Origin of the sequence: Streptomyces sp. NPDC087422 (assembly GCF_044744145.1) — a bacterium.
In the GTDB taxonomy this organism is placed as follows: domain Bacteria; phylum Actinomycetota; class Actinomycetes; order Streptomycetales; family Streptomycetaceae; genus Actinacidiphila.
Genome location: NZ_JBIUXT010000004.1, coordinates 230,686 through 346,028, shown reverse-complemented (window position 1 = coordinate 346,028; position 115,343 = coordinate 230,686). Strand labels below are relative to the sequence as shown.

At 73.9% G+C, this 115,343-nt stretch carries 71 protein-coding genes, 1 pseudogene and 2 riboswitches (1 of these 74 running past the window's edge); of the genes and pseudogenes, 36 read left to right on the top strand and 36 right to left on the bottom strand.

The window, feature by feature from the left end; all coding sequences use genetic code 11:
• Positions 1-158: 158 nt before the first annotated feature.
• Genes ACIO6U_RS14790 through ACIO6U_RS14780 form a run of 3 tightly spaced genes read left to right on the top strand, consistent with a single transcriptional unit; the run spans position 159 to position 2,313 of the window.
• Entirely contained in the window at positions 159-1,361 is a 1,203-nt protein-coding gene (locus tag ACIO6U_RS14790) for an ABC transporter substrate-binding protein (protein ID WP_355342412.1), read from the top strand.
• Complete coding sequence (locus ACIO6U_RS14785; protein WP_401718993.1) at positions 1,358-1,882, top strand: nuclear transport factor 2 family protein; 525 nt, start codon at positions 1,358-1,360, stop codon at positions 1,880-1,882. The genes ACIO6U_RS14790 and ACIO6U_RS14785 overlap by 4 nt, the downstream gene beginning before the upstream one ends.
• Entirely contained in the window at positions 1,861-2,313 is a 453-nt protein-coding gene (locus ACIO6U_RS14780) for a MaoC family dehydratase (protein WP_401718990.1), read from the top strand. Before ACIO6U_RS14785 ends, ACIO6U_RS14780 begins: the two co-directional genes overlap by 22 nt.
• 198 nt (positions 2,314-2,511) lie before the next feature.
• Here the strand turns inward: ACIO6U_RS14780 and ACIO6U_RS14775 are convergent, their stop codons facing one another.
• From ACIO6U_RS14775 to ACIO6U_RS14720, 12 genes are all read right to left on the bottom strand, one after another.
• A complete protein-coding gene (locus ACIO6U_RS14775; protein ID WP_188284234.1) occupies positions 2,512-2,709 on the bottom strand; it encodes a ferredoxin in 198 nt (65 codons plus the stop codon).
• A 32-nt stretch (positions 2,710-2,741) separates the two neighbouring features.
• Positions 2,742-3,974 carry a cytochrome P450 gene (locus ACIO6U_RS14770; protein ID WP_401718987.1) on the bottom strand — a complete coding sequence of 411 codons (1,233 nt, stop codon included), beginning with the start codon at positions 3,972-3,974 and terminating at the stop codon, positions 2,742-2,744.
• Positions 3,975-4,388: 414 nt separating this feature from the next.
• Complete coding sequence (locus ACIO6U_RS14765) at positions 4,389-5,186, bottom strand: 4'-phosphopantetheinyl transferase family protein (protein WP_401718984.1); 798 nt, start codon at positions 5,184-5,186, stop codon at positions 4,389-4,391.
• Complete coding sequence (locus tag ACIO6U_RS14760) at positions 5,183-8,455, bottom strand: S41 family peptidase (protein ID WP_401718981.1); 3,273 nt, start codon at positions 8,453-8,455, stop codon at positions 5,183-5,185. Before ACIO6U_RS14760 ends, ACIO6U_RS14765 begins: the two co-directional genes overlap by 4 nt.
• On the bottom strand, positions 8,452-9,036 hold the full coding sequence (locus ACIO6U_RS14755) for a GNAT family N-acetyltransferase (protein ID WP_355342394.1): 585 nt from the start codon (positions 9,034-9,036) through the stop codon (positions 8,452-8,454). The genes ACIO6U_RS14760 and ACIO6U_RS14755 overlap by 4 nt, the downstream gene beginning before the upstream one ends.
• Positions 9,037-9,039: 3 nt before the next feature.
• Positions 9,040-9,477 (bottom strand): GNAT family protein, encoded by a 438-nt coding sequence (locus tag ACIO6U_RS14750; RefSeq protein WP_355342391.1) that lies wholly within the window; start codon positions 9,475-9,477, stop codon positions 9,040-9,042.
• The gene (locus ACIO6U_RS14745) at positions 9,470-9,970 is read right to left on the bottom strand and encodes a hypothetical protein (RefSeq protein WP_355342388.1); all 501 of its coding nucleotides are present in this window, start codon (positions 9,968-9,970) and stop codon (positions 9,470-9,472) included. Before ACIO6U_RS14745 ends, ACIO6U_RS14750 begins: the two co-directional genes overlap by 8 nt.
• Complete coding sequence (locus ACIO6U_RS14740) at positions 9,967-10,524, bottom strand: hypothetical protein (protein ID WP_401718976.1); 558 nt, start codon at positions 10,522-10,524, stop codon at positions 9,967-9,969. The genes ACIO6U_RS14745 and ACIO6U_RS14740 overlap by 4 nt, the downstream gene beginning before the upstream one ends.
• Entirely contained in the window at positions 10,521-11,657 is a 1,137-nt protein-coding gene (locus ACIO6U_RS14735; protein ID WP_401718974.1) for an acyl-CoA dehydrogenase family protein, read from the bottom strand. The genes ACIO6U_RS14740 and ACIO6U_RS14735 overlap by 4 nt, the downstream gene beginning before the upstream one ends.
• Entirely contained in the window at positions 11,654-12,277 is a 624-nt protein-coding gene (locus ACIO6U_RS14730; RefSeq protein WP_355342379.1) for an acyl-CoA dehydrogenase family protein, read from the bottom strand. The genes ACIO6U_RS14735 and ACIO6U_RS14730 overlap by 4 nt, the downstream gene beginning before the upstream one ends.
• Before the next feature lie 31 nt (positions 12,278-12,308).
• Positions 12,309-12,575, bottom strand: coding sequence for a phosphopantetheine-binding protein (locus ACIO6U_RS14725; RefSeq protein WP_188284224.1), 267 nt, complete (start codon positions 12,573-12,575; stop codon positions 12,309-12,311).
• Between the two features lie 165 nt (positions 12,576-12,740).
• A complete protein-coding gene (locus ACIO6U_RS14720; protein WP_355342376.1) occupies positions 12,741-12,926 on the bottom strand; it encodes a hypothetical protein in 186 nt (61 codons plus the stop codon).
• 280 nt (positions 12,927-13,206) lie between these two features.
• Between ACIO6U_RS14720 and ACIO6U_RS14715 the strand changes: the two genes are divergently transcribed.
• Positions 13,207-15,063 carry a condensation domain-containing protein gene (locus ACIO6U_RS14715; protein ID WP_401718969.1) on the top strand — a complete coding sequence of 619 codons (1,857 nt, stop codon included), beginning with the start codon at positions 13,207-13,209 and terminating at the stop codon, positions 15,061-15,063.
• Between the two features lie 273 nt (positions 15,064-15,336).
• Here the strand turns inward: ACIO6U_RS14715 and ACIO6U_RS14710 are convergent, their stop codons facing one another.
• The gene (locus ACIO6U_RS14710) at positions 15,337-16,416 is read right to left on the bottom strand and encodes a hypothetical protein (RefSeq protein ID WP_355341381.1); all 1,080 of its coding nucleotides are present in this window, start codon (positions 16,414-16,416) and stop codon (positions 15,337-15,339) included.
• Positions 16,417-16,766: 350 nt separating this feature from the next.
• Here ACIO6U_RS14710 and ACIO6U_RS14705 point away from each other — a divergent pair, with 350 nt between their 5' ends.
• The 7 genes from ACIO6U_RS14705 (at position 16,767) to ACIO6U_RS14675 (ending at position 28,458) form a co-directional block, all read left to right on the top strand.
• A complete protein-coding gene (locus ACIO6U_RS14705; RefSeq protein ID WP_355341384.1) occupies positions 16,767-17,045 on the top strand; it encodes a phosphopantetheine-binding protein in 279 nt (92 codons plus the stop codon).
• Positions 17,038-18,783: an acyl-CoA ligase (AMP-forming), exosortase A system-associated gene (locus ACIO6U_RS14700; protein WP_401718965.1), complete on the top strand. Its 1,746-nt coding sequence runs from the start codon at positions 17,038-17,040 to the stop codon at positions 18,781-18,783. Before ACIO6U_RS14705 ends, ACIO6U_RS14700 begins: the two co-directional genes overlap by 8 nt.
• A complete protein-coding gene (locus tag ACIO6U_RS14695; RefSeq protein ID WP_355341390.1) occupies positions 18,780-20,051 on the top strand; it encodes a pyridoxal-dependent decarboxylase, exosortase A system-associated in 1,272 nt (423 codons plus the stop codon). The genes ACIO6U_RS14700 and ACIO6U_RS14695 overlap by 4 nt, the downstream gene beginning before the upstream one ends.
• A gap of 62 nt (positions 20,052-20,113) precedes the next feature.
• Positions 20,114-22,834 (top strand): BTAD domain-containing putative transcriptional regulator, encoded by a 2,721-nt coding sequence (locus ACIO6U_RS14690; RefSeq protein ID WP_401718962.1) that lies wholly within the window; start codon positions 20,114-20,116, stop codon positions 22,832-22,834.
• 103 nt (positions 22,835-22,937) lie between these two features.
• Positions 22,938-23,876 (top strand): ABC transporter ATP-binding protein, encoded by a 939-nt coding sequence (locus ACIO6U_RS14685; protein WP_355341396.1) that lies wholly within the window; start codon positions 22,938-22,940, stop codon positions 23,874-23,876.
• On the top strand, positions 23,866-24,621 hold the full coding sequence (locus tag ACIO6U_RS14680) for an ABC transporter permease (RefSeq protein ID WP_355341399.1): 756 nt from the start codon (positions 23,866-23,868) through the stop codon (positions 24,619-24,621). The genes ACIO6U_RS14685 and ACIO6U_RS14680 overlap by 11 nt, the downstream gene beginning before the upstream one ends.
• Positions 24,622-24,630: 9 nt before the next feature.
• Positions 24,631-28,458: an SDR family NAD(P)-dependent oxidoreductase gene (locus tag ACIO6U_RS14675; protein ID WP_401718958.1), complete on the top strand. Its 3,828-nt coding sequence runs from the start codon at positions 24,631-24,633 to the stop codon at positions 28,456-28,458.
• A gap of 134 nt (positions 28,459-28,592) precedes the next feature.
• Here the strand turns inward: ACIO6U_RS14675 and ACIO6U_RS14670 are convergent, their stop codons facing one another.
• From ACIO6U_RS14670 to ACIO6U_RS14625, 10 genes are all read right to left on the bottom strand, one after another.
• The gene (locus tag ACIO6U_RS14670) at positions 28,593-30,170 is read right to left on the bottom strand and encodes an AMP-binding protein (protein ID WP_401718955.1); all 1,578 of its coding nucleotides are present in this window, start codon (positions 30,168-30,170) and stop codon (positions 28,593-28,595) included.
• Positions 30,157-30,999 (bottom strand): thioesterase domain-containing protein, encoded by an 843-nt coding sequence (locus tag ACIO6U_RS14665; RefSeq protein ID WP_355341408.1) that lies wholly within the window; start codon positions 30,997-30,999, stop codon positions 30,157-30,159. The genes ACIO6U_RS14670 and ACIO6U_RS14665 overlap by 14 nt, the downstream gene beginning before the upstream one ends.
• Positions 30,996-32,105: an HAD-IIIC family phosphatase gene (locus ACIO6U_RS14660; RefSeq protein ID WP_355341410.1), complete on the bottom strand. Its 1,110-nt coding sequence runs from the start codon at positions 32,103-32,105 to the stop codon at positions 30,996-30,998. Before ACIO6U_RS14660 ends, ACIO6U_RS14665 begins: the two co-directional genes overlap by 4 nt.
• Positions 32,102-33,268 (bottom strand): acyl-CoA dehydrogenase family protein, encoded by a 1,167-nt coding sequence (locus ACIO6U_RS14655; protein WP_401718951.1) that lies wholly within the window; start codon positions 33,266-33,268, stop codon positions 32,102-32,104. The genes ACIO6U_RS14660 and ACIO6U_RS14655 overlap by 4 nt, the downstream gene beginning before the upstream one ends.
• Positions 33,269-33,279: 11 nt before the next feature.
• The gene (locus tag ACIO6U_RS14650) at positions 33,280-33,540 is read right to left on the bottom strand and encodes an acyl carrier protein (protein WP_188282225.1); all 261 of its coding nucleotides are present in this window, start codon (positions 33,538-33,540) and stop codon (positions 33,280-33,282) included.
• A gap of 5 nt (positions 33,541-33,545) precedes the next feature.
• Positions 33,546-34,397: a 3-hydroxyacyl-CoA dehydrogenase NAD-binding domain-containing protein gene (locus tag ACIO6U_RS14645; RefSeq protein ID WP_355341416.1), complete on the bottom strand. Its 852-nt coding sequence runs from the start codon at positions 34,395-34,397 to the stop codon at positions 33,546-33,548.
• 103 nt (positions 34,398-34,500) lie between these two features.
• Positions 34,501-43,602: a beta-ketoacyl synthase N-terminal-like domain-containing protein gene (locus ACIO6U_RS14640; protein WP_401718947.1), complete on the bottom strand. Its 9,102-nt coding sequence runs from the start codon at positions 43,600-43,602 to the stop codon at positions 34,501-34,503.
• Between the two features lie 12 nt (positions 43,603-43,614).
• Positions 43,615-48,501, bottom strand: coding sequence for an SDR family NAD(P)-dependent oxidoreductase (locus ACIO6U_RS14635; protein ID WP_401718944.1), 4,887 nt, complete (start codon positions 48,499-48,501; stop codon positions 43,615-43,617).
• A 159-nt stretch (positions 48,502-48,660) separates the two neighbouring features.
• On the bottom strand, positions 48,661-54,222 hold the full coding sequence (locus ACIO6U_RS14630; protein ID WP_401718941.1) for a beta-ketoacyl synthase N-terminal-like domain-containing protein: 5,562 nt from the start codon (positions 54,220-54,222) through the stop codon (positions 48,661-48,663).
• A gap of 39 nt (positions 54,223-54,261) precedes the next feature.
• On the bottom strand, positions 54,262-63,138 hold the full coding sequence (locus ACIO6U_RS14625; protein ID WP_401718938.1) for an SDR family NAD(P)-dependent oxidoreductase: 8,877 nt from the start codon (positions 63,136-63,138) through the stop codon (positions 54,262-54,264).
• Between the two features lie 796 nt (positions 63,139-63,934).
• Here ACIO6U_RS14625 and ACIO6U_RS14620 point away from each other — a divergent pair.
• Positions 63,935-65,353: a condensation domain-containing protein gene (locus ACIO6U_RS14620; protein WP_401718935.1), complete on the top strand. Its 1,419-nt coding sequence runs from the start codon at positions 63,935-63,937 to the stop codon at positions 65,351-65,353.
• 10 nt (positions 65,354-65,363) lie between these two features.
• Here ACIO6U_RS14620 and ACIO6U_RS14615 read toward each other — a convergent pair whose 3' ends face one another.
• Positions 65,364-65,972 (bottom strand): hydroxyisourate hydrolase, encoded by a 609-nt coding sequence (locus ACIO6U_RS14615; protein ID WP_401718932.1) that lies wholly within the window; start codon positions 65,970-65,972, stop codon positions 65,364-65,366.
• 52 nt (positions 65,973-66,024) lie between these two features.
• On the opposite strand from ACIO6U_RS14615, the gene ACIO6U_RS14610 reads away from it, so the two are divergent.
• Positions 66,025-66,219, top strand: a complete 195-nt coding sequence (locus ACIO6U_RS14610; protein ID WP_188281614.1) for a hypothetical protein — start codon at positions 66,025-66,027, stop codon at positions 66,217-66,219.
• Positions 66,220-66,676: 457 nt separating this feature from the next.
• Here the strand turns inward: ACIO6U_RS14610 and ACIO6U_RS14605 are convergent, their stop codons facing one another.
• Complete coding sequence (locus tag ACIO6U_RS14605; RefSeq protein ID WP_401718929.1) at positions 66,677-70,309, bottom strand: BTAD domain-containing putative transcriptional regulator; 3,633 nt, start codon at positions 70,307-70,309, stop codon at positions 66,677-66,679.
• Positions 70,310-71,202: 893 nt separating this feature from the next.
• On the opposite strand from ACIO6U_RS14605, the gene ACIO6U_RS14600 reads away from it, so the two are divergent.
• Complete coding sequence (locus ACIO6U_RS14600; protein ID WP_391045981.1) at positions 71,203-72,195, top strand: ATP-binding cassette domain-containing protein; 993 nt, start codon at positions 71,203-71,205, stop codon at positions 72,193-72,195.
• A complete protein-coding gene (locus tag ACIO6U_RS14595; protein WP_355341444.1) occupies positions 72,192-73,091 on the top strand; it encodes an ABC transporter permease in 900 nt (299 codons plus the stop codon). Before ACIO6U_RS14600 ends, ACIO6U_RS14595 begins: the two co-directional genes overlap by 4 nt.
• Before the next feature lie 119 nt (positions 73,092-73,210).
• Here the strand turns inward: ACIO6U_RS14595 and ACIO6U_RS14590 are convergent, their stop codons facing one another.
• Together ACIO6U_RS14590 and ACIO6U_RS14585 are read right to left on the bottom strand one after the other, a co-directional pair.
• Positions 73,211-73,726, bottom strand: a complete 516-nt coding sequence (locus ACIO6U_RS14590) for a hypothetical protein (protein ID WP_401718925.1) — start codon at positions 73,724-73,726, stop codon at positions 73,211-73,213.
• A gap of 42 nt (positions 73,727-73,768) precedes the next feature.
• A pseudogene (locus ACIO6U_RS14585) lies at positions 73,769-74,472 on the bottom strand (IS5 family transposase).
• Between the two features lie 383 nt (positions 74,473-74,855).
• On the opposite strand from ACIO6U_RS14585, the gene ACIO6U_RS14580 reads away from it, so the two are divergent.
• The 3 genes from ACIO6U_RS14580 (at position 74,856) to ACIO6U_RS14570 (ending at position 81,754) form a co-directional block, all read left to right on the top strand.
• Complete coding sequence (locus ACIO6U_RS14580) at positions 74,856-76,508, top strand: TROVE domain-containing protein (RefSeq protein WP_401718922.1); 1,653 nt, start codon at positions 74,856-74,858, stop codon at positions 76,506-76,508.
• A 589-nt stretch (positions 76,509-77,097) separates the two neighbouring features.
• The gene (locus ACIO6U_RS14575) at positions 77,098-80,658 is read left to right on the top strand and encodes a family 78 glycoside hydrolase catalytic domain (RefSeq protein WP_401718919.1); all 3,561 of its coding nucleotides are present in this window, start codon (positions 77,098-77,100) and stop codon (positions 80,656-80,658) included.
• 151 nt (positions 80,659-80,809) lie between these two features.
• Entirely contained in the window at positions 80,810-81,754 is a 945-nt protein-coding gene (locus ACIO6U_RS14570; RefSeq protein ID WP_401718916.1) for a cobalamin-binding protein, read from the top strand.
• On the opposite strand, the gene ACIO6U_RS14565 is transcribed toward ACIO6U_RS14570, so the two are convergent.
• Positions 81,733-83,169 (bottom strand): hypothetical protein, encoded by a 1,437-nt coding sequence (locus ACIO6U_RS14565; RefSeq protein WP_401718913.1) that lies wholly within the window; start codon positions 83,167-83,169, stop codon positions 81,733-81,735. The two genes, ACIO6U_RS14570 and ACIO6U_RS14565, sit on opposite strands and share 22 nt — an antisense overlap.
• A gap of 109 nt (positions 83,170-83,278) precedes the next feature.
• A riboswitch (cobalamin riboswitch) is annotated at positions 83,279-83,424 on the bottom strand.
• A gap of 50 nt (positions 83,425-83,474) precedes the next feature.
• Positions 83,475-83,608, top strand: a riboswitch (cobalamin riboswitch).
• 106 nt (positions 83,609-83,714) lie between these two features.
• On the opposite strand from ACIO6U_RS14565, the gene ACIO6U_RS14560 reads away from it, so the two are divergent.
• The 7 genes from ACIO6U_RS14560 (at position 83,715) to ACIO6U_RS14530 (ending at position 93,486) form a co-directional block, all read left to right on the top strand.
• Entirely contained in the window at positions 83,715-87,416 is a 3,702-nt protein-coding gene (locus tag ACIO6U_RS14560; RefSeq protein ID WP_401718910.1) for a prenyltransferase/squalene oxidase repeat-containing protein, read from the top strand.
• 26 nt (positions 87,417-87,442) lie between these two features.
• Entirely contained in the window at positions 87,443-88,435 is a 993-nt protein-coding gene (locus ACIO6U_RS14555; protein WP_401718907.1) for a hypothetical protein, read from the top strand.
• 100 nt (positions 88,436-88,535) lie between these two features.
• Entirely contained in the window at positions 88,536-89,741 is a 1,206-nt protein-coding gene (locus ACIO6U_RS14550; RefSeq protein ID WP_401719732.1) for a CbiQ family ECF transporter T component, read from the top strand.
• Positions 89,738-91,405, top strand: a complete 1,668-nt coding sequence (locus ACIO6U_RS14545; RefSeq protein ID WP_401718904.1) for an ABC transporter ATP-binding protein — start codon at positions 89,738-89,740, stop codon at positions 91,403-91,405. The genes ACIO6U_RS14550 and ACIO6U_RS14545 overlap by 4 nt, the downstream gene beginning before the upstream one ends.
• Before the next feature lie 98 nt (positions 91,406-91,503).
• The gene (locus ACIO6U_RS14540) at positions 91,504-92,328 is read left to right on the top strand and encodes an ECF transporter S component (protein ID WP_355341769.1); all 825 of its coding nucleotides are present in this window, start codon (positions 91,504-91,506) and stop codon (positions 92,326-92,328) included.
• A gap of 79 nt (positions 92,329-92,407) precedes the next feature.
• Positions 92,408-92,701: a DUF1905 domain-containing protein gene (locus ACIO6U_RS14535; protein WP_355341469.1), complete on the top strand. Its 294-nt coding sequence runs from the start codon at positions 92,408-92,410 to the stop codon at positions 92,699-92,701.
• Positions 92,702-92,850: 149 nt separating this feature from the next.
• Complete coding sequence (locus tag ACIO6U_RS14530; protein ID WP_391045963.1) at positions 92,851-93,486, top strand: DUF1345 domain-containing protein; 636 nt, start codon at positions 92,851-92,853, stop codon at positions 93,484-93,486.
• A 173-nt stretch (positions 93,487-93,659) separates the two neighbouring features.
• Here the strand turns inward: ACIO6U_RS14530 and ACIO6U_RS14525 are convergent, their stop codons facing one another.
• Together ACIO6U_RS14525 and ACIO6U_RS14520 are read right to left on the bottom strand one after the other, a co-directional pair.
• On the bottom strand, positions 93,660-95,876 hold the full coding sequence (locus tag ACIO6U_RS14525) for a protein kinase (protein ID WP_401718900.1): 2,217 nt from the start codon (positions 95,874-95,876) through the stop codon (positions 93,660-93,662).
• Between the two features lie 470 nt (positions 95,877-96,346).
• Positions 96,347-96,769 carry a MerR family transcriptional regulator gene (locus tag ACIO6U_RS14520; protein ID WP_401718897.1) on the bottom strand — a complete coding sequence of 141 codons (423 nt, stop codon included), beginning with the start codon at positions 96,767-96,769 and terminating at the stop codon, positions 96,347-96,349.
• Between the two features lie 100 nt (positions 96,770-96,869).
• On the opposite strand from ACIO6U_RS14520, the gene ACIO6U_RS14515 reads away from it, so the two are divergent.
• Positions 96,870-97,325 (top strand): hypothetical protein, encoded by a 456-nt coding sequence (locus ACIO6U_RS14515; protein WP_401718894.1) that lies wholly within the window; start codon positions 96,870-96,872, stop codon positions 97,323-97,325.
• A gap of 78 nt (positions 97,326-97,403) precedes the next feature.
• Here the strand turns inward: ACIO6U_RS14515 and ACIO6U_RS14510 are convergent, their stop codons facing one another.
• Complete coding sequence (locus ACIO6U_RS14510; protein WP_401718891.1) at positions 97,404-98,123, bottom strand: TetR/AcrR family transcriptional regulator; 720 nt, start codon at positions 98,121-98,123, stop codon at positions 97,404-97,406.
• A 190-nt stretch (positions 98,124-98,313) separates the two neighbouring features.
• Here ACIO6U_RS14510 and ACIO6U_RS14505 point away from each other — a divergent pair, with 190 nt between their 5' ends.
• Positions 98,314-99,189 carry an SDR family oxidoreductase gene (locus ACIO6U_RS14505; protein WP_401718888.1) on the top strand — a complete coding sequence of 292 codons (876 nt, stop codon included), beginning with the start codon at positions 98,314-98,316 and terminating at the stop codon, positions 99,187-99,189.
• A 26-nt stretch (positions 99,190-99,215) separates the two neighbouring features.
• Here ACIO6U_RS14505 and ACIO6U_RS14500 read toward each other — a convergent pair whose 3' ends face one another.
• Positions 99,216-100,091, bottom strand: a complete 876-nt coding sequence (locus tag ACIO6U_RS14500) for an alpha/beta fold hydrolase (RefSeq protein WP_401308498.1) — start codon at positions 100,089-100,091, stop codon at positions 99,216-99,218.
• Positions 100,092-100,641: 550 nt separating this feature from the next.
• Here ACIO6U_RS14500 and ACIO6U_RS14495 point away from each other — a divergent pair.
• The 3 genes from ACIO6U_RS14495 to ACIO6U_RS14485 all read left to right on the top strand — a co-directional run bounded on the left by ACIO6U_RS14495 (position 100,642) and on the right by ACIO6U_RS14485 (position 103,321).
• Complete coding sequence (locus ACIO6U_RS14495) at positions 100,642-101,640, top strand: hypothetical protein (protein WP_391045944.1); 999 nt, start codon at positions 100,642-100,644, stop codon at positions 101,638-101,640.
• A gap of 133 nt (positions 101,641-101,773) precedes the next feature.
• Positions 101,774-102,334 (top strand): GNAT family N-acetyltransferase, encoded by a 561-nt coding sequence (locus ACIO6U_RS14490; protein WP_401718884.1) that lies wholly within the window; start codon positions 101,774-101,776, stop codon positions 102,332-102,334.
• Between the two features lie 126 nt (positions 102,335-102,460).
• Positions 102,461-103,321, top strand: a complete 861-nt coding sequence (locus ACIO6U_RS14485; RefSeq protein ID WP_401718881.1) for an aminoglycoside adenylyltransferase domain-containing protein — start codon at positions 102,461-102,463, stop codon at positions 103,319-103,321.
• Between the two features lie 410 nt (positions 103,322-103,731).
• Here the strand turns inward: ACIO6U_RS14485 and ACIO6U_RS14480 are convergent, their stop codons facing one another.
• From ACIO6U_RS14480 to ACIO6U_RS14470, 3 genes are all read right to left on the bottom strand, one after another.
• A complete protein-coding gene (locus ACIO6U_RS14480) occupies positions 103,732-104,148 on the bottom strand; it encodes a hypothetical protein (RefSeq protein ID WP_391163094.1) in 417 nt (138 codons plus the stop codon).
• 71 nt (positions 104,149-104,219) lie between these two features.
• Positions 104,220-104,747, bottom strand: coding sequence for an NUDIX hydrolase family protein (locus ACIO6U_RS14475; protein WP_355341772.1), 528 nt, complete (start codon positions 104,745-104,747; stop codon positions 104,220-104,222).
• A 121-nt stretch (positions 104,748-104,868) separates the two neighbouring features.
• Positions 104,869-105,609 carry an SAM-dependent methyltransferase gene (locus tag ACIO6U_RS14470; protein WP_391163267.1) on the bottom strand — a complete coding sequence of 247 codons (741 nt, stop codon included), beginning with the start codon at positions 105,607-105,609 and terminating at the stop codon, positions 104,869-104,871.
• 159 nt (positions 105,610-105,768) lie between these two features.
• Here ACIO6U_RS14470 and ACIO6U_RS14465 point away from each other — a divergent pair, with 159 nt between their 5' ends.
• Together ACIO6U_RS14465 and ACIO6U_RS14460 are read left to right on the top strand one after the other, a co-directional pair.
• Positions 105,769-107,334, top strand: coding sequence for a PP2C family protein-serine/threonine phosphatase (locus tag ACIO6U_RS14465; protein WP_401718878.1), 1,566 nt, complete (start codon positions 105,769-105,771; stop codon positions 107,332-107,334).
• 227 nt (positions 107,335-107,561) lie between these two features.
• Complete coding sequence (locus ACIO6U_RS14460) at positions 107,562-107,723, top strand: hypothetical protein (RefSeq protein WP_355341778.1); 162 nt, start codon at positions 107,562-107,564, stop codon at positions 107,721-107,723.
• Positions 107,724-107,838: 115 nt separating this feature from the next.
• Here ACIO6U_RS14460 and ACIO6U_RS14455 read toward each other — a convergent pair whose 3' ends face one another.
• Positions 107,839-108,594: an SDR family oxidoreductase gene (locus ACIO6U_RS14455; RefSeq protein ID WP_401718875.1), complete on the bottom strand. Its 756-nt coding sequence runs from the start codon at positions 108,592-108,594 to the stop codon at positions 107,839-107,841.
• A gap of 193 nt (positions 108,595-108,787) precedes the next feature.
• Here ACIO6U_RS14455 and ACIO6U_RS14450 point away from each other — a divergent pair, with 193 nt between their 5' ends.
• The 4 genes from ACIO6U_RS14450 to ACIO6U_RS14435 form a co-directional block, all read left to right on the top strand.
• The gene (locus ACIO6U_RS14450; protein ID WP_401718872.1) at positions 108,788-109,633 is read left to right on the top strand and encodes a helix-turn-helix domain-containing protein; all 846 of its coding nucleotides are present in this window, start codon (positions 108,788-108,790) and stop codon (positions 109,631-109,633) included.
• Positions 109,634-109,950: 317 nt separating this feature from the next.
• Complete coding sequence (locus ACIO6U_RS14445) at positions 109,951-110,550, top strand: sigma-70 family RNA polymerase sigma factor (RefSeq protein WP_401308476.1); 600 nt, start codon at positions 109,951-109,953, stop codon at positions 110,548-110,550.
• On the top strand, positions 110,547-111,971 hold the full coding sequence (locus tag ACIO6U_RS14440; protein ID WP_401718869.1) for a hypothetical protein: 1,425 nt from the start codon (positions 110,547-110,549) through the stop codon (positions 111,969-111,971). Before ACIO6U_RS14445 ends, ACIO6U_RS14440 begins: the two co-directional genes overlap by 4 nt.
• Positions 111,972-112,029: 58 nt before the next feature.
• Positions 112,030-115,343: the 5' portion of an FtsK/SpoIIIE domain-containing protein gene (locus ACIO6U_RS14435; RefSeq protein WP_401718866.1), read on the top strand. Its footprint extends 1,462 nt past the window's final position; only the first 3,314 of its 4,776 coding nucleotides appear in the window; its start codon is at positions 112,030-112,032; its stop codon lies off the right edge, out of view.

The window sequence follows — 115,343 nt, the reverse complement described above, 5'->3', positions numbered from 1 at the left end:
CCGCGCCACGCGACCGAGGCCGGGTCCGGCCGAGGCCGCACCCTACCGAGAGCACCTCCGGCTGAGCCCGCTCGCGGCTGAGCCCGCCCACCCTCCCCGTGACGCGCGTACGCGCCGTCGCCGGCGATCCATCATTTCACTTCGTTAAGGAGCCTGTTGTGCACAGATCCCTCTTCGGCGTCGGCGTCCTGGCGCTCGCCGCCACGATGTCGCTCGCCGCCTGCGGCTCCAACGGCGGGGGCAGCACCTCCGGCGGTGGCGGCGGCAAGACCCTGGTCATCGGCTTCGCCGCCCCGCTCACCAGCGGCAACGCGGCAGTGGCCGAGCAGATGGTCAACACGGCCAAACTGGCCGTGAAGACGATCAACGCGGACGGCGGCGCGGGCGGCCGGAAGCTCTCCCTCAAGGTCTACGACGACAAGCTCACCGCCGACGAGTCGGCCAAGGTCGCCCAGCGGGCCATCACGGTCGACAAGGCCGGGGTCATGATGGGCGGCTACACCAGCATCGAGGGACTGGCGATCCGCAAGATCGTCGAGCCGCGCAAGATCGTCTTCATCAACTCCTCGACGATCTCACCCGCCCTGATGGACGGCGCGAAGTACACCTTCCGCACCACCGTCGACCAGAGCGACTACCCGGTCCAGATGATCGACCTGCTCAAGTCGCTCGGCTACAAGCACCCGGTGGTGACCGCGGACGACGGCCCGACCGGATCGACGCTGTGGAAGCCGATCGTCGACCAGGCGAAGCAGGCGGGCATGGACCCGGGCGACACCGTGCACTACACGCTGGGCGCGACCGACCTGACCTCGGCCGTGACCAAGCTGAAGGGCGAGCACCCGGACGCCGTCGTCCACATCGGCTCCGCGGCGGCCGACGCGGGACTCATGCTCAAGACGATGGCGGAGGCCGGGGTCAACGTGCCCGTCGTCGGCTTCGGCTCGCTCATCGCGCCGGACGCCCTGAAGATCGGCGGCGACGCGTACACCAAGCTCCCGGCGATCTACACGCTGGCCAACCAGCAGCCGTCCAAGCCGGAGTACCAGGACTTCGTCAAGGCGTACGCCACCGAGTACGGCGGCAGCGCGGACGCGCTCGCGCTGGGCCTGGCGGAGCAGGCGGGCGCCACCTGGGACGCCTTCACCGTCCTGAAGAAGGGGCTCGACGCCACCAACGGCGACACCGACGGGGACAAGCTCGCCAAGGCGATCGACGCGATCACGCCCTTCGCGGGCGCCGCGGGCAAGGACGGCTCGCTGATCAACTTCGGTGACGGACGCGACGGATTCAGCAAGTCGCTCGTGGCCTTCCAGTTCGTCGGCGGCAAGCCCAAGGAACTGGCGAAGCAGCCCTCGTGACCCGGCGCGACCCGGTCGACGCGCCGGGCCCCACACCCCGGGGCCCGGCGCTCGACGCCCAGGACGTCCGGCGGATCACCGCCCTGCTCACCGCGTACTGCGACAGCGTGGACACCGGTGACTTCGCGCGCTTCGCCCGCCTCTTCCGCGACGGCACCTGGCTGGGAATGCCCGGCGCCGACGTCGAGGACTGGATGCGGGAGAACGTCCTCACCTACGACGGCGCCACGCACACCCGGCACCGCGTGCACGACATCAGCCTGGCACCCGGCGGTTCGCGGGACGAGGCGTACGGGACCTGCGGCATCGAGGTCACCCAGCGGTTCCCCGGTGAGCGGGCCCTGCTCGTCACCCGCAACACCTACGCCGACCGGTTCCGCCGCGTGGACGGCCGGTGGCGGTTCGACTCCCGGACGATCACGCGGCGGCAGCCCGGCGACGACTCCCGGCACCGGCGCCGGGGGAGCGGCCGGGACGACAACCAGAAGGGACGAGGCACGTGCGGATCTTCGACGGGCTGACGGATCTGGCCGACTCCGAAGGCGAGGATCTGGGGGCCAGCGACTGGATCGCGGTCGACCAGAAGCGCATCGACGCCTTCGCCGACGCGACCGGGGACCACCAGTGGATCCACGTCGACCCGGACCGCGCGGCCTCCGGCCCCTTCGGGCGGACGGTCGCCCACGGCTACCTGACCCTGTCGCTGCTCGCCGAACTCACCACCCGGCTCTACCGCGTCGACAACGTCTCCTTCGCGGTCAACTACGGCCTGGACCGCGTCCGGTTCGTCACGCCCGTGCTCGAAGGCTCCCGCATCCGCGCCACGGCGCGGCTCGCGGAGGCCGCACGCCTGGACGCGGCCGTCCAGGTGAGGCTGGAGAGCACCATCGAGATCGAAGGGTCACGGCGCCCGGCCGCGGTCGTCACCTCACTCGCCCGCTACATCGCCTGAGCCGGGCAGCGTACGAGGCGCGGCGGACCGGGACAGGACATCGTGATGGACCTGCGCGCCGCGCCGCACCGCCTGTGCCCCTTCCACGACCGGCGGCGGGAACTGCCGGGCGGCCGGTGATCCGGGGGCGCTCTCTGCGGAGCGCCCCCGGATCACCGCGGCTGTACGGCTCTACGGCTCTACGGCTTCGGCTACGGCCTACGGCTCGACCGTCTCGATCGCCTGCGCCGGGCAGCCCACTTCGGCCTCGCGGACGTCGTCCCACGTCGCCTCGGGCGGCTCGTCGGCCAGCAGCCGCACGATGCCGTCCTCGTCGCGCTGGTCGAAGACGCCGGGCGCGGTCAGGACGCACATGCCGGAGCCGCAGCACTTGTCGGTGTCGACGTGGACACGCATGAGGCGTTCCTTTCGTTGCGGAGCGGCGGGGTTCACCAGGCGAGCGGGAGCGCGTGCAGCCCGTAGACGGCCATCTCGTGGCGGAAGCGCAGCTCTTCGAAGGGGACGGCCAGGCGCAGGCCGGGGAACCTCTGGAGTACGGCGGGCAGCGCGACGCGCAGTTCGAGGCGGGCGAGCGGCTGGCCGAGGCACTGGTGGACGCCGAAGCCGAAGGCCAGGTGGCGGCGGGCGCCGGGGCGGCCGAGGTCGAGCAGGCCGCCCTCGGGGAAGGCGTCCTCGTCCCGGTTGGCTGCGCCGATCATGCACAGGACGCCCTCGCCCGCCCGTATCCGCGTGCCGCTGACCTCCACGTCCTCGACGGCGACCCGGCCGATCCCGTTGTGGACCACCGTCATGTAGCGCAGCAGCTCCTCGACGGCGGTGTCGAGGGCGGAGCCGTCGCCGTCCTCGTCGAGCCGGGCCGCCTCGTGCAGCCGCGCGGCCTGGGCGGGCTCGCGCAGCAGGGCGAGGACCGACAGGGAGGTCATGTTGGCGGTGGTCTCGTGCCCGGCCACCAGCAGCAGCCGGCCCATCGACGCGATCTCGTCGTCGTCCAGGACGTCCTGCTCGGCGAGGCGGCTGATGATGCTGTCGTCCGGCGCGGCGCGCTTGGCGCGCGCCAACCCGGCGAGATAGGAGCCCAGTTCGTCCTGCGCCGCGGCGACCTCCCGCGGCGGCGCGTCGGTGCGCAGCATCGTGCTGCTGCACTGCTGGAAGAAGGCGTGGTCGGCGTAGGGGACGCCCAGCAGCAGGCAGATGACCATGGAGGGCAGCGGCAGCGCGAAGTCGGCGACCAGGTCCGCGGTGCGGTCGGCGCGGGCGGCCATCCGGTCCAGCAGGTCGTCGGTGACCTGGCGTACGGCCGGTCGCATCTCGGCGACCTTGCGGATCATGAAGTCGGCGGTGAGCATGCGGCGCAGCCGGGCGTGGTCCGGGTCGTCCATCCGGATGAAGGTCGGCCGGTCGGTGGCGAGCGTCCGCAGGCCGGCCGAGAGGAACGGGAAGCCGGGCCGCCTCGCGTCCGAGCTGAAGCTCCGGTCCCGCAGCACGGAGCGGATGTCCGCGTGCCGGGTCACCATCCAGCACGACGTGCCGTCCCACAGCCGGACGCGGCTCAACCCCTCCTCGCCTCGGGCCTGTTCGTAGGCGGGCGGTGGGGCGAAGGGGCACGTCCCTCGGGCGGCGGGGGCGGTGACGGCAACGGGCGGGTGCGCGGCGGTGGCCATGACGGACACTCCTGTCTTGCCGGTGCGGAAGGTGCCAGAGCGGTGCCAGGGGCAGCAGAGGTCAGTGCCTGTAGCACTAAGTGCCGTAGGCAACTAACTTGGTGTCGAGGCTAGTTCGCTCTCCGCACTCGCCGGTAGGGCGGATTCGGGCCGTTTCACGCCGATGCGACCCGGTGGTCACGCCTTCGGTGACGGGACGTCACGCCCCGAACGAGGCGCCCGCTTGAGGTCGGCGCGGCGGCCCCGACCGGCGACGCCGCGCCGTGCCGTCGCGCACCCGCGCGCGTCGCGCCGACCGCCGCCCGGCGCCGTCCGAAACGCATCGGTACGCGGTCGGGTGCGGCCGTTCGGCGTGGCTGCCGTCCGTGGCTGCCGTGCGTGGCTGCCGTGCGTAGGCGCCGTGCGTGGCCGCCGTCACTCCGGGAGCGTGCGCCGCCGGACGTGGGTCACCGGAACCGTCGTGGCCAGGGCCGCGCGATGGGCGGGCGGGGCCGCGAGGGGGGTGAGGTGGAGCGGGGCGCGGGGCCAGTCCCGCACGGTCGGCGCCGTGGCCAGCGCAGTGCTGACGTCGATCGCCGCGGGAGGAGCCGACAGGCCGTGGCCGGTCAGCTTCATCGCCGCCTCCTTGCGCACCCAGGCGTCGAGGAACGCCTCCGGGCGCGCGCTGGGCGGGAGTCGGTCGTACGCGGCGCGCTCGGCGGGGGTCAGGGTGAGCGCCGCGAGGCCGTCCGCGTCACGGTCCGCGTCGAGTTGGTCGAGATCCGCGCCGATCAGGCCGCTGCCGACGACCGCGATCAGCAGCCACTCGCGGGTGTGCGAGACGGAGAAGTCGAAGGCGGCGTCCGCCACTCGGGGGCGGCCGTGCCGGGGCGCGCCGCACAGTGCGCAACCCCGCTCGACGGCCACCTCGGCCGGTGGCACGCCCAAGTAGCGTCCTACGACGAGCCGTTGGGCCGCCCGCGAGGTCAGCAGCGTATCGGCCGCCGCGCCCTCGCCGAGCACCTGCCACCGCTCCCGCTCCTCGGCGCCGAGCAGACCGGCCCACGCCGCGCGCCGCCGCACCGGCACCAGCCACACCTCGCAGGTCCCGGCGACGGGCGCAGCGAGGGCCCTTCCGGCCGCGACCGGCCCGGCCGCAAAGGGGCTCGCCGCCAGAGGCGTGGGGACGAGCGGTCCGGCCGCGGCCCGCCCCGCCGCCTCCGGCCGGCTCATCCGCCGCTCCGTCCCGTCGCGGCGCCGACGGCCCCGGCGTCGACCGCTCCGGCGTCGGCCGGTGCGAGGTCCATGCCGGACCCGTCCGTCGACGCCGGTGCCGGCAGCACCGTCAGCAGATGCGTCACCGCCGTCGCCAACTGCGCGTCCAGGCCGGGCTGCGGCCCCGCCGGGACCACGGCGACCGTGATGTCCGGCTCGACCCCGCGGTTCTCCAGCCCCGCCCCGACCCCGCGGAAGTAGTAGCAGAATTCGGGCTGGGTGGTCACCGTGCCGTCGACCAGCCCGTGCCGCGGCCAGGTGGCGATCGTGCCGCCCCACGTCCGCGTGCCCACCAGCGTGCCCAGGCCGCGCTCGCGGAACATATGGCCGAAGATCTCGCCGTCGGAGCCGGTCTGTTCGTTGATCAGCGCCGCCATCGGACCGCGCGGCGACTCCAGCGGATAGGGCACCGCGCCGCTCCACCGGCCGTGCTCGGTGCCCGTGCGGCTGCGCGCGAGCCGGTCGAGGAGCAGCGGAGAGACATGGCCGCCGCCGTTGAACCGCACGTCGACCACCAGCCCCTCCCGGTCCAGACCGCCGAGGAACTGCCGTACGAAGTCCGCGTATCCGGTCCTGAACATGTCCGGCACGTGCAGATACGCGAGCCTGCCGTCGGAGACGGTGTCCACGTACGCGCTGTTGCGGGCCACCCAGTCCAGGTAGCGGGCGCGGGCCTCGCTGCGGGCCGCGCGGACCACCACCCGGCGCGGGACGGCGCCGCCGCGCAGCACGGTCAGTTCGACCTCGCGGCCCGCGAGACCGGTGAGCAGTTCCGCCGGGCCGCCGGGCCCCACGAGGTGCCCGTCGACCGCGGCGATCTCGTCGCCCGGCCGGATGTCGACGCCCGGCCGGTCGCAGGGCGAGGTGGCGTCGGGGTTCCACGGGTCGCCGCGCAGCACGTGCGCGATCCGCCACCGGCCCTCGGCCTGCGGCGCGGGCTCCCAGTCCACACCGAGGAAACCCTGCGCCTCACCGCTCGGCGCGCCGTAGTCGCCGCCGCGCTCGTACGCGTGCGAGGTCGCCAGTTCGCCGTGCAACTCCCAGACCAGGTCCGAGAGTTCGGCGCGGGTCGCGACCCGGTCGAGCAGCGGCAGATAGCACCGGTGCACCGCGTCCCAGTCGATCCCCGACATGTCGGCGTTCCAGAAGCTCTCGCGCTGGAGCCGCCACGCCTCCCGGAACATCTGCCGCCACTCCGCGGCAGGGACGAACGGGATCTTGACCCGGTCCAGGTCGACCCAGCCGGTGGGCCGCCCCGGCGGGGCGATGGGCGAGTCGAAGTCCTCCACCGCCTCCTTGGGCGCGCCCGCGGGCACCACGCGCAGCCGGTGGTTGTGCCGGTAGAGCAGCGCCGTGCCGGTGCGGTCGGTGCTGATCTCGTCGACCGGCCCGAGATAGTCCTCGGTCACGTCGCCGGTCGCCAGGTCCACCAGGGTGACGCTGCCCTCCTGTTGCTGCTGCGGGTCGTCCGGCTCGGGCGCGCTGAGCGGTACCGACAGCAGCAGCACGCAGTCGGGCAGACCCAGCACCGCCGCGTAGCGGCCCTCGGGGACCGGCAGCGGGACCAGGCGCCGTTCGATACCGGTGAAGTCGATGGCGACCGGCCCTTCCGGATCGCCCTCGTCGTACCCGTCGGGGGAGTACGCGCCGCCCGCCGACTGCTGCGGCGGAGCGAACGGCGGCTGCCGGTCGGCGGTCAGCGGCACCGCGTACGGCCGGGCGCCGAAGGGGAAGCCGATCTCGAACTGGACCTGGTCGTGCTCGGGCGTCAGGTCGCGCTGTCCGACGAAGTACAGATAGCGGCCCGCCGGGTCGAAGGACGGCAGCGCGTCCCGCAGCACCGGTCGGGTGATCCGCGAGGTGCGTCCGGTGTCCACCTCGGCGACCTTGATGGCCGTGCTCCTGGGCGTGTCCGGATAGGTGTAGGCGAGCCAGCGGCCGTCGGGCGACCAGGCCAGATCCTCGATCCGCTCATGGGCGCTGGTGTCGAGCAGCCGCGGCTCCAGCTTCGGCCGGTCGGTGTCGACGCTCCACAGCTCCTGCCGGTTGGTGGCGAAGGCGACCTGCCCGGTGGCGGGCGAGGCGGCCAGCGCGGTGACATAGCCCAGGTCGGCCAGCGGCACGCCGAGCAGCTCCGCGCCGCCCTCCGCGGGCAGCAGCACCAGCCGCTCACCGGGCCCCGAGTCGCCCGCGACCGCGACCAGCCGCTCGCCGTCGGCGAGCCAGTTCAGCAGCCGGTAGCGGACACCGTCCGGGCGCCCGTGCCGCCGTACCGGACCCGACCAGGGCGCGAGCGTGAACGCCTTGCCGCGGGCGGTGACCGCGAGGGTCTGCCCGTCGGGGCCGATCCGCGCGCCGTCCAGGAAACCGGTGGCCGACACGATACGGCGCTGGTGCTGGACGCCCGAGGGGCCCAGCTCCACCCGCAGCCGCCGGGTGCCGCCGCGCGCCGGGTCCAGCACGTGCAGGACCGCGCCGCTGTGGTAGACCAGCCGGCGGCCGTCGCTGGACAGACCGCGCGCGTAGTACTCGTCGTGGTCGGTGTGCCGGGTCAGACCCGTGCCGTCGGAGTGGCAGGAGTAGACGTTGCCGGTGCCCTCGTGGTCGCTGATGAAGTAGATCCGGTTGCCGACCCAGCACGGGTCCGCCGGATTGCCCGCGGGCAGCGCGAGCCGCCGGTACGCGCCGGATCCGTCGTCGTCCACCCAGAGTTCACCGGCCGCGCCGCCGCGGTAGCGCTTGCGGCGCGCCGGGTCGGCGATGCTCCGGCCGATCACCGAACCGCCGCCGGGCCCGTACGACACGGACGCGGCGGGGCCCGCCTCGACCAGCCGCGGCGGGCCGCCGTCGGGGTGCACGGCGAACAGCCGGAAGCCGAAGCCCTCGGGCTGGCCCGCGGTGCTCGCGTACAGGATCTCGCCGGTCAGCGGGTGCCAGCCGGTGACCGTGCACCGGCCCGCCTGGTGGGTCAGCCGGCGGACGGGACCGCCGGAGACCGAGGTCAGGCAGACCTCGGTGAGGCCGTCGGGGGAGCCGGTGAAGGCGACCTGGCGGCCGTCGGGCGAGAGCCGGGGGCCCGCGCACGCGGTCGTGCCCGCGGTGAGCCGCCGCGCGGTGCCGCCTTCGGCGGACACCGTCCACAGGTCGTCCTCGCACACGAAGACCACGGTGTCGCCCACGATCGTCGCGTGGTGCAGATAGCCGCCTTCCGCGGCGCGGGCGCTCATGACGGCTGGGACGACGTGGAGCGGATACGGGCGGCGATCGCACGGCGCCGGTCGGCGACCTGCTCGCGCCGGCGGTGCACGTCCTGCTCGCTCTCGGTCCAGTAGCAGGCGGTGCGCCACTCGCCGACGGTGTAGGAGTCGTACGCGCAGCGCACCCGGCGCTGCTCGGTGAGTTCACCGGACGACACCAGCATCGTGTTGTGCTCCAGGACCTGGTTGACGACCACCCGCATGTTCAACTCCGCGCGGATGTACGCGTGCGCGGCGGTCACGGCGGTCGCGCCGTACGGGCCCCGGCACTCCGGCAGCACGCCGAAGGACAGCTCACAGGTCTGGCCGGGCCAGTCGATCGAGGTGATCCAGGCGAAGCCGACGGTCGCGCCGCGGGAGTCGCACATGGTGAACATCCGCTTGACGTCGTGCTCACGCGTGAGGGTGCGGCGCTGGTTGGCGGTGAGCGCGTCGTCGTCGCTGACGACCGCGAAGTCGGTGAGATTCGCCTGGAAACGCGACTCGCGCAACAGGGCGGTACGCGTGGGGATGTCGTCCTCGGTGAAATGCCGGACGGTCACGAACGGCATGGGTCAGCCCTCCTCGGTGGCGCAGTAGACCAGCACGTCGTGGTAGCCGCCGGTGTGGAAGACATGGCCGGGCAGCCGGCCGGCGCCGGTGAAGCCGCAGGCTTCGAGCGCGGGCACGGCCGGTGAGCCGTCGGGGACCTCGGCGACATACGACGTGCACCGGCGGTAGGTGCGCAGGAAGGCGAGCAGGGCGGCCAGCGGCTCCGGGTCGGCGGACGTGGTCGCGACCCAACCCTGGCGCGGCTGCGCGGGGTTGGGCACGTATCCCAGCAGCACGTCCCCGGCCTGGAGCACCTGCGCTCCGGTGCGGGCCAGCTCGCGGGCGAGCAGCGGGCCGTTCTGGGTGACCGGGTCGAGGCCGAGGAAGCCGCGGGCGGCCTGCGGCGCGGCGCTCAGCCGCGCGGCGGCCTCGGCGGTGCCGAGCAGGGTCAGGTCAGCCATGGCGGGTCGCTCCCCAGATCTGTCGGGCCACCGGGCGGCCGTCCAGCCACAGCGCCCGCGGGATGTCGGCCTCCGGGCTCAGCCCCGCGTCACGCAGCAGGGCGTCGCGCGGGAGCCCGTCGGGCAGCGGCACGGCCGGGGTGACCCAGCCGAAGACCCGGCTCAGGCCGAGCACCCGGAAAGCGTGGTCGAGGGCGGCCTTCAGCAGCGGCTCCGCGCTGGTCTCCGCGCCGGAGCGCAGACCGATCTCCAGCCGCGCCCTGCGGTGCACCCAGTCCAGGGCGGCGAGCCGGACGAAGCCGGTGCCGGGCACGACGCACAACTCGTCGTCCTGGCCCGGCGCTCCGTCCTCGCCGGGACCTTCCGGCGCCGGCACCCGGGCCGGTTCCGCCAGGACGGGCCTGCCGGGCACGGACAGGCCGAGCAGCTCGCCCGGCAGCCAGTGGCCGGTGAGCAGGGGCAGGTCGGCGCCCCGGTATCCGCGCAGCATCATGACGTGGGCTCCCAGATCCGGGAGAGGAAGACGGAACCGCGGCGGTGTCCGTCGTGGACGACGTGTCCGGTCAGGACGCCTTCCTCGGTGAAGCCCGCCAGGCGGGCGGCGGTCAGGCCCCGGTCGTCGAACTCGTGGACGACGACGGCCAGTCGGACCACCTCGCGCTGCCAGCGCAGCGCCCGGACCAGCTCGCGGTACGCCGACGCCCAGGCGTCCGTGCGCAGCCGGGAGGTCAGCCGCAGGTGCAGCACGTAGTGGCAGGCGTGCTCGGCGCCCATCGCCTCCAGGGCGTACAGGCCCACGGGCCGTCCGTCGGCGCTCAGCAGCCGGGTGTCCTCGTCCAGCAGCGCGAGGATCTCCCACTGCGGGCGGGTGGCGGGGCGGGCGGTGCGGAAGTAGAAGTCGGACTCGGTGAAGAGGTCGAGTACGGCGTCGTGGTCGGCCTCCGTGACCGGCCGGGCGGACCACGCGAAGGACGCGGGCGCGGGAGTTGTCGCGGGGGCGGGGACGGACGCCGTGGCCGGGCGCGCCGTCAGGTCCGTGGCGGTCATGTCCGTCCCTTCCGCGCAGCCAGGTCGTGGGTGATGTGCAGCCGCTGGATGTTGCTGGTGCCCTCCATGAACTCGAAGGCGAGCACGTCCCGGCTCCACTTCTCCAGCAGCGGGTGCTCGATCAGCGCGCCGGGGCCGAGCGCCCGGGCCGCCCAGTGCGTGGTGCGCACCGCCAGATCGGTGGTGTGCAGCTTCGCCATGGACGGCGGCCGTACGACGTCGGGCTGGAGGTCGACGGCCGCCGCGGACTCGTACAGCAGCGCCGTGGCCGCGTCGAGCCGGGCGGAGACCACCTCGTGCCCCGACCAGCCGGGACGCTGCTCGGTCACGTAGTCGCGGGTGCCGAGAGCGGTGCCCAGGGCCAGCGCGGCGATCTGGAGCCGCATCGCGTTGAAGGTCCTGCTGATCCCCCACAGACCGCGCCGGGAGGCGGGCAGGTGGGCGCCGAGCAGCATCTCGCGCGGCACGGGCACCTCGTCGAGGTCCAGCCGGCAGATCCGCGCGCCGCGCAGACCGATCATGTCCAGCGGCTCGCCGTTGAAGCCGGGCGCGGGCTGCCGGATCAGCGCGCCGCGGATGGAGAGCGGGCTGCGGCCGGTCCTGGCGAAGACCACGCCGATCGCGCCCCGGGAGGCGTTGCCGACATAGCGCTTGGAGCCGGAGAGCAGGTAACCGTCGGCGGGGTCGCCCGCCGCGTCGAACCTGCTCTCCATCGCCGTGGCGTCGGTGCCGTGCTCCGGTTCCGTCATGCCGAAGAAGGTCCAGGCGCGACCGTCGGCGATGGTGTCGTAGAACAGTTCGCGCTGTGCCTCGTTGCCCAGGGTGTCGACAGCGACGCCGGCCAGGGAGGGACCGGTGTTGGCGCTGAGCACCCCCGCGTCGCCGCGGGCCAGTTCGACGCTGGCGACCACGCGGGACAGGCAGGTGTCGGAGTAGCCGCCGTCGTCCACGGCGGAGCCGGTGCGGTAGTCCTTGGGGGTGGAGGCGGACCTGACCAGCGCCATGACGGGCAGGTCGAGGTGGGCCGTGCCGGCCGGGTCGGCGTCGACGGCCAGGGCGTGGGCGCGCAGTTCCCGGCCCGCTTCCCGGCACTGTTCGCGCAGCTCCCGCAGCGGGGTGTCGAGGGGGATCATGGCTGTACGTCCTCCCGGTCGGTCCAGCAGTCCGCCGCGAGCCGGCCGACGTACGCGGCGCGCACCGGTCCGTCGGCGAGGTAACCGGAGGCCCCGAAGAGCTTGGCGGTGTCCCAGTCGAGCGCGGTGATCCGGTCGTGCGCGTCGGCCACGGCCGCGGGGACGCGGTGGGCGACGAGCAGGAGTTGGCGTACGGCGTCGAGTGCGGTCATGACGTCGGCGACGGTGCCGAGCACGAGTTGTTTGCGGATCAGGGGCTCGCCGCCGCCCACCCGTCCGGACAGGTGGGCGACCGCGTCGTCGAGGAGCCTGCGGGACACGCCCACCCGTACCGCGCCGAGCAGCGCGGCGAATACGGTGCGGCGGTCGTCGGGCCCGTCGTACGAGGCCGGTGCGGCGGATTCTGCGGGCCGGTGGGGCCACGCCACGAAGGCGACGCCCTCCATTTCCGCGAGGCGGTGCGGCACGACCTCGGCGCCCGTGGGCACCCGGCCCGCCGGGAAAGCGGCGACGCGTCCCGCGGGAGCGCCGACCTCCACCGTGCGCAGCGCCAGCTCCAGGCCGGGCGTGAACCCGCCGTCATGGGCCGCCGCTTCACACGCCACGAGCGTGTCCCTCATCGAATCCTCCGTTGGGCCGTGCCGTGTTCGGCTAACCGGCGACCCGCGTGAGGTCCAGCCGGATTTTGATGTAGTCGGCAAAGGAGCCTGCGGACTGGAATACCTCGGGTTCGAGAGTGTCGGGGTCGACTTCGAGGCCGATGGTGTCCTCAAGGCTCATGAGGAGTTCGACAAAACGCATGGAGTCGATCTCCAGGTCTTCGAGAATCCTGGTATCCGCGCTGAATTCGGGGAGCGGCCGGTCCAGGATCACGGAGAGGGAATGCTGAAGGTGCTCGATAATCTCGGCGTGTTCCACCGGACTTTCCCCTTCCCTGGGAGAAGTGGGCCCGAGCGGTCGGCCGTCCGGCCCTGGGGGAGGGCTGCCCGCCGGCAGGGCGCCGGCCGCCTGATGGCGGACGCGGCGCCTTGCCGGCGACGGACGTCACACGGCCGTGAGCTCAGACATGTTGCAGGTCCGAGATCAGGCGGCCTTGGACGCGGCCTTCACCGCGGCCTTGACGGCCGCCTTCGACGCGGCCTTGCTCGCGGCCTTGCTGGCCGCCTTGGACGCGGCCTTGGTCGCCGACTTGTCAGCGGCCTTGACGGCAGCCTTGCTGGCGGCCTTGGACGCGGCCTTGACGGCGGCCTTCACGGCGGTCTTGGACAAAGGAACCACACCTTCCATGTAAGGAAATTCGGGACCGGAGTGGGCCCCGGATGCCGGATCTGGTTTCTCCGACACCATGAGATTCCCGGACGGCGCAACTCCCGTCAACCCTTGCCGGGTTGCACCGGGTCGAATCCCGATGGCAGCTTTTTGCCGTCAACAAGCGGCCACCGTGAAACGCTGCCGTTATTCCCGTTCGGGCCTGATGCTGGGAGGTGATTCACGGGCCCGCGCGAATGCGGCCGGGCCGGTCCCACTCACGGTTTGGAAGGAGGGCGGGATGCCCGAGGTGAGAAGCGCGGACCTCTGCTGGGGGCAGCGGTACCACTGGCTGAGGTACCAGCAGGTGCCCGCGGGCGCTCGTCACGACGCGCACATCGTCACCAACTACCCGCTGCCGCAGGGACTCTCCCTGACGGGCCTGCGGTCCGCGCTGGCCTATCTGGTGCGCAGGCACGAGGGGCTGCGCACGGTCTTCGACGCACACGCCAGGCCGGGCCCGAGACAGCGGGTCGAGCCGCCGGGGCCGATGCCGCTGCTGGTGGCCGCCACCGAGCAGGACGGTACGCCGGGACCCGCGGCGGTCATCGCCGAGATGTCCAGCACCGAGTTCGACCCGGAACGCGAGTGGCCGATCAGGGCCTGCGCGGTCACCACGGGCGGAGTGCCGCGCACGCTGGCGCTCGTCCTCAACCACACGGCCTTCGACGACTGGAGCATGCAGCTCTTCCAGCGCGACTTCGAGGCACTGCTCGGCACGCTCGCCACCGGCCGCCGGGCGCAGTTGGGGCCGGTCGCGTACCAGCCCGCCGACCTCGCCGCCATCGAGGCGCGGCCGTCGCCGGAGCGGGCGCAGATGCTGCGCTATTGGCAGCGGGCGGTGCCCGAGCTGCCCGCCGACATGTTCGTACGGCGCCGTGAGCCGGCCGTGCCCGACGGCGTCGCCGCCTTCGGGGCGACGCTCACCTCGCCCGCGCTGCTCCCCGCCGTCCGCGAGATCGCCGCCCGGCTGCGGGTGTGGCCCTCCGCGGTGCACCTGGCGGCGTACGCGGTGGCCATGGCCACGTACACCGGGGAGCGGACGGTCACCCACCGCTGGCTGACCAGCCACCGCCAGGACGGACCCCGGATGTCCGTGCTGACGTGCATGTTCTCGCCGGCGCTCGTCTCGGTCGACCTCGGCGGCGACCCCGGATTCGCCGAGGTGGTCGCGCGGGTCGCCGCCGCGCTGGAGACGGCGCAGGAGCACGCGTACGCGCCGTACGACGAGATCGTGGAGCTGGTCGCCCAGGACGCCTTCCGGCGCGGCGCGCCGATCAGGACCTCCTCCGAGGTCAACTTCCTCAACCACGGGACGAAGAGCTGCGGCACCCGCAAGGAGCGCCTCCTGCGGACACCGGAGCCGACCGCGTGGGCGCTGTCCGAGACCGACACCTATCTGCGGGTCGGGGAGTGGGACGACGGGGTCACCGTCGGCCTCAACGCGCGGGCGGACGTGATGGACGCGGCGGCCGTCGAGCACTTCCTGCGCGGGTACGGGCGGCTGCTGGAGGCGCACCGCGACGCGGCCGTCGACCTGCGGCTCGACGAGGCCGCCGCGCTCTTCGACTTCGCCGCCCCCGCCCCGCGTCGCCTGGCCCGGCTCGGACCCGACGCGGTGGACCTGGACGCGACCGAGCGCGTGCTGCTGGCGCATCCGGCGGTACGGTCCGCGCGGGTGTCCGTGGAAGACGGCCGGCTGCTCGCCGAGGTCACCACGGAACGGCCCCTGGACGAGCGGGAGTTGCGGCTGCACTGCCTGGACACCGGCTCCGCGCTGCCCGGTGCGCGCCGCCCCGACCTCTTCCGGGTGACGGCCGGGGAGGGCGCCCGCGCGGCGCGTACGGAAGCGGTGGCCGCGGACGCGCTGGCCGCCGTCGTCGCCGAGGTCAACGGGCTGGCCGCCGTGGACCTCGACGCCTCCTACACGGTGGCGGGCGGCCGGATGCTGCGCGCGCCGCGGGTCCTGACCGAGCTGCGCGCCCGCGGCTGGGAGGGCGCCGATCTGAACCAGCTCGGCGGCACCCGGCCGCTGTCGGGCCTGGCCCACGGACTGACCCCGGTCCAGGAGCCGACCCCGGAGTTGACCCCGGCCTGACACCCTTCCGCCCGGCCGCTGTCGACCGCGCCGCCCTCGCCACGGACCACCCGCGGCGAGGGCGGCGCGGCCATGCCGGGACCGCTCCGCCGTACCGCTCGCGGCCATGTCGGGACCGCTCCGCCGTACCGCCGTTCCGCGCGCCGCCGTACCGCGCCCGTGACATCCGGGACCGGCCCGCGCACGCCGCCCCCGCAACCCACGGCGGCGGCCGACCCCGGTGGGGGTCGGCCGCCGCCGTGCGGGTCGGGGACGGGTGTGCGGGGGGCGGGTTCAGGCGGCCTCCTCCAGGGACAGGCGCTGGGCGATCTGGACGCCGGCCTGGAAGCGGCTGACCGAGCCCAGGCTGCGCAGCAGGGCCGCGATGTGGCGGCGGCAGGTGCGGACCGACATGTCCAGGCGGCGGGCCACGACCTCGTCGGTGAGGCCCTGGGCCATCAGCCGGGCGATGGAGCGCTGGAGGTCGTCGTTGATGTCCTCCGCGTAGCCCGCCTCCTCCATCGCGAAGGGCGCGGCGCCGTCCCACAGCAGGTCGAACATGTCGACCATGCACCGGATCATCGTCTCGTCGCGGACCTGCCGCGCGGTGGGCGGTCCGCCCGCCTCGCCCGCGGTGACCACCACGGCCAGCGCGCGGTCGAAGACCACCGCCGTCTGCGGCACGGAGCGGATGGTGCGGATCGACGCGCCGCGTTCCGTCAGCTTCTTGGCGCGGGCGCGGGAGGCGAAGTCGGCGCGGTCGCGGTGCGGCGAGAGCACCCGTACGTCGATCTCCGTGCCGAGTGTGTCGTAGCAGGCGTCGAAGAGGTCGTCCGGGGCGATCCGCGCGTCGTGACCGGGGCGCAGGACGATCGCCTCCGTGGCGCAGTCACCGGCCGCAAGGCGCAGCAGGCCGCGGATCTCGGCCTCGCCCTCGACGGTGTCGATGACGCCGAGCGGCCCTTCCGCGCCGCCCGGACCGCCCGCGATGGAGTCGATCCTGGCGCGCAACCGGTCGGCCAGCTCGCGCTGTTGGAGGATGGCCCGCTCGATCGGCGAGGTGAGCTGGGTCGCCGCGGAGTGCGGGTCCACCGGTACGAGACCGGTGCCGGTCGTCTCGTCGGTGCGCAGCAGCCGCAGTTCCACCAGCCGTGCGGCGGCGGCGAACACCTCCCCCGCGGACAGGCCGAGTTCGAGCGCCACCAGGTCGATCGAGCCGGGGGTGACGGCGCCGCTGCGGGTCGCGTACTGGTAGACCGCGACGAGATCGCCGCTGTCGTGGCCGCCGGCCGGGTGCCGGTCGTATCCCGCGGGACGCGGGTGTTCCGGCGGGCGGTCCGGTGTCGGCGCGAGGTCGGATATCCCCGTGAGCATGGAGGGTGCCTCCCCTTCGTGGATCAATGCGGTGCCGCGGCGGGTCAGGTTCCGTTCGTGCTCCGCCCATGGTGCGTCGGGCCGCCATCACGCCGCCCTCGTTCCGCTCACCGCCCCCGGATACCGGCTCCCGGCGCGCTATCGATCCGCTATCGGCCCACTGTCCGGGGACCGCCGCCGGGGGCCGCGCCATCGCCCCGGGAACCCGCGTCACCTCGTCCGAGGGGCCGGGCGAGAGCGCTGCGATGGCGGTTCGAGAGCGGCCGGCGGTCAAGTGACATCTGTGCGCGGGTGGGTCCCGCGCCCCGGACGAAGACGAAGACCGGACGAAGACAAGGGGACCGATCACCATGGCCGAGACGACGCGGGAGATACCGCGCACCTTTCAGGACGTCCTGCTGCCCCGCCTGCCGTACGCGGAGGGCGACGAGCTGACGGCGGACGCCGATCTGGCCGCGCTGGGGCTGGACTCGATGGGCGTCGTGCAGCTTCTCGCGGACCTGGAGGACCACTTCGGGGTGGAGCTGGACGACGAGCTGCTGACCGAGGAGACCTTCGCCACGGTCGGCTCGCTGTGGGCGACCGTCGCCGACTTCGTCACGCCGGAACTCGCGGCCGGCCATGAGTGAGCCGACGGTGAGCGCGTCGGCGGTGAGCGAACCGACGACGGGCCGGACGACAGCACACGCCACGGCGACGAACGGCACGGCGACGAACGGCACGGCGAACGGCACGGCGACAAGTGCGCCGTCCACGAACGGCACGGCGCCCCACGGGGCGGCGGTGGCCGCCCGCCGGGTCGCCGCGCCGCTGACCCGCCTGGACCGGCTGATCGCGCGCGGCGCGACCCACCGACCGGCGCTGACCTTCAAGGACCGCACCGTCAGCTACGGCGAACTCGCCGAGCAGGTCGCCGAAGTCGCCTACGGCCTGCACCGGTTGGGCGTGCGGCGCGGCGACCGCGTCGCGGTCTACGCGGAAAAGCGCGTCGAGACCGTCGTGTCGATGCTCGCGGTCTCCGCGGCCGGGGCCGTCTTCGTCCCGGTCAACCCGCTCTTCAAGGGCCGCCACCTGGCCGGTATCACCACCGACTGCGCGGTCACCGCGCTGGTCACCACCGCCGAGCGGCTGGAGACCGTACGCGCGGCGCTGCCGCCGGACACCACCGTCCGCCACCTGGTGCTGATCGGCGACACCGGCACCGTGCTCCCGGCCGACGACCGCTGGACCGCGGTGCCGTGGGAGCGGCTGCGCGAGCACGGGCCGCTGCCGGTGCCCGGCGCCGACGCCGTCGTGGACGGCGACGTCGCGGCCGTCTTCTACACCTCGGGCAGCACCGGCGGCCCCAAGGGCGTGGTGCTCTCGCACCGCAATCTGCTCGCCGGGGCCGAGAGCGTCGCCTCCTACCTCGGGCACACCGAGGACGACGTGGTGCTGGCCGCGCTGCCGTTCAGCTTCGACGCCGGTTTCAGCCAGCTCACCACCACCCTGATCGCCGGGGCCCACCTGGTGCTCACCAACTACCTGCTGCCGCGCGAGGTGGTACGGCTCTGCGCCCGCCACGGCGTCACCGCGCTCACCTGCGTACCGCCGCTGTGGCTGCAACTGGCCGCCCAGCAGTGGCCGCGGGAGGCGACCGCGCGGCTGCGGTACTTCGCCAACACCGGCGGCCGGATGCCCCGCGCCACCCTGGGCCGGCTCCGCGAGATCTTCCCGCAGGCCCGGCCGTATCTGATGTACGGGCTCACGGAGGCGTTCCGCTCCACCTACCTCGACCCGGACGAGACCGACCGCCGTCCCGACTCGATCGGCAAGGCCATCCCCAACGCCGAGATCCTGGTGCTCCGCCCCGACGGCACCCCGTGCGTGCCCGGCGAGCACGGCGAACTGGTGCACCGCGGCGCGCTGGTGGCCCTCGGCTACTGGAACGACCCCGAGCGCACCGCCGAACGCTTCCGCCCGGTGCCGGGCGCCGTCCCGTACGGCGGCACCGAGTTGGCGGTCTGGTCGGGCGACACCGTCTACAGCGACGAGGCCGGTTTCCTGTACTTCGTCGGCCGCACCGACGACATGATCAAGTCGTCGGGCTACCGGATCAGCCCCACCGAGATCGAGGAGGCCGTGTACGCCAGCGGCCTGGTCACCGAGGCGGTCGCGCTCGGCGTCGGCGACGAACGGCTCGGCCAGCACGTGGTCCTGGTTGTCGCGGGGGCCTGCGACACCGCCCGGCTGCACCAGGCGCTCGCCCGCGAGCTGCCGCCGTACATGCTGCCGCGCCGCACGGTCGTCCTGGACGAACTGCCGCGTTCGGTGAACGGGAAATTCGACCGGGTCGAGCTGCGCAGGACCGTGGAGGGCAACCGATGAGCGGCGCGGCACCGGGTCAGGGCGCGGAGGGCGCCGACGCTTTCGGCGGCTTCGGCCGGCACGGCCGGTTCACCGTCGTGGACGGCGAGTTGGCCGTCGGCGGGGTGCCCGCGGGGCGGCTGGCCGAACGCGTCGGCTCCACCCCCTTCTTCGCCTACGACCGTTCCCTGCTCAGCCGCCGCGTCGCGGAACTGCGGGCGGCGCTGCCCGACGGCGTGGAGCTGAACTACGCCGTCAAGGCCAATCCGATGCCCGCGCTGCTGCACCACATGAGCACGCTGGTCGACGGCCTCGACGTGGCGTCGGCCGGTGAGATGCTCACCGCGCTCGACACCACCGTCCCGGCCGAGCGGATCGGCTTCGCCGGACCCGGCAAGACCTCGATCGAGATCCGGCAGGCCGTCGCCGCGGGCGTCATCGTGGAACTGGAGTCGGCCACGGAACTGGCCCGGGTCCGGCTCGCGGGCGAACAGCTCGGCATCACCGCCCGCGTCGCCCTGCGCGTCAACCCGCCCTTCGCGGTGCGCGGTTCGGGCATGCGGCTGGGCGGCGGACCGCAGCAGTTCGGGGTGGACGCCGAACAGGCACCGGAACTGCTCGCCGGGATCGGCGCGGCCGGGCTGGACTTCCAGGGCTTCCACGTCTTCGCCGGATCGCAGAACCTCGACGCCGAGAGCATCTGCGCCGCCCAGCGCGGCACCGTGGAACTGGTCACGGAACTGGCCGAGCACGCGCCGGGTCCGGTGCGCTACCTCAACCTCGGCGGCGGCTTCGGCATCCCCTACGCCGCCCGCGACCGCGCCCTGGACCTGGGGCCGATCGGCGAGAACCTCGCCAAGCTCCTCGACACCGTCATCCGCCCCGCGCTCCCGCAGGCGCGCACCGTCATCGAACTCGGCCGCTATCTGGTCGGCGAGGCCGGTGTCTATCTGACCAGGGTCGTGGACCGCAAGATCTCCCGCGGCACCACCTTCCTCGTGGTGGACGGCGGTCTGCACCACCAGCTCGCGGCCACCGGCAACCTGGGCCGCGCGATCCGGCGCAACTACCCCATCGCGGTGGTGGGTTCCGCCGTCGCCCCGGCCACCGAGACGGTCGACGTGGTCGGCTGCCTCTGCACCCCGCTCGACCTGCTCGGCAAGGACGTGTCACTGCCCCACGCGGAGATCGGCGACCTCATCGCGGTGTTCCAGGCGGGCGCCTACGGCCTGACGGCCAGTCCGGTCGGCTTCCTCGGCCATCCGGCACCGCACGAAGTCCTGATCTGAACCCACCCGCCGCGGCGGCACCGGGCCCCGCGAGCCTCACGTTGCAAGGAAGGCTGACGGACATGGCGATCGCATCACCCCTCCCCGCCAGAGCCACGGCGGACCCCACGCCGGACCCGGCTGCGAACCCGCCCGCGGACTCGACATCGGACTCGACAACGGACCTGACGGGTGAGCCCACCGTGGACGGGCAGGCGCCCGCCGCCCCGGTGGGCACCGCGGTCCGGTTCCGGGTACTCGGCTCCCTCGAGGTGCGCGGCTCGCAGCAGGTGGCGGTCACGGCGCGGCGGCAGCAGATCGTGCTGGCGCTGCTGCTGCTGGAGACCGGCCGCGGTGTGGGACTCGAAACGATGGTGAACGCGGTCTGGGGCGGCGCCCCGCCCGCGACCGCCCGCTCCCAGGTGCAGACCGCCGTGTCGGCGCTGCGCCAGCGGATGGAGCGCGCCGGGCTCGGCAAGCGCATCCGCATGCACGGCCTCGGCTACACCCTCGACCTCGCCCCCGGCGAGCTGGACCTGCACGTCTTCGACGAGCTGGCGGCCCGCGGCCGGGCCGCCGCGGCCGACGGGCGGCCCGCCGCCGCCCGCGCCGCCTTCCGCGAGGCGCTCGACCTGTGGAACGGCGACCCGCTGCCCGAGGTCGACAGCCCCGTGGTGCAGACGAAGCTGGTACGGATCTCCGAGCGCCGCTTCGAGGTGCTGGAGGAGTGCCTGGACGCCGAGCTGCGTCTGGGCCTGCACCACGAGGTGCTGGGCGAGATCAGCGCGCTGGCCGCCGAATTCCCGCTGCGCGAGCGCCCCGCCGTGCAGCTCATGACCGCGCTGTACCGCTGCGGGCGGCAGGCCGAGGCGCTGGCCGCGTACCACCAGGTGCGGCGCACCTTCATCGAGGAGCTGGGCATCGAGCCGGGGCCGGTGCTGCTCAAGCTGGAGCTGGCCATCCTCAACGGCTCCGGCGACCTGGACCTCCCGCAGACCGCCGCCCCCGCCACCGTCAACGCGACCGCGCCGCTGCCGCTGCCGCGGATGCTCCCGGCCCGGATCACCGACTTCACCGGCCACGCCGACGTCCTGGCGGAACTGACCGACCGGCTGTCCGCGCCCTCGGCGCCGATGGCCGTGATCACCGGCTGCGCGGGCGTCGGCAAGTCCGCGCTCGCCGTCGAGGCCGCGCACGCCCTCGCCCCGGCCTTCGCTGACGGCCAGTTGTACGCGAGGCTGCCGGTCGGCGCAGGTCCCCGCGAGGTCTCCGACGTCCTGGAACGCTTCCTGCGGGCGCTCGGCTTCACCGCCGCCGCCGTACCGGAATCCCTGGACGGCCGCTCCGCGCTCTACCGCAGCGCGCTGGCCGAGCGCCGGATGCTGGTGGTCGTCGAGGACGCCGCCGACGTCACGCTGCTGCGCCCCCTGGTGCCCGGCACCCCCACCTGCGGTCTGCTCGTCACCAGCCGCGCCAGGCTGTCGGCGCCCGCCGACACGTACACCGTCGAGCTGGAAGTGCCGCAGATCCCCGAGGCCGTGGAACTGCTCGCGGCGATGACCGGCCGCGAGCGGGTGGCGGCCGAGCCCAGCGAGGCGATCGAACTGGCCGAGCTGTGCGACGGGCTGCCGCTGGCACTGCGCGCCGCCGCCGCCCGGCTGTCCGCCCGCCCGCACTGGAGCCTGGCCCAGCTCACCGCGCGGCTGCGCGACGAACGCCGCCGGCTGGACGAGCTGTTCCACCAGGGCCTGGACGTCCGGGCCGCGCTGCGCGGCACCTACGAGCATCTGGCCGCGCCCGCACGGCAGCTCTTCGCCCGGCTCGGCGGACTGCCCACGGCGGAGTTCCCCGCGTGGGCCGCGGCCCCGCTGCTCGACGTGGCGACCGCGTCGGCCGTGGACGTGCTGGAGACGCTGGTCGACGCCCGGCTGGTCGACCCGGTCGGCGGCAGCGGCGTCACCGCCCGCTACCGGCTGCGCGGCCTGACCCGGCTGCACGCCGCCGAGTGCCTGGCGGAACTGGCCGAGGACCAGGACGAGTCGGCCCCGCGGCGGCGGCTGCTCGGCGCGTGGCTGACGCTGGCCGACGAGGCGCTGCTGCGCCAGGGCGGCACCCCGGCCGCCGAACTCCACCACCCCACCCGCTGGCCGATGGAACTGCCCATGCTGCGGGCCGTGTTGAGCGACCCCGGCGAGTGGTACGGCACCGAGCGCGAGTCGCTGCTGGCCGCCGTACGGCAGGCGGCCGACGTCCACGAGACCGAGGCGTGCTGGCACCTGGCGGTCGCGGTCGGTGCGCTGGCCGCGGTCCAGCGGGCCCACGACGACTGGCGGGCCGCGGGCACCGACGCGCTGCGCGCCACGCAGCGCGCCGGGGACTCCCTCGGCGAGGCCGCCATCTTGTTCTCGCTCGGCACGCTCGACCTGCGCGAGCGCCGGTACGAGCAGGCCACCGCCCGGCTGCGGGGCGCGCTCGGCGCCTTCGAACGGCTCGGCGCCGACTCCTGGCGCGAGGCGGCGGGCAAGGCGCTGGAGCGGCTGGCCCGCGAGACCGGGGCAGCGGCCGACGGCAGGACCCCGCGTCCCGGCCGCGGCGGCGCGGGATCGACGCCCGCGACGCCGGTCGAGACCTCCGCCTGGGGCGTCCCGGCCACCCAGCGCCGCTACGGCCTGGCCGCCAGCACCGGCGGCTCCGGCACCCCCGCGGCCCGTACCACCCCGGCCCCCCGCTCCACGGCCCCCCGCCACCGCCCGGCGGCCTCCTTCCCCACCCGCCGGCGTACCGAATCGGTGGAGGAGCAGTGACGCGGGCGCCCCACCCCGTGCGGTACGGGTGCCCCGCCCCGGCGCCCACCGGTCCTGACCACCGCGTTCTGCACTGGCAGCACACCGATTCCCAGGAGGAGCAATGAGCTTGAGGACCCCCTCGCCGCCGGCGGGAGTGCGGGACGAACCGTCGCGGAAGCCGGACCGGCAGGCCGCCAGGAGCGGTGAGGACAGCGACCGGGCCATGCTCGAAGTGACCGGACTCAGCAAGCGCTACGGCGAGGTCCAGGCGCTCGACGGCTTCGAACTGACCGCCCACCGCGGCGAGATCGTCGGACTGGTCGGCCACAACGGCGCGGGCAAGTCGACCTTCGTCGAGATCGTCTCCGGGCTCATCAGGGCCGACTCCGGCGGCGTCCGCATCGGCGGCGAGGAGCCCACCAAGGCGCGCGGGCGGATCGGGGTCTCCCCGCAGAACATCGCCCTCTACCCGCCGCTGTCCGTCCGCGAGCACATGAAGTTCTTCGGCGGCCTCTCGGGACTGCGCCGCCGCGCCCTCACGTCCGCCATCGACGAACTGTCCGCCGCGCTGCGGCTGACCGAATTCCTCGACCGCCCGGCCGGTGTGCTCTCCGGCGGCCAGCAGCGCCGTACGCAGGCGGCCGTCGCCATGATCCACCGCCCCGACCTGCTGCTGCTCGACGAGCCCACCGCGGGCGCCGACCCGGAGACCCGCCAGGCGCTGCTCGACACCGTCAAGCTCCGCGCCGCCGACGGAGCCGCCGTCGTCTACACCACCCACTATCTGACCGAACTCACCGAACTGGCCGCGACCATCGCCGTCGCCAAGCGCGGCCGGGTGGTCGCCCGCGGCACCAGCGCGCAGCTCCTGGAGGGCCTGCCCGGCGAGGTCCGCGTGGTCCTGGCCGACGGCAGCGAACTCCACGAGTCCACCACCGACCCGACCGCCGCCCTGGTGCGGCTGCTCCACGAGGCGCGGCAGCCGGTCACCTCCGTCGACGTCCGCAAGCCCGACCTCGACGACCTCTACCGATCCCTGGCGGTGCTCGATGTCGACTGAATCCCTCTACCGGTCCGGCCTGATGGCCAAGTACAACGCCCTGCTGCGGCTGCGCGACCCCGGACAGCTCATCAGCTACATCGCGATGCCGATGCTGCTGATGCTGGTCTTCAAACCGCTGTACGTGACCGCGCTCAAGACCGGCACGCTCCAGGCGGTCACCGGGCCGCTGGTGATGTTCTCGGTCTTCGCGCTCTCCATCGTGGGCAACTCGATCATGGTCGAGCGCGAGTGGCGCACCTGGGACCGGCTGCGCGTCACCCGCGCCTCACGGGCCCAGCTCCTGCTGGGCAAGGCCGTACCGGCCTTCGTGATCCTGCTGCTCCAGCAGAGCGTGCTGCTGATCTTCGGCTGCCTGGTGATCGGGCTGCCGGTCCCGCCGACCCTGGGCTGGATCATGCTGGCCGTCGCGGTGTGGGGCTTCACCCTGCTCGCCCTCGGCACGGCGCTCGCCACGGTCGTCCGCAGCCGCGGCGACCTCGGCATGGTCTCCGACCTGGGCGCGATGCTGGTCAGCGCGCTCGGCGGCGCCCTGGTGCCGGTCAGCCTGATGCCCGCCTGGGCCCAGCACATCGCCCCGGCCTCGCCCGGCTACTGGGCGATGTCCCTGCTGCACGCCGCCATCGACGGCGACGCCTCGCGGATGCTGCGCCCGGCGCTGGTCTGCCTGGCGATCGGCGTGGCCTGCGGCGCCTTCGCCACCTACCGGCTCTCTCGCGGCTGGGGCCGCAGCCACCTGCTGTGAGGAGACATCGTGTCTGACATACCCGACGAGACGGACGAGACCGACGAGGCGTACGACGCCTACGATTCCGCGGTGGCCCTGGTCGGCATGGCCGGCCGCTTCCCCGGCGCCCCGGACGTGGCCACGCTGTGGCGCAACGCGCTGGCCGGTGTCAGCGGCCTGCGCGAGATCACCGACGAGGAACTGGCCGCGGCAGGCGTCTCCGCGCGGACCGCCGCCAACCCCCACTACGTACGGGTGGGCGGGCCGGTCGACGGCATCGCCGACTTCGACGCCGCCGCGTTCGGCTTCTCGCCCCGCGAGGCGGAGACGATGGGCCCGCAGCACCGGCTCTTCCTGGAGTGCTCCTGGGAAGCGCTGGAGAACGCCGGTTACCCGCCGGTGGCCCCGCCGGGACAGGTCGGCGTCTTCGGCGGTTCCGCCTTCCCCGACTACCTGCTCGACAACGTCGCGCACGTCATGGACGAACCCGGCGGCGGCCAGTTGGTCGCGGTCGGCAACGAACGGGACTCGCTCACCAGCCTGGTGGCGTACAAGCTCGGCCTGCGCGGTCCGAGCCTGAGCGTGCAGACCTTCTGCTCGACGTCGCTGGTCGCGGTCCACCTGGCCTGCCAGAGCCTGCTGACCTTCGAGAGCGATCTGGCCCTGGCCGGCGGCGCCTTCCTGCCGCTGCCGCAGCCGACCGGGTACATGTACCACCCGGGCGGCATCACCTCGCCGCAGGGCACGGTCCGCAGCTTCGACGCGGCGGCCGACGGAACGGTGATGGGCGCGGCCGTCGGCGTGGTCGCGCTGCGCAGGATGACCGACGCGCTCGCCGACGGCGACGTGATCCACGCGGTCATCCTGGGCTCCGCGGTCAACAACGACGGTCAGGAGCGCGTCGGTTACTCCGCACCGGGCGTCGAGGGACAGGCCGCGGTGATCCGTACCGCGCTGAACGTCGCCGACGTCAAGCCCGAGTCCGTCGGCTACGTGGAGTGCCACGCCACCGGCACCGCGCTCGGCGACGGCATCGAACTGACCGCGCTGTCACGGGTGTTCCAGACGACACCGCAGACACCGATCGTGCTGGGCTCGGCCAAACCGGCCGTCGGCCACCTGGACCGGGCCTCCGGCGTCACCGGCCTGATCCGGGCCGCGCTCGGCGTCCGCGACGGTGTACGGCTGGCCATCCCCGGCTTCGAGAAGCCCAACCCCGCGCTGGCCGCCGCTTCCGACCGCTTCACCGTACTGCCGCACAATCAGCCGTGGCCGGCCGGTCCCGAGCCGCGCCGGGCCGGAGTCAGCTCCTTCGGCATGGGCGGCACCAACGCGCACGTCGTCATCGAGCAGGCCCCGCCGCGTACCGCCCGCGCCGCCGTCCCCGGACCGCACCTGCTGGCCTTCTCCGCGGGCGACCAGGACGCGCTCGACGAGGTCACCGAGCGGCTGCGCGGCCACCTGGCCGCGCACCCCGAAGTGGACCCGGCCGACGTCGCCTACACCCTCCAGGTCTCGCGCGGGCACTTCGCACTGCGCCGCTTCGTGGTCTGCGACGACCTCCAGGACGCGGTCGCCGCGCTCGGCGACCCCGGCCGCTGGGTGGACGGCGAGACCACCCGGCACGACCCGGCCGTGGTGCTGGCCGAGGAGGAGCGGGCACCGGCCGACTGGCGGTCCCAACTGGCCGCCGCGGCGGCCTCGTTGCTGCCGGGAACCCCCGAGGGCGGCGCTTCCCCTGCCGTCTCCGCCGTCCTGGAACAGGGGCTGCGGGCGATCGGCGTGCGGATCAGGGCCGCCGGTGACACCGGGACCGGGCACGTCGAGACCGTCACCGTCGCCCCCGAGGCCGACGCTCCCTCCGGGTCGGCGGCGCGCTGGCTCGTGACCACCGTGGGCCGACTGTGGCTGGCGGGCGCCGCGATCGACTGGGCCGCGCTGCACAAGGGCGAGGGACGGCGGGCCGAACTGCCCACCTACCCCTTCCGCCGCACCCGCCACTGGGTGGAGGCGCGGCCGGGAGCCCGCGGTGAGAAGCCGCCGGCCGAGGGCCGTGTCGACGACCTCGCGCAGTGGTCGTATCTGCCCGCGTGGCGGCAACGCCCGCTGCCCACCCGCGATCTGGACGAGCGGCTGCGCGCGGCCGGGCCGTGGCTGGTGCTGGCCGCCGAGGAGCGCGCCGAGGCGCTGGTACGCCGACTGGCGGTGGCCGGCGCCGAGGTCGTCACGGCGAGGCCCGGCGGGGAGTTCGGGCAGGACGCGGCGGGGGACTTCACCGTACGCATCGAACACCCGGAGGATCTGGGGGAGTTGCTGGCCCTGCAATTCGTCGCGCCCCGCACGCTCGTGCACGGCTTCTCGCTCGCCTCACCCGAGGGCGACGGCGCCGGGCACTTCACCGCGGAGCAGGAGCGGGGAACGCACTCCGCGCTCGGCCTGGTCGGCGTGCTGGCCGCCGAATCCGAGCCCGCGCAGGCCGAGTTGACCCTGCTGACCGCCGGGGCCGTCTCCGTGACCGGCACCGATCTGCGGCATCCGGAGCACGCGGCGCTCGCCGCGCTGGCCCCCACCATCGGCCAGGAGAACGCGCATCTGTCGTGCCGTCACCTCGACCTGGACCCGGCGGAGGGCGCCGGCACACCGGCGGCGGTCGACCAGACGCTGGCCGCGATCGTCCACCCGCACCAAGGGCCTTCGGCCGTCCGGGCCGGCGACCTGTGGGCGCGGACCTATCAGCCACACCCGCTGGAGGAGACCGACCCCGCGCGTCCGGTGTTCGGCGACGGCGAGACGGTGCTGATCACCGGCGGTCTCGGCGACGTCGGGCTGGCCCTGGCCCGGCACCTCGCGGAGACCCACGGCTGCCGTCTGGTGCTGACCTCGCGCGGCGGACTCCCGCCGCGTGAGCGCTGGCCGGAGCTGTCGGCCGGTGACGACCGGGTCGCCCGGCACATCAGGAACGTGCTGGATCTGGAAGCGCGCGGCGCCGAGGTGATCGCCATGGGCGCGGACGTCGGCGACCAGGAGGCGATGCGGGCCGTCGTCCGGGCGGCCGACGAGCGGTTCGGCGGCATCGACGCGGTGGTGCACGCGGCCGGTACGCGGGACCCGAGCCGGTTCGAGATCGCCCACCTGTCCGACCGGGAGAACCGCGCCGCGCACCTGCACCCCAAGGTGGCCGGCTTCCACACCCTCCAGGCGGTCCTCGGGGACCGCGCCAAGGACCGCAGGATCACCGTGTCCTCGCTGTCCGCGGTGCTCGGCGGCGTCACGTTCGGTCCGCACGCCGCGGCCAACGCGGCGCTGGACGCGTACGCCCGCAGGGCCCGGCTGCGCGGCGAGGGCCGCTGGATCACCGTCGACTGGGACACCTGGGCGACCGACGCGGAGCGCCGTGAGGCGCACGGCGATCCGGCCGCCGGGGCCTACGAGATGGCGGTGCCGGAGGGTCTGACCCTGCTGGAGCGCGCGCTGGCGGCGGCCGACCGGCTCGCCCATGTGGTGATCTCCTCCGGGCCGCTCGCCCCGCGGCTCGCCCAGTGGGTCACCGGCGACGGCACGTCGGCGGAGCAGCGGGCCGCCGACGACGGGCAGCGCCACGCGCGGCCGAAGCTGCGCACCCCGTACGCCGAGCCCGCCGAGGGCACGGAGGCGGCGCTGGCGGAGATCTGGGGCCAGGTCCTGGCGGTGGAGGGAATCGGCGCGGATGACGGCTTCTTCGAACTGGGCGGTCACTCGCTCGTCGCCGTCGAGCTCTCGGCGCGCATCCGCGCGGCCCTCTCGTGCGACCTCGCCCCGACCGACCTGCTGGAGCACTTCACCGTCCGCCGTCTGGCGTCCTTCGTGGAGGGCTGACACCGGCACGTACCGGCATCCGTACCGCCAGGGGCGGCCGTCGCGGACCTTCCGCGCCGGCCGCCCCGCGCGTGCTGTCCGCGCGGTGGTCCCGTGCGGCACGCCCGGCTCCGCCACCCGGTGGCGGGGCGCCGTCACCGGTCGGCCGCCGCGGCGCGCGCCGTGAGGGCCTTGCGGTCGATCTTGCGGTTGGCGTTGAGCGGGAACTCCTCGACCTGGACGAAGCGGCGGGGGACCAGGGCGCGCGGCAGGAAGGCCGCCAGGTCCTCGGCCAGGGCCGCCTGAGGCCGCCGCTCACCGAGCAGGAAGGCCGTCAACTCGCCGTCCACGGCGACCGCGACGGCCTCCTTCACACCCTCGACGCGGCGCAACGCCCACTCCACCTCGGCCAGTTCGACGCGCACCCCGTGGATCTTCACCTGGTGGTCGCGCCGACCCAGATACGCGAAGGCGTCGCCGGGCAGCCGTCGTACCAAGTCGCCCGTGCGGTACCAGCGTTCGCCGCCGTGCTCCAGGAACCGGCCCTCGTCGTCGGCCGGGTCGAGATAGCCGGGGAACATCTGGTCGCCGGTGACGCACAGTTCACCGTCGCCGTCCTCGGTGGGCTCGTGCAGCAGCGCCCGCATACCGGGGTGCAGACGGCCGATCGACACCACGTCGTTGACGCACGACGACGGTGAGGTGACCGGGTCCCAGCGGTGCACACTGCACGAGATGGTCAGCTCGGTCGGGCCGTAGAGATTCTCCACCACCGAGCCGGGCGCCGCAGCGCCCCACTCCCGCGCGTCGTGGGCCAGCAGCGGCTCTCCGCAGAACAGGCTCCAGCGCAGGCTCGGCATGCTGCCCGCGGGCAGCCCCCGGGGCCGCCGCCGCAGCAGCGACACCAGGCTCGGCGCGGAGAACCACACCGTGATGCCCTGCTCGGCGACGAACCGCTCCAGCGAGGCGTACGCGGTCGGCGGCACGCTCACCACGGTGCCGCCGCTGCCCCAGCCGGTGAACAGGTCGAACATCGCCAGGTCGAAGGTGAGATCGAAGGTCTGCGAGAACACGTCCCCGCTGTGGAAGCCGTACCGGCCGTGCACGAAGCGCAGATAGGCGTCGACATTGCGGTGCAGCACGGGCACCCCCTTGGGCGTGCCCGTGGAGCCCGAGGTGAACAGGATGTACGCGATGTCGTCGGGCGTCGTCGGCAGCGGCTGCTCCAACGGCTCCCCGCCCGGCTCCCCGACGACGGGGACGCCGTCGAGGACCCCGGCCAGCTCCGGCAGCACGGCGGCGCCGCGCTCGTCCACGATCAGCGCGTCCAGACCGGCCGCGGTGATCATCCGGGCGGTGCGGTCGGCGGGGAAGCCGGGGTGCAGCGGCACGACGGCCGCGCCCGCGAACTGCGCGGCCAGCAGACCGGCGTAGGCGGTCACGGTACGGGAGGCCAGCAGGCCGACCCGCCGGGGCCGCCCGCCGGGGACCGCCGCGACGACGGTCCCGGCGAGCGCCCGCGCGGCGGCGTCCAGCCGCGTGTAGTCGACGGCGGTGGAGCCGACGCGCAGCGCCTCGGCCCCGCCGTCGAGCGCCAGGCCGTGCCGGAACCAGTCGGTGAGGGTCCGGCCCGCCGGGACCGCGGCGCCCGCGGTCCCCGGCGGCCGGTCCCCGGCCTCCCGTCGCGGCCCGCCCGGCCGCGACGGCAGGCGCGCGGGTTCAGTGGTGAACAACGGATGCCTCCTGCGGGTGGATGGGCGCGAGGCCCGGAAGCTGCGGGCCCCAGGTGCCGCGCAGCGCCCGGTCGATGTAGCGGTGGGTGACCGCGGCCTGCTCCAGCACCGCGAAGTGCCCGCCGGTCAGGGTGTGCGAGGTGAAGCGCCCGGTGGTCTGGTCGCGCCACCCCGCCACGTCGGCGATGCCCGCGCGCGGGTCGTCGGTGGCCGCGAGCGCCGTGATCGGCACGCTCAGCGGAGCCTGCGGCCGGTACTCGTAGGAGTCCCTGACCCCGAAGTCCGCGCGGAACGGCGGCAGGATCATCCGCAGCACCGTCGGGTCGGTCAGCATCCACTCCGGGGTGCCGCCGATCCGCCGCAGCAGCGCCACGACCTCGTCCTGCGTCATCCCCGCCACCGGCGGGTCGCCGTCGTCGGGCGAGCCGGGCGCCGCGCACCCGGAGACGAACAGGTGCACCGGCATGGGCCCGCCGCGGCGCCTGATCTCCCGCACCAGCTCGAAGCCGACCAGCGCCCCGAGGCTGTGCCCGTACACCGCGTACGGCCGCGTCTCCCCCTCCGGGGAGGTGTCGGCCAGCACGGCGTCCGCGAGGTCCGGCACCAGCCGGTCCATCCGGTCGTACGGGGTGTCGCGCAGCCGGGTCTCCCGGCCGGGCGGCTGGACCGGGCGCACCGACACCGGGCCCAGCCTGCCGAACCAGGAACGGTACGCCGAGGCCGAACCCCCGGCGTGCGGCAGGCAGTACAGCCGCACGCCGGCGCAGCCGGGCTGCTCCGCGAAGGGCAGCCACGAGGCGGCGGGCGCCGCCTCCAGCACGGTCGTCATCGCGTCACCTCGACCTCGACATAGCCGGGCAGCGGCTGGATCTGGTCCAGGTCCGCCCCCAGCACCAGCCGGTCGCCCTCCCTGGCCACCTCGCGGAAGCCGCTGAAGGCGTAGGTGATCTGCATCATCCGGTTGCGGCCGGTCTCCACGAAGTCCGCGCGCAGGCCCGCACCGGCCTCCCGCGCCCGCTCCATGATGTGGCTGAGCAGCACCGAGCCGACCCCGCGGGACATCACCCGGCACGACATCAGCATCATGTGGAGCTGCCAGTTCGGGTCGCCGGTCTCCACCAGCGCCAGGCCGATCTTGCCGTACGAGCCGAACCGGTCGGTGAGGGTGGCCACCAGCAGCAGGTGGTCGGGCGACTCGCGCAGCGCGTCCAGCTCGTCGTACGAGTACGTGCGGCCCGTCGAGTTGAGCTGGTTGGTGCGGATGGTCAGTTCCTCCGCGCGCTGGAGGTCCTCGCGGGCCGCCGGGGCGATGGTGAACGTCATGCCCAGGCTGGCCAGGAACTCCTCGTTGGTGCCGACGAAATCGCTCTCGATCTCGTCCCGCGCGAGCTGGCTGTGGTACATCGCCCGGCGCTGCGCCGACTCGTCGGAGACGAACCGCGGCCGGAACTCGATCCGGTTCAGCTCGGTGTCGATGTCGAGCGCGTTGACCCGGGTGACCTCGGGGACGGAGAACTCCATCTCGGCCAGCTCGAAGTCCTGGTCGTCGACGAAGGCGAACGCGTCGAGCCCCAGATTGAGCTTGGCGGAGATCTGCCGGACCGACTCCGACTTGGCGTTCCAGCCGATCCGCGGGTACAGGAACAGGTCCTCAAGGCCCAGTTCGCGCAGCTTCGCCATGGCCGTGTCGTGGTCGTTCTTGCTCGCCACGGAGTGCAGGACGCCCAGCGCGTCCAGCCGGCGGATGTGCTCCACCACGCCGGGGCGCAGGGTGACCTCGCCGTCCTCCAGCAGCACCCCGTCCCACAGCGTGTTGTCCAGGTCCCACACCACGCACTTGATCTTGCCCTGCGCGGGCTTGCGGTACGGACCGTCCGGCGGCGACGCCGGGCCGGTGGCCGGCGCGGTGGCCGGCGGTTGCGTCAGCGTGCTCACAGTGCCCACTCCCGGTATGCCTCGTCAGCGATCGTGATCCGCTGGATCTCGTTGCTGCCCTCGATGATTTCCATGACCTTCGCGTCCCGGTACAGCCGTGCGGCCGGGAAGTCGGCGCTCATTCCGTTGGCGCCGTGGATCTGTACGGCCTCCGTGGAGTGCCGGGCCGCCGCGGTGGACGCGAAGTACTTCGCCACCCAGGTGGCCATGATGGTCGCCGGGTCCCCGGCGTCCTTGAGCACACCGGCCTGGTGGCACAGCAGCCTGGCCGCCCGCACATCGGTGACCATGTCCGACAACTTCGCCCGGATGAGCTGGAGTTCACGGAGTTTGCTGCCACCGACCGTGCGCTGCGCGGTGTAGTACGCCGACGCCTCCAGGCACGCCTGGACGATTCCGACGGAACCGGAGGCGACCGAGAACCGGCCCAGGTCGAGGGTTCCGCTGAGCACCATGCCGGAGGCGAACGAACTGGGCCCCAACAGCGCGTCGGAATCGAGCCGCACATCGTCGAACTCCAGCTCGGCGATGAGCGAGGCCCGGGTGCCGAGCACGTCCTCCACCGGTATCACCCGCACGCCGGGTGACCGGCGCGGTACGAGCAGGGCGATCACGCTGGACTCGGTGCGGGCGAACACCAGGAACAGGTCCGCCCGTTGGCCACCGGTGATCCACTTCTTGCGGCCGTTGAGCCGCCACCCGCCGTTCTCCTGGACGGCGGTGGTACGGATGCCCGCGGTGTCGCTGCCGCCACCTGCGGGCTCCGACAGGCAGAAGGCGCCGCGCACCGCGCCGGTGGCCAGCGACGGCGCCCACTGCTCGATCTGGGCGGGGCTGCCCCAGCGGAGCAGCGCCCACGACAGCATGGTGTGCACGGTGAGCAGGGACCTGACCGAGGAACATCCCCGGCCCACCTCCTCGTGCACCTGACCGAGCGTCACCAGGTCAAGGTCCTGGCCGCCCAGCGCGGCCGGGTAGAAGGGGGCCCACAGGCCCGCCTCGCCGATCCGCTCCTGCAACTCCTCGGGGACCGCGCCCCGCCGGTCGTACACGTCGGCCACCGGCATGATGTGGGTGTCGACGAACGCGCGTGCCGAGTCCCGGGTGATCCGGGCCCCCGCCGGCGCCGCCGCGAGGGGCGGCGCCGTGGTCAAGCTCGTCATGGTCTGGCTCCTCAGTCGACGGAGACGGGGACGCTCCGGCGGGCGACGAGGTCCGCCATGGCCTCGACGGTGCGGAAGTTGTCGATGCGCAGTTCGTCGTTGGGGATGGTGAGGCCGAAGGTCTTCTCGATGAACATCACCAGCTCCATCGCGAAGAGCGAGTTGATGTAGCCGAGCGAGAAGATGTCCTGGTCGGTGGCGATGCTGGCCTGCGGGAAGCGGGCCTCGATGAAGGAGAGGATGCTGGTCTGGGCGGTGGTGTTCTCGGACATGGTCGTCATCCCTTGTTGTCGTAGGTGTAGAAGCCACGGCCGGTCTTCCGGCCGTGCAGTCCGGCGTCGGTCATCTGCTTGAGCAGCGGGCAGGGCCGGTACTTGCTGTCGGCGTAGTGCTCGTAGAGCACCTCGACGCTGTAGAGGATCGTGTCGACGCCGATCAGGTCGGCGGTCTCCAGCGGACCCATCGGGTGCCCGAAGCACCCGCGGAACACCTCGTCCACCGACTCCGCGGTGGCGACGCCCTCGTGGACGAGGAAGGCGGCCTCGTTGACGGTCAGCATGAGCACCCGGTTGGAGACGAAGCCGGAGGCGTCCTTGACGTCCACCGCCTTCTTGCCCATGCCGCTGAGGAGCTGGCGGGTGACCTCGACGGTCTCCTGCGCGGTGTGGAAGCCGGGGATCAGCTCCACGACCGGCTTGGCCGGCACCGGGTTCATGAAGTGCACCCCGACGACCCGCTCCGGGTGCGTGCCGACCGCGGCGACGCGGGTGATCGGGATCGCGGAGGTGTTGACGATCACGACCGCCTCGGGGGAGAGCACGCGGTCCAGCTCGGCGTGCACCTCGCGCTTGATCTCCCAGTTCTCGGTGACGTTCTCGATCACGAAGTCGGCCTTGGCGAGCGCCTCGACGCCGACAGCGGTGGTGATCCGGCCCAGGATCTCGTCGGGGTCCAGGGCCGGTCCGCCCATCAGGCGGCTGAGCCGGCAGTTGCGGCTGATGGCCGCCTTGGCGTCGGTGAGAATCCGCTCGTCGATGTCGACGAGGACGGTCTCGTAACCGGACTGGGCCAGATTGTGCGCGACTCCGATGCCCATGACCCCGGCACCGACAACTCCTACGACGGTCATGATCTCTCCGATTCCTTGGTGGGTGGTGCTGGCTGTTGTGGGTGTGCTGAACCACGCCTGGGGCGTGGGGTGTCGCGTGGTGCGGAGTGCCGCTGACGCGGGATCAGCTCCTGCGCCGCCGGGCGGCGGTCTTCAGGCCGGACCTGCGCAGTCGCGCCTGCTCCTGGCCGTCGGGCTCCGGGACGGGCGCCGCGTCCGCGGCGGGTCCGTCCACGACCTTGGCGAGGGCCTCGACGGTCGGGGCCTCGTAGAGGATGTGCGGGGGGAGCTCGGCGTCCTGGAAGGCCCGGCGCAGGGCCGCGAGCAGGGCGATGCCGAGCAGTGAGTTGCCGCCGAGTTCGAAGAAGTTGTCACGGGCGCCGACCCGTTCGAGCTTGAGCATGTCGCCCCAGACCTCCGCCAGCCGCTCCTCGACGGGGCCCGAGGGCTCCCGGTAGGGGGTGAGGAGTTCGGGCCGCGGGTGCCGGTCGGCGGAGCCGGAGCCGCCGCCCGCCGGGGCCATGACGGCCTCGACGGTGAAGCCGGTGCTGTAGCTCACCATCGTCGGCAGGTCCTGCGTGGAGACCACGACCCGCGACTCGCCGGAGGCCAGGGCCCGCAGCAGCGAGCGCCAGCCCTCCGCGAAGGTGATGCCGAAGGCTTCCCGGTGCGAGCGGAAGAAGGCCTGCAAGCCCTCGTCGTAGCCCGACAGACCGGAGTCCCAGGCGTTCCAGGTCCACTCGCCCCAGTCGACCGACAGGACCCGGCGGCCGGTGGCCGCCTGCCGTGCCGCGTAGCCGTCGAGGTAGGCGTTGCCCGCGCAGTAGTCGACCTGGCCCGGGCCGCCGCCGGTGGCCGCGGTGATCGAGGAGAACAGCACCAGGAAGTCCAGCGCGGTCTCATCAGCGTGGCCGATTCGCAGTGCTTTGTCCAGGGCCTGTACGCCGGCAACTTTGGGCGCGAGAACGAGCTCGGAGTCGTCGGACTGCTTGAACTGGATCAGACCCGTTCCGGGCACGCCGGCGGTGTGCAGGATGCCGTGCAGGGCGCCGAAACGCTCCTGCGCCAGGTCGATGGCGCGCCGGACGTCGGGCGCGCTCGCCACGTCACCCGTGACGATCTCGACCTCCGCGCCCAGCTCCACGATGCCCAGGACACGGCTCACCCTGGCCCGCAGCGCCTCGTCGGCCGCCTCGGTGCCCGCGGCGATGCCCTCCCACCGCTCACGCGGCGGCAGCCCGCGGCGGCCGAAGAGCACCAGCCGGGCGTTGACCTGCCGTGCGAGGTGTTCCGCCATGCCCAGACCGATGCCGCCCAGACCGCCGGTGATCAGATAGACCCCGCGCTCGCGCAGCACCGCCGCGGCGCTCTCGTCGTCCGCCGCCGGGAGCATGTCGTAACCGCACACCCAGCGCCTGCTGCCGCGCAGGGCGACGGCCGCGTCGGTCCGCGGTCGGCGCAGTTCGGCGGCGACGGCGGCGGCCGGGGTGTCCGGCTCGACGTCGAGCAGCCGGGTGGTGACGTTGGGGTACTCCAGCGGCACCACGAGCGTCGGGCCGATGAGCGTGGCGGCGTCGGGCCGTACCTCCGAACCGTCGAGCACCTGGTGGGCGCCCGCGGTGACCATGTCCAACTGCCAGTCGCCCGAGCCCAGTTCACCGGCCGCACGGGCCAGTGCCACCAGGGTGTGCAGACCGAACGCGATCGACTCGTCGTCGGGCCGCTCCGCGAGCGTCCACAGATGGACCACCCGTTCCAGCGCGAGCCCGCGCTTGCGCAGATCGCGCAGGACCGCCTGGGCGTCGCCCGAGTGGCCCGGCCGTACGGTGTAGCCGGTCGCCGGGTCGGCGCTCCAGCCGCCGCCGGGACGGACCGCGGTCACGGTCGCGCCGTCGGCCGCCGCCGCGCGCACCAACTCGTCGAGCACACCGTCGGCCTCCGACCCGTCGGCGTAGACCAGCCAGCTCGCGGGCTGCGCGCCCGCCGTCGCAGGGGACGCGGTCTGCCGCCACACCGGCTGCCAGACCCACTGCTCCTCCGGCAGCTTCGGGACCCGGTCGATGTCCTCGAAGCTGGCGGGCACACCCGGTGTGCCCGGCGCCGTCGCAGCCGCGGGCGCGGCCGGCTTGGCGCCGATCAGCGGGGTCTGCTCGATCCAGTAGCGCTGCCGCTGGAAGGGGTACGTGGGCAGCGGCACCCTGCCGGGCGCGAAGCCCCGGTGCAGCTCGGCGGTCCGCTCGGCGCGGCCGTGGTAGGCCGCCCAGTCCAGGTCGACACCGGTCAGCCACAGCCGCGACAGGGCCTCGGTCAGGACTCGGTCGGCCGGACGCGGGTCGCTCTGCGCGGGCAGCGTCGCGGTGATCGTCGCCCAGCGCTGCGGAGCGCAGCCCGCGCCGCGCACCATCGTGCCCAGTGACTGTCCGGGACCGATCTCCACCATCGCCAGCTCGGGGTCGGCCAGCAGCGTCTCGACGGCCGCCGCGAACTGCACGGGACGGCACATGTGCTCCGCCCAGTAGGCGGGGTCCCGCACCAGCCGGGCGTCGGCGACACCGCCGGTGACGTTCGACAGGTACGGCAGACGCGGCGGGTTGAGCCGGATGTTCTCCGCGACCCACGAGGTCAGCTCGTCCGCGAGCGGGGCGAGCATCCGGGAGTGGAAGGCGTGCGTGGTGCGCAGCCCCCGGCTGGGGACGCCGTCGCGCTCCAGGTCGGCGGCGAGGCCGGCCAGCGCGTCGGCGGGACCGGCGACCACCACGGTCTGCGGGCCGTTGACCGCGGCGATGTCCAGGCCGCGCGCCTGAAGTCCGTAGCGGTCGCGCAGGTCGTCGGGCCCGAGCGGCACCGCGGCCATGGAACCCGTCTCGACCCCGGAGATCAGCCGGGCCCGGTGCACCACCAGCGCCAGCGCGTCCTCCAGCGACAGCACCCCGGCCAGGCAGGCCGCGACGTACTCGCCGAGGCTGTAGCCGAGCATCAGCGACGGCTGCACGCCCCACACCATCAGCGTCGAGGCCAGCGCGTAGTCCACCGCGAACAGCAGCGGCTGGACGATCTCGGTGCGCTCCAGCTCCGCCTCCCGGTCGTCGGCCGCGCCGGTCGCCCGGCCCAGCAGCGCCGCCAGGTCCATACCGCCGCCGGGACGGTCCCCGGTCAGCAGCCCCATCAGGTCGGTGTCCGGCAGGTGCGCGGCCAGCAGGCCCAGGCAGTGGTCGAGTTCGGCGCGGAAGACCGGCTCGTGCCGGTAGAGGTCGCCGACCAGACCCGGATACTGCTCGCCGACCCCGGCGAAGAGGAAGGCGACGGGACGGCCGTGCGCGGTCTCCACCCGCGCCGACAGCGGCGCGTCCTCGTCCGCACCGGCCAGCGAGGCCACGGCCTGCTCACCGCTGGAGACCACGGTGGCGCGGCGGTGCTCGAAGGTCTTGCGGCCGACCTGGAGGGTGTAGGCGACATCGGCGACGCTCGCCCCCGAGGTCGCGGCCAAGTGCTCGGCGAGGTTGCTCACGGCCTGGTCGGCGGCGTCCGAGGTTCGGGCCGAGACCGGCAGGAAGTGGTGCCGCCTGCCGCCCTGCGGGGTGTCGGGGCCGGCCCTGCGGGCCGGCGGCTCTTCGACGACGACGTGCACGTTGGTGCCTCCCATGCCCAGCGAGTTGAGTCCGGCGATCCGCGGCCTGCCGTCCTCGGCCGGCCACTCGGTCAGCCGGGTGTTGACGTAGAAGGGGCTGTCGGCGAAGTCGATCTGCGGGTTGGGGGCGGTGAAGTGCAAGGTCGCGGGGACCATCCGCTCGCGGACGGTGAGGACCGTCTTGATCAGGCCCGCGGTGCCCGAAGCGTGGTTGAGGTGACCGATGTTGGTCTTCACCGCGCCGATCGGGATGCTGCCGGGACCGCCCGCCGTGCCGAACGCCCGGCTCAGCGCGGTGACTTCGATCGGGTCGCCGATCGGGGTGGCCGTGCCGTGCGCCTCGATGTAGCCGAAGTCCTCCGGCCTCACCCGTGCGTCGGCCATCGCGTCCTGCACCACACGGGCCTGCCCGGCGACGCTGGGCGCGGTGTAACCGACCTTCAGGGCGCCGTCGTTGTTGATCGCCGAGCCGCGGATGACCGCGTGCACGGTGTCGCCGTCGCGCAGCGCGTCCGAGAGCCGCTTGAGGACCACGACGGTCGCGCCGTCGCCGAACATCGAACCGCTGGCCTGCGCGTCGAAGGTCCGCACATGGCCGTCGTGCGACTCCATGCCGCCCTGCTGGCGGCGGTGGCCGACCCGGTCCGGCACGCTGATGGACACACCGCCCGCCAGCGCCATCTCGCACTCGCCGCCGCGCAGGCTCTGCACCGCCAGGTGCACACCGACCAGCGACGTCGAGCAGAAGGTCTGCACCGCGACGCTCGGTCCGCGCAGGTCGAACAGGTAGGAGACGGACGTGGTCAGCGCGTCCTTGTCGTTGCTCATGATGATCTCGTACGGGCTGATGTCGCCCGCGGCGAGCTGCGAGGTCATCCCGAACAGATACGTGGACAGGTTGGAGCCGCCGAAGACGCCGATCCGGTCGCGGTACGCCTCGTTGGCGTACCCCGCGTGCTCCAGACCCTCCCAGCAGACCTCAAGGAAGAGCCGCTGCTGCGGGTCGGTGAGCGCCGCCATCCGCGGGCTCATCCCGAAGAATCCGGCGTCGAAGCCGCTGATGTCGTCCAGCACGGCGCGCGCGGGCACGTACTCCGGGTCCTGGACCATGTCCGGGTCGACGCCCGCCTCGATCAGCTCCTCGGGGGTGAAGAAGCGGATCGACTCCACGCCCTCGCACAGATTCCGCCAGAAGCCGGCCACGTCGCCCGCGCCGGGGAAGCGGCCCGCCATGCCGACGATGGCGATCCGCCGGTCGAGTTCGGTGCTCTCCGGTTCGGTGTCCTCGGGGCGCTCGGTGTGCTGGGTGACCGCGCTGACGGCCGGGGTCGCGGCCATGGCCGGACGCGGCGCCGGAGCGGCGACGGGTACGGGCGCGGGGGCGGGCCGGGGCGCGGGGACGACGGTCGCCGCAGGGGTACGGGGCGCCGCCGGGGCGCGGACCGGTGCCGGGCTCGGCCCTCCGGCGGCCTTGGGCTTCTGCTCGTCCAGGACGGCCGCCAGCCGGTGCACGGTCGGCGCCTCGAAGAGCGTGACCGTCGGCACCGTCACACCGAAGCGCGACTTCACGGTGGCCAGCATCTGGAGGGCGAAGAGCGAACTGCCGCCCAGGTCGAAGAAGTTGTCACGGGTACCGACCGGGTCGACACCGAGGGTGTCGGTCCACAGCGCGCACAGCTCGCGCTCCGTGGCGGTCAGCGGCGCCGTGTACGGCTGCGGCAGGTCGGGCCGCGGGAAGGACGCCACAGGGGACGTGCTCCCGCCGCCCGCCGGGACCGCCTGCGGACGGCTCGGGAGCCGGCCCGCCAGACCGCCGGCCACCACGACCACCGCGGGCAGCGGCTGCGTCACCGCGCGGTCGAGTGCGGTCAGCGACTGCTCGGCGGTCATCGCGTGCGCGGCCATCGAGGCGCCGGTCCTGGCGTCGACCTTGGCCAGCGTCGGCGCCCAGGTGTCCCAGGCGGCCGAGGTCCAGCGGGTCTGCGCGGTGCCGTCGTCCGGGCCCGCCCCGGCGAGCGCGGCCAGCGCGGCGTTGGCCGCCGCGTAGCTGCCGAAGGCCAGTCCGCCCAGGTGCGCGGAGGTCGAGGAGAACAGCAGGCCCCAACGCGGCGCGCGGTCCCCGGCGAGCCCGCCGACGGCGTCGCGCAGCACGCGTGCGCCCTCGTACTTGGCGGCGAAGTGCCGTGCGACGGTGCTCTCCTGGAGCGCGCCCAGCGGCAGGAAGGTGTCCTCCGAGGTGTCGGCCGCCGCGTGCACCAGGCCGTCGAAGCGCTCCGCGCCGAACAGGGCGCGTACGGCGGCGGCGTCGGTGACGTCCAGCGCGGGCGCCTCGACGTCCGCGCCGAGCGCGCGCAGCCGGACGACCGCCTGGCGGCGCGGGTCCGCCGGGTCGGCGGGCAGTCCGGTACGGCTGGCGAGCACGACGCGCCCGGCGCCGCCGCGGATCAGGTGCTCCGCGACCATCAGGCCCACGTCGCCCAGGCCGCCGGTGACGAGGTAGCTCTCGCCGGGCAGGACCACGGGCAGTTCGTCGGTGTGCGCCTTGGGCGCCTCGATCGGGCGGTACCGCGGGGTGAGGCGGCTGCCCGCGCGGAAGGCGGTGAGCACCGGCCCCTCGGCGGCGGCCAGTTCGGCGGCGAGCAGGGCGGCGGAGGCCGCGGTGTCGGCCGCGGGGTCCAGGTCGACGCCGCGGGCGTCGAGGCCCGGGTACTCCTGGCCCGCGACGACCGGCAGGACGGCGACCGCGGCCTGCGCCGGGAGGCTCCGCTCGGCGGCCGTGACGCTCTGGCCGCCGCGGGTGACCACGACGACACCGCCGGTCCCGGCCCGGTCGCCCCACGCCGACACGGCGCGGGAGACGTCGAGGACGGCCCGGGCCGGGTCCGCGTCGGGCCCGTCCGCGTCCAGCGCGGACAGCACGACCACGGTCAGCGGCCCGTCGCCGGGCACCTCGGCGGTGTCGGGCGCGTCCGTCGGCCGTACGGTGACGGCCTCGGCGCCCGCGCCGCGCAGCCGCTCGGCCAGCGCGTCGCCGACCCCGGAGGCGTCGGCGTACAGCAGGAACCGGCCGGTGGCCGTACCCGTGCCGCCGTTCGCGTCCGGGCTCCACACCCGGCTCATGACCTGTACGTGCTCCTCGGCGCCGGAGTCGGCGGACTCCGTTGCCGCGGAGGGGAGTTCGGGCTTGGCGGCGGCGGGCGCGTCGATCCAGTAGCGGGAGCGCTGGAAGGGGTATCCGGGCAGCTTCGTGCGCAGGACGTCACGGCCGTGCTGGTAGCCGGACCAGTCGATGTCGACGCCGGTCAGCCACAGGCGGCCCACGGCCTCGGTGAGGACCGTGCCCGCCTCGCGCGGGTCGTCGTCGCCGGGCAGCGCGGGGATCAGCAGGTCCGCGTGCCCTTCGGTGAGGGCGCGGTGGGCGCCGAGGGCGCCGTCGCCGATCTCCAGCAGGGCGTGGTTCCCGGACTCCAGCAGCGCGCCGAGCGCGGTGCCGGGGTCGGCGGGCGGGCCCGTGAGGGCCGCGGTCCAGTGCGCGGGGTCGGTGGCCTCGGCCGCCGTCAGCCGGCCGCCGGTCGCGGCGGAGTACAGGACGGTTGCGGGCTCGCCGAAGGTGATGTGGCCCGCCGCCCAGTCGGTCAGCGGCTGTCCCTCGGTCTCCGTGCGGCGGTGCAGCAGCGCGAAGGCGTCCTTGAGGGAGAAGACCCCGGCCAGGCACCCGGCGACGTACTCGCCGACGCCGTGCCCGAGGAGGGCGTCCGGCTGGATGCCCCAGGAGCGCAGGAGCGTGCCGAGGGCGTATCCGAAGGCGAAGGCGCGGTGCCCGTGCTGGTCGTGGCCGCTGGTGCGGTCGGGGGAGAGCAGTCCGGCCAGCGGGGCGCCGCCGACGGCCTGGGCGGCGGCGCGGCACTCGTCGAGCGCGGTACGGAACGCCGGTTCCGCGTCGTAGAGTTCGGCCGCCGCGGCGGGGTACGGCTCCGCGGCGCCGGTCAGCAGGAAGGCGACCGGCCGGGAGGCGGTGCCGTCGGCGCGGCCGAGGGCGGACCCGGCGCGCAGCTCGCGCGCCGCGCCGCTCAGCGAGTCCGCGACCAGGGCGCGCCGGTGGCTGAAGAGCCGGCGGCCGCTCTGGAGGGTGTAGGCGACGTCGGAGATGCCCGCGCCGACCGTGGTGTCCGCGTCGTCCATGGTGTCCAGGTGCGCGGCGAGATTGGCGGTGGCCTCGTCGGCGGCGGCCTCGGTGCGGGCGGACCACACCAGCAGTTCGCTGCGGCGGCCCGAGCCGGTGCTGCGGGCGGCGACCGGCGGGGCCTCCTCCAGGATCACGTGGGCGTTGGTGCCGCCGATGCCGAAGGCGCTGACCCCGGCGCGGCGCGGACGGTCGCCGCGCGGCCACGGGTGCCGCTCGGTGAGGACCGTCAACCGCGCGTCGCCGGACTCCAGTTGGGGATTGGGCGCGGTGTAGTTGCGGGTCGCGGGGATCTCGCCGTGGTGCAGCGACAGGGCGGTCTTGATCAGACCGGTCACACCGGCCGCGCGGTCCAGGTGGCCGAGGTTGGTCTTGACCGAACCGATCATGACCTCCTTGCCGTCGAACACCTGCTGGAGCGCGGCGAGTTCGGCGGCGTCGCCGAGTGCGGTGCCGGTGCCGTGCGCCTCGATGTAGTCGATGTCCTCGGGCTCGAGACCGGTCGCGGCGAGCGCCTCGGCGATCACCTCGGCCTGGCCGCTGACACCCGGCGCGGTGAAGCCGACCTTGCGGCCCGCGTCGTTGTTGACGGCCCAGCCGCGGATCACCGCGTACACCTGGTCGCCGTCGGCGAGCGCGTCGACCAGGCGGCGCAGCGCGACCACGCCGACGCCGTTGCCGACCAGGCTGCCCCGGCCGGAGGCGTCGAAGGCGCGGCACTCGCCGTCGGGCGAGCTGATGCCGCCCGGCTGGTAGAGGTAGCCGGTGTCGTCCGGGACCGCGATGGCGGCGCCGCCCGCGAGCGCCAGGTCGCACTCGAAACCGGCCAGGCTGGTGGCCGCGGCGCAGACCGCGACCAGGGACGTCGAGCAGTAGCTCTGGATGCCGTACGCGGGCCCTGACAGGCCCAGCGTGTGGGCGACGCGCAGGGTCAGCGAGTCCTTGTCGTTGGCCAGGCCCACGGTCAGCTCGCCGACGCTGCGGCCGATCCCGGACGGGGCGACGTTACGCGTCAGATAGGTGCTGATCGCGCAGCCGGCGAAGACACCGATCGAGCCGTCGAAGCTCGCCGGGTCGCAGCCCGCGTCCTCCAGCGCGTGCCAACTGTGCTCCAGGAAGAGCCGGTGCTGCGGGTCGAGGATCTGCGCCTCCTTCGGGTTGATCCCGAAGAAGTCGGCGTCGAAGCGGTCGATCCCGTCGATCACCGCGCCCGCCTTCACATACGCGGGGTCGTCGATCAGTTCGTCGGGCACGCCCGCGGCGCGCAGTTGGTCGTCGGTGAAGCGGGTGATGCCCGAGCGGCCGTCGCGGAGCGCCGACCACAGCTCCGTGGCATCGGTGGCGCCGGGGAAGCGCCCGGCGAGGCCGACGATGGCGATGTCCATCGGTGACACCTCGGTGGGTATGCGCGGCATGAATCCGTCCTCCTAGTTCCGGGTGATGGAAGGCTGGGCACCGCGGGCGCGGCGCCGTCTCTCGCCCCGGGCGAGGCCGGAGTCGCGTGCTGTGGTGGTGGCGGTCCCGGCGGGACCGCCGTCGAGCGCCGCCGCGAAGGCGGCGACGGTCGGGTGCTCGAACAGGACGGCCGGGGCGATCCTGCGGTCGAGCCGCTTCTCGATGTCGGCGACCATGGACATCCCGACCAGGGAGTTGCCGCCCAGGTCGAAGAACGGGTCGTGGACGCCGATGCCGTCGATGCCGAGGTGCCGGCCCCAGCTGTCGGCGATGACCGTCTCCAACTCGGTGCGCGGGGCCGCGTATTCGGTACGCAGCAACGGCCGGGGGAAGCGCGGCCGTTCGCTGTCGGCGGGGGCGCCGGCCGCGACGAGCGCGTCCAGGTCGGTCAGCGCCGCCCACTCGCGCAGCCCCTCGGCCATCGGCATCCGCACCGCCAGCAGGCTGCCGCGGGCGGCGCCCGCCAGCCTGCCCAGCAGCGCGTTGCCGCCGGACTCGGAGAAGCCGTAGCGGGCGCGGTGCTCGCGGACCCGGTCGGCCAGCGCGCCGCCGGACGCCTCGGCCTGCCAGTCGTCGTGCTGCCACGGGCCCCAGGCCACGCTCAGCACCTTGGTGGTGGCCGCGGCGGCGTCGGCCAGCGCCGCGCCGTACGCGTCCAGGACGGTGTTGGCGGCGCTGTAGTCGCCCTCGCCCAGGCCGCCGAAGACGCTGACCGCCGAGGAGTACAGGACCAGCAGCTCCGGCCGCTCGGCCTCCGGGGTGCCGGGGCCGACGAGTTCGGCGAGCGGGCCCATGGCGAGCACCTTCGGCGCGAGCACCGTACGGGCCGTGCCGGGCGTCAGGCGGACGGCCATGCCGCCCGCGGGGACGCCCGCCGCGTGCAGGACGCCGGTCAGCGTTCCGAACCGCTCCCGGCAGTCGCGCAGCGCGCGCCGCAGGTCCTCCGGCACGCCGACGTCGGCGGTGAGCAGCAGCACCTCGGCGCCTGACGCCTTCAACGCGGCGATGTCGCGCAGGCTTTGGGCGGCCCGCCCCTCGGGGTCGGCGGCAGCCGCGGCGTTCAGATCGGTCCTGCCGACCAGGGCCAGCCGCCGCGCCCCGGAGCGTACGAGTTCCCGTGCGAGCCCGAGGCCGAGACCGCGGGTGCCGCCGGTGACCAGATACGCGCCGTCGGGGCGTACGGGGAAGCCGGTCGCGCCGTCGGCCGCGGGGAGCGGCACCAGGCGCCAGTCCTTGAGCAGGCGGCGTCCCGCGCGCCAGGCGATCAGCGCGGGGGTGGCGGCCGGGTCGTCGTGCTGCCAGGCGCGGTGGCCGATCTCCTCCGCGAGGTGGGCGGCGCAGGTATCGGCGGGCGCCGACGGGTCCAGGTCGACGCCGCGCCAGGCCGTACCCGGCTGCTCGGCGTGGGCGATCCGGGCGAAGCCGTGGGCCAGCGCCCGGTCGGGGGCCGTGCAGTCGCCGCCGTGCACCTGGGCGGCGCCCGCGGTCACGGTCAGCAGCTTCACGCCGCGTTCGGCCGCCGCCGAGGCGAGCGACTGGACGGTGAGCAGCAGGCTGTCGAAGCCCAGCCGGACCGCCCTGACCAGCTCGGCGTCCTCGGCGAACAGCGGGGTGCGGGCCGGGTCGCGCAGGCTCCACAGGTGGGCGACGCGCAGCGGTCCCGCGGTCCCGGCCAGCGCTTCCGCGACGACCCTGCGGTAGTGCTCGGGGTCGGCGGGGTCGATGACGACCCGCCGTCCGTCGCGCCGCCAGGCGCCGCCGGGCACGACCTCGGTGACGGGTGCGCCGCAGGCCGCGGCCAGCTCGGCCAGCCGGGTCCCGACACCGTCGCCGTCGGCGAACACCACCAGGGGCGCGGCCGGTTCCACGGCGGTCGGCGCGGGCAGGGTGACGTCCTGCTGCCACGCGGGGGCGTAGCAGAAGTCGTCGGGCCGGACGGCGCCGCCGGTGGAGCCGGTGCCGGTCGCGGCGGCCGTCCCCGTGCCCGTGCGCGGCCAGTAGCGGGTCCGCTGGAAGGGGTAGGCGGGCAGTTCCGTGAGCGTGCCGGGGCGTGCGCCGCGCAGCGACGTCCAGTCGAGGTCGGCGCCCAGCTCCCAGAGCCGGCCGAAGGTCTCCAGCAGCCGGGAGCGGCCGTCGGTGGGGCCGCCCGCCGCCCACTGCGCGGGGACGGTGCCGAGCACGGTGGGGTTGGCGCCGCTGCGGTCGTTCTGCCGGAGCAGGCCGCCCAGGGTCTGGCCGGGGCCCAGCTCCACATAGCCGTCCACGCCCAGATCCGCGCAGGCCGCCAGACCGTCGGCGAACCGCACGGGGCTGGTCAGGTGGTCGGCCCAGTAGCCGGGGTCGGTGGCCTGCTCGGCGGTCAGCGGCGCGCCGGTGACGTTGGAGACGACCGGGATGCGCGGCTCGTGCCGGGGCACCGCGGCCACGGCCTCGGCCAGCTCCGCGCGGGCCGGGGCGAGCAGCGCCGAGTGGAAGGGGTGCGCGGAGCGCAACTGCCGTGCCGCCAGGCCCTGTTCGGCCAGGTGGGCGGCGGCGGTCGCCACGGCGTCCGGCGCTCCGCTGACCACGGTCATGGCCGGGCCGTTGACGGCGGCGATGTCCACCGCCGCGCCGCACGCGGCCAGTTCGGCGCGCACCCGGTCGGCGTCGGCGGCGACCGCCAGCATCCGGCCCTCGGGCGCCGCCTCGATCAGCCGGGCGCGCCGCGCCACCAGCCACAGGGCGTCGGGCAGTTCGAAGACACCGGCCAGGGTCGCGGCCACGTACTCGCCGAGGCTGTAGCCGATCAGCAGGTCGGGCGTGACGCCGTGCGTGGCCAGCAGCCTGGCCAGCGCGTACTCGACGGTGAACAGTGACAGGTGCGCGATCTCCGCGTGGCTGTCCGGGTCGTCCGCCAGGTCAGCCCCGCTGCCGGGCCTGGCCAGAAAGCCCGCCCCCGCGTCGGCCGGCGCCTGCGCGGGCTCACCGAGCAGCGTGTCCCGCAGGTCGATGCCGCAGCGCTCCTCGGCGACGGCCAGGCACGTCTCGACGGCCTCGGCGAACGCCGGTTCCGTACGGTGCAGATCGCGCGCCATGCCCCGGTAGTGGTCGCCCGTGCCCGGCAGCAGATACGCCAGCTTGGGGCGGCCCTTGACCGTACGGACCCCGGTGGCCCGCGCCGCGGTCGCCAGCGCGGCGGCAGCGTCCTCGGGGTCGGCGGCCACCACCGCGCGCCTGAACTCCAGCGCCGCGCGGCCGCTTTGCAGCGTGTACGCCAGGTCGTCGAGGCCGGTGCGTCCGGCGACCGCGGCCAGCGCGTCCAGCCGCGCCGTCAGCGCGCCGTCGTCGGCGGCGGAGACGGGCAGCAGTTCGGCCCTGCCGGGCGCCGGGGCGGCTTCGACGGAACCTTCGGCGGCGCCGTCGGCCGAGGTGCCTTCCGTGGTGGCGAGACCGGCGCGGACCGGGCCGCCGACGCCCGCCGCCGTGCCCGTCCCGGCCGCCGCGGGCGACGGCGCCGCCAGGACGACATGGGCGTTGGTGCCGCACCAGCCGAAGGAGCTGACGCCCACGAGCTGCGGCGACGCCTCGTCGGTCGGGAGGGGGCGGGACTCGGAGGCCGGGCGGACGGCGCCCGCGGCGACGGCGGTCTCCGAGGGCTCGGTCATGTTCAGATTCGGCGGCACCGTGCGGTGCTTGACGGCCAGGACGGCCTTGATGAGACCGGCCATCCCGGCCGCGGCCTGGGTGTGGCCGATGTTGGTCTTCACCGCGCCCACGTGCAGCGGCCGTTCCTCGCTGCGGCGCCCGAACACATCGGTGAGCGCGCCCAGTTCGATGGCGTCGCCGAGCTTGGTGCCGGAGCCGTGCGCCTCGACGTACGCGATGTCGTCGGGGGTCGCCCCGGCAGCGGACACCGCGCGGCGGATGACGTCGGCCTGGGCGCTGCGGCTGGGCGCGGTCAGGCCGTTGCTGCGGCCGTCCTGGTTGACGGCCGTGCCGCGGATGACCGCGTGCACCCGGTGGCCGCGCCGTACCGCGTCGGAGAGCCGCTCCAGGACGACCACTCCGGCGCCCTCGCCCAGCACATAGCCGTCGGCGCGGGCGTCGAAGGTCTTGCACAGGCCGTCGGGGGACAGCATCGAGGTGGAGCAGGCGTTGACGTACATGTCGGTGTGCATCAGCAGGAAGGCGCCGCCCGCCACCGCGAGGTCGCACTCGCCGCGGCGCAGCGCCGTACCGGCGAGGTGGACGGCCACCAGCGAGGACGAGCAGGCGGTGTCCAGGGTCAGCGCGGGGCCGCGCAGGTCGTAGTGGTACGCGAGCCGGCCCGCGACGACGCTGGCGGAACCGCCCTGGCCGCCGTACGGGTCGTGCAGCACGCCCAGACCTTCCTCGGCCTGCTCCAGGCGCAGGTACTGGAGGACGTCGGAGAAGCCGATCATCACTCCGGTACGGCTGCCCGCCAGGCTCGGCGGCGGCGTACCGGAGTCCTCCAGCGCCTCCCAGGTCAGCTCCATGAGCAGCCGCTGCTGCGGGTCCATCCGCAGCGCCTCCTGCGGGGAGCTGCCGAAGAACCGGGCGTCCCAGCCCGCCACGTCGTCGAGGAAGGCGCCGCGGGTGGTGTAGACCCCGTCGTTCTCGACGTGCGGGGTGAGGTCGAACCGGCCGCCCGGCACCTCGTCGAGGACCGCGGACCTGCCCTGGTCGAGCAGGTCCCAGTAGGCGTCGACGGAACCGGCGCCGGGGAAGCGGCACGACATGCCGACGACTGCGATCGGCTCGTGCGTCTGTGCCTGGGCCTCGGCCAGCTTGCGCCTGGCGTCACCCAGGTCGACCGTGGCCTTCTTCAGGTATTCGCGGAGTCTGTCCTCGCCTGCCATCTTCCTGCCCTCTGCCGATTCGTGGTGTGGTGACGGACTGCCCGGTGCCGGGAGCCGGTGGTGCCGGTGATGTGCGCCGGCGATGTGCCGGGGGAGTGCCGGTGGGAGTGCCGGGGAGTCGCTGTACCTCGGTGGCCGGGCCGTGCGCCCGGCGCGGGATTACGCCTGGGCGTCGATGAAGGCGAAGATCTCCTCGTCGGAGGCCTCGTCGAGCACCGCGGTGGGGGAGTCCATCGGGACTCCGAGTCGGTTGAGGGCGTCCTGCAGGGCCACGACCATGCGGTCCCGCAGCGCGGGTGCGGACGAGCTGAGTTCGCCGGTGATCCGGGCGAGGGCTTCTTCCATGGTGGTCACGTCATCCTTCGGGGCCGGGACCAGCGCGATGGCCAGGTGCTCCGCCAGGGCGCCGATGGTCGGGTGATCGAAGACGAGCGTCGGGGCCAGGTCGAGACCGGAGTCCGTCTGGAGCCGATTGCGCAGTTCGACCGCCGTCAGCGAGTCGAATCCGAGGTCGATGAAGGGCAGGTCGGGGTCGAGCGCTTCGGGCGCTCCATGGGCCAGTACCGCGGCCACGTGGTGGCGTACGGCGGTGTCGACCGCGGACTTCGCGGCGTCACCGGTGAGTCCTTCGAGCTTCTTGGCCAGGCCGCCCGCGGCGTTGGCGCCGGACTGCCGGGCGCCGCCGCCTTCCGCGGTCCGCCGCCCCGCGCGGACCAGGCCGCGCAGGATCTGCGGAATCCGCTCGCCGCTGTCCTGCGCGCCGCGCAGGCCGCTCAGGCTCCAGCGGGAGGCCACGACCGCGGCCTCGACATCGGGGTCGGTCAGCACCGTGTCCAGCAGCCCGAGGCCCTGCCGCTCGTCGAGCGGCGCGACCCCGATCCTGGCCAGCCGCGCCTCGTCGGCCGCGGTCAGCGTCGAGCCCATGCCCGCCGTCGACCACAGTCCCCAGGCCACCGAGACCGCGGGCAGACCCGCCGCCCTGCGGTGGACGGCCAGCGCGTCCAGGAAGGTGTTGGCGGCTCCGTACGTGGTCTGCCCGGCGTTGCCGAGCACGCCCGCGACGGAGGAGAACAGGACGAAGGCGGCCAGCGGCAGGTCCGCGGTCAGCTCGTGCAGCAGCCAGGCCGCGTCCGCCTTCGGCCGCAGCACGTCCGCCAGGCGCTGCGGCGACTGGCCCGCGAGCAGGCCGTCGTCCAGGACACCGGCCGCGTGCAGCACACCGGTCAGCGGGTGCTCCGGCGGCACCGAGGCCAGCAGCGCCGACAGCTCGCCGCGGTCGGCGGCGTCGCACGCCTCGATCCGTACGGTGGCGCCGGGTCCGGCGGCCTCGGTCAGCTCGTCGGCCAGCTCCCGCGCCCCGGGGGCCGCGAGACCGCGCCGCGAGGTCAGCAGCAGGTGCCGTACGCCGAAGCGTTCGACCAGCCGCCGGGCGACCAGCGCGCCGAGCGCCCCGGTGCCGCCGGTGACCAGGACCGTGCCGTCGCCGAAGGCCGGCTCGACGGCGGGTGCGGGCACCCGGCGGGCGACCCGCGGCAGCAGCGTACGGCCGTCCTCCAGCAGCACCTGCGGCTCGTCGGCCTCGGCCGCGGCGGCGAGCAGCGCCACCGCCCTGCCGGGACCCGCGAGGGCCGCGCTGATGCCGCCGCGGGCGCCCACCAGCAGGAACCGGCCGGGGTGTTCGGCCTGCGCCGCCCGCACCAGGCCCCAAACTCCCGCCGTGCGGAGCGAGTCGGGGTCGGTGGCGATCACCAGCCGGGAGGCGGCGAAGGCCGCGTCGTCGGCCCACCGCTGGAGCAGGCCGAGCACCTGCCCGGTCAACTCGCTGACGCTCTGCGGGAGTTCGGCGCCCTCGGCGGTGTCCAGTGCCTCGGTGTCGAGCAGGACGTAGTCGGGCCGGACGCCGGACGCGGCGAGCGCGTCGGGGCCGGTGTGGAAGGGGAGCGCGGCGACCGGGGTGCCGAGCGCGGCCCAACTGCCGGGGCTCACCGCGGGAAGCGTCGTCTCGGTCCACTCCAGGCCGTAGTAGCCCTCGGGTGAGGCCGCGCTTCCGGCGAGCGCCCGCATGGCCGCGGCCGGCACCGCCCTGACCCGCATGTCGCGGGCGTCCAGGACCAGTCCGCCGTTCTCGTCCGCCGCGGTCAGCGACAACTGGTCGGCGCCCTCGGTCACGATCCTGACCCGCAGGGCGGACGCGCCGACCGCGGTCAGCCGCACCCCGCGGAAGACGAACGGCAGCCGCAGCTCGTCCCCTTCGCCCTCGGCGGCGTACGGGTGGAAGGCCGAGTCGAGCAGCACCGGGTGAAGGCCGAAGCCGTCGTTCTCCGCGCCCTCGGGCACCTCGACCTCGGCGAACAGCTCACCGTCGGTGCGCCAGGCGCCGCGCAGCCCGCGGAAGGCCGGGCCGTAGCCGTAGCCGCGCTCCGTCAGCCGCTCGTAGACCGCGTCCAGGTCGACCGGTGCGGCCCCCTGCGGCGGCCAGGTGGCGGCCCACGCGCAGCCGTCGGGCTCCGCGGGGCCCGCGGCCAGGCTGCCCGACGCGTGCCGGGTCCAGCTCTCCTCGCCGCCGCGCCGGGCGTGCACCCCGACGGAGCCGTCGCCGCCGATGGCGACCTGGAGGTCGAGCGACCCGGTCACCGGCAGCGGCATCGGCGCCTCGAACGTCAGCTCCTCGACCCGGTCGTAACCGGCCTGCGCCGCCGCCTCGACGACCATGTCGAGCAGGGCGGTGCCGGGCACGATCGCCGCGCCGCCCACGGAGTGGTCGGCCAGCCAGGGCAGGTCGTCCGCGGTCAGCCTGCCGGTGGCGACCAGTCCGCCGTCGGCGACGGCGACCGCCGCGCCCAGCAGCGGGTGCCGCAGCTCGGTCAGGCCGAGCGCGTCGGCGTCGCCGCGCGGCGGGGTCCGCAGCAGCCAGTAGCGCGTGTGGTCGAAGGCGTACGTGGGCAGTTCGACGGGTTGTCCGCCGGGCGCCGCGGCGCTCCAGTCGGCGGACGCGCCGGCCGCGTACGCCTCGGCGAGCGCGGTCAGCAGTCCCTCGGGCTCGGCCAGCGTGCGCCGGGACACGGCGGTCACCACGGCCTTGGCGTCCGGCAGGCAGGCGCGGACCATCCCGGAGAGCACCGGGCGCGGCCCGATCTCCAGATAGACGTCCGTGCCCGCCGCGTCCAGCCGCGCGGTCATGTCGGCGAAGCCCACGGCCTGGCGGACCTGGTCGGTCCAGTAGCCGGGGTCGGTCCAGCTCCGGTCGGCGCCGAGGTTGACGGCGCTGTCCAGCGTCGGCTGACGGAAGGTCAGCGCGGCCAGTTCGGCGCCGAAGGCGTCGAGCATCGGCTCCATCAGCGGCGAGTGGAAGGCGTGGCTGACGGTGAGGCGCTTGGTGCGGCGGCCCTGCTCCGCCCAGTGGGCGGCGACGGCGGCGCAGGTCTCCTCGTCACCGGAGACCACCACGTCCGCGGGGCTGTTGACGGCGGCGACCTGCGCCAGGCTCTCCTTGCCCGCCAGCGTGACGGCGACTTCCCGCGCCGTGGCGGAGATCGCGAACATCGCGCCGCCGGAGGGGAGTTGCTGCATCAGCCGGGCGCGGGCGGTGATCATCCGGGCCGCGTCGGCCAGGTCCCAGACACCGGCCACATGGGCGGCGGCGATCTCGCCGACGCTGTGCCCGGCGACCTTGTCGGGGACCAGACCGAGCGAGCCGAGCAGCCGGAAGGCGGCGACCTGGTAGGCGAAGAGCGCGGGCTGCGTGTAGTAGGTGCGGTCCAGCTCCGCGGCCTCGGGCGTGCCGGGCTCCGCCCACATCACCTCGCGCAGCGGCCGGTCGAGATACGGGTCGAGCGCGTCGCACACCTCGTCCAGGGCGGCGGCGAAGACGGGGAAGGCGGCGTGCAGTTGACGCCCCATGCCGGGCTGCTGCCCGCCCTGTCCGGTGAACAGGAAGACGGTCCTGGCCGTACCGGACGCCACGCCGGTGGTCACCGGGGAGCCGTCCCTGCCCTGCGCGAAACCGTCGAGACGGTCGAGGAGTTCGGCGCGGTCGCGGCCGACGACGACCGCGCGGTGGTCGAAGCGGGCGCGGGTGGCGGCCAGCGACCAGGCGATGTCCACCGGGCGCAGCGCCGGTTGAGCGGCGACGCGGCGGCCGAGCCGGTCGGCCTGGCCGCGCAGGGCGTCGGCGCTGCGGGCGCTGAGCACCCAGGCGAGCGGGGCGTTGCCGGTGTCGGACGCGATGCCGGACCCGGTGTCGGACGCGGCGCCGGTCCCGGTGTCGGAGCCGGTGTCGGTCCCGGTCTCGGAACCCGTCCCGGTCTCCAACTCCGGTGCGGCGGGGGCCGGTCGCGGCTCCTCCAGGATCACGTGCGCGTTGGTGCCGCTGATCCCGAAGGACGAGACGGCGGCCCGGCGCGGCGCGTCCTCGCGCGACTCCCAGGGCTCCTCTTCGGTCAACAGCCGTACGGTGCCCGCCGACCAGTCGACCCGCGAGGTCGGGGTGCCGATGTGCAGGGTGCGCGGCAGCTTGCCGTGCCGCATCGCCTGCATCATCTTGATCATTCCGGCGATGCCCGCGGCGGCCTGCGTGTGCCCGATGTTGGACTTGATCGTGCCGAGCAGCAACGGCCGCTCCGGCGTGTGGTCCTTGCCGTAGGCGGACAGGATCGCGTTGGCCTCGATCGGGTCGCCGAGCGGCGTGGCCGTGCCGTGCGCCTCGACCGCGTCGATGTCACGGGGCGTCAGGCGGGCGTCGGCCAGCGCCTGGGCGATCACCCGCTCCTGCGCCTTGCCGTTGGGCGCGGTCTGCCCGTTGCTCGCGCCGTCCTGGTTGACGGCCGTGCCGCGGATCACGCCGTAGATCGGCCGGCCGTTGCGCTGAGCGTCCGAGAGGCGCTCCAGCAGCAGGACACCGCAGCCCTCGCCCCACACCGTGCCGTCGGCGTCGGCGGAGAACGGCTTGCAGCGCCCGTCGGGGGCCAGGCCGCGCTGCCGCGAGAACTCCGCGAACATGTCGGGCTCCGCCATGACGGTCACCCCGCCCGCCACCGCGAGCGTGCACTCGCCGCTGCGCAGGGAGCGTACGGCCTGGTGGACCGCGACCAGCGAGGACGAGCAGGCGGTGTCGAGGGTCACCGAGGGACCTTCGAGACCGAAGCTGTAGGAGACCCGGCCGGACAGCATGCTCGGGGTGCTGGCGACCAGGAGGGTGCCGTCGACGTCCTCGGGAACGGCGCCGAGGAAACGCGCCGAGTAGAACTCGTACATCATCCCGGCCCACACGCCCGTGCTGCTGCCGCGCAGCGTCGCCGGGTCGATGCCGGCCCGCTCGAAGGACTCCCAGGCCGCTTCGAGGAAGAGCCGGTGGTGCGGGTCGGTGCTCACCGCGTGACGGGGGCTGATCCGGAAGAAGGGGGCGTCGAAGTCGCCCGCGTCGTGCACGAAGGCGCCGCGCCGGGTGTAGCTGGTGCCGGGGGTGTCGGGGTCCGGGTCGTACAGCTTCTCCAGGTCCCAGCCGCGGTCGGTCGGGAACGGGCTGGTCGCGTCGGTGCCGGAGTCCACCAGCTCCCACAGGTCGTCAGGTGCCTCGACCCCGCCGGGGTAGCGGCAGCCGATGCCGACCACGGCCACCGCCTCGTGCTCGCGGTCATCGGCCTCGCTCAGCTTGCGCCGGGCGTCGGTCAGGTCGCCGACCACCTTCTTCAGATATTCGCGAAGCCGCTCTTCGCTCGTCATAGCCGTGTCCTCCAGTACGAAGTCGGGTTGTCGCGAATGTCAGAGTTGGTTGTCGATGAAGTCGAAGAGGTCCTCGTCCGAGACGGTTTCGAGGCCGCCGCCGGGCAGTGCCGGGCTCAGGAGCCGCCCCGGTCCCTCGCCGCCGTCGCGCAGCCGGCTCAGCGCCGCCTGGAGCAGCGCCTCGGTGCGGTCGCGCTCGTCGGGGTCGGCCGGGCCCTCGGCCGCGGCGCCGCCGTCGAGCAGCGCGGACAGCGCGTCGCCGAGGGTGCCCCACAGCCGGTCGCCCGCCGGTACGGGCTCGGCCGGTGCGAAGTCCGCGGCGAGCCGGGCCGCCACGTCCGCGACGGTCGGGTGGTCGAAGGTCAGCGTGGCCGGGAGCGGCACGCCGGTCATCCGGCCGAGGCCCTCCTGGAGTTCCACCGCGGCCAGCGAGTCGAAGCCCAGCTCCGTGAAGGGCCGGTCGACCTCGATCCGGTCGGCCCTGTCGTGCCCGAGGACGAGCGCGGCGCGCTCCCTGACCAGGTCGAGCAGCACCGCGTGCGCCGCCTCCCGGTCGAGCCCCGCCAGCTTCCCGGCGAGTCCGCCCTGACCCGCGGCGGGCGCGGGCGCCGTCGCACCGGTCGCGGCGGCGGGCCGGACGGAGGCCGTCCGGCGGGCCGGGCGCGGCGCCGGCACCAGGCCGCGCAGCAGCGGCGGTACGGGTGACCCGCTGGAGGCCGCGCGGGCCCGCAGCCCGGTCAGGTCCCAACGGGCCGCCACCGTACGGCCGCCCGCCAGGTCGGCGGCCAGCGCCGCGTCGAAGAGCGCCAGACCCTCCTCCTGGCCGAGCGGCAGCGTGCCGATCCGTGCCAGCCGCGCCTGGTCCACCGCGCTCAGCGCCGTGGCCATCCCGGCCTCCGCGGACCACAGGCCCCACGCGACCGAGGTCGCGGGCAGCCCCGCCGCCCTGCGGTGGACGGCCAGCGCGTCCAGGAAGCCGTTGGCGGCGGCGTAACCCGCCTGCCCCGCGGTCCCGAGCACGCCCGCCACGGACGAGTACAGGACGAACGCCGCCAGCGGCAGGTCCGCCGTCGCCTCGTGCAACAGCCACGCCGCGTCCGCCTTGGGCCGCAGCACGTTCCCCAGCCGCTCACCGTCGAGCCGCGCGACCACGCCGTCGTCGAGCACGCCCGCGGTGTGCACCACCGCGGTCAGCGGCTTGTCGTCCGCGATCGAGTCCAGCACCGCGGTCAGCGCCGCCCGGTCCGCCACGTCGCAGGCCGCGATCCGTACGGCCGCGCCGCGCGCTTCGAGCGCGGCGACCAGCTCGTCGGCCCCTTCGGCCGCCGGGCCGCGCCGCGAGACCAGGAGCAGGTCCCGCACGCCGTGCCGTGCCACGAGGTGCGCGGCGAGGCGCGCGCCGAGTCCGCCGGTACCGCCGGTGATCAGGACCGTGCCGGTGCCGAGGGCGCTTCCGGTGTCCGGGGTGTCCACGGTCCGCGCGCCGTCGACCGGCTCGGTGCCGGTGCTGGTGCTGGTGCTGGTGCCGGTGTGGGTGTGGGTCTCGGTCTCGCGGAGGGTGAGCCGGGGGACCAGCAGGGCGCCGTCGCGGACGGCCGTCTGCGGCTCCGCCTGGTGCAACGCGGCTGCCAGCAGCGGCCATTCGTCCGGCGCCGTACCGCTCGCGTCGGCCAGGGCGAAGGCGTCGGGGTGTTCGGTCTGGGCCGACCTGATCAGGCCCCAGAGCGGGCCGCCGGTCAGCGAGTCGGGGTCGGCGAGGAAGAGCAGCCGGGTGCCGGCCAGTTCGGGGTCGGCGACGCGTCGCCGTACGAGGTCGAGGGTGTCCGCGAGGACGCGGCGCACGGTCGAGGGGAGGCCGCCGGACGCTGCCGGTTCCTCGGACGTCGGTTCCTCGGATGTCGGGCCCTCGGGCGTCGGGTCCCCGTGCGCCGGGTCCTCGGGTGCCGGGATGACCAGGACGGCCGGGGCCGCGCCCGTGCGGGGGGTGTCGAGGTCGGCGAGTACCGAGGCGGGGCGGCCGGAGGAGCGCAGGGCCGCGGCCACGGGTTCGGCGGCGGCGGAGCCGAGCACCGCCCAGGGTGCTGAGTCCTCGGAGGACGGGGCCGGGGACGCGGCGGCCGGGACCCAGGCGATGTCGTACAGGCCGATGTCCTTGGGGGCCGAGGTCGCCGTGAGGCCGAAGCCCTCGGGGGCGTTGCGCATGCTCACCGTCACCTCGCCCACCGGGCGTCCCGCCGTGTCGCACAGGGACATCCGGGTGCCGTCGCCGGAGGCGTCGCTCGCGGTGAGCCGTACGCGCAGGGCGTCGGTTCCGGGCGCGGGGACGGTGACGGACGTGAAGGAGAAGGGGACAGGGCGGCCTGCCGACGAGGCGTTCCTGGCTTCCAGGACGAGGATGTGCAGGGCGGCGTCGAGCAGGGCCGGGTGCACGGCGAAGTCGGCCGCGGCGGACCGTACGTCCTCGGGCAGCCGGACCTCCGCGTAGAGGTCGTCGCCCGCACGCCAGGCGCCGGTGAGGCCCTGGAAGGCGGGGCCGTAGCCGTAACCCGCGGCGGCGAGCCGCCCGTACACGTCGGTGAGGTCGACCGTCTCGGCTCCGGCCGGCGGCCAGACCGCGGCCCAGCCGTCGTGGGGGGCGGCGTCCGCCGAGGCCGTCAGGTGGCCGGTGGCGTGCGCCGTCCACGGCGCGTCGGTGTCGTCGGCGGGCCTGGCGTGCACGGTCAGCGCGCGCCGCCCGTCCGCGTCCTCGCCGCCGACGGCGACCTGGACCTCGACCGCGCCGAGTGGCGGCAGGACCAGCGGGGTGAGCAGGGTGAGTCCGCCGACCGCCTCGGCCCCGGCCAACTCCGCCGCCTGGAGGGCGCATTCGACCAGCGCCGTTCCGGGGACGACGGCGGTGCCGCCGATGGCGTGGTCGGCCAGCCACGGCGTGGAGCGCAGCGAGAGCCGTCCGCCGAGCAGGTGGCCGCCGTCGGCCGCGACGGTGGTCGCGCGGCGCAGCAGCGAGGTGCGGGCGGTCGAGCCCGCGTCGGGCCCCGCGTCGGTGAGCCAGAACCGGCGCCGGTCGAAGGCGTAGGTGGGCAGCTCGGTACGGGCGCCGTCCGCCGCGGTGGCGGCCCAGTCGACGGTGGCTCCGGCGGCGAACGCCTCGGCCAGGCCCCGCAGGAGCGCGTCCTGTTCGTCCCGGCCGCGCCGGACCAGCGGTACGACGCTGCCGGGGCGCCCGGCCAGGCTCTCGCGGGCCATCGGGGTGAGCACCGCCTGCGGTCCGACCTCGAACAGCACGCCGGTACCGGCGGCGGCCAGCCGGTCCACGACCGGCGCGAAGAGCACCGTGTCCCGGATCTGGTCCACCCAGTAGGCGGGGTCGGTCCAGGAGCGGTCGGCGCCCAGGGCGGCCTCGTAGGGGAGTTGGGGTTCGGCGAGGGTGGTCGCGGCGATCTCCCGCCGGAAGGCGTCGAGCATCGGGTCCATCAGCGGCGAGTGGAAGGCGTGGCTGACGGTGAGCCGCTTGGTGCGGCGGCCCGCGTCGGCCCACTGCCGCGCGATGGCCTCGCAGGTCTGTTCCTCGCCGGAGATCACGCAGCTCAGCGGGCCGTTGACGGCGGCCAGGCCCACGGCCCGCGCCGCGTACCGCGGCTCCGCCAGCGTGCCGCGGATCTCCTCCTCGCTCGCGGCGACGGCGAACATCGCTCCGCCGCGCGGGAGTTCCTGCATCAGCCGGCCGCGCGCGGCCACCAGCCGTACGGCGTCGGCCGGTTGCCACACCCCGGCCGCGCAGGCCGCCGCGTACTCGCCGACCGAGTGCCCCGCCACGACGTCGGCCTCGACGCCGAGGGAGCGCAGCAGCCGCCACGCGGCCGTCTCGAAGGCGAAGAGCGCGGGCTGGGTGTAGCGGGTCTCGTCCAGCAGGACCGCGTCGGGTCCGTCGGGCTCGGCCCACAGCACCTCGCGCAGCGGGCGGTCGAGGTAGGGGTCGAAGGCCGCGCAGATCTCGTCGTACGCCGCCGCGAACACCGGGAAGGCGGCGTGCAGTTCGCGTCCCATGCCGAGCCGCTGGCCGCCCTGCCCGGTGAAGAGCAGCGCCGTCCGGGCGCGGCCCCTGGCCGTACCGGAGACGGTGCCGGGCCCGGCCGGGTCGCCGTCGGCGAGGGCGCGCAGCCCCGCGATCAGCTCGTCGGTTCCGGCGCCGAGGACGACGGCGCGCTGCTCGAAGACGGTACGGGCGGCCAGCGTGCGGGCGACGTCCTCGGGACGCCTGTCGGCGACGGCGCCGGTCAGCCGCTGGGCCTGGTGCCGCAGCGCCCCGGGGGTGCGGGCGGTGACCGGCCAGGCCAACAGGCTCTGTGCAGAAGTTTCCTGACGGTCCGTCCGTTCGGCGGGAAGGTCGGCCGCGGCCGGTTCCTCCACGACCACGTGGGCGTTGGTGCCGCTGATGCCGAAGGAGGAGACGGCGGCCCTGCGGACCCGCTCCCCGCGCGGCCAGGCCCGCTGCTCGGTGAGCAGCCTGATCCGTCCGGTGTCCCAGTCGGCGCGCGGCGTCGGCTCGTCGGCGTGCAGCGTGCGCGGCAGCGTCTCGTGGCGCAGCGCCTGCACCATCTTGATGACGCCCGCCACACCCGCGGCGGCCTGCGTGTGACCGATGTTGGCCTTCACCGAGCCGAGCCAGACCGGTCGCGCGGCGGCGGGGCCGCCGCCGCCCGGGGCGCTGCCGTAGGTGTCGATCAGCGCGTTGGCCTCGACGGGGTCACCGAGGGAGGTGCCGGTGCCGTGCGCCTCGATGGCGTCGACGTCGTCGGCCGTGAGCCGCGCGTCGGCCAACGCCTGGCGCACGAGGGCGCGTTGGGCCTGACCGTCGGGCGCGGTGAGGCCGTTGCTCGCACCGTCCTGGTTGACGGCGGTGCCGCGGATGACGGCGAGCACCGGGTGGCCGTTGCGGCGGGCGTCGGAGAGCTTCTCCAGCAGCAGCACCCCCGCGCCCTCGGAGAAGGACGTGCCGTCCGCGTCGGCCGAGAACGCCTTGGCCCGGCCGTCCGCGGCGAGTCCGTGCTGCCTGCTGAACTCCACCAGATTGCCGGGCGTCGACATCACCGTCACGCCGCCCGCCAGCGCCATCGGGCACTCGCCGCCGCGCAGGGCGCGGACCGCCAGGTGCAGGGCGACCAGGGAGGACGAGCAGGCCGTGTCGACGGTCAGCGCGGGGCCGCGCAGGCCGAGGGTGTACGCGACCCGGCCGGAGATGACGCTCAGCGCCGTACCGGTGAGCAGGTGGCCGTCACCGCCGCCGTTCGGCCGGTGCAGCGGGGGGCCGTAGTCGGAGGCCATCGAGCCGAAGAAGACGCCGACCGGCTGCCCGGCGAGCGTGGCCGGGTCGATGCCCGCCCGCTCGACGGCCTCCCACGACGTCTCCAGCAGCAGCCGCTGCTGCGGGTCCATCGCGAGCGCCTCGCGGGGGCTGATGCCGAAGAAGGCGGCGTCGAACTCCGGTGCCTCGTGCAGGAATCCGCCGCCGACGGTGGTCAGGGCGCCGGGCCGGTCGGGGCCCGCGCCGAGCAGTGCGTCCAGGTCCCAGCCGCGGTCGGAGGGCAGCCCGGTGACCGCGTCGGTGCCGTCCGCGACGAGCTGCCACAGCTCCTCCGGGGTACTGACCCCGCCGGGGTAGCGGCAGCTCATGGCGACGACGGCGATCGGCTCGGGCGCGTCGGGGTCGACGCTGGAACCGGCGGACGTACCGGTGTCGGCAGCGGTGTCGGCGGAAGTGCCGTCGCTGGTCACGCTGTTGGGGGCGGGCCGCACGCCCGCGCCGTCCGCCTCGGGCGTCCGCGGCGTCAACCGCGCTGTCAGCTCCGCCAGTCGCTCTCCCAGCCGCTTCGGCGTCGGGAACTCGAAGAGCAGCGTCGTCGGCAGCTTCAGACCGGTGGCGTCCTTGAGCCGGTTGCGCAGCTCGACGGTGCCCTGCGAATCCAGGCCGAGGTCCTTGAAGCTGCGGCGCGGGTCGATCGCGCTGCCGTCCGCGTGCCCGAGGACCGCGGCGGTGCTCGCGGTGACCAGATCGCGTACGGCCTCGGGAGTGCGGACCGCCACGGGCGCCGGGGCCGCGTCCGAGGGTCCCGCGGTGCCTGCGGCACCGGGACCGGCCGCCGCGCCGAGGATCGGCGCCCCGCCCAGCCAGTGCCGCTCGCGCTGGAAGGCGTACGTGGGCAGGTCCGTCGTACGGGCTCCCGGTACGGCCGCGACGGGCGCCCAGTCGATGTCGGCGCCGTGTACGTAGGCACCGGCGAGGGCGCGCAGCACCTGCGCGGGGCCGCCCTCCTCGCGGCGCAGGGTGGGCACGGAGGCGGCCTCGTGGCCCGCCTCCTCCGCGGTCTCCTCGATCGCGTGCCGCAGCACCGGGTGCGGGCTGCACTCGACGAACAGGCCGTTGCCGTCGGCGAGCGCGGAGCGGGTGGCGTCGGTGAAGCGGACGGCGTGGCGCAGATTGCGGTACCAGAAGTCGCCGTCGAGCTCCGAGGTGTCCTCGACCCGACCGCCGGTCAGCGAGGAGTAGAAGGGGGTGTCGACGGCGACCGGCCGGACCGGTGCGAGCACGTCGAGCACCTGCTCGCGGATGACTTCCACAGCGGGGGAGTGCGAGGCGTAGTCGATCTTGAGGACCTTGGTGCGGAAGCCGTCGGCGTCGAAGCTCGCGGCCAGCTCGGTGAGCGTGTCCAGCGGTCCGGAGACGACCGCGGAGGTGGGGCTGTTGAGCACGCTGAGGGTCGCCGCCCCGTAGGCCGCCAGCCGTTCCTCGACCATGGCGAGCGGCGCGGACACCGACAGCATCCGGCCGCCGGTGACCTGGAGCAGCACCTGGCTGCGCAGGGCCACCACGCGGGCCCCGTCGTCCAGGGAGAGCGCGCCGATGACGGTCGCGGCGGCGATTTCGCCCTGCGAGTGGCCGATGACGAAGTCCGGTTCGACCCCGGCCGCGCGCCACACCTCGGCGAGCGAGACCATCACGGCCCACAGCGCGGGCTGCACCACGTCGAGCCGCTCGAAGCCGGGCGCGCCGGGCGCACCGCGCACCACGTCCAGCAAGTCGTAGTCGGTGTACGGGGCCAGCGCGCGGGCGCACTCGGCGATCCGGTCGGCGAACGGGCCGTCGATCTCCAGCAGTTCGCGCGCCATGCCCCACCACTGGGAGCCCTGGCCCGGGAAGACGAATCCCACGCCGCCGGTCGCGGTGTGCCCGGTGATGACCTCGCTGTGGGGTCGGCCCGCCGCCAACTCGGCGAGCAGCGTGTCCAGTTCGGGGCGGCCCGCGCCGAGGACGACGGCGCGGTGGTCGAAGGCCGAGCGGGTGCGCAGCAGGGACAGCGCGACGTCCCGCGCCGGCACGTCGGGGCGCGTGGCGAGGTGGGCGGCGAGCCGGTCCGCCTGGGCGGTCAGGCCGCGCGGGGAGCGGGCCGACAGGAGCCAGGGGGTGGTCGGGGCCGGGTCGGCGTCGCAGTCGCGGCGGACCTCGGGGCTGTCGTCCGCGACGGTCTCGTTCGGCGTGGTCTCGTTCGGCACGGTCCGGGGCGCGACGGTCTCGTTCGGCGCGGTCGCGGGCGCCGCCGCCAGGATCAGGTGGCAGTTGGTACCGCCCATACCGAAGGCGCTGACGCCCGCGGTCGGGCGGCTGTCGGGGGAGCCGGGCCACGGACGGGCGGCGGTGACCACCTCGATGCCCTGCTGCTCGGCCGCGATGGCCGGGTGGAGCGAGGTGAAGTTCAGGCTGGGCGGGAGCGTGCGGTGGCCGATGCTGAGCGCCACCTTCAGCAGACCGACGATGCCGGCCGCGCCCTCCAGGTGGCCGACGTTGGTCTTGGCCGAGCCGACCAGCAGCGGCGGGGCGCCGTGCGCCACCCGGGACCCGGTCTCCAGCGAGGCCCCGAGACCGGCCGCCTCGATCGGGTCGCCGACCGCCGTACCGGTGCCGTGCAGCTCCACGTAGGCGATCTCGGCGGGCGCGACTCCCGCGTCGCGGCAGGCCAGCCGGACGACCTCGCGCTGCGCCTCGGGGTCGGGAACGGTCAGGTGCTCTCCTGTGCCGCTGTTGACGGCGCCGCCGAGGATGACGCAGTGCACGGTGTCGCCGTCGGCGAGCGCGGCCGACAGCGGCTTGAGGAGCACCACACCGCCGCCCTCGCCGCGTACGTAACCGTTGGCCCGGCCGTCGAAGGTGTGGCAGCGGCCGTCGGGGGACAGGGCGCCGAAGCGCTCAAGGGCCCGGTCGCTCTCGCCGAGCAGATTCAGGTTCACTCCGCCCGCCAGCGCCGTCCGCGCGGTGCCGCGACGCAGCTCCTCGCAGGCCAGCCGCACGGCGACCAGGGCGGAGGACTGGCCGGAGTCGACGGTGAGGCTGGGGCCGCGCAGGCCGAGCAGGTGCGAGACCCGGTTGGCGATGATGCTGCGGTGGGTGCCGGTGACGCTGTGCCTGCTGATCCCCTGGCCGCCGAGCCGGTCGTGGACCAGCGCGTAGTCGCCGGTGATGGCGCCGATGAAGACTCCGGCCGCCGTGCCGTGCAGGGTCGAGGGGACGATCCGGGCGTGCTCGATCGCCTCCCACGCCAGCTCCAGGACGAGCCGCTGCTGCGGGTCCATCGCCGCGGCCTCGGCCGGGGAGAGGCCGAAGAAGGCGGCGTCGAAACGGTCCACGTCGGCGATGTATCCGCCGCGCCCGGCCCGGCCCGTGCCGTCCGCGGCACCGTCCGCCGTCGACCCCGCCGTACCGTCCGCCTGGCGCCGGTCCGCCGGGGCCTCGCCGACCGCTTCGCGGCCTTCGCTCAGCAGCCGCCAGAACTCCTCGGGGCTCTTCGCGCCGGGCAGCCGGCAGGACATGCCGATGACGGCGACCGGCTCCGCGGCCGTGGACCGTTCAGTCAGAGCGGACATGACCCACCTTTCGAGGATTGGCTGTTCCAGAACGCATCGCCCGGCATCGCACGCACCGCGGCGCATTGCCGTGAATTTCTTCTTCGTGTTTCTCTTCGCGGGTCCTGACGGTTCGGTAAACGCATTCCGCTGCTCAGGACCGGGAAATACGACCGGGGCGGTCGGCGTGGTCTTCACCGGTGGCCCCGGCTGTTCCGGGCATGGCAGAAGCGTGGACTCCACGGCCCTGGCGGGTCAAGGAAGTTCGCCCCGAACGCGGTGGCAGGGAATACCGCGAACTTGATGCCAACGCGCGCGTATGGACAAGGAGAAGCGACCCATGAATAAGTGTGTGATGCGGCGAAAGGGCCGCCGGAAAACCGTCAGGAGCGATGTGCGGGAGGAGGTGAAGCAAATGCGCAAGGTGGTCTGTACGCGGGTGGTCTGCACCCGGGTCGTCTGCACGGCCGTGAGCCACGCGCGCGGCACCGTCTGTCGCTGAGCCGTCGCGTTCCACGCGCGGCGCGGCTCGTCACCTTCCTCCCCGCGCCGACGGGCGCGGGGGGAGGGGCCGTACGCGAACCCGTAGCGCGGCCCGCAGACCGCAGACCGCAGACCGCAGACCGCAGCCCGCCGACCACCGATCACCGACCGCTTTTCGGCGCACGACCGCCGCACGCCTGCCGCATGACCGCCGTCCGACCGCCACCCCGAAACCCCGTCGGCGCCTCACCTCGCGCCGCGCAACCTCCTCACGCCACGCCGGACCACCACCTCACGCCACGCCTCGTGCCCCACCTCATGCCACGGAGGGACCATGCCCGTCGACGCCCCACTCACCTTCGGCCAGTTGTCGACCTGGCGATCGATAGAAACCTTCGCCACCGACCGGCTGATGGAGGTGAACGTCCCCGCGCTGTGGGACGTCGAGGGACTTCAGGCGCCCGCGATCGACCGCGCCCTGCGCGTCCTGACATACCGTCACGACAGCCTGCGGACGACGTTCCACACCGATGCCGACGGCCGGCCCTTCCAGCGCGTCCACCCCGAAGTCCCGCTCCGGCTGGACCGGTTGGACCTGCCGTCGGTGACCCCGCAGGACGGCGCGCGGGTGCTGCGCGAGCTGTACGCGCGGCCCTTCCCCGTCGTCGGCGACCCCGGCTGGCACGGCACGCTGATATGCGCCGCGGGCCGCCCCCGCTATCTGGCCGTGTCGATGTCGCACATGGTGGTGGACGTCTGGGCGATCCGCGAACTGGAAAGGCAGCTCAAGGAGTTGGCTGCCAGGGGCGGAGGGGACCCGGCGGCCGACGGCCGGCCGGGGCCCGCGCCGCGCGAGCTGGCCGTCCTCCAGCACGGCGACGCCTGGGCGGGCCACCGCCGCGGCGCCGAGAAGTACTGGAAGAAGATCCTGGCGGGCGGCCCGCTGAGCAATCTGCCCGCCCGGACGCCCGGTCCCGACGAGCGCCGCATCCAGGCGACGTTGCGCTCCCCGCGGCTCGCCGCGCTGGTCGCGGACGCCGCCTCCGCACACCGGGTGTCGCCGCAGAGCGTTCTGACCGCGCTGACCGGCGCGGCCCTTTCCGGAGTGCTGTCCCGGAACCGGATCATGCTGAGCCTGATGTGCGCCAACCGCTTCGACCCGCTGTGGCAGCCCGTCGTCAGCACCATGAACCAACTGGTGCCGCTGCTCTGCGCGGTGGACCCGGACGCGCCGCTGTCCGGCTTCCTCAAGCGCGCGCATCTCAGCTCGCTGCTGGCCTACCGCCACGGCAGTTACGACGTCGACGCGGCGGCGCGGCTGGCCGCCGAGGCACCGGGGCCGGACGGCTCGCTCTTCGTCCACGACTGCTGGTTCAACTACGTGGCGGAAGCGGAGCCGTCCGCCGACGTACCGTCGGCATCGTCACCGCCGCCCGTACCGGCGCGGGACCGGGCCGAAGTCCCGTCCGACGCGTCCCTGACCTGGACGCCCCCGGCCCGCGAGGCGGGTCACCCGTTCTACCTCCGGGTCAACGCCGAAGGGGCTCACCAGGTGGAGCTGACGCTGCGGTCCGACCCCGACGTGCTCGGCGAGGAGGATGTCACCGCCGTCCTGCGGACCATCGCGCTCGGGGCGCTGCGCGCGGCCACCGAGCCGGAGGCCACGGTCGGCGCCCTGCTGGACGACGGACGGGCGAGGGGGGAGCTGGGAGCCGATCTGTTCCCGCGTCAACCGGCCCTCGCCAAGGGGTAGTCGCGGTGCCTCAGGCGCCGCGGTAGCTCAGGAAGGAGTGCGTGGAGACCACGATCGGCAGGTGGATGTCCGCGTCGGACTCGGTCACCCGGAACTCGACGATGGCCCGGGGATGCAGGGGCAGCGAGCCGAGGACGGCGTAGTACGCGTCCAGGTCGCAGACCACCTGGTAGATGCCCGGCTGGATGTTCCGGTCACCGAGCATCGCCAGCCGGCCGTCCTGACCGGTGCGCCCGCGCACCAGCTCACGCCAGTCGTCTCCGGCGGGCTGGCGCAGCAGGACGTCGACGTCCGCTGCCGGTACGCCGAACGCACTGTCCACGATGTGCACGCAAAGACTCACGGGGTCCCGCCTCCGGGTTCGGGCGCGCCTTTTGCGGTGTCGCGCCTGGGTGGCCACGACGTTGGGGGATGCCCCTATCGTTCCGCCATCGCTCCGGCGGCCCGGGACGATAGGACCGGCGGCCCCCGACGATAGCGAAACGAGGGCGGGGCGAGAGCCGGACCGCCGCGCCGAGCCCCGCGCCGACCTGCGGCGGTCGGGTGAGAGCGACGTGATAGCGACCGTGATAGCCGGGCGAGGACGGACCGAAAGCGGTCCACCGAACCATGAAGTCATCGAGCCACCGGGACACCTGAACCGGCGGCCCCACAGACTTGGAGATGGCATCATGACGGTTCGCGCCTTCCGCCGCAGCATCACCGCCGCCGCCCTGCTCGTCACCCTCACGGGCGGCGTCGCCGTCGCGGTCACCTCGACGCACTCGTCCACGAACGGCCACACCTCGGTCGTACGTGTCGACGGCGGAACGCCGAAGCCGACCCCCACCCCCACCGCCTCCACGGACAACACCATCTGGGACTGACCTCCGCCGCGGCCCTCGCGGCCCGGCACCCCGTACCACCGCACCGCGCACCACCGCTTCCCCAGCTCCACCCCACGACGACCGCCGCTCGGTCGGCCGGATGAGCCCTTTCTCACGGCGCCCCGGTTCGATCCGGCGAATCGTCTCCCCACGAAGCCCGTGCCGACACGGGCATCCCGCACCGTCGGAGATCCGGCACCCCCACCCGCCCGCGCTCTCGGGTACCTCCGCACCATGACGCCCGTGACCCCGGGCCGCCCACACGGCTGGGCGCCTTCCACCCCGTGACACCCGGTGCTACCGGCTGCCCGGATTCTCCCTGCCCGCACCGGCGGGCGCCCCCGCTCCACGACGCCCGGTCGGCCGCACCTTCACGCCGACCGGAAACACCGCCGACCCGGCAGGCCCCCTGCCGGGAGCTGGCGTTCCCCCAACTCCCCGGCGACTCCCAAGCCGTTCAGCTGTGCAGCTCGGCCTCCGCCGGAAGCTGCGCCGCCGCGACACCCGCGTCGGCGCCCCCGTCGGCCAGCGTACGCAGCAGCCGCCGCACCTCCTCGACCAGCGCGACACCGCCCTTGTCCGTCCGCAGCCCGGTCAGCATGCCCGCCGCCGCCTGCCAGTCGGCACGCGCGCCCTGCGGACGGCCGGACGCCGCGTGCACCCGGCCGCGCAGCACCATCGCGCGCGCCTTGTCCAACGTCGCGCCGATCGCCTCGAAGCCGGTCAGCGCGCGCTCGACGTACTCCGGCGCCGCCTCGACGTCCGAGGTGAGCAGCGCCTCGGCGAGCGCCAGCGCGATCCGGCTCTCCACCATGCGGGCGCCGGCCTGTACCGCCAGTTCGAGCGCCTCGGTCAGCATCGCCCGCGCGGAACCCGGCTCGCCGCGGCGCAGGTCGACCGTCGCCAGACCCAGCAGCGCGTAGCACTCGCCGACCTTGTCGCCGGTCACCCGCACACTGTCCAGCACACGCGTGTAGGCGACATGCGCGTCGTCCAGCCGCCCGACCCGCAGGTGCAGCGCGCCCAGCCGGTTCTGCACCTGAGCGGTGACCCGGCGGTTGCCGACCTCGTGGCAGATCGCCTCGGCGCGCTCCAACAGCCGCAGCGCCGTGGCCGTTTCACCGCAGTCCACGTGCACCTGGGCCATGTTGTGCAGGACGTGCGCCTCGGCGATCCGGTCGCCGGTGACCTGGAAGACGCCCAGCGCCTCCTCCCACCGCTCCTGCGCCGACGCGATGTCACCGGTCAGCCGGTCCAGATAGGCCATGTTGCGCAGTACGAGCGCCGCGCCGTGCTCGTCGCCGAGTTCGTGGTAGAGCGTGTGCGCCCGCTCGAACTGCCGCATCGCCGGGTCCGTGCTCTGCTCGAACATGTGCAGTGAGCCCAGCGAGTAGCGCATCGCCGCCTCGCCGTGCTGATCGCCCGCCCGGCAGGCGGCCTTGAGCGCGATCTCGTGCGTCTCGCGCCAGTTGCCGAAGTACGAGTACGCCTCGAAGAGCGTCACCGAGCTGAGCGCCAGGTCCCAGCAGTGCTCGACCAGTCCGGCCGCCGACGCCTGCCGCACGGCCGCCACGATCGACGTACGCTCCTGCTCGTACCAGGCCAGCGGGTCGGACAGCAGCCGCTCCACCAACCGGTCGGGCAGCCGCCAGCGCTCCGCCGAACTGCGCCGTTCCAGATAGCCGCCCGCGTACTCGCGGCGGTGCGCCTCACCGGTCAGCGACAGCAGCGCGCCGAGCCAGCGCTCCAGCGCGCCCAGCCGCTCCTCGGAACTCTCCTCCGCCAGCCGCTCCTGCGCGAAGGGCCGCATGATGTCGTGGAAGCTGTAGCGGACATGGCCGCCGGGACCTGGCGTGGCGTCGATCAGATACGCCTCCGCCAGGACTTCGAGCGCCTCCTGCGCGCGCAGCACGTCGACCTGGAGCAGCGGGGAGCCCACCCAGGCCGCGAAGTTGGGCACGTCGAGCAGGGCGAGACGGCGGAAGAGCAGCCGGGCGTCGTCCGGCAGGCTGTCGTACGTCAGCGAGATGCTGGCCCTGACCTGCATCTCACCGTGGTTCAACTCGTCCAGCCTGCGGGACTCGTCGAGCAGCCGGTCGACGAGGTCGGCGACGCTCCAGTGCGGACGGGCCGCCAGCCGCGCCGCCGAGATCCGTAACGCCAGCGGCAACCGGCCGCAGAGCTGGGAGAGTTCGGTGACGCTCTCCGCCTCCGCGACCACCCGCGCCTCACCGATGTAGCGGGCGAGCAGCGCGGCGGCCCCGCTCTCGCTGAGCGCGCCGATCTCCACCCGGCCCGCGGTGGGCAGTCCGGTGAGCCGCTGACGGCTCGTCACGATCACCGAGCAGTCGGCGCTTCCGGGCAGCAGCCAGGTGACCTGACGCTCCGTCATGGCGTCGTCCAGCACGACCAGTACGTGCCGCCCGCTGACCAGGTCGCGGAAGAGCTCGGCGCGTTCCTCAAGGGACTTGGGCAGGCTGGGGCCGACGACACCGAGCGCCCGCAGGAAGCGCTCCAGGATGTCGGACGGGTTCGCCGGACGGTCGCCGACCCGCAGGTGCGCGAAGAGCTGGCCGTCGGGGAAGTCCTGGGTGAGCAGGTGCGCGACATGCACGGCCAGCGTCGTCTTGCCCGCGCCGCCCTGTCCGACGATCACGCAGACGGGCACCGCCTGGTCGCTGCGGTGGCGCTGGTCGCCGCCGATCTGCCGCACGATGTCGTTCACGGTCTCGCTGCGGCTGGTGAAGTCCGGGATGTCGGCGGGCAGCAGGCTCGGCGCGCGCCGCTTGGGCTCCTCGGCCGGCGGCTGGTGCGGCGACTGCCCTTCGGCCTGGCCGCGCGCCTGGTCCGAGGCGCCCTCCGGGTCGGCGCGGGCGCCGGGCATGGGGGCGCCCGTCGAGGTGGGCGGCCGGGCCGACTCCGCGGGCGCGCTGCCCGTCGGATCGTCCCGGTCTCCGTACCGGTCGTCGCGGTCCCGCTCCATGCGGTCCCACTGATCGCGCCGGGGTTCGTCGCGCCGGTGTTCGTCCGCGCGGTAGTCGTCACGGCGCGGGTCGTCCCGCCCGTGTTCGTCTCGCCCGTGTTCGTCGCGGCGCTGCTCGTCGCGTCGGCGTTCGTCCCGGCGGTAGTCGTCCCGGCGGGGGTCGTCGCGCCTTTGATCATCGCGCCGCTGGTCGTCCCGGCGCTGTTCGTCGCGCCGCTGGTCCTCCCGCCGCTGGTCGTCCCGGTGTTGGTCGTCGCGCCGCTGGTCTTCGCGGTGCTGCGGCTGACGCCCCTGACCGTCGTGGTCCCGGCTGTCCCGGCTCGTCGAACGCCCCGACGTCGTCTCGTCCGGCTCCGCGCCCGGCAGCGAGAACGTACCGGCGAGCATCGCCCGGTGCAGGCCGCGCAGTTCACTGCCCGGGTCGATGCCCAGTTCGCTCTGCAATTCCTCACGCACCTTGCGGTACGCGTCCAGCGCCTCCGCCTGCCGCCCGGCCGCGTAGAGCGCGATCATCAGGAGCGCCCTGAAGTGCTCGTGCAGCGGATACTCGGCCGCGAGGGACGTCAACTCGCCGATCAACCGGTGCTGTTCACCCGCGATCAGCCCGGACTTCAGACTCTCGCCGAGCACGGCGAGCCGCCGCTCGTTGAGCCGCCCCACTCCCTGCTGCACCAGCGTGCTGTCCACGTCGGCGAGCGCGGGACCGCGCCACAGTTGCAGCGCGTCCCGCAGGATGCGGGCCGACCCGGCCGGGTCCCCGGCCGCCAACGCCGCCTGCCCTTCGTGGACTTCGGCCTCGAACCGGTGCAGGTCGAGCGTGCCTGCGGGGACCCGCAGCAGATAGCCGGGCCGTCGGGTCTCGATCAGGTCCTCGCCGCCGCCCGCGAGGATGCGCCGCCGCAGGTTGGAGATACAGATCTGGATCTGCCCACGCGAGGTCGCCGGCGGGTCGTCGCCCCACACGGCGTCGATGAGCCGTTCCACCGGGATCACATGACCGGCCTCGATGAGCAGCATCGCCAGTACCGTCCGCTCGCGGGCACCGCCGAGTTGCACCGGGCGCCCGTTCGCCGAGACTTCGAGGTGCCCGAGTATGCAGAACTCCAACGATTTACCCCCGGCTACTGTCGGTAACGGAGCGGGTGAGTGCGCTGTCCCGCCGCGCGAGGCCCCGGTGTGCGCGGCGGGCCTCTATTGCGTGTACTCCGTGCCGCTCAATTGGACGAATTCTCATTCATGACGCAGCACAAATCAAGATGTCCATAGCAGCATGGTTGATTTCGAAGAGAGCCACTGGGGTGAGTGGGGCGCGTGTGACATGAGTGCGTCATCGACTTCCTCCCGGGGCCGCGCTTCGGCGCCGATCCCCGCCGCGCGCCGACCCGCCGCCTTGTGTCGCGACACTCCCCGTAAGTAGCGTCCTGTCCGTCTTTCCCCGTCACATACGGCGACGTTCCGGCTGCGAATCCGGTATGTCCGCCCGTGGGGTATCGGTCATGCGCTGTCCCCCCTGCCCGCCCGGCCCGCGGCCCTTGGCCGGACCCGCCGGAGACCCTATTGGCCGCCTCCGGATCAATGTTCAGAACACCCGGATGGTGTGAGAATGAATGAATTCACGCCGTCGTTCCCTTGAATCCTGTACGAGTTTCCCGAATGGGTCCTTTACTGGCTCTTCGCAACCGTGTACTGCCGCTTCGGGAATCCGCGGCCATTGGGCATATGCGCCGGTCCTGTTCCCCGGCCCCGCTCCTCTGGCCGCTCACAGCCCCCGCGACGGCGGTCGGGGAGCCCGCCGGGAGGCGCGCGGTCCGCTTTTCGCGATCATCATAAACGCCCCCGCCCGCGTCGGCCGACGTCCCCCGGTCGGACCGTTGTCGCGGGCCGCGCGGACGGGGGCGTGTTTCGATGACGAGAGCGGCGGGCGCACGGATCGGGCAGCCGACGGGCGCGGGCCGGACGGCGGACGGGCATGCGGGTCGAGCGGAGCCGGGAGGTGGGACATGGCGGTCGAGGCGGCGGTGGAGCGGACGGGCCCCGGCGGCGGACGGCCCCCGGTGATCCGTACGGTCGGGCTCACCAAGCGGTATCCCAAAGCGCCCGTCATGGCGGTCGACGGCCTCGACCTCGAGGTCTACGCCGGGGAGTTCTTCGGACTCCTCGGACCCAACGGCGCGGGGAAGACCACCACCATCGGCATGCTCGCCACGCGCGTGGTCCCCACCGGCGGGAAAGCGTACGTCGGGGACATCGACGTCGTCGCGCAGCCCGCGCTGGCCAAGCAGGTCATCGCGGTCGTGACGCAGCAGAACACCCTGGACCGCTCGCTGACGGTGTGGGAGAACCTCTACTACCACGGGCTGCTGTTCGGGATCTCCGCCGGACGGTCGCGCGAACTCGCCGACGAGTCGTTGGAACGCTTCAGTCTGTCGCGCTGGGCCGCCTCTCCTGTGGGCAACCTGTCGGGCGGCATGGCGCAGCGGCTGCTGGTGGCGCGCGCGATCATGCACCGCCCGGCCGTCCTCTTCCTGGACGAACCGACGGCCGGTCTCGATCCGCAGAGCAGGCTCGCGCTGTGGGAGATCCTGGCCGGGCTCATCGCCGACGGCCAGACCATCGTGCTCACCACGCACAACATGGAAGAGGCCGACCAGCTCTGCGACCGGGTGGCGATCATCGACCACGGGAAGATCCTCGCCCTCGACACACCGGAAGCCCTCAAGCAGGGAGTCGGCGCCGACACCATCGTCACCGTACTGGCCAGTGGCGACCACGAAGCCCTCGCCGCCCGCCTCACCCGGGACATCGAGGGCGCCGTCCGCACCCGGCTGGTCGACGGCGGCGTCGAACTCCAGGTCCAGGGCGACGAGCGCCTGCTGCCGCGCGTGGTCGCCAGCACCGAGCGGGGCGGCTTCGAACTGGTCGACCTGTCGATCGTGCGCAGCTCCCTGGAGACCGTGTTCATCAGCCTCACCGGCAAGGAGCTGAGGGAATGACCGCACCACCGGCCGGACCCTCGCAGCCGCTGTCCCCGACACACCGCCCGGTCACCGTACGGCCGAGCCGTTCCGTGGCCGCCGCCAGCCGTACCGCCCTCGGCGCGCTCGTCCGGCGGGACCTGCGGGTGCTGTGGAAGAGCTTCGGGCAGTTCGTCGCCCGGACACTCGTCCAGCCGTTCCTGCTGGTCTTCGTCTTCCTCTACGTCTTCCCCACCATCGGGCAGGGCATCGGCGGCGCCGGGGGCTCGACGGGCGAGTCGGACTTCGCCACCGTCCTCGTGCCCGGCGTCGTCGCCATCAGCATCATGTTCCAGGGCATCCAGTCCGTCGCGATCCAGATGTCACAGGAGTTCGGCTACACCCGCGAGATCGAGGACCGGGTGCAGGCGCCCTGCCCGATCTGGCTGGTCGCCGTCGCCCGCGTGCTGTCCGGCGCCGTCCAGGCCCTGATCTCGGCGGTCATCGTCTTCCCGATCGCCGCGGTCGTCCACGCGCCCGGCGTCCACGCCCATCTCACCGTCCACTGGTGGATCGTGGTCACCCTGATCCCGCTCGCCTGCGTCGCCATGACCTCGCTCGGCCTGATGCTCGGCACTACCTTCCAGCCGCAGAACATCGGCGTCATGTTCGGCTTCGTCGTCCTGCCCCTGGTCTTCCTCGGCGGCACCTACTACCAGTGGACGAAGCTCTCCCTCGTCCACCTCGGCGGCTTCCACTGGCTCCAGATCCTGGTCCTGGTCAACCCGCTCATCTACATCACCGAGGGCATGCGCGCCGCCTTCACCGAGTCCACCCACATGTCGCTCTTCGCCGTCTACCCGGTCCTGATCGCCGCCTGCGCCGTCTTCCTCACCCTGGGCCTGCGCAACTTCCGGCACCGCGTGCTGTCCTGACCCACGGACGGACGGGTTTACGGACCTACTGGTGGACGGGTTTACGGACCCACGGGCGGACGGGTTTACGGACCCGCGAGCCGCGGCCGGTGCGGCCCGCGCGGCTTAGACGTCGTTTCTTATGGCTGTGTGAGCCGATTTGGCGACAGGCGTCTTGGGGGCTTCGGTCGCTCTGCGACTGGAAACGCGGCCTGGGCCAGGGTCTGTGCTGTGAGGAGTACGGCGTTCTCCCAGGCTCGGAGGCCTTCAGGAGACAGGTAGTCGAGGTAGTACTCCTCGCCCACGGCCTGGACGAATTCACGCTCGGCCTTCGTCTGCGACGCGAGCCCCTGCCAGATTCGAGCCGCTGCGACCCTCGGCGATACTGCACCGGCGCATAGCCGTGTCGCCATGTGGTGCAGGAGACAGCGCTCAGCGGTCTCGCCATCGGGGATCCGGACTCCGAGTTCCGCCATCGCCCGGTCGAAGAGTTCGTCGATCTCTGCTGTCTCCGCCCGTCGGGAAAGGCCCGCCAGTTCACACAGCGAGGGAGAGTCGTATCCGTCAGCCAGCAGGTGGGCCGCCGCCATCGGCAAGTCCTCCGGGAAGATCAACCGCACGACGTACTGCCAGGCGACTGTGGCGAGCTGGTCCATGAGGGCATCCTGCCTGCCCAGGAATACGTCTGACCAGCGAATTTACGCGCGTCGTGTGAGTCGGCGGTGGCAGATCAGGGCGGCGGCTATGGCAGTGAAGGCGAGGAAGTGCTTGGCTGTGCGTTCGTAGCGGTAGTGGAGCCGGCGGCAGCCGGCCAGCCAGGAATCGGTCCGCTCAACCACCCAGCGGTGCCGCCCCAGGCGTTGTGAAGACTCGATGCCCCTGCGGGCAATGCGGTGGCGGATGCCGCGCACGAGCGGTATCAGGCCCTGGCTGTCGTGGAGGTTGGCGGCGGAGATTCCGAGGGAGAGGGGCAGTCCGTCGCGATCGGTGACAAGGTGGATCTTCGATCCATTCTTGCCACGGCCGGTCGGATTCGGTCCCGTCAGAGGCCCCCTTTCGCGGCTCTGACGCTGACGGAGTCGACTGCGCACCTGGACCAGTCCAGCTCACCGCAAGCGCCCAGTTCCTCAAGGATGACGCGGTGGAGTCTGGCCCAGACCCGCGCTTTGCTCCACTGGGCGAAACGCCGGTAGACCGTGGGCCAGGCCGGGCCGAAGACCGGCGGAAGCTGCCGCCAGGTGCAGCCCGATGTTGCCACGAAGATGATCGCCGCCAGCGCCTCCCGGTCACCTGCCCGCCGTCGGCCTCCGCCCTGATGACGGTTGACCTCGGTGGGAGGCACCACCCGCCGAAACAGCACCCACAGGTCCTCCGGCACCAACCGTTCCACCAGATCCGTCATGCACTGCTCAACGACAACCAGCACCAAAGGAAACGACGTCTAAATCAGTCGGCGCGTTCGGGGCGCGTGGCTATGCTGACGATCGACAACAGCACCTCCCGGTGCGCAGGTCGCGGTTACTTCTTTGTGGTAGAACCACTTCGGTGGGCGGGGTTCGAACCCCGCAGAACCGCGGCCGTCCTGATCTCGGGGGGCGCAGCATCGGCGGTGTCCGGTGCGCGGACAACGGGTACTTCCACTGTTCATGGTGAGACGTGGGTTCGAATCCCACCGGGCGTGAAACCCCGTAGCTCAGCGGCCCAGAGCGCATTGTTCCCGTCGTCGACCCCTGATCTCGGACACCGCCCCGCTGGGCTTCCCCTCCGACGCGGGGGGACTCTTCCATGTCTCGTTTCAATCAGCGCGGCGTCAAGCCGCGGGTCACGTCGCCCGTGACCACGTCCGGCGCGCGGACCGTGACGGCGGAGGGCGGCTCCGGCCACCTGCGCGACCCGCGGTCCGAGCTCTTCCTGCTCGCGATATCCAACGTCGTGGGCACCGACACCTTCTACGAGAAGGGCGGCGACCGCGACGACCGATACCAGCGGCTGGTCCGCCGACTGGCGATCGAGGACCCGCGGTGGACGGCCGCGCTCCTGGCCTGGCTGCGCGGCGACGGCAACATGCGCACGGCGGCGCTGGTCGGCGCCGCGGAGTTCACCGCCGAGCGGCTGCGCAACGACGCGCCCGGCTACTCCCGGCAGGTCGTCGGCTCGGTGCTCCAACGGCCCGACGAGCCCGGCGAGTTCCTCGCCTACTGGACCTCGACGTTCGGCCGCCGGCTTCCCAAGCCCGTCAAGCGCGGTGTCGCCGACGCCGTACAACGCCTGTACAGCGAGCGGTCGTTGCTGAAGTACGACACTGAGTCCAAGGGCTACCGCTTCGGTGACGTCCTCGAACTCGTCCACCCCTCGCCTGCCGCCGACAAGCCCTGGCAGGGCGACCTGTTCAAGCACGCCATCGACCGGCGACACGGCCGCGGCGACGACATCCCGGCCGCGCTGCGGATCGTCCGCGGCCGGGCCGAGCTGATGGCCGTGCCGGTCGGGAACCGCCGCGGCCTCCTCGGGAGCGGTGGCGGTGACCGGACCGACGGCACCGACGGCACCGACGGCAGCAGCCGTATCGCCGCAGCGGGCATGACGTGGGAAGCGCTGGCGGGCTGGCTCCAGGGCCCGATGGACAAGGTCGCGTGGGAGACCGTCATCCCGTCGATGGGTGTCTTCGCGCTGGTCCGCAACCTGCGGAATTTCGACCGCGCCGGGGTGTCCGACGAGGCCGCGGCGCAGGTCGCGGCCACGATCTGCGACCCGGAGCGGGTGGCACGCTCGCGCATGCTCCCGTTCCGGTTCTGGGCGGCCCACAAGCACGTCGCATCGCTGCGCTGGGGCCACGCGCTGGACAAGGCGCTGAACCTCTCGCTCGCCAACGTGCCCGCGCTGCCCGGCCGCACGCTGATCCTGGTCGACCGCTCGCCGTCGATGTTCCCCGGCTTCGGCTTCTCCACGCCGAACAGCTCGGACATCACCCTGGCCGAGCAGGCCGCGGTCTTCGGCGCCGCCCTGGCGGTACGCGCCGCCGACCCGACCCTGGTCGAGTTCGGCATGCGCAGCAGGCCGGTCGCCGTGCCGAAGGGCGGCAGTGTCCTGCGCCTGATCGAGAAGTTCGGCCGGATCGACGGCACCGACATCCCGTCGGCGGTCAAGGCCCACTTCCGTGGCCACGACCGGATCGTCGTGGTCACCGACGAGCAGACCAGGCCCGGCTGGTTCCCGTCCAACGCCAGTGGCCACGGCGGCATGCGCGAAACGGAGATCGACGCCCTCGTCCCGAAGAACGTGCCGGTCTACATGTGGAACATGGCCGGCTACAAGGCGGGCGCCATGCCCTCGGGCACCGGCGACCGCCACACCTTCGGCGGCCTCACCGACCACGCCTTCGGCATGATCCCCCTCCTGGAGTCCGGCCGCTCCGCGTCCTGGCCCTGGGAGCGCTGACCCCGCCTCACCGCACCCCGAGCGGGCGGGCTGCGCTGACCCCGCCTCACCGCACCCCGACCGGGCGGGCTGCGCTGACCCCGCCTCACCGCACCCCGAGCGGGCGGGCTGCGCTGACTCCGCCTCACCGCACCCCGACCGGGCGGGCTGCGCTGACTCCGCCTCACCGCACCCCGAGCGGGCGGGCTGCGCTGACTCCGCCTCACCGCACCCCGACCGAGCGGGCGAAGCCCGAGCCCGGCAGCGCACCGACTCGATCGTGAACGAACACAGCCGAAGGCGCGCCAAAGGCGGGCCGGCCCGGCGGTTTCGACGGCCACCCGAGCCGAAGAAGGCCGCCGGGCGGCCCTCCCCTCGGCGTCGACGACCATTCGACCCCCACTGAATCGATTCCCCGCACCCCGAGCCCCCGCCCGCGAGCACGCGGTGCCCCGCCTCCTTGACCGGCGTATACGCCCACCGGCCCCCGGCGTCAGGAGTCTTGACACACCCGTTCACGCGTCCGTAACGTCACTAGCAGATGAAGTGAAACGATTCAATCCCCTTCCGTGGACGGACTGTGACGATGCGTCGAAGACTGGTGTCCCTCTTGGCCACGGCCTCGGCCCTCGCGGCCCTGGTCCTGGTCCAGCCGCTGGCCGGACCCGCGAGCGCCGCGCCGCCGGGCGCGCCGGGCCCGGGGCAGCAGGCAGGCGTGGGGAACAGCGGCGCGCCCTCCCACCTGACGGTCGGATCGCTGTCCGCTCCCGTGGACGTCGATCCCGCCGGTACCGTCGGCTTCGGCTGGCAGTCCGGGGTCGGCCGCCAGACCGGCTACGAACTCCGCGTCACCGAGGGCGAGTCGGGCCGCGGCCGGGTCGTGTGGGACAGCGCGAAGGTCGCCTCGGCCGCCGCGACCGCGATCCCGTACGGCGGCGCCGCCCTGCGCGCCGCCGAGCGCTACTCCTGGTCGGTGCGGGTCTGGGACGAGCGCGGCAGGGCCACCGCGTGGTCGGCCCCCGCGACCTTCGGCACCGGACCCGGCGCCACCTGGGGCACGAGCGCGCCGATCTGGTCCGCGCCGCCCGCCGTCGACACCTGGACCGACTACCGCCTCGACGTGAAGCTGACCGTGACCAAGGTCGCGCTCGGGGTGAAGTTCCGCTCGCCCGACGTCCGCAACGGCTACATGTGGCAGTTCAGGGCGTCGGACACCAGCAACCCCAACACCCTTGTCCCGCACGTCGAGACCAACGGCACCTTCCGCGCGGGCACGCCCGTACCGCTGAACACCACGCTCGCCGTCGGCACCACGCACGACGTCCGCATCGAGGCGGTCGGCTCGACGCTCACCACCTTCCTCGACGGCAAGGTCGTCGACACCAGGACCGACACCGCCTTCGCCGAGGGCGGCATCGGATTCCGTACCGGCGGCACCGAGACGGGCACCGCGGACGACGTCACCGTCACCAGCCTGGCGGCGGCCGACAGCGGAAAGACCCTCTACGCCAACGACTTCGGCGCGACCGGCGCGCCCTTCCCGTGCGGCACCGTGCAGAACGGCGCGCTCGCCGTGGGCACCAGGACGGACTGCCTCAGCTCCCACGCCACCAACGACTGGGCGCTGCTGCGCCACGACTTCACGCTCGACAAGAGCGGGAAGCGGACCAAGCAGGTCGCCTGGGCCACCGTCTTCGCGACCGGCTCCTCCTTCGACGCGGCCAAGCAGTACGTCTACAAGCTGTATCTCGACGGCCGGTTCGTGGGTCTCGGCCCCACCGAGGCGCTGGACAAGGAGACCCGCTACGACGGCTTCGACGTGACGGCCGCGCTGCGGTCCGGCGGCGAGCACGCGCTGTCGGCGGTCGCGTACACCACCAAGGACCAGCGTTTCCAGGCGTATCTGGTGATCCGCTACACCGACGGCAGCACGAGCACGGTCGGCACAGGACCCGGCTGGAGGAGCATGTCAGGGGCGGACATCTGGCCGTCCGCGAAGTCCACCGGGACCAGCTACTGGAACATGCCGCAGGAGGACATCACGATGAGCCGCTACCCGGACGGCTTCGGCCGCTACGGGTACGACGACTCCGCGTGGCCCGCCGCCACCGCGAAGACCGCGTTCGCCGACCTGCGGCCGACCCCGTTCGGCAAGGTCCGGGAACAGCTCAGGCGGCCCGTGAAGATCACCGACAAGGGCAGCGGGAACTACCTCGTCGACTTCGGCCAGACCTGGCAGGGCGGCGTCCACCTCACGCTGCCCGGCACAGCGGGACGCAAGGTCACCCTCCGCTACGGCGAGGAACTGTCCGACCCGACGACCGTGCGCTACAAGCTGCGCGCGGGCAACGAGTACCAGGACGTCGTCACCCTGCGCGGCGGCACCCAGAGCGTCGACACCTGGGGCATGCGCGTCTTCCGCTACCTCGACGTCCTCAACTCGCCCGTCCCCGTCACGGCCGACAATCTCCAGGCCCTCGCCATGGTCTACCCGTTCGACGAGAGCGGCGCCCAGCTCACCTCGTCCGACCCCGACCTCGTCTCGGTCTGGCAGCTCGCCAAGAACACCGTGGAGACCACCAACCAGAACTTCTACGTCGACTCCTGGACCCGCGAGCGCGGACCGTACGAATCCGACAACTACATCCACCAGTTGGCGAGCCTCTACCTCAGCGACGACCCGACACTCGGCGTCTACTCGATGGATTACTTCGCCAACCACCGCACCTGGCCGCAGGAATGGCCGCTCTACGTGATCACGTCCGTCTACGACAACTGGCGGCAGACCGGCTCCACCGACCAGGTCAAGCGGATGTACGACGCGCTCGTGCCCAAGCTGCTCAGCAAGGACTACAACGCGGCGCTCGGCACCATCGACCAGTCGGACGCCATCGTGGACTGGCCGGAGGGCAGCCGTGACGGCTATGTCTTCGCCGCGAAGAACACCATCCTGGGCGCCCTGTCGTACAGCAACTTCTCGCAGATGGCGGTCCTGGCCGCCTCCCTCGGCAAGAGCGCCGACGCGGCGAACTTCACCGTGATCGCCGACCGGCTGCGCACCACCCTCAACTCGGCGTTCTACAACGCGGGCAAGGGCGCGTACGACGACGGGCTCAGCGCCGACATGAAGCCGACCGGGCACTTCGCGGTCCAGGCGACCGCGTTCCCCGCCGCCTTCGGCGTCCCCGCGAGCCGACAGCAGTACGACGCGGTCGCGTCGTACCTCACCTCGCGCGGCATGGCGTGCAGCGTCTACTGCTCGGGCTTCCTGCTCCAGGGGCTGTACAACGCGGGCCACGCGCAGGAAGCGCTCGACCTGCTCACCTCGCACGGCACCAACGGTTGGCTGCACATGATCGACCTGGGCGCGGGCGCCACCGGCGAGGCGTGGGACCCGGCCGAGAAGAGCAACATGACGTGGTCGCACCCGTGGGCCACCGCCCCCTCGTACGTCATCCCGCGCGACATGTACGGCATCGCGCCGTCCACGCCGGGCTACGACACCTTCACCGTGCGTCCGCAGCCGGGCGACCAGACGTACGGCTCGGTGACGACACCGACCGTCAAGGGCACGGTCGGCGCGTCCTTCCACCGCGTCGGCGACCGTACCGACCTCGGCGTGTCGGTGCCGGGCAACTCCGTCGCCACGGTGAGCGTGCCGGTCACCGACGGATACCGGGGCACGACGGTGTACGTGGACGGCCGTGCGCGGACCGCGACCCGGCAGGACGACGGCCGGCTCGCGGTGCGCGTCGGCGTCGGCTGCCATGTGCTCAGCACCTCGGGCAGCCGGGCCGTGACCGCTGACCCGCTGCTGACGGGCGTGTGCGGCGGGGCGTACCGGGTCGGCGACACGCCCACCGGCTCGCTGGCCACCACGGCGGTGAGCGCGACACGCGGGAAGCCCATCCCGGTGACGCTCACCCTCGACCAGCAGGTCACCGGCCTGACCGCCGCCGACCTGCGGGTGTCCAACGGCACCGTCACCGGCCTCACCGCCAACGGCGTCGGCGCGGCGGGCACGACCTGGACGTTCACCGTCACCCCGCGCGGCAACGGCGAGGTGACGGTCCGGGTCCCGGCAGGCGCGGTGCACGGCACCAGCGGGCGGCCGAGCCTGGCGATCGGACCGCTGACCGTGGGCTCCGCCGGGCACGGGCCCTGGGGCTGAACGCCTCTCGCCGTAGACCCTGAACCCCGCTGAATCCCCCTGAACCAAGGCCGGGTGCCACGATCAACCCGTGGCACCCGGCCTTGTCCTTGTCCTCCGCTTCCCCTCGGCCGCGCGAGCCCCCGCCCGCCGCCCGGCTACCGTTCCCCGTATGCGCATCGTCTCCCTGCTCCCCGCCGCGACCGACATCGTCGTCGAACTCGGCCTCGGCGACGCCCTCGTGGGCCGTACCCATGAGTGCGACTGGCCGCCGGAGGTGGTCGCCGACGTACCGGTGGTGACCGGCGCGGAATTCGACCCGGACGCGCTCAGCAGCCGGGAGATCTCGCGGGCCGTCGGCGGCGCCGCGCACCGGGGCTCGTCCCTCTACACCCTGGACGCCGCGCTGCTCGCCGAGTTGGCGCCCGACGTGGTCCTCACCCAGGACCTCTGCCAGGTCTGCGCCGTCTCCTACGGCGCGGTCACCGACTCCGTACGCGTGCTGGACGGCGAAGGACCACGCGTGATCAGCCTGGAGCCGAAGACCCTGCCCGACGTACTCGCCTGCGTGCGCCAGGTCGGTGACGTGCTGGGCGTTCCCGAGGCCGCGGCCCGCAGGACGGCGGAGCTGGAGGAGCGGCTGGCGGCGGTACGGGAGCGGGTGGCGGGCCGCCCCCGGCCGCGGGTGGCCGCCATCGAATGGCTGGACCCGCTGTGGCCCGCGGGGCACTGGGTCCCGGAACAGATCCGCTGCGCGGGCGGCGAACCGCTGCTCGCGCGACCGGGCGAGCACACCGCGCCCATGGAGTGGACCGCGCTGCGGGAAGCCGCGCCGGAAGCGGTCATGCTGCTGCCGTGCGGCTTCCCGCCCGAGCGCACCCTGAAGGAGGCCGGCCTGCTGACCGGCCACCCCTCATGGGCCGAACTGCCCGCCGTGCGCGACGGGCGCGTGTGGGTCCTGGACGGACCCGCCTACTTCAACCGGCCGGGACCCCGCGTCGTGCGCGGCGCCGAAGTCCTGGCCCACGCGCTCCACGGCGTCGAACCGGCGGAACCGGTCACCGCCGCGGAAGCGCGCCCGCTGGCGGGAGCCGGTCAGCTCCCGTACCGCAGGTAGACCGTGTCACCGAGGTGGACGGTCGTGCCGCGCGAGGCGGCGATCGGCACCGAGCCGTCCAGGCTCGACTTCCACGTCGCCGTACCGGAGTTGACGGTGCCGTTGAGCGCCGTGACCGGGCCCGTGCCGGTGGCGGGCGTGACGGCGGTGACGCAGCCGCCGGGCGTCGCGGACGACGCCGCCGCGTCCAGGACCGTACCGAGCGTCGTGGTCGTACCGGTCGCCGCGACCGGCACCGAGCACACCTTCAGCGAACCGCCGCCGTTGTCCACGACGAGCGCGAGCTTGCTGGTGGAGCCGCTGGTGAAGTCGGTGGTGGCGGCCCAGGCGGGCGCGCCGGGAGTGACCGGGGCCGGGGGAGTGGCGGTGAAGCCGCCGCCCGCGACCGCGCGGACCGCGTCGATCGAGGCGTACGCCGACGGGCTCGTGTCGGTGGGCAGGTAGCGGAAGCCGCCGCCCGGACCGAACTGCTGGGCGAGCAGGAAGTCGACCGGCGTCTTGCGCGCCGCGGTGGTGAAGTCCGTGCCCTGCGCGTTGAATCCGCAGGCGTTCAGGCCGGAGACGGCCCAGCCGTTGGAGTCGGTGTTCGCGCCGAACATCGAGGTGAAGGCGCCGGTGGCGTTGACGAGTTTGCCCTTGAGGAAGTTCTTGCCCGCGACGACGGCCGTGTCGGTGTTGGGCACCCCGGCCGAGCACAGCGACGCCAGGGTCGCGCCGGTCATGTCGATGTCGCTCGCGGCGCCGAGCTGCGTCGGATCGCCCGCCGCCTTCGCGTAGTTCCAGCCGCCGTCGGTGTGCTCGTTGGCGCGCACGACCGCCACCGACGCGTCGAGCAGGGCCTGCGGCACGCGCTGCCCGCCCGATTGCGTCTTCGCCCCGGCCAGCGCCAGCAGCCCGAAGACGGTGCCGTTGAAGTTGGCGGGCGGCCCGAAGTAGCCGGGCGAGGCGGGCTGCCAGTACGAGGCGATGTCCGCGATCAGATTGCGGCCGGTGCCGACGCGGGCCGGATCGATGCCCGCCGCGTACGCGTTGAGCGCGCCGCGCTCGTAGTCCGTCACCACCGGCGACGCGGACGGCCACGCGGCGGTGGCCAGCAGATTCCGGTAGACGGTCCTGGCGTTCTTCGTGGTGTCGCCGCCGGGAGAGACGTCGGCCGCCGCGGTGCCCGCGGCGGCGAAGGCGCTGAACGCCCACTCGTTGGACAGACCGCTGCCCGCGTACGAGCCGTCGGCGGCCTGAAGCGACTTCAGATAGGCGACGCCGTTCGCCTTGGACGTGGCGATCTGCGCCGGGGTCGAGGTCGCCCGCGCGGGCGCGGTCGCGGAGAACAGCAGGGCTCCGGCCGCCAGCGGTACGGCGACGGCGAGTGCCCGGCGCCGGGCGGTGCGGGAGGGCACGGTCACAGGAACGGTCATGAGTGGAGGACTCTCCTTGGAAGGGGGCGCCTCGCGCCCCGGCACACGGCTGTCCTCACGACCGGCCCGCGCCGAGGCGGTCGCCGCCCGAACGCGTGGTCAGGCTTCCGCACGTGCTGCGTCTCCGAGCGGGTGATCGGGCTCGGACCACCGCGAAGGCGGCCCCTACCGTTGCGCGTCAGCTCCGGATTCTCACCGGATTCCCCCAGTCGGCGACCAGCCGAGGCTAGCGCAGCACGCGCGTGACGTAAGGGTCGCGGGGGAGTGGTGAAGGCAACTGCCCGCCACGTTGACGGGGCACACGCCGACGTGGTGCTATGAAACGTATTTCCGATTCAGCAGCCAGGGGAAGCCGGTCCAAGTCCGGCGCTGACCCGCAACCGTAGGCCCTCCGAGAGGCGGGCGAGCCGGATCACCTGCGCTGAGCAGCAAGTCACGATCGCCGTCGAGGACTACGGCACGGACGACAGGACGGCCGCGTCAACCGCCAGGCCGCCTCGCCTCCGCGGCCCGCCCTCCCCGTCGGCCGACCCGGGGGGCCACCCGTGCTTCGTCTTGTCCCGCGCCGCCGTCACAGACGGCCGCGCATCGTCGTCCTGCTCACCGCGGCGGCGCTGACCTTCGGCAGCCTCACGGCCGGACTGGTCTCGGTGGCGACCCCGGCGGGCGCGGACCCGATCGGCGACTGCACACCCACCTCGGGGGCGATCGTCGCGGTGGACTACGGGCACTGGAACGGCCCGGTGCTGCGCGGCTGCGACGCGCACCCCACCACGGGCATGAATCTGCTGCACAACGCCGGATTCACCACCACCGGCACCGTGCACGACGGCCCCGGCTTCATCTGCCGGATCGGCAACGACGGCTTCGACAGCGGCACGCAGTACCCGACGACCGCCGACGAGGCGTGCGTCCTGACCCCGCCCGCGAACGCGTACTGGTCGTTCTGGATCGCGCCCGCGGGACAGGACACCTGGACGTACAGCCCGCTCGGCGCGCTCGGCGACCACCCGCAGGACGGCGAGGTCGAGGCGTGGGTGTTCGGTCCCACCGACATCGGCGGCGGCACCGGCGGTCCCTCGTTCACACCGGACTCCGTCCGCGCCCACGCCACCACCACGCCGCCGACCACCCCGCCCACGACGCCGCCGACCACGCCCCCGACCGGTCCCGGCGGACAGGCCGACACAGCGGCGGCGGCCACCTGGCTGACGAGGCAACTCACCGACGGCGACCACGTCTTCGACGGCTGGGGCACCGACTTCGGCGCCACCGCGAACACCGCCATCGCACTCGCGGCGGCCGGCGGCCCCGACGCCACGATCCGCGCGATCGACGCCTTTCTGACGGCGCACGCCGACGACTACCTGCTCCCCGACTCCACGGTCACCGTGCCGAGCCCGGCCGCGGCGGCCAACCTGGCGCTGCTCACCGAGATCCTGGGCGGTGACCCCACCTCCTTCGGCGGCCACGACCTGCTCAAGGACCTGACGGACAACGTCTGCGCGGCGGCCGGAAGCCTCGGCAACTGCACCGCGGCCGGTGACTTCCACGGCGCTTTCTCGCCCGGCACCCAGGCCCGCGCCCTGCTCGCGCTGGCCCGCGGCGGCGCCACCGTGCCGCGGCCCGCCGTCGACCGGCTCACCGGGATGCAGTGCGCCGACGGCGGATTCTCCGGCTCGATGCTCTCGCCCGGCGAGCGCTGCACGTCCGACCCCGGTTCGACCGCCGACGCCGTCGTCACCCTCAAGTACCTGCCCGGTACCGGCGACGTGCTGGACAAGGCGCGGGCGTACCTCACCAAGACGCAGTCCGCCGACGGCGGTTACCTCGCGTACGAGGGGGCGTCCTCCGGCGACACCGGTACGACCTCCTCCGCGGCCCAGGCGCTGACCGTACTGGCGCAGACCGACCGCGCCGCCGCCGCCCGCTCCTGGCTCGCCGCCCGGCAGACCGACGGCGGCGGTTTCGCCTCCGACGGCTCCGGCGGCACCGACCCGGACCTGTACGCCTCGACCGCCGCCGTCCTCGCCGTGACCTCCAGCGACCTCGGCAGCCTCACCTACGGCGACACCCCGACGAGCCCGCCGACGACGCCCCCCACCACCGCGCCGACGACCCCGCCCACGACCGCGCCGACCACCCCGCCCACGACCGGACCGACCACCCCGGCCGCGGCAACCCCCGACCTGGCCAAGGGCGTCGCGTACCTCATCAACCGCGGCAATCTCGTGGACGGCCACTACTACGAGTCCGGCGCGGGCCAGAACACCGGCTTCGCCGACTTCGGCCTGACCGTCGACGGCGTGCTCGCGCTGGCCGCGACCGGCGGCGCCGACGACACCCTCGCCGGGATCACCGACTTCCTCCAGCACGGCAAGGACGGCTCCGGCCGCGGCATCGACGACTGGACGCTGATCGGCACCTCCTACGCGCAGGGCGGCTCGCTCGCCAAGGAGGCCGTCGCGGCCGAGGTCACCGGCAACGACCCGCGCGCCTTCGGCGGCCACGACCTGATCGCCGCGCTCGACGCCACCGTCTGCGCCGCGGCCGACACCTCGGGCGGCTGCGCGGGCAGGAACAACTACGCCTACGCCACCTCGGTGTTCTCCCAGTCCCTCGGCGTCATCGCCCAACTGCGCGCGGGTGACACCGCCAAGGCGGCCGGGCCGGTCGCGTACTTGGAGAGCCTCCAGGACTCCAGCGGCGCCTGGCCGAGCCTGATCCCGGCCGCCGGCGACCAGGACGTGGACAGCACGGCGATGGCGATCATGGCCCTCGACCTGGTGCCCGGCGACGCCGCGGCCAAGGCGGTCGCCAAGGGCGCGGCCTGGATCGCGAGCAAGCAGCTCGGCGACGGCGGCTTCCGGGGCGCGGCCGGTGACTCCGTCAACTCCGCCGCCCTCGCCGTCCAGGGCCTCACCCTGGGCGGCACGGGGTACCGCGCGCAGATCGCCAAGGCGCGCGCGTTCCTGGCCGCGCAGCAGAACGCGGACGGCGGCTTCCGGGTCGCCTCCGACACCGACCAGAAGCAGTCCGACGTACGCGCCTCCACGCAGGCCGTCGGCGGCGCGGTCGGCACGTCCTTCGGCACCCTGCTGCGCGACCTCGCGGACCAGAAGGCGGCGGCCGAAGGGGCCGCGTACCTGGTCGAGCAGCTCGACGGCAGCGACCACCTGGCCAGCGCCTACGGCCCCGACTACGGTCTGACCGCCGACCTCGCCCTCGCGCTCGCCTCCACCGGCGGCCAGGACCCGACGCTGACCAAGGTCACCGGCTACCTCGCGGGACACGTCGCGGACTACGCCGACCCGGCGGGCACCTCCGCCTACCCCGGCCCGTACAGCGGCGCCACCGCCAAACTCGCGGTGCTCGCCCAGGTCATGGGCCAGGACCCGCGGCACTTCGGCGGCTTCGACCTGATCGGCACGCTCAGCGGCCACGTCTGCACGGCCGCCGCCGAGGACGGCTCCTGCACCGCCCCCGGCGACTTCGACCAGGCGTACTCGACGGTCTCCCAGTCCCTCGGCGTCCTCGCCCTGGCCCGCGCGGGCCAGACCCCGCCCGCCGCCGCCGTGAACCGGCTGCTCCAACTCCAGTGCGCGGACGGCGGTTTCTCCTCCACGCTGGACGCGCCGGGCGCCGACTGCGCCTCCGACGTGGACACCACCGGCTACGCGCTCCAGGCGCTCGTCCTGGTGCCGGGACACGCGGACGCGGTCACCAAGGCGCGTACGTATCTCGTCAAGGCCCAGCAGTCCAGCGGCGGTTACCAGGGCGCGGCGGGCGTCAGCAGCAACTCCACCGCGCTCGCCGTCCAGGCGCTGCTCGCCACCGACAAGATCCGGCCCCAACAGGCCCGCGACGGGCAGAAGTTCCTGCGCACCACGCAGAACAAGGACGGCGGCTTCCGGATCACCGCCGCGGCGGGCGACTCCGACCTGCGGTCCAGCACCCAGGCCGTCCCGGCACTCGCGGGCACCCCGCTGACCACGCTCACCCACGCGCTCGCGCCCATCGCGCCCTCGGGCGGCGGCTCCACCGGCGGTTCTTCCGGTTCTTCCGGCTCCGGCGGCTCGTCCGGCTCCGCGGGCGGCACGGACTCCGGCGGCAGCGGCGGCTCGCTGGCCGCCACCGGCACCGGCGTGCTCGCCGCGGCCGGTCTCGCCGCGCTGCTGCTGGCCCTGGGCAGCGCGCTGACCGTACGGCGGCGGCGCACCGCACAACAGGGCGGGAGGCACCAGTGATCCACGGCATTCGGCCGGCCCATGGCATGCGGTCAACGGCCCGGCGGGCGGCGCCCGTCGCAGGCGCGTCCGGCCACCCACGGCGGCCCGGCGCACGATCGGTCCTCGCCCGTACGGTCACCGCGCTCGCGCTGACGCTCGCCGCCGTGTGCGGCGGGCTCACCGTGGGCGCGGCGCCCGCGATGGCGACCGCGCAGCCGATGAGCGCGTGCACGACCACCAAGGGCGTCGTGCTCGCGGTGGACTTCAGCCACTGGGGCGGCCCGCTGCTGCGCTCCTGCGGCACCACGCCCACCACCGGCTACACCCTGCTGAACCAGGGCGGCTGGGCCACCACCGGCACCCAGCACGACGGTCCGGCCTTCATCTGCCGGATCGGCTACGCCGGTTACCAGGGCGGCAAGCAGTATCCGACGTCCAAGGACGCCCCCTGTGTGCTGACGCCGCCCGCGACCGCCTACTGGTCGTACTGGCACGCCGACGCGGGGCAGAACACCTGGTCCTACAGCCAGTTGGGCGCGATGAGCTACCACCCCAAGCCCGGCAGTGTGGACCTGTGGATCTTCGGCGCCACCAACGTCGCGGGCACGCAGGGCCGTCCGACGTTCTCACCCGACAGCGTCCGGGCGCACAACACCACGTCCGGCGGAGCCACTTCGGCCCCGCCGAGGCCGACCAAGCCCGCCGGTACGCACACCACCGCGGGCTCGGCGCCCGGGAAGACCTCACGTCCGGCCGCCACCACGCCGTCCGCGACCCGTACGACACCGGCCACCACCTCGGCCCCGGCTACCGCGACCCCCACCGGGACCGCGTCCGCGAGCACCGCGCCGGGCGCGGGCACGGCCACGGGCGCAACGCCGTCGCCAGGGCAGCCCCGCACGCAGGACGCGGAGCCGACCGCCGCCGCGAGCCATTCGTCCGGCTCGGTCCTGCCCTTCGCCCTGACCGCGGCCGTCGTGGCCGTGATCGCCGGATTCATCGTCGTCAGGACCCGGCGGCGGCGGAACGCGGAGTAGCGCGTTGTCCACCGCCCCGCCTCCGTCCCCGACCGGCGGTCCCGCGCACGCCGCCGCGGGACCGCCGCGCGCCGCCGCCTCCCCGCACACCGGGCGGCGGCTGCCGCGCACCCTGCACCCGGTCGCCTGGTGGATCTGGGGCATCGCCCTGGCCACCGCGGTCAGCCGCACCACCAACCCGCTGCTGCTCGGCCTGGTCCTGGTCGTCCTCGGCTACGTCGTCACCGAGCGCCGCACCGACGCCCCCTGGGCGAAGGGCTTCAAGTACTACCTGTACCTCGCGCTGACGGTCGTCGCGATCCGCGTCGTCTTCCGCTGCGTCTTCGCCAGCGGCATCACACCCGCCGACCACATCATGTTCTCGCTGCCGCACATCCCGACTCCCCACTGGTACGCGGGAATTCAGCTCGGCGGCCCGGTGTCGCTCGAGGCCACCCTGTCCGCCGCGACCGACGGACTGCGGCTGGCCTGCCTGCTGTGCTGCATCGGCGCCGCGAACACCCTCGCCAACCCCAAGCGGGCCCTGCGCGTCCTGCCCGGCGCGCTGTACGAACTCGGCGTCGCCGTCACGGTGTCGCTGAGCGTCGCCCCCCAACTCGTCGAAAGCGTCCAGCGGGTGGCGCGCGCCCGACGGCTGCGGGCCGACCGGGCCAAGGGGCTGCGGGCGCTGCGCGGCATCCTCATCCCCGTACTGGAGGACGCGCTGGAACGCTCCCTGCACCTGGCCGCCGCCATGGACTCGCGCGGCTACGGCCGGGCCGGCACCGCGACCCGCGCCTCACGCCGTACCACCGCCGTCCTGATGCTCGGCGGCATGCTCGGCCTGTGCACCGGCATCTACGGGCTGCTGGACGGCACCACCCCGCGCGCGCTCGGACTGCCCGCCATGCTGGGCGGGTCGCTGCTGTGCTGCGCCGGACTCGCGCTCGGCGGGCGGCGGATACGGCGCACCAGCTACCGACCCGACCCCTGGCGGTCCGCGGAGTGGGTGGTCGCGCTGTGCGGCGTCGCCACCGCCACCGTGCTGTTCCTGACTGTCGGCTACAACGCCGCCGACCTCAACCCCAGCCTGTATCCGCTGCGTTGGCCGTCACTGCCGTGGCTGCCCGCCGCCGCGATCCTGCTCGCGGGCACCGCCGCCTTCGCCGCGCCGCCCCCGCCGCGCACATCCGCCGCGAAGAGCGCGAAGAGCGCGAGAAGCGCCACGGCCGGGCGCTCCGCCGTGCCGCCCGGCGGAGCCGCCGCGACCGCCACGACAGCCGAAACCGCCGAAACCGCCGACAAGCCCAGCGAGGCCCTGCTGTGATCCGATTCGACCAGGTCAGCGTCGTGTACGCGGGCTCCGAGCAGCCCGTGCTGCGGGACGTGGACCTGACCTTGGAGGAAGGCGAACTGTGCCTGGTCGTCGGCAGGACCGGCGCGGGCAAGTCCACGCTGCTCGGCACGGTCAACGGCCTGGTGCCGCACTTCACCGGCGGCACACTCGCGGGCCGTGTCACCGTCGACGGCCGCGACACCGCGACGTACCCGCCGCGTGAACTCGCCGACGTGGTGGGCGTCGTGGGCCAGGACCCGCTCGCCGGATTCGTCACCGACACCGTCGAGGAGGAACTGGCCTATGTCATGGAGCAGTTGGCCGTCCCCGCCGACGTCATGCGCAAGCGCGTCGAGGAGACCCTCGATCTGATGGGCCTGGCCGACCTGCGGCACCGCGCGCTGAGCGAGCTGTCCGGCGGCCAGCAGCAGCGCGTCGCCATCGGGTCCGTCCTCACCGCCCACCCCAAGGTCCTGGTGCTGGACGAGCCCACCTCCGCGCTCGACCCGACCGCCGCCGAGGAAGTCCTCGCCGCCGTGACCCGGCTCGTGCACGACCTCGGGGTGACCGTCGTGCTCGCGGAACACCGCCTGGAGCGCGTCGTGCAGTACGCCGATCGCGTCCTGCACCTGACCGGCGACGGCACCGTCACCTCCGCGCCGCCGTCCGTCGCCTTCCGTACCGCCTCGGTCGCGCCCCCCGTGGTCGACCTCGGCCGCCTGGCCCGCTGGGAACCGCTGCCGCTGTCCGTACGCGACGCCCGCCGCGCCGCCGTCCCCTTGCGCGAACGGCTCGCCGGACGCCCGGTGCCGCCGGTCCGCGTCTCGCACGGCACGGGCACACCGCTGCTGACCGCCAGCGGGATCGTCGTGCGCTACGGAGACGTGGTCGCGGTCCGCGAGGTGGACCTGGAGCTGCGGGCCGGTGAGGTCACCGCGCTGATGGGCCGCAACGGCTCGGGCAAGTCGTCCCTGCTGTGGGCGATCCACGGCGCCGGGCCGCGACAGGGCGGAACCGTACGGCTCGCGCAGGGCGCGGACCCGGCCGCACCCGAGCCGGGGGCCTCGGCACGGCGGTTCGGCGGACGGCGTACGACGTCGGGACCTGAGCGCCGCCGCGTCGGCCTGGTCCCGCAGACCCCCACCGATTTGCTCTACCTGGAGACGGTCGGCGCCGAACTGGCCCAGGCCGACCGGGAGTCGGCCGGGGCGGCCCCGAGCACCGCGCGGGCGATCCTCGACCGGCTCGCGCCCGGCATCCCCGACGACACCCACCCCCGCGACCTGTCGGAAGGCCAGAAGCTCTCGCTCGTGCTGGCCATCCAGCTCACCACCGCCCCCGACGTCGTCCTGCTGGACGAGCCGACCCGCGGCCTCGACTACCAGGCCAAGCAGGCCCTCATCCGGATCGTGGACGCGCTCGCCGCCGAGGGCCGCAGCGTCGTGATCTCCACGCACGACGTGGAGTTCGTCGCCGCGAGCGCCGACCGCGTGATCGTCATGGCCGAGGGCGAGACGGTCGCCGACGGCCCCACCGCCGATGTCATCGTCGCCTCACCGGCCTTCGCGCCACAGGCCGCCAAGATCCTCGCCCCGCTGCCCTACCTGACGGTCGGTCAGGTCGCGGACGCGCTCGCGGAAGCCGAGGCGAAGTGATGGCCACGACCAGGACGGGCGCCACGGACACGAGCGGGGGCGCGGGCAACGGCAAGGGCGCGGCCGGGCGTTGGACGGGCCGTACCACCGCCGTCCGGATGCACGCGACGGCCGTCGTCACCATCGTCCTGGCCGCCTTCATCGGCCTGGTCGCCTTCTTCTGGCCCTTCGTCGTCGCCCCCGGCCGCTTCGGCACCTCCTACGCGCCGCCGCTGATCTTCGGCGTCCTGCTGATCCTCGTACTGGCCGTGGTCTTCGCCCAGATCGCCGACGGCGGCATCGACGCCAAGGCCCTGGCCATGCTCGGCGTGCTGTCCGCCGTCAACGCCGCCCTGCGCCCGCTCGGCGCGGGCACCGCGGGCATCGAGACCGTCTTCTTCGTCCTCGTGCTCGCGGGCCGCGTCTTCGGCCCCGGCTTCGGCTTCACCCTCGGCTGCACGTCCCTCTTCGCGTCCGCGCTGCTCACCGGCGGTGTCGGGCCCTGGATGCCGTACCAGATGTTCGGCTGCGCCTTCGTCGGGATGCTCGCCGGGCTCCTCCCGCGCGCCCGCGGCAGGGCCGAGATCCTGATGCTCGCGGCCTACGGCTCGGCGTCCGGCTACCTCTTCGGCTTCCTGCTCAACCTCTCCTTCTGGCCCTTCTCGCTCGACCCCGGCAGCTCCATCGCCTACCTGCCGGGCCTGCCCTTCACCGAGCAGTGGCACCGCTACCTGGCCTTCGACGTGGCGACCTCCCTCGGCTGGGACACCGGCCGCGCGGTCACCAACTTCGTCGCCATCCTGCTGGCCGGCCCCGCCGCCCTCATCACCTTCCGCCGCGCCGCCCGCCGCGCCAACTTCACCGCCCCCATCCACTTCGCCCCGCCCGCCCCGCCCCCTCCGCCCGCTGGGTCCGCTCCGGGCGCGGGCGCGGACGAGACGTAACCCGTACTGGTCTAGCCTGGCTGTCCCCGACGGACGCGCGGGACGCGGGACGTAGGACGTGGGAGAAGGGGCTGGGGGCGTGGAGCTGGTGTTCGCGGGGCGGGTCGTGGAGTGGCGCGGACCGGCGCCGTACTACTTCGTGCCCGTGCCGGAGGAGGAGTCCGCGGACATCCGCGAGGTGGCGACGACGGCCTCGTACGGGTGGGGGGTGATCCCGGTGCTGGCCCGGATCGGCGGCACCGATTTCGCGACCTCGCTCTTTCCCAAGGACGGCGGCTATCTGCTGCCGCTCAAGAACGCCGTGCGCAAACCGGAGGGGCTTTCCGAGGGGGACGACGTGACGGTGGAGATGACCGTCCGCCTCGACACGTAGGGAAGGCGATCCCGTGCCGAATCCCGCCGAATCCCCGGACCGATTCCCCGGACCGAATCCCCGGGCCGATTCCCCGGCGCCGATCCGGTACGGCACTTTTGCGCGGCCATTGCCGTGCCGACAGCGGTGAACCACTAGCGTTACGGCCTGTGAGTACGAGTATCCGGTTTTCGCCGTCCGCGGCTCCGCGCCTTGCCGGTTCGGTCGCCTTCGGGGCGGTGGTCGGGGCGTGCGTGGGGTCGTCGACCGACACGCCGCTGGGAATTCTCTCGGCCATCGCGGCCACCGAGTCGTTCTTCGTCGTGGTCGGCTGGTGCGTGCTGTGGCCGATGGACGCCGCCGCGACCCGCCACAATTCGCGGCGCGAGGACCTGCGACCGCTCGCCGAGGAGATCGTGGTCGTCGCGGTCGCGCTCTGCGGCCTCATCGGCATCGTCGTGTTCCTGCTCGGCAACTCCGACACCGCCCACGCCGCGACCGCGCTCATCGGCGTCTTCATGGCCTGGGCCGCACTGCATCTGATGTACGCGGCACGGTACGCGTATCTGTATTACGAGGAGTCCGAGGGCGGGATCGATTTCAACTCCGAGGACGAGGCCCCGGCCTACCGCGATTTCTTCTACTTCAGCTACAACCTCGGCATGACCTACCAGGTCTCCGACACCGACGTCTCCAGTTCGACGATCCGCGCGGTCGTCCTGCGGCACACACTGCTGTCGTATCTGTTCGGTACGAGCATTCTCGCGACCGCCATCAACCTCGTCGCCGGAATCTTCACGCGGTGAGCGCACGGCACTTGCCCTGGCGCCTGTCCTGATACCTGCCTGACGCCTGCAATGTCCTGACCCTGCACTGTCCTGACACCTGCGGTGCCCTGACGCCCGCACTGACACGTGCCCGGCACCGCGCGACGCCTTCCGCGCGGTGCCGGACACGTGCTGGAGGGTCAGCTGGAGGGTCAGCGGCAGCCCACTCCGTAGGTGCCGTTGCCGGAGTCGGCGGCCGGGTCGCTGGAGACGGACAGCCCGACGTACGGGTGATCGCGGTCCGGGGTGAACGTGTACCGGTCCGTGAAGGTGTAGCTCTGCGCGCCCTTGGGGAACTGGGCGGTCTGCCGGGCCAGCGTGACGGCGCCCTGCGGCTTGCCCGTGGCGCTGTGCCACCACGTCAGGTGCAAGGTGCCCGCCTCGGTGCCGTCGTAGGTCACGTACACCGTGGCGGTCGCCGTGCGGCGCTTGCCGGTCGGGCAGTCGAAGCCGGTGACGGCGATGGACGCCACGTGCGGCCCGGCCACGGGCTTCCCGGTCGTCGTCGGGTCGGCCGAAGGGGTGGTCGGCGCGGTGGTGGGCGGCGTGCTCGGCGTGCTGGTGGGCGTGCTCGACACGGTCCTGCTGGGCGTGACCGCAGTCGTCGGTGTGCCGGTCGGCGAGACGTTGACCGTGGGCGACGCCGACAGGCTGACGGTGGGGGACGGGGTGGCGGGCGCGGTGGTCGGCGTCGTGGCGGTCAGCGACGTGACGGCGGTCGGCGTCGGGCCCGCCACGGGGGTGTCGTCGCTCTTGTTGCCGGTCGCCACCGCCGTGACGGTCACCGCGCCCGCGATGATCACGGCCGCCGCGACGACGGCGAGGACCTTCGCGCGTCGGCTGAAGCGGGGTGCGGGAGCCTCGGGGCCGCCAGCGGGGGCGTGGTGGGGCGCGTGCTTGGGCGGTACGGGCGGCGCGCCAGCCCCGGACGCGGCGGACGCGGCCACGGCGACCGGTACGGCGGCGGCCTGCGGCTGCTGGGCCGCTTCCGCCGCCGCATCGCCGGACGGCGCCGCCAACAGGACGACCAGCGCGGTGAGTTCACCGCGCCCGCGCTCCTCCCAGTCCTCGCCGTAGGCGGCGACGGCGACCGTCTCGGCCTCGGCGGCGAACTCGGCCGCGCTCTGCGGCCGTTCCGCCGGGTCCTTCGCCAACCCGCGTGCGAGCAGCGGCCGTACGGGCTCCGGAGCCTGCTCGGCCGGGACCGGCGCCTCGGCGTGCTGGGCCGCCAGTTCCGCCGCCGTGGCACCCGCGTACGGCGGCGCGCCGGTGAGGCTCTGGTGGAAGACGGCCGTCGCCGCGTAGACGTCGGAGGCCGCGGTCGCCGGGGCGCCCGCCCACCGCTCGGGGGCGCTGTAAGGGGTGCCGGGGGGTACGGCGTCCGGCTCGGCGTTCGCCTCCGCCTGATCCGGGGCGGGAGCCGCCGGTTCGGCGTCGGCGAGCTGGACCGTGCCTTCGGGGGTGATCAGGACGTTCTCGGGCGCGATGTCGCCGTGGGCGCCACCGGCCTCGTGGGCTGCGGCGAGCGCGACCAGCGAGCCCTTGAGGACGACGAGCGCCGCCTCGGGCGCGAGCGCGCCCTTCTCCTGGAGGAGGGCGACAAGTCCGGTGCTGCTGACCGGAGTCGGCGTCCCGGCCGCGGGCTCCTGGGGCTCCGGGGCCTCGGCTGCGGCCTGGGACGGCACCGCCTTCGAAGCGGCCGGTGCCGTCTTCCGCCCCTTCGCCGGGGGCCTGGTCCCCGCCGCCTTCTTCGCCGCGCCCGCGGGCGGGGCCGCCGCCGCGGTCTTCCGTGTCTGCGCCGTCTTGGCCGCGGTTCTCGCGGGTGTCTTCGCGGGTGCCTTCGCGGGTGCCTTCGCCGGAGTCCCGGCCGGTGCCTTGGCCGCCGTCTTCGCGCTCTTGGCGGCCTTCACGGCGGGCTCCTCTGCCGCCTGCTTCTGTGCCGCCTTCGCCGCCGCGGCTGCCATGGGAGCGGCCTCGGGCTGTTTCTGAGGCTCCGTCACCTTGCTTACGGCGGCGGGTACTTCGGCAGCCGCGGTCTTCTCGGCGGGCTTTGCGGCAGCGCGCTTCGGCGCGGCCTTCGTGGGCTTCGCGGGCTTTGGCGCCGCCTCGGACGCGGCGGCTTCCTGAGCGCCGCCCTCGGGCTGCGCGTCCGCCACCGCCTCCGTGCCCCCTGCCGTGTCCGCTGGCGTCTCCGCTGCCGTCTCCGCTTCCGCCCGGGCGGGAGCCTGGGCGCGCTTACGGGGCTGCGCCGCAGCCTTCCGCGCCCGGGCCATGGGCCTCGGGCCCGGCTGCCGCTGTCCGGCCGGCTTGCCGTCCCCGGCCGTCGCGCCGTCCTCGCCGGGTATGCCCGTGCCGTTGTCGTCGTCCACCTGATTCCGCCCCTCGCGCTGCCCCTTGAGGAGGAGCCGCTGTGCGCGGCACCTCGACGCCCTGTTCCGTACTCGGATTTCCCACCGCCAGCCGGGCCGATCTGCCGGGGGTCACGGCTGTCCGCCCGAACTGCCCTTTCCACGGGAGGGCCGAGCGCCGAAGGCGCCGACAGGGGACCGGGGTTCGCCCGGGAACCGTGGAGGAGGTGCCGTGAGGATCAAGAGGGTACTGGTGGCCGGGCACCAAGGGGAGATCGGGGCGGCCCTCATCCCGCCCCCGCACCCCCCTTTGCCGGACAGCCAGGGGCATATGCCTCGCCGATCCACCCCCTACGCGTGTCCCCCGATGCGGACGGTACGCACGGGGCGGCGGCGGCGCGGGCGCGGAACAGGCGCTCGGCGCGGCCGGGTTGGGCCCTTGCCGCCGTATCGGCACTGGCACCGGCACCGGCACCGTGTCACTCGGTCCTTCAGACGACTGGCCGGATGGCGTGAGCCAGAGGGCGGGCCGTCACGCGCGTGGCACCGTCGCCGTCCGGTTCGACCGCCCGGAGGGGGCAGCCTGTGCCGACGCGGTCGGTGAGTTCGGCGCGCAGGGTGGCGAGTTCGGCCATGCGGGCGTCGAGGAGGCGGATCTTCTCCTCGAACAGCGCGGAGAGCGCTACGGCGGGGTCCGGTGCCGCGCGCAACTCCTCGCCGGTCCTGGCGATTTCGGCCAGGGAGAATCCGAGCGCCTGCGCGGTGCGGACGTAGTGCAGCCAGGCCACCGACTCGGGCGGGAAGTCGCGGTAGCCGTTGGTGAGGCGTCGGCCCGTGACGAGGCCGACCTTCTCGTAGAACCGGATCGCGTCCCTGGTCATCCCGGTCTGAGCGGCCAGCTCTCCGATACGCATGCCGCGCCTCCCCCCTCGGCCGATGAGCTTGACCTTGGACCGTACTCCACTGTTTAGCGTGAGGCCGTCGCTGAGCCCCCCAACCGGCCGGAGCCTCCCCATGATCCGTTTCCACGCCCCCGCACGCCCCGCCTATCTCCGCGTCGTACGCGCGAGTGCCTGGTACGACCTCGCGGTCACCGTGGGGTTCGTCACACCGTGGACCTACGCGCGGGTGCACGACGCGCTGTCCTCGGCGGGCGACGCGCTCGGCTGGGGCGTCCTGCCCGAACTCGACGTGTGGCAGACCCTGTTCGCGAATCTGATGGGCTCTGTGGTGGTCGTCTGGGCCGCCCTCCGCATCGTACGGACCCTGCCCGAACACGGCCTGCTCGACGGCGTCGCGCGCACCCTGTTCTCCGCGTGGATGGCGTACGCGCTGGCCCAAGGCGCCTCGCGGATCCTGTGGCTGTTCCTCGCCGCCGAGGCCACCTGGGGAATCGTCCAACTCACGCCCTGGCTGCGCCCCGCCGTCGACCACCGGACCGCCCGACCGGAACACTCAGGGCTGGGTTGATCGCCAGCCGCCAGCCGCCAGCCGCCAGCCGCCAGCCGCCAGCCACGGCGGCCCTTCGGGGCGCGGACGGCCTACGGCCTACGGCTTCGCGGTGGCGATGCGGTCGAGCCAGTCGCGCAGGAGGGCTTGTTCGGTGGCGGTGAGGGCGGAGGTCCTGGGGAGGACGGCGCGCAGGGCCACGGCGGCGGTGACGGGACCGGAGGCGGGGTCGGTGGCGGCCGGGGCGTCGGTGGTGATCGCGGCGATGACCGCTTCGCGGGCCAGGGCGGCCAGTTCCGGGTCGCGGCGGTCGGGCGGCAGGGAGATCAGCGTGTTGGTGATGCCCTGGCCCGCGGCCTGGACGAGCAGCGAGGCGCGTTCCTCGCTCACGCGCAGTCGGCCCGCCTCGGCGATCCGGCGGATGTGCCCGGCCAGCACCGCCACGCCCGCGACCTCGGCGGGTGTCGGCGGCACCGAGCCCCTGGTCCGCTCGTACATGACCTGGTAGAGCGCCGGGTTGGCGAGGCCGAAGCCGACGTGCAGGTCCCAGCCGGTCCGCAGGTCCGCCACCGGGTCCGCGCCGGGTTCCAGGTCCGTCTTGCCGGCCAGGTAGGCCGCGAAGCCGTCGGCCGCGACCGCGTCGAGCAGGCCCTGCTTGTCGCCGAAGAGCCGGTAGATCGTCGGTGCCTGCACTCCGGCCGCCGCGCCGACCGCCCGGGTCGACACGGCCTCCCGGCCGCCCTCGGCGAGCAGCTTGGCGGTGGCGGCGAGGATGCGCTCGCGCGGACCGTCCTCAGGGGCGATGTCTCCGACGCTCATGGTGTCGACGGTAACAGGAATCGCGTTAGCGGTGATTCACTATCGGTGATAGCGTGTGAGTCGTTAGCGGTGATTCGATGCTGCTCGTGCCGCCACTGGCACGGCGACACCTATCGGCATGTCGATCTGTCGACCGCGCGTCGCCCGTGCGCCGAGGCCGCGCAAACCCTCGCCCACCTGGAGACACCTCATGATCATCGTCACCGGAGCCACCGGAAAACTCGGCCGGGCCGTCGTCGACCGGCTGCTCACCCGCGTCCCCGCCGAGGAGATCGGCGTCAGCGTCCGCGACCCCGACAAGGCGCGGGACCTGGCGGAGAAGGGCGTCCGCGTACGGCGGGGCGACTTCACGGACCCGGCGACCCTCGCGCACGCCTTCGAGGGCGCCGCGCAGGTGCTGATCGTCTCGGCCGACGTCACCGGAGAGGCCGCCCTCGCCATGCACCACGCCGCGATCGACGGAGCCAAGGCCGCCGGGGCCGGCCGCATCCTCTACACCAGCCACATGGGCGCGAGCCCGACCTCCCTCTTCGCGCCCATGCCCGACCACGCCGCCACCGAGGCGGCGCTGCGCGACTCGGGCGTGCCGTGGACCTCCCTGCGCAACGGCTACTACGCCAGCTCGGCGATCATGCTGCTCGGCGCCGCCGTGCGCACGGGCGAGCTGGCCGCGCCGGAGGACGGCCCCATCTCCTGGACGGCCCACGCCGACCTCGCCGAGGCCACCGCGCGCGTGCTGACCGCCGACGACCGGTCCGTACGCCCGTCGGGTCCGACCGCGCCGCTCACCGGCTCCGAAGCGCTCGATCTCGCCGACGTCGCGGAGACCGCCGCCGAACTGTCCGGGCGCCCGGTCAAGCGCGTCGTCATCGGCGACGACGAGTACCGGGACCTCCTCGTCGGGCACGGCGCCTCACCCGCGCAGGCGGAACTCCTCCTCGGGATGTTCGCGGTCGGCAGGCAGGGCGAGTTCACCGCGGTCGACCCGGCGCTCGCCACCTTGATCGGCCGCCCGCCGACGCCGTTCAGGGAAGTACTCGACGAGGCGATCACGTCCGCTGCCTGACGGCCGACCTCTCGGCCGCGTGCTCGTCAGCGCAGGAAGGCCGCCACGGTCGACACGAAACGCGCCGGGTCGTCGAGCCAGGGGAAGTGACCGGCGCCGGGCTGGACGGCCGACTCGGCGCGCGGGAACAGACCGGCGACCTCGGCCGCGGCGGAGGGCGGGGTGTTGAGGTCGACCTCCCCGGCCAGTACGAGGACGGGGGAGGTGAAACGCGCCAGGGCCGCGCGGGTGGCGGCCGGGTCGAAGGCGCCCTCGGAACCGAAGACCTCCCCGGCTTCCGTGTTCTTGCGCGCCTCGCCCGCGTCCCGGTGCGCGCGGGCCGCGTCGTCCCAACGCCCGTAGAAGAAGGGGTCGACGGCCCGGAACGTCCCGGCGTCGCCCTTGCCCGCGACGACCGCCTCCAGCGCGGCGAAAGCGGCCGGGAACCACGGCTCGCCCTCGCGCAGCAGCGCCGTCCCGCGCCGCGTGTCCCCGGTGACCGGGACATCGACCGCCCGGACGCTCGGCGTGATCAGCGCGAGCCGCCCGACGCGTTCGGGATGCCGGGCGACGTACAGCACGGCCAGATTCGTACCGGCGGAGTGCCCGAGCAGATCCGCCCGGTCAAGGCCCAGATGGACGCGGAGGGCTTCCACGTCGTCCACGAGCCGGTCGCAGCGGTAGGAGCCGGTGTCCTGGGGGACCGCCGAGCCGCCGGTGCCCCGCGGGTCCAGCAGGATCAACCGCCGGTGCGCGGCGAGACCGCCGAGGTCCCCGAGATACGCGCTGTCCTGCATCGGGCCTCCGGGCAGGCAGATCAGCGGCGGCCCCTCGCCGAGAGCGTGGTAGGCGAGCCGGGTCCCGTCGGGCGCGGTGAAAGAACTCGTGGCGGTCGTGGCGGTCGCGGTGGAGTCGGCGGTCATGGCGACGACTGTGGCAGCGGCCTCGGGACGGGGGCAACCGGGTTCCGGCGGCGGCCGTCCGCCGGGGAGCGGGAGCGTCGTACCCCGCGAGTAGCGTCGGTCGGCGTGGATCTCGACGCCGTACGCACCTTCGTCGCCGTCGCCGACGCGGCACGGTTCCAGCAGGCACGCGACGGACCCGCACTCGCTGGTCTGGCGCGCCGACAACCCGCATCCAGCGCTGACCGTCCTGCGCCGCCACCTGCGCGGCACCGCGCCGGACGGCCGGGCGTCCGACACCTGGACCCCGAAATGGACGCATCCGCCGGTGGCGCGGTCCGCGCGTCCCGGGCAGGAGCCGCGTCGTGCCGGACCGGCCGGGGACGCCGTACGTCCAGGGGCCGGATGAGCCGTGCGGGCCGCACCGGGCGAGGAGCGTGCGAGGGCGGCCACCGGATCGGCGACGTACCGGCGAGGGACGGGCCACGTACAGGCGAAAGGCGGCCACCGGACCGGCGGGAGGCGGCCACCGGACCGGCGACGGTCGGGCGCCCGGCGTATTCTGCGTCGTATGTCCTGGACCAGCCTCTTGAGGGTGCGCCGCGCGGAGGGGGAGACCTTCCTGCTGCGCCGCAAGCGGGTCCCCGGCATCGACCTGTCCTACGGTGACGCGCGGCTCGCCGAGATCCGGGCGGCGGCGCGCGAGGGCGTCGAGCAGTGGCCGCTGATCCGCGCGCGACTGGCCGCCGCGACGGACGGCGAGGACCTGACCTTCCTGCTGGAGGGCGTGCAGAGCGTCGCCGGGGTGGAGCGGTGGATCGGCGACGTGATCGCCGCCGAGCCGGACGACGCGCTGCCGCTGCTGGTCTCCGGCGCCCGGCATGTCGCCTGGGCCTGGCACGCCCGTACGGGTTTCGCGGCGCGATACGTGTCGGACGAGCAGTGGGAGCTCTTCCGGGCCCGGCTGACCGTCGCCGAGGACCACCTGCTGGAGGCGGCCGAGCGCGAGCCGACCTGGGCGGCGCCCTGGTACTTCCTCCAGATCACCGGGCGCGGTCTCGGCGTCGGATCCGATGTCGCGGAGCGCCGCTTCGCGGCGACCTGCCGCCGCTCGCCCGGCCATGTCGCCGCCCACCGGCAGCACGTGCAGCAGCTCTGCCCGAAGTGGGGCGGCTCGTGGGCCCGGACGCACGCCTTCGCCCGCGAGTCGATGCTGGCGGCCCCCGCCGGGAGCCCGATGGGCCACCTCGTCGCCCAGGCCCACCTGGAGGAGTGGCTGGCACTCGGCGGCGACGCGGAGTCGCCGTATCTGGCCGACGCCGACGTGGTCCGGGCCGTCAACGAGGCCGCCGCGCGCTCGGTCTACCACCCGGACTTCGTACGCCGCCGGGACTGGCCGCTGGCCTTCAACACCTTCGCGATGACCTTCGCGCTCGCCGGGGACCTCCGCCTCGCGCGTCCGCTGTTCCAGGTCCTCGGGGACCGGGCCACCGAGATGCCCTGGATCTACCTGGACGGCCAGTCGCCCCTGGTCCCGTTCCTCGCCTGGCGCGCCCGCGCCGACCGCTGACCCCGTACGTCCGAAGGGGTACGGACCCGCGCCGGGCGAAAACCGCTGGTCGCGGCGGCTCCCTTTGCGGTAGGTCTGCGGGGGCGCGTGCCGTGGAGCGGCGCCGCTGTGCGATGCCGACGTGGAGGACGAGATGTTCGCGATTTCCCTGGGAGACGACGCCGAGCTGCGCCCGCTGGAGCCGTGGCGGGCCGAGGAGTTCCTGGCCCACATGGACCGCGGGCGCGAGTACGTCGGACAGCACATCGGCCTGGCCGACGCCACCGCCGACCTGGACTCGGCGCGGAACTGGCTCCAGTCGTACGCCGACAAGACGGCTACCGACGCGGGCCGCCTCTACGGCATCTGGCTCGACGGACTGCTCGTCGGCGGTGTCCTGTTCAAGGTCTTCGACGCGGCGGCTGGCAACTGCGAGGTGGGCTGCTGGCTCGAACCGGCCGCCGCCGGACGGGGGTTGGTCACCCGGGCGGCCCGCGTCATCATCGACTGGGCGGTGTACGAACGCGGTATCCACCGCGTGGAGTGGATGGTGTCGCCCAAGAACACGCCGAGCGTCAACGTCGCCAAGCGGCTCGGCATGACCCGCGAAGGGCTGCTGCGCGCCACCTACCTCTACCGGGGCGTACGGCAGGACGCCGAGGTCTGGTCGATCCTCGCACCGGAGTGGCGCGCCGCCGGGCGGGACGCCCGCTGACCGACCGACCGATCGACCGCCCGCTGACCGACCGCCTGCTGACCGCCCGCCCGCCCGCCGTCCTCGTACCGGACGCCGGGCCGGCAGCGCACCGCGGCCCCGGGGCGCCCGTGGCAGACTCCCCGAATGCTCCATCCCGACGCCGCCCGCCTCACTCGCCGCTATCTGTCCGCCGCCGACCGGCTGCTGCCGGGCCGGATCACCCACTTCTACGTGGTCGGCTCGGCCGCGCTCGGGGCGTGGCGCGCGGGCGGCAGCGACATCGACGTCGTCGCGGCGGTGGACGGCGGCTTCACGGCGGGGGACCTCCGGCGGCTGCGGGTGCTGCACCCGGTCGGCAACGCCACCCCCGTCGTACGGGCGCTGCTGCGGGCGCGGGTGACGGTCCCCGGCACGGTGAACGCGGTCTACGTGTCGGCCGCCGACCTCCGCCGACCGGTGACGGCCATCCGCCCGCTGGCCTCGCACACCGGGAACTCCTTCGCGCGCGGCCGTGCCTTCGACGTCAACCCTGTGGTGTGGAAGGTGCTGCGCGAACGCGGCATCCCGCTGCGCGGCCCGGCCCCCGGCGCCCTCGGGCTCGACCCGGAACCGGAACGCCTGCGCGCGTGGAATCTGGAAAATCTGCACGGCTACTGGCACTCCTGGGCCGAGAAGGCGCTGGCCGGGAAGACGCCCGGCAAGCCGCTGGTCGCGGCGCGCTCGGCGGGACGTTCACTCACCACCTGGGGCGCGCTCGGGGTGTCCCGGCTGCACCGCACGGTCGCCACCGGGGACATCGTCTCCAAGGAGGGCGCGGGGGAGTACGCCCTGGACACCTTCGCGCCGCGCTGGCACCCGCTGATCCGTACGGCCCTCGCCCACCGCCGCGCGGAGCCGCTTCCGGCCGGGCTCGCCCGCGACCCGGACCTCGCCGACCGGGCGCGGCGGCTCCGGCTGACCGGCGCGTTCGTCATGGAAGTGATCGCGGACGCCGACCGGCTCTGAGGACCGCCGCCGCCGAGCAGCCGTCCAGCGGTCGCCCCCCCCGCCCCCTCCGGGGGGCCGTCACGACCCGGAATCCCGGCACGACCGGCCATTGGCCCGTGCCGCGCCCTGCCGCCGTACAGGCGACCCCTGTCACCTGTCAGAAGCGGCAGGCGCGGGCCCGCTCCTACCTCGGCGCCGTGGCCCCCCAGGCGCTGGCGCAAGCACAGGGCCAAGCGGCGGCCAGCGGCCGGTCGCACCCGTACACCGACACGTACGCGACGGGCACAGCCGCCGATACGACGTCCCGTACGGCCTCCGGTGCGATGTCCGGCACGGTCTCCGGTGCGCGGACTGCGTACACCGACTTCGACCGGCTGGTGCGGACTTTGAACGTGCCCGGCCGGCCAGGTCAGCAAATTGACGGACTGTCAGGGGCGGTCCAGGGTGATGGAGTTGACCGGGCCGAGGTCGTAGTGCCAGGCGCCGCCCGCCACCAGGTCGTCGACGACCTGGCCGGTGCCGTTGTAGCCCGTCCACAGCCTCGCCCGGGCGCCCCCGGACTGGTTGTTGAGCACGTCGTGCCACCCGTACTGATTGCTCAGGTTGTGGGCGCCGTAGCTCCAGTACACGAAGCTGGGGTGGTCGTTGCCCCAGTCCGTGTCGTTCGGGTAGACGCAGACGGCGCCGTACGGGCAGCCGTGGACCGTGCCGCCCGCCGCGTCGGCCCGCACCGCGCCGACCGTGCCGACGGCCGCCACCGAAAGTGCCAGCGCCGCCACGCCCCGCATGACCTTGCCCATGTCGCTCTCCCTCTCCTCGCGGAACCGGCCCTTCGAGGCCGCCACCAGCACCGTAGGAAAGGGGAACGGCCCGCCGCTCCTGACAGATGACAGGGCGGCGGGCCGGGACCGGACCGTCAGGACAGGCAGCCGACGCTCGCCAGGGCCTGCCGGAGCAGGACACCGCGACCGCCCGGCATCTCCTGCTGGAGCTGCGGCGAGGACGCCTCCTGCGGGGTGAACCACACCAGGTCGAGCGCGTCCTGGCGCGGGCGGCAGTCGCCCGCGACCGGTACGACGTAGGCGAGGGACACCGCGTGCTGCCGGGGGTCGTGGTACGCGGTGACCCCCTCGGTCGGGAAGTACTCGGCGACGGTGAACGGCTGCGGGGAGGCCGGGATCCGGGGCAGCGCCACCGGGCCGAGGTCCTTCTCCAGATGCCGCAGCAGCGCGTCGCGGACCCGCTCGTGGTGCAGCACCCGGCCCGACACCAGCGTGCGGCTGATCGTCCCGTCGGGCCCGATGCGCAGCAGCAGCCCGATGTGGGTGACTTCCCCGCTGTCGTCCACCCGCACCGGCACGGCGTCGACATACAGGATCGGCATACGTGCGCGCGTCAGCTCCAGTTCGTCGGGAGCCAGCCAGCCGGGCGTGGTTTCGGTCATGTCAGCCATCCGCTGATCGTACGTCGCCACCCGCCCGCGCACAGGCCCGGGAGCCGAACCGGACCCGCGCGGTCCGCTGTCCGGACCTGCGCGGTTCCCGGCCCCGCCGCGATCCGCCGCTCTAGCCGCTCTTGCGGCCCACGCCCGCGTAGACCCAGAACTCCGAGGGATTGTCCGGGATTTCGTCGGCCGGATCGGGGCGCCACAGCGGGACGTAGACCAGTCCCGGCGGGACCAGGTCGAAGCCGGTGAAGAGCGCGGCGATCTGGTCGTGGGAGCGGGCGGTGACCGGAGAGGTGGCCTTCGACCGGTAGAGCTGGCCGACGGCGGCGGCGGTGCCGGGGCGGTCCTGGTCGGTCGCGTGGCTCAGCGCGAGCCAGCTCCCCTCGGGCAGCCCGTCGCGGTAGGCGGCGACCAGCCCCTCGGGGTCCTCCGCGTGCGTGATGAAGTGCAGGATCGTGATCATCAGGACGGCGACCGGCTGGTTGAAGTCGATCAGCTTCCGTAGCTGCGGCGAGTTCAGTACGTCGTCGGGCCGCCGGATGTCCGCGCTCACGATGTCGGCGTCCGGATTGTCCGCGAGCAGCGACGCGCTGTGCGCGACGGCCACCGGATCGTTGTCCACGTAGATCACCCGCGTGCCCGGCGCGATCGACTGCGCGACCTCGTGGACGTTGCCCTGCGTGGGGATGCCGGAGCCCAGATCGACGAACTGCCGGACGCCCGCGTCGACCAGATAGCGCACCGCCCGGCCCAGGAAGGCCCGGTTCGCCCGCGCCAGCGCCCGCACCTGCGGGTCGATGGCGGTGAAAGCGGCCAACGCCTCCCGGTCTATGGCGAAATTGTGCTCCCCGCCGAGCATCGCGTCGTAGATCCGCGCCACGCTCGCCTTGGCCGGATCCACGCCCTCCGGGACATCTTTGCGTCCGCTCACCACAAGTCCCTTTCGACGGCCGCGTCTTGAACGGTCATCATAGAATCCTGGTGACGGGGCGCTGCGGGGTGCGTACGTCTCCACCGGGTGGTTTCGGCCGCCCGCCGCAACGGCTCGGCGGAAGGCACGACCCTGCGACACGAAGCGCACGAACAGCCCGAGGACAGCGCCCTCGAGGACGCGCCGGGGGCCGCTTCCGCGTTCCGCGAGAAGCCGCCGCCCCCGCGCCGCGGGCGGCTGGCGGTCGGTCCAGCGGCCGATGTCATCGGTTCCGCGCTCGATCTGCATATGACCGGAAACCATGTCGTCCACGCGATGGCGCCCGGATTCTGCGACGCCGCCTCCGTCTATCTGCTGGAGCGCTGGCTCGTCGACGAGAGCGCGGGGACGTCCGCCGATCCGCCGCAGATCGAGGCCAGGCGGCTGGCGCTGCGGATGGGCGCGGCGGCGGCCGAGAGCATCGAAGGCGTCCTGCCGATCGACGAGGTGCTGGTCTTCCCGCGCCAGACCCCGTACGCCCGCGCGCTCGCCACCGGCCACGCCCAACTGCTCGACGCGGTCGACACCCACACCTTCGACCGGCTCGCCGCCTCGGGACGCGGCGACGCCCGCATCCACGACCTGTTACGCACCGCGTCCTTCCTCGTGGTCCCCATACGCCTCCAGAGCGCCGTGATCGGCTTCATCGCCTGCACCCGCGGCCCGCACCTGCCGCCGTTCGGCCTGGAGGACATGGCGGGCGTCGAGTCGCTGGCCGCGCGGGCCGGGGTCGCCCTGGACAACGCCCGCCGATACGAGCACGAGCGCCGTACCGCGCTGGCCATCCGCAGGAGCATGCTGCCCGACACCGACCGGACCTTCGAGGGCTGCCGCGTCGCCCACGACTACCGGCCCGCGGGCCCGCACGACATCATCGGCGGCGACTGGTTCGACGTCCTGCCCAGGCCCGGCGGCCGGGTCGGCCTGATCGTTGGCGACGCCATGGGACACGGCCCGGAAGCCGCCGTCGCGATGATCCAACTGCGCACCGCCGCGCGGACATTGGCCGCGCTGGACACCGATCCGCGTGAACTGCTGCACCGGCTCGACGCCCTCGCCGCCGACACCCCCGACGCCTCCTTCGCCACCTGTGTGTACGCCGAGTGGGACGCGGAACAGCACACCTGCACCGTCGTTGGCGCGGGCCACCCGCCGCCGCTGATCCGCGCACCGGGCGAGGCCGCCCGCCCCGTCCCGCTCGGTGCCGGACTGCCGCTGGGGCTCAGCGCCTGGAGCGCCGAGCCCTCGGTGCTGGAGATCCACCAGCCCACGCTCCTGCTGCTCTACAGCGACGGCCTGATCGAGAGCCGCTGCTCCGACATCGACGCCGGTATCGCCCGGCTCGCCCGCTCCCTCGACCACGGCATAGGCGAACGGGCGCCGGGCGGCCCGGTCATCGGTGCCGACGGTGCGGACCGCGCCCCAACCGGCCCCGGTACGGGCTCCGTTGGCGGCGCCACCGCCCGCGCCGCCGCCGAGGCCGCCGCACTGGCCGAAGTCGACGTCGGCCAGGAGCAGTTGCAGTCCCTCTGCGACACCCTCCTCCGCGACCCGCCCGCCGACGCCACCACGGACGACCGCACGGTCCTGCTGGCAGCGCTGACACCGGGATAGGCCGCGGGCGCGCTTGTCGTGAAGGGGCGTCCGCCTGACGGTGCCTGGCGCGCGGCCGGATTCCGTGAGGCGCTTCCGGCGGTCGTGCCAGCGGGCTGACACGGCGGGCTGACACGGCGGCCTGACAGCGGGAAAGGCGCGCGGGCGCGTGCTTTGCGCGAAGCGCCCGGTGGCGCCCGGCGCGCCGTCGCGCACCGGCGGGTGTCTCCACGGCCCCGCTCGGCCAGATCGCCACGGGACGGACGGCCGACGCGAGCCACGTCCGCTGCGCCGACTTCGACGGCGACGGCAAGACCGACTCCATCCTGATCGGCGCGGGCGGCGAGATCTCGGCGTGGCTGAACCGCGGCGGCGACGGCCGCGTCGCCTCGGGCCCGGTCATCGGCTGACCGCGCGCCCGAGGTCGTACGGCCGTGTGTGTGTAGGCGCGGCCGTCCGCGACAGCCCTGGTCGCCGGGGCCCGAGGCCGTACGGCCGCGCGCGACGCCCGCTCGAAGGGGCCGGTCAGACGATGCCGCCGTTGGCGCGGACGACCTGGCCGTTGACCCAGTGACCGGCCGGGGAGGCGAGGAAGGCGACGACCTCGGCGATGTCGGCGGGGGTGCCGAGCCGCTCCAGCGGGGGCTGGGCGGCCAGGCGGGCGACGGTCTCCTCGTCCTTGCCGTCGAGGAACAGGTCGGTCGCGGTGGGGCCTGGCGCCACCGCGTTGACGGTGACGTCCCGGCCGCGCAGCTCGCGGGCGAGGATCAGCGTCACCGCCTCGACCGCGCCCTTGCTGGCGGCGTAACCGGCGTATCCGGGGAAGGACAGGCCCAGCACGGACGTGGAGAAGGTGACCACGGCGCCGCCGGGGCGCACCCTGCGGGCGGCCTGCTGGGCGACGACGAAGGTGCCGCGGATGTTCGTGCGGTGCATCGCGTCCAGCTCGGCCAGGTCCAGCTCGGCCACGGTCGACAGCGCCATGCGCCCGGCGGCGTGCACGACGACGTCGACACCGCCGTACGCGGACTCGGCGGCGTCGAAGAGCGCCGCGGCGGCCGTCTCGTCGGCGATGTCGGCCTGGACGGCGAGCGCCTGGCCACCGGCCGAGGTCACCTCCTCGACGGCGGCCTCGGCCAGGCCGCGGTTGCCCGCGTAGCCGATCACCACGGCGTGGCCGTCGGCGGCCAGCCGGGTCACCACCTGGCGGCCGATGCCGCGTGAGCCGCCGGTGACGACGGCGACGCGCGGCCGGGAGGGGGTTTCGGGGGTGGTCGTCATGGGGGGCTCCTGTACGGAAACGGAGGCGGTCGGGCGGCCGGACCGCCCCGGCGTTCGTACGTCCTGCCGGGGGCCGGTCCGCTTCCCACTGTCGGCCGCTTCCACGCGGTCAGCCAGGGCTGAGCCCACCCAGGGGTTGCCGTCCCCTGGCTGCGGCCTGGCCCCGCCGGGCGCGGCGAGTGACGATGGAGGGGTGAATCTTCCCGAGCTGGCGGCGTTCCTGAAGACCCGGCGCGACCGGATACGGCCGGACGCCGTGGGGCTGCCCGCCGGGCCGCGGCGGCGGGTGCCGGGGCTGCGCCGCGAGGAGGTCGCCCAGCTCGCCGGGCTCTCCGCGGACTACTACACCGAGCTGGAGCGGGGCCGCGGCGCCCAGCCCTCGGCCCAGACGCTGGCCGCGCTGGCCAGGGCGCTGCGGCTGACCACGGACGAGCGCGACCACCTGTTCCACCTCGCCGAGCGGCCCGTGCCCCCCTCCGCGCACGGCTCGGCCGCCCCCGTACAGCCCGCGCTGCTGGGCCTGCTCGACCGGCTGACCACCACCCCCGCCCAGGTCATCTCGGACCTGCACGAGACGCTGGCGCAGAACGAGCCGGCCGCCGCGCTCCTCGGCCGTCCACCCGCCGTACGCGGCCCCGCCCGCAGCTTCGTCTTCCGCTGGTTCACCGATCCGCGGGCGCGCGGGATCTACCCGCCCGAGGACCACCCGCACCACTCGCGGGTCTTCGTCTCCGACCTCCAGGCGGTCGCGGGCCAGCGCGGCCGGGACACCGAGGTCGCGCGGATGGTCGCCCATCTGCGCCGCGAGAGCGCGGAATTCGCCGCTCTGTGGGACGCCCACGACGTGGCCTTCCGCCGCACCGACCACAAGCGGATCGTCCATCCGTCGCTGGGCGTCATCGAGTTGGACTGCCACTGCCTGTTCAGCGAGGACGGCCGGCAGCGGCTGCTCTGGTTCAGCGCCGCCCCCGGCACCGAGGGCGCGGAGCAACTGCAGCTGCTCTCGGTCATCGGCACGCAGGACATGTCGGCGCGGTAGGGCGGGGCGCGGCAGAGCGCGGGGTGCGGTAGGGCGGGGCGCGGCAGGGCGCGGGGTGCGGTAGAGCGCGGGGCGCGGCAGGGCGCGCGGACGCCCTCGGCACGGCGGCGGCGTCCCCTTCGCACGGACCGCACGGGTCTCGGCTGCCCGCGAACTCCTCCCAGCTCAGAGGGCGTTCGGCGGGCCGCTAGCGCCGGGGCAGCTGATTCGCATGGGAGTCATGTGGTTGTTGCGCGGTGTTCATCAGGGGTTCTCGGACGGTGACGACCGGCCGCCTACTGTGATCGGGAGAGCTGGCAGGCAGAAAGGGAACTGTGGTGAAACCGACACAGGATCTTCCTGACGCACTGTCAGGCGGTGAGGTCTCCGGCGAGGCGGGCGGCTTAACCGGCCCTTCCGTCGCGGGTGGTGAACTGGCCGCCGCCCGGCTGCGCGGCGAACGCGAGGCGCTGCTGCGGTACGTGGCGAAGCTGCTCGCCCCCGACCTGCGGCACGCCGAGGACGTCGTGCAGGAGACCCTGCTGCGGGCGTGGCTGAGGGCCGATCAACTGGACTGGCAGGAGCGGCCGATCAGGCCCTGGCTGTTCAGGATCGCGCACAATCTGGCCGTCGACACCTGGCGCAAGGACCGCGCGATACCCGTCGGCAGTGCGGCCGACGTCCGCCCCGACACCGCCGACTGGGACGACCTCGCCGACCGCGTGGTGGACCGGCGGTGGCTGCAACAGGCCATGCGGCGACTGCCCTACGCGCACCACGAGGTACTGGTGCACGTGCACATCTACGGACGCGGCAGCGAAGAGGTCGCCGACGTCCTCGGGATACCCCGCGGGACCGTCAAGTCCCGTACCCACCACGCGATCCGCTCGCTGCGCCGCGAGCTGGGTGTGCTGGAGAACGAGGAGACGGCCGCATGACCCGTCCGCGACCGGCCGTCGTCGAGCTGGCGGGCGGGCCCCTCCAGGTGTTCACCGACCACCGGGGCGCCATCTGCACGGTGCTGGGCGTCCTCGGCCTGGTCATCGCTGTGCTGGTCTTCACCAACCGGTCGGTCCGCCGGATCGGCGGATGGCGCGTGGTGCGCCGCTGGGTGCGCCGCGAGAGCCGCCTCACCGCGAACGCCTTCACCGCGCCGCTGCGCGGGTGGGTCCGCTACCGGCGCCAACTCCGGCTACTGGGACGCCTGTTGGACGACCCCGGCGTCTGGCGGACCGGGGAGCGCGCGCTGCGCGCCGCCCACGCCGCCGCCCCCGACCGCTGCCGCCCGTACGGCGTGCTGGTCGGCGACGGGACCGACGCCGGTCTCGTCGGGGTCCTCGTCGCGGGCCGGGACGTCCCCGAACCGCCGCCGCCGTGGGTCGCCGACGACCGCGACCCGCGCGTGTGGTGGAGCGCGTACGAGGAGTGGCACGACCTCCAACCCGCCGGACTCGCGGGCCGGTTGGCCCTCGGGGACGGCGCCGGCTGGGAGCAGGGGCCGGTCGCACCGCCCGTACTGATCGCTGCCGTCGGCGTCGAGGGGGACCGCGCGGTCTTCCTCGACCTCGCCTCGGGCGCGCCGGTCACCTCGCTGGACGGTGACGAACGCGTCGCGCGCCCGCTCGTCCACGCGCTCGCCGCCCAGCTCGACCGGCGGCTGCCGCCCGGCGCCGTCACCGTCGCCGACGGCGTGCACCCCCGGCACGCGGGGCCGCCCGTCGCCCAGGCGCTGCGCGACGCCGCCCGGTGGAGCGACACCCACGAAGGCCCCGCCTTCGTGGTCTGCCAGGGCCCGCTCCCCGACGCCGCCGCCGACCTCGCGGGCGCCGCGGGACCGCGCGTGCTGGCGTACGGCAGGACGCACGGCCGCGCCCGGCTGCTGGACGTGGACCGCGACGGACTGCTCACCGTGCACGGCACACCGCTGCGGGTCCGGGCGACCTCCGTGCCGCGCGCGGTGGCCGCCGCGATCGGGTCGCTGCCGCCGTACGAACCGCCGCCGCTGGCCGCGCCCGTCCGCGCCCCGGCACCGCACGCGCACGTCGAGCGGGCCGAGGAGCCGGGCCCGGTGGGCGTCTCCGCGGTATCCGCCGCGAGCGCACCGTCCACAGAATTCGCGCGGGGCGTCGGCCACGCCCAGGTGACGTCCCGTCAACGCAGCGGCGGCGAAGCCGAGTCGGGCCCGGTCGGCGTCTCGGCGTCGGCCGCCGCCGGGCCCGGATCCGGCGCGACCCCGCCAGGGGGACGCGCCCGCACCGGACCCGCCGCCGGTGAGTCCGCGGGCGGAGCCGGGACACCCGACGCCGAGTCCGTGGGCTCGGGAGCCGTGACCACCGCGCCCGCCCCGCGCGGCGACTGACCGCCGACCGACCGTTGACCGCCGCCCCCGGCCGCCCCCACCACCCCGGTTGGACATCGTGAAGCTGACTCTCACCACCGTCGACGCCGTCGGCACCACGGCGGGCGCCGTGCACCGCGACCACCTGCTGGAACTCCCCGACGGCTGCACCGTGGGCGACCTGGCCGAGGCGCTGGGCGTCCGGGCCGACGGCACACCCGCCACCGCGGGCCGCCCCGGCGCGCCCGCGGCGGACCCGGCACGCCCCGACGGCCCGGCGGACCCCGACGCGGGCCCCGCCCTCCACCTCGGCGCCGCACCGCTCGCCCCCGAGGCCCCGATCCGCGACAGCGGCATCCGCGAGGGCAGCGTCCTCGGCGTCGGCGGCACCCCGCCCGACCCCGACCCGCTCGCGGGCCGCGTCCAGCCCGCGCCCGGCGAACCCGTGCTCGCCGAGGTGCACAGCGTCTCGGGCCCCGGCGCGGGCCGCAGTTGGCAGCTCGCGCAAGGCAGTTACGAGATCGGCACGGATGCCCGCTGCGCGATCCGGGTCCGCGGCGCCGACGCGCCCGAGTACGGGCTGTGGGTGACGATCGCCGCGGACGGCAGCGCGTACTGGCACCGCGAGCGCGCCGAGGACCGGATCGACGGCGGCTCCGTACGGCTCTGCGTCCCCGTCCCGCCCTCCGACGTCGACCCGCTGACCGGCACCGCGCCCGACCGGACCACACCCGAGGAGCGGATGGACGCGGCGCGCGCCGTGGACGAGGCGGAGAAGGCGGCGCGGGCCGCGCGGAAGGCGGCGCGCGGACCGGCCGCCGACCCCCGTACCGTCGCGGCCCGTACGCCCGCGCAGGCCGACACCACCGCCCGCCGCGAGGCCGACCACCGCACCGCGTGGCCGGTGGACGTCGACCTGGCCGTCGGCACGACGCTGCTGCGCATGGTCGCCCCCGTGGAGGCGGACGCCGCGGTCGCCGACTCCGCCGACGGCATCGGCGTCGACTTCAACCGGCCGCCGCGCATCGCGCCGCACCTGGACGCCGAGTCGCTGCGCCTGCCGTCCCCGCCGGGACAGCGCGTCCGCGTGCCGTTCCCGCTGCTGATGATGTTCGCGCCGGTCGTGCTCGGCCTGGTCATGGTCGGCATCTTCCACTCGTACTTCTACCTGGTGTTCATCCTCTTCACGCCGCTGATGGCGATCTCCAACTGGGTGATGGGCCGCCGCAACAACCACAAGACGCACGTGGAGTCGCGCCGCCGCTACCGGGCCCGGCGCCGCGTGGTGGAGCGGGAGATCCGCGCGGCCGTCGTACGCGAGCGCTGGGTGCGCTGCGACACCGGACCCGACCCGGCGGCCCTCGGCCTGATCGCCACCGGACCCGGCAGCCGGCTGTGGGAACGCCGCCGCCGCGACCCCGACCACCTCGTGCTGCGGGTCGGCACCGTCGACATGCCGTCGGTGAAGGCGATCGAGGACCCGGCGCAGGACGAGAACCACCGCACCGTGCGCTGGAATCTGCCCGACATCCCGATCGGCGTGGAGATCACCGAACTCGGCGTCGTCGGCGTCGCGGGCACCGCCGCGCCCGTCCAGGCGCTGGCCCGCTGGTGCGTGGCCCAGTCCGCGGTTCTGCACAGTCCGCGCGACCTGCGGATCGTCGTGCTCACCGAACCGTCCCGCGCACAGGAGTGGGGCTGGGTGCGATGGCTGCCGCACCTGCGGCCGTACTCGCCCAACGGCCCGGTCGTGGCCATCGGCAACGACCCGGAGAGCGTCGCCAACCGCGTCTCGGAACTGGTCTCGCAGATCCAGGCACGGCAGCGGGCGCTCGGCTCGTCCATCGGACGCGCGATGTTCACCGCGCCCGACATCCTCGTGATCGCGGACAGCGCACGGCAGTTGCGCGACGTGCCGGGCATGGTGCAGATCCTCACCGAGGGTCCGCCGGTCCGTGTCTTCAGCCTCTGCCTCGACGAGCAGGAACGGCTGCTGCCCGAGGAGTGCGGCGCGGTCGTCACCGTCTCCGGCACCGGTCTGACGGTCCGCAGGACCGGACTGCCCGAAGTCACCGGCGTACGGCCCGATCTGGTCGCCTCCGCCTGGTGCGAGCGGGTGGCCAGGGCGCTCGCGCCGCTGCGCGACGTCAGCCCGGACAACGACAGCGGACTGCCCGACGAGGTACGGCTGCTGGACCTGCTCGGCCAGGAACCCCCGGACGCGCGGGCGCTGGTGGACCGCTGGACCAGGCGCCCGGCGACCACCACCTTCGTACTGGGCACCGGATACGACGGGCCGATGTCGCTGGACCTGGTACGCGACGGGCCGCACGGCCTGGTCGCCGGGACCACCGGATCCGGCAAGTCCGAACTCCTCCAGTCCTTCGTCGCCTCCCTCGCCGCGGGCAACCGCCCCGACGAACTCACCTTCGTACTGGTCGACTACAAGGGCGGCAGCGCCTTCCGCGAGTGCGCCAACCTGCCGCACACCCTCGGCATGGTCACCGACCTCGACGCGCACCTCGTCCAGCGCGCCCTGGACTCGCTCGCCGCCGAACTGCGGCGCAGGGAACGGATCCTGGCCGAGCACGACGCCAAGGACCACCCCGAGTACCGGGCTAAGCGCGCCGCCGCCGCTGCCTCCGCCACCGGCCCGCAACTCCCGCCGCTGCCGAGGCTGTTGCTGGTCATCGACGAATTCGCCACGCTGGTGCGCGAGGTGCCGGACTTCGTCACCGGGCTGATCAGCATCGCCCAGCGCGGCCGGTCGCTCGGCATCCACCTCATCCTCGCCACGCAGCGCCCGGCGGGCGCGGTCACCGCGGACATCAAGGCCAACACCAACCTGCGGATCGCGCTGCGCGTCACCGACATGGTCGAGAGCCAGGACATCATCGACACCGGCGACGCCGTGCACATCTCGCCGAGCACCCCGGGACGCGCGCTGGTCCGCTACGGACACCGCTCTGCCGTCCCGTTCCAGTCCGCGTGGGTCGGTGCGGAACGCCCCGCCGAGGAGAGCGAGGACCCGGACGGCCGGCCGCGCCCCGCGCTCGCCCGGCCCAAGGTCCACGCCGCGGAACTGTCCTGGACCCGGCTCGGCCGCCCCGCCGCCCCGCCCGCGGGCGACGACGACACCCCGCAGGAGCAGGGGCCGCTCGCGCCCACCGACCTCCAGGTCCTGGTGGCGGCGCTGCGCGAGGCCGCCGACCTGCTCGACGACTACGAGCCGCAGCCCAGCCCGTGGCTGCCCGCACTGGAGCCGAAGGTGCTGCTGGAGGAGCTGCCCGCGGTCGAACGCCCCGGCGCCACCGGCCTGAAGACGCTCCCGCCGCCGTTCCCGTACGCCCTGGAGGACATCCCGCAGCTCCAGGAACGCCGGGTCGCCACCGT

Excerpts from the sequence above, each read along its gene's own strand:
- ACIO6U_RS14775 (WP_188284234.1), bottom strand. The coding sequence starts at position 2,709 with ATGCGTGTCCACGTCGACACCGACAAGTGCTGCGGCTCCGGCATGTGC.
- ACIO6U_RS14770 (WP_401718987.1), bottom strand. The coding sequence starts at position 3,974 with ATGGCCACCGCCGCGCACCCGCCCGTTGCCGTCACCGCCCCCGCCGCC.
- ACIO6U_RS14765 (WP_401718984.1), bottom strand. The coding sequence starts at position 5,186 with ATGAGCCGGCCGGAGGCGGCGGGGCGGGCCGCGGCCGGACCGCTCGTC.
- ACIO6U_RS14760 (WP_401718981.1), bottom strand. The coding sequence starts at position 8,455 with ATGAGCGCCCGCGCCGCGGAAGGCGGCTATCTGCACCACGCGACGATC.
- ACIO6U_RS14755 (WP_355342394.1), bottom strand. The coding sequence starts at position 9,036 with ATGCCGTTCGTGACCGTCCGGCATTTCACCGAGGACGACATCCCCACG.
- ACIO6U_RS14750 (WP_355342391.1), bottom strand. The coding sequence starts at position 9,477 with ATGGCTGACCTGACCCTGCTCGGCACCGCCGAGGCCGCCGCGCGGCTG.
- ACIO6U_RS14745 (WP_355342388.1), bottom strand. The coding sequence starts at position 9,970 with ATGATGCTGCGCGGATACCGGGGCGCCGACCTGCCCCTGCTCACCGGC.
- ACIO6U_RS14740 (WP_401718976.1), bottom strand. The coding sequence starts at position 10,524 with ATGACCGCCACGGACCTGACGGCGCGCCCGGCCACGGCGTCCGTCCCC.
- ACIO6U_RS14735 (WP_401718974.1), bottom strand. The coding sequence starts at position 11,657 with ATGATCCCCCTCGACACCCCGCTGCGGGAGCTGCGCGAACAGTGCCGG.
- ACIO6U_RS14730 (WP_355342379.1), bottom strand. The coding sequence starts at position 12,277 with ATGAGGGACACGCTCGTGGCGTGTGAAGCGGCGGCCCATGACGGCGGG.
- ACIO6U_RS14715 (WP_401718969.1), top strand. The coding sequence starts at position 13,207 with ATGCCCGAGGTGAGAAGCGCGGACCTCTGCTGGGGGCAGCGGTACCAC.
- ACIO6U_RS14710 (WP_355341381.1), bottom strand. The coding sequence starts at position 16,416 with ATGCTCACGGGGATATCCGACCTCGCGCCGACACCGGACCGCCCGCCG.
- ACIO6U_RS14705 (WP_355341384.1), top strand. The coding sequence starts at position 16,767 with ATGGCCGAGACGACGCGGGAGATACCGCGCACCTTTCAGGACGTCCTG.
- ACIO6U_RS14700 (WP_401718965.1), top strand. The coding sequence starts at position 17,038 with ATGAGTGAGCCGACGGTGAGCGCGTCGGCGGTGAGCGAACCGACGACG.
- ACIO6U_RS14695 (WP_355341390.1), top strand. The coding sequence starts at position 18,780 with ATGAGCGGCGCGGCACCGGGTCAGGGCGCGGAGGGCGCCGACGCTTTC.
- ACIO6U_RS14690 (WP_401718962.1), top strand. The coding sequence starts at position 20,114 with ATGGCGATCGCATCACCCCTCCCCGCCAGAGCCACGGCGGACCCCACG.
- ACIO6U_RS14685 (WP_355341396.1), top strand. The coding sequence starts at position 22,938 with ATGAGCTTGAGGACCCCCTCGCCGCCGGCGGGAGTGCGGGACGAACCG.
- ACIO6U_RS14680 (WP_355341399.1), top strand. The coding sequence starts at position 23,866 with ATGTCGACTGAATCCCTCTACCGGTCCGGCCTGATGGCCAAGTACAAC.
- ACIO6U_RS14665 (WP_355341408.1), bottom strand. The coding sequence starts at position 30,999 with ATGACGACCGTGCTGGAGGCGGCGCCCGCCGCCTCGTGGCTGCCCTTC.
- ACIO6U_RS14655 (WP_401718951.1), bottom strand. The coding sequence starts at position 33,268 with ATGACGAGCTTGACCACGGCGCCGCCCCTCGCGGCGGCGCCGGCGGGG.
- ACIO6U_RS14650 (WP_188282225.1), bottom strand. The coding sequence starts at position 33,540 with ATGTCCGAGAACACCACCGCCCAGACCAGCATCCTCTCCTTCATCGAG.
- ACIO6U_RS14645 (WP_355341416.1), bottom strand. The coding sequence starts at position 34,397 with ATGACCGTCGTAGGAGTTGTCGGTGCCGGGGTCATGGGCATCGGAGTC.
- ACIO6U_RS14640 (WP_401718947.1), bottom strand. The coding sequence starts at position 43,602 with ATGCCGCGCATACCCACCGAGGTGTCACCGATGGACATCGCCATCGTC.
- ACIO6U_RS14635 (WP_401718944.1), bottom strand. The coding sequence starts at position 48,501 with ATGGCAGGCGAGGACAGACTCCGCGAATACCTGAAGAAGGCCACGGTC.
- ACIO6U_RS14630 (WP_401718941.1), bottom strand. The coding sequence starts at position 54,222 with ATGACGAGCGAAGAGCGGCTTCGCGAATATCTGAAGAAGGTGGTCGGC.
- ACIO6U_RS14625 (WP_401718938.1), bottom strand. The coding sequence starts at position 63,138 with ATGTCCGCTCTGACTGAACGGTCCACGGCCGCGGAGCCGGTCGCCGTC.
- ACIO6U_RS14620 (WP_401718935.1), top strand. The coding sequence starts at position 63,935 with ATGCCCGTCGACGCCCCACTCACCTTCGGCCAGTTGTCGACCTGGCGA.
- ACIO6U_RS14615 (WP_401718932.1), bottom strand. The coding sequence starts at position 65,972 with ATGACTTCATGGTTCGGTGGACCGCTTTCGGTCCGTCCTCGCCCGGCT.
- ACIO6U_RS14610 (WP_188281614.1), top strand. The coding sequence starts at position 66,025 with ATGACGGTTCGCGCCTTCCGCCGCAGCATCACCGCCGCCGCCCTGCTC.
- ACIO6U_RS14600 (WP_391045981.1), top strand. The coding sequence starts at position 71,203 with ATGGCGGTCGAGGCGGCGGTGGAGCGGACGGGCCCCGGCGGCGGACGG.
- ACIO6U_RS14595 (WP_355341444.1), top strand. The coding sequence starts at position 72,192 with ATGACCGCACCACCGGCCGGACCCTCGCAGCCGCTGTCCCCGACACAC.
- ACIO6U_RS14590 (WP_401718925.1), bottom strand. The coding sequence starts at position 73,726 with ATGGACCAGCTCGCCACAGTCGCCTGGCAGTACGTCGTGCGGTTGATC.
- ACIO6U_RS14580 (WP_401718922.1), top strand. The coding sequence starts at position 74,856 with ATGTCTCGTTTCAATCAGCGCGGCGTCAAGCCGCGGGTCACGTCGCCC.
- ACIO6U_RS14570 (WP_401718916.1), top strand. The coding sequence starts at position 80,810 with ATGCGCATCGTCTCCCTGCTCCCCGCCGCGACCGACATCGTCGTCGAA.
- ACIO6U_RS14565 (WP_401718913.1), bottom strand. The coding sequence starts at position 83,169 with ATGACCGTTCCTGTGACCGTGCCCTCCCGCACCGCCCGGCGCCGGGCA.
- ACIO6U_RS14555 (WP_401718907.1), top strand. The coding sequence starts at position 87,443 with ATGCGGTCAACGGCCCGGCGGGCGGCGCCCGTCGCAGGCGCGTCCGGC.
- ACIO6U_RS14540 (WP_355341769.1), top strand. The coding sequence starts at position 91,504 with ATGCACGCGACGGCCGTCGTCACCATCGTCCTGGCCGCCTTCATCGGC.
- ACIO6U_RS14520 (WP_401718897.1), bottom strand. The coding sequence starts at position 96,769 with ATGCGTATCGGAGAGCTGGCCGCTCAGACCGGGATGACCAGGGACGCG.
- ACIO6U_RS14515 (WP_401718894.1), top strand. The coding sequence starts at position 96,870 with ATGATCCGTTTCCACGCCCCCGCACGCCCCGCCTATCTCCGCGTCGTA.
- ACIO6U_RS14510 (WP_401718891.1), bottom strand. The coding sequence starts at position 98,123 with ATGAGCGTCGGAGACATCGCCCCTGAGGACGGTCCGCGCGAGCGCATC.
- ACIO6U_RS14505 (WP_401718888.1), top strand. The coding sequence starts at position 98,314 with ATGATCATCGTCACCGGAGCCACCGGAAAACTCGGCCGGGCCGTCGTC.
- ACIO6U_RS14500 (WP_401308498.1), bottom strand. The coding sequence starts at position 100,091 with ATGACCGCCGACTCCACCGCGACCGCCACGACCGCCACGAGTTCTTTC.
- ACIO6U_RS14495 (WP_391045944.1), top strand. The coding sequence starts at position 100,642 with ATGTCCTGGACCAGCCTCTTGAGGGTGCGCCGCGCGGAGGGGGAGACC.
- ACIO6U_RS14490 (WP_401718884.1), top strand. The coding sequence starts at position 101,774 with ATGTTCGCGATTTCCCTGGGAGACGACGCCGAGCTGCGCCCGCTGGAG.
- ACIO6U_RS14485 (WP_401718881.1), top strand. The coding sequence starts at position 102,461 with ATGCTCCATCCCGACGCCGCCCGCCTCACTCGCCGCTATCTGTCCGCC.
- ACIO6U_RS14475 (WP_355341772.1), bottom strand. The coding sequence starts at position 104,747 with ATGACCGAAACCACGCCCGGCTGGCTGGCTCCCGACGAACTGGAGCTG.
- ACIO6U_RS14470 (WP_391163267.1), bottom strand. The coding sequence starts at position 105,609 with ATGCTCGGCGGGGAGCACAATTTCGCCATAGACCGGGAGGCGTTGGCC.
- ACIO6U_RS14455 (WP_401718875.1), bottom strand. The coding sequence starts at position 108,594 with ATGACGACCACCCCCGAAACCCCCTCCCGGCCGCGCGTCGCCGTCGTC.
- ACIO6U_RS14440 (WP_401718869.1), top strand. The coding sequence starts at position 110,547 with ATGACCCGTCCGCGACCGGCCGTCGTCGAGCTGGCGGGCGGGCCCCTC.